Raw genomic sequence first — 115,343 nt, forward strand, 5'->3', positions numbered from 1 at the left:
CGCTTAAAAGGTGATTTCCCTCCAAAGTTTGACATTCGCGGTGAGATCATTCTTCCGCTTGACGGATTTAAAAAAATGAATGAAGAACGCTTGGCTAATGGCGAAGATTTATACATGAACCCGCGAAATACGGCTTCTGGAAGCTTGAAACTACAAGATAGTAGCGAAGTCGCCAAACGTCCGTTAGAATGCTTGTTATATAGCTTAAAAGGCGAAAAATTACCAATTTCAACACAGTTTGAAAGCTTAGAGAAGGCGAGAAGTTGGGGATTTAAAGTGCCAACAGTCGCAAAAGTTGCCAAAAATGTAGATGAGATTTTAGCCTTTGTGAATTATTGGGAAGCCAACAGACACGAATTAGAGTATGAAATTGATGGCGTTGTGATTAAAGTCAACAATTTACAACACCAGGATGAATTAGGATATACCGCAAAAGCACCGCGTTGGGCAATGGCGTATAAGTTTAAAGCCGAACAAGTTTCTACGGTTTTAAATGAAATTACTTATCAAGTTGGACGCACTGGCGCGATTACGCCTGTTGCGAATTTAGAACCTGTTTTATTAGCTGGAACTACCGTAAAACGTGCTTCTTTACACAATGCAGATCAAATAGCTAAGTTGGATATTAGAGAACGCGATACCGTTTTTGTAGAAAAAGGCGGTGAAATTATTCCGAAGATTGTCGGTGTAAATTTAGAATTACGTCCTGCAGATTCTACGCCAACCCAATATAGAACTACGTGTCCCGAATGTGGAACACCTTTGGAGCGCAAGGAAGGCGAAGCACAGCATTATTGTCCGAATGTTTCTGGATGTAATCCACAAATAGTGGGAAGAATTCAGCATTTTATTTCGCGTAAAGCGATGGATATAGAAGGTTTAGGTGGCGAAACCGTGGCTTTGTTAGTCAATGAAGGTTTGATTGCGAATTATGCCGATTTATACGAATTGACAAAGGAACAAGTAATTCCGTTGGAACGTATGGCAGAAAAGAGTGCAGAAAATTTGGTAAATGGAATTGAAGCTTCCAAAAAGATTCCGTTTGAGCGTGTTTTGTATGCATTGGGAATTCGATATGTAGGAGAAACTGTAGCTAAAAAGTTAGCAAAACATTACAAATCTATTGATGCGCTCATGAACGCTTCGTCGAATGATTTAGTGAACGTCGACGAAATAGGCGTGAAGATCGCCGAAAGTGTAGCGTTGTTTTTCGCAGAAGATGCTAACTTGGAGACTATTAATCGTCTAAAGCAATACGGAGTACAATTAGAATTTTCGGCGGAACAATTGGAAGGTTTGACTGAAACTTTGTTAGGAAAATCATTTGTGGTTTCTGGAGTATTTGAAAAAGTATCGCGAAACGAACTTAAAAAACTGATAGAAAATAATGGAGGAAAAGTATCTTCTTCCATATCATCTAAAACATCATATGTAATAGCTGGTGACAAAATGGGACCTAGCAAACGTGAAAAAGCAGAAAAATTAAATATCACAATACTAACCGAAGATGCTTTTTTGAGTATGATATAAATTGAATGAATTTAACCAAACTAACACATATCACTTTTTTTATCGTTGCATTTATAACATTGCTTGTCGCAATGTATATGGAAAAGTTTTATTTGATTTATGCACAGCCATTTACGGTGTTGGCTATTTTAATTATTTATTTTACAGAAAAAAAAGATCCGACAAGCGTATTATATATCCTTTCGCAAATCATTGGATTGGCTGGTGGTATACTGTTAATACTCGGTATGCGCGATCATTTAAAAGCAGTTTCTGTATTATTTTCACTGTTTTATATTATTTATCTTCGTTTGATGTATGTGCGAAATGTAATGAAAAAGACAGAAGTTAGAACGTATTTTTATGTCTTCTTAATTTCATTGCCAGTATTGTATTTGTATCATAGAGTTATTCAAACAATTTCATCAGAACTTACGGAAGTCGCTATTTATTTTGGAGTTTTAATGTTTTTCATGTTGAGCTATATTTTCACAGCTTTGTATTATTATTTAAAAGAGAAGAATCAAGCAAATTTATGGATGTTGATTGCGGCTATTAACTTTGGTTTTATGAACATTATTATTGGTTTGAATGAATTGTATGTGTACGAAACCACGTTTACGGTTATTGTTGTTTTTTGCAGTTTCTTTATACAGTTTTTTGTGTTGAAATTTATGTTGCATGATAAAAATGATGAACATGACTTACTGAGGAGTATGCTACAAGAAAAATGAATTATAAAAAACCGACATATATCACTTTTTTTACGTTAGCTTTTATTTCGCTACTAGTAGCTTTGTTGTTTGAAAAAATGTATCAATTGTACATACAACCGCTTACAATAATTGCTATTTTTATGATTTACATCACAGAAAAAAAAGCACCTATAAGTATTACGTACATACTTGCATTAATTTTTTCACTTTCTGGAGCAATTTTATTAATACTTGGTTATAAAGAGTACATTCCAGAAGCTTCAATACTATTTTCATTATTTTATGTAATGTATCTACGATTGATGTATTTAAAAAATAAAAAAAAGAAAACAACTGTTAAGATGTATTTTATTTTAGTCATAATTTCTCTACCAATAGTGTATATTTATGACAGAGTCATTTGCTTGATATATAATGAAATAAGAGGTGATTTTATCTATTTTACGGTATTGGTGTTTTTCATTTTTGCTTACATCATTACTGCTATCTATTATTACTTACGAAATAAAAATCAATCAAATTTATGGATGTTGATTGCAGCTGTGAATTTAGGAATCATGAATATCATCATCATGATAAATCAATTGTACATATATGACGTCATGTTTACTGTGATCACACTTTTCTGTAGCTACTTGATGTATTACTTTTCATTAAAATTTATGCTAGAAGATGATGAAAATAACGTGTCAGATTTAATTGTATAATTCACTATTTTCAAACTTCAGTAAAATATGTGAGTTTAAAATTTTTTCCCGATAATAGGAATGTTTTTACGTTGCAACCAAAGTGTAATGGCACTCAAAATAAAGACTACAATTGCTGTTATGAATAATGTGCCACCATCAGGTTTGCCTTCAAACGGAACTTCAATGCCTAATTGTGTCAAATGCATTAGTATAGCACCACCAATAATTCCCAATGTAAGTGTTGCTCCAAGCCAAGCTGTTCTTGGAATCAAAATTAAAACTCCTGCAATCAATTCAGCAACTCCAATTCCAATACGACCAAATGGTTCTAAACCTACTTGTTCAAAAATATATACACTATCTTGATGCGCAGTTAACTTAAATCGTAAGGTTTGAATCAAAATGACAGCAACAGCAATTCGAATGATAATTGGAACATATTTTTTCATTGTTTTTGGTTTTTTTAGTTTTTAGTTGTCACTATAGTCGATTAAAAAAAATATAGCTTACAAAATAACGAATTGAGTGATTTTGTTTAAAATATTTCGTATCTTCTTTGAAAGCTTATTTTTACTAAATGCCGACACGAAAACTACTTACTTACCTATATTTTATCATCATGTTATTTGATGCTTTCGCAGTATTTTTCCCAGATATTATCAATAGAAGGTATACAACCTATTTTCCATTGCCAATATTGATGTTATTGTATTTACTTTCGGTAAAAAAAATCAATTGGTTTTACGTGATAGGATTAGTATGTACGTTTTTGGGTGTCGTTTTTTTTAGCAAACAATTCTATTTTAAACTTGGGCTCGTGTTTTATGCCGTTGGTGTGCTCTTTTATGTATTAATTTGTTTAAAACAGGCAGCGATTATTTCCGTAAAAAGTGTCATTGTTGCAACGATTCCTTTCCTCATAATTTATTTAGTACCACTTATTTTGTATGCTGATGCTGTGCAAGTTGATATTTTTAATTACATAATCCTGTATGTGTTTTTTGTGGGTTCCTTCTTTTTCATTTCATCTTTAATCTACTTCAACCAACGAAACAATCGGAATCTTTGGTTATTTTCTTCAGGAATACTATTTGTCATATCGACCACAATACATGGATATAATATGTTTTTCGGATATGTTAAGATCGTACAATTTTTTGTGATCATTACCTTTATATTAATGCACTATGCGATGTATCGATATATTATTCATAAGTAAAACCTTATGCGTTTAAGGTCAGTCGAATTACATTTTTTTTGATTTCAACGATACTGAGAATCAACAATCAATAAAAAAACATAGGATTTTCACAGAGAAATATTTTACTTTGTGACGCTGATGAAAAAAACAAATACGCTTCTTAAAACCTTATTAATCTGTATTGCTAGTATAGATATTATTTGGTTTTTCTTTTCAGATTTAACATTTAGGCGCTATACAATGTTATTGCCTATACCGTTATTAGTCCTTTTTTATTTTTTAAAAAAAGATACTAAAAGCGTACTATACTTAGCAGCATTAGCATCATTTATGGTGGCAGATTATTTTTTTCGCATTGAAGGCGGACAATTTATTGAAGGTGTTGTTGCTACAAGTGTCGGAATTGGATTGTACGGTATTATTGTATTGATAAATTCACATTATATTTCTACACGAAGAATTTTAATTAGCACAGTCCCTTTTTTGGGAATATACATGATTCCATTTGTGTTTTTTATAGAAAAAATACCTGATGACATTTTCAGTCAAATCGTTGCGTATACATTTGCCATTGGTTATTTTTCTTTTTTGACGATTCTTACGTATGTAAGTAAACCTAGTTTGGTGACAAAAAAACTATTAATTGCAGGCATTAGTACCATTTGCATGGGAATTCTTTACGGAATTTTTCTATTTGTATATACGAACAGAATAGTTGGAATTGGCGCCAACATCCTTTTTATGGTTTCCAATTATTCCATGTGGCGCTATATGATGATAAAAGATACGCAAGCAAAAGAAGAAATTATTTTACGATAATCGACTTTCCGTTTGCAATCACATTTTTTTCATCGTCAAAATAAAAGTCAATTCTACCTACATACAAACCATACGCACCAACTTGATTCACTAAAACAGAATCACCATTCAGGTTTTTCTCAATCGTTGGTTTTGGTAAGAATGTGTGTGTGTGTCCTCCAATAATCAAATCGATATTTTTGGTTTTCTTCGCTAAAATCAAATCAGAAGGTCTATCAGGATGTTTAGAATATTTGTATCCTAAATGTGACAAACAAATGACCAAATCGCACTTTTCTTCTTCTTTTAAGATTCGACTCATATCTTGCGCAGATTCAATAGGATCGTTGTACACCGTTTCTTTGTACATGCGCTTGTCTACCAAACCATTCAACTTGATTCCAAGGCCAAAAATTCCAATCTTAATTCCGTCTTTTATAAAAATCTTATACGGTTTCACATGCGTGTCCATTACCGTATTTGTAAAGTCATAATTTGCCGAAACAAACTCAAAATCAGCATTTGGCAATTGCGCGTACAATCCGTCAATACCATTGTCGTAATCGTGGTTTCCAATTGTAGCCAAATCGTATTTCATCATGCTCATGAGCTTAAACTCCAATTCGCCACCATAATAATTAAAATATGGTGTTCCTTGGAAAATATCACCTGCATCAAGCAATAATGTATTTGGGTTTTCCTTTCTAATATTTGCAATCAAACTTGCTCTGCGCGCCGCACCACCTTGATTTGGGTTTCGAGCATCATTTGCATCAAAAGGATCAATGTGACTGTGCACATCATTGGTATGTAAAATGGTAATATGTTTCTTTGCGTTATTCGCTGTAAAACTTTGTAAAGACAAACCTCCTAAAGTTACAAAAGCACCTGTTGCTAACGAATGTTGTATAAAATCTCTTCTTTTCATCTGAATATAGGTTTATTGCTTTACAAATCTGCCATCCAATCGTGCAGGAATTGTGTCTACGCTTTTAAAATAATCAATCATTGCATTTCTAATCTTATAATCTAACACTTCCAATGTCACAGGGTTTTTTAAGAAATTCATGCGATCGCCGCCATTTTGCAAATAATCAGAAGTCACTACATGATATGTTTTACCGTCTTCAATTGGTTTTCCGTTCACTAAAGCTTCCAGTAGTTTGTAATCTTTATCTAATTTAATGGTCAAGCCAGCAATTGGATGTGCTCTTTTCGCAGTTACTAAATAATCAACCAAACCATGTACATTTTCGGAAGTCAATTCAGCGACTACAATAGAATTCTCAAAAGGCATTACATTAAAAGCAGTTTGTGTTTTAATTGGACCTTTCGGAATTGGCGCACGAATTCCACCATGATTCAGTAAACAGATATCAATATTTTTTCCTGTACGTTTATTAAAAATAGGCTCACTTTGCGATCTTACAAAATCTGACATTAAATTACCAATCGTCGTTTCTAGTTCGCCGTCGTTTTTATGCATGTCTATTGGCGCATAACTCAACACTTTGCTCATATCTTCTTTGATACGATCACGATAAGGTTTTATATAGTCTTCTATAGCTTGATCTGCGGGTAAGGAATCGCTTATCGTAATACGTTTCCCTTCAATTCGGGAAATACTTTGTTTTTCTTTGGCACAAGCAACAACTAAAAAAACTACGAGCAGTGCAACAATTTTTTTCATCTGTTTATTTTTATTTTCTTGATTAGGTCAGATGGAATTCGCATACGAAGTATTTAAAATTTAGGTATGCTTATTTCATGTAAAATAAATATGTGGCAAATTATGAAAAAACATAGATACAATTGGCGCGAACTACACTAAAAAAATGTAAACACACACACTTTTTTTGTGATTCCTTGCCGAAAATCGACGTTCGTTGTTAAAAATTGACGCTTACTAAATATATTTTTTGTTTTCGGAAGTGACACGTATCTTGCAGTATAACTAGCGTTAAACAGGGTAAAAGTTTGCTTTTTATTTACTAGAAAGAGATATGTACATCAGTATGTGTCTCTTTTTTTTATTTAAAAAGATTATTTTTGTGAAGAATCAAATAGAATACATGTTTTTAAAAGCATTACAATACAAATCCTCTAAGAAACTATTGACGCAAAAGCTCGACAAAGTCGCAACAAAAGAAGTCAATACGAACCCTGTAAAAACTGTCGGAATCATCATAAATGCTGATGAAACTGATAATATTCAAGAGATTTTGGACGGTTTGAAGCTACCAGCTGAGATTAATATATTGTGTTATCACAAAGAATTTAAAAAAACACGAACGCTTGCGTATCCAGTTTTTTATGAAAAAGACTTTGGTTGGAAAGGAAAACCGAAAACTGAAGATTTGAAACATTTTCTTGAAAAACCGTTTGATTTATTAATTAGTTATTACAGTGAAAACATAGTACCATTGCAATTAGTTTCAGGTTTGCACAAAGCAAATTTTAAAGTTGGTATTTCTGGAAGCGATCAACAGATTCATGATTTGATTATTCAAACAGAAAAAAGCGAAATTGCAACATTTACAAAGGAACTGCATACATATTTACACATACTAAACAAACTATAAACATGAAGAAATTCATAGGAACTGGCGTTGCATTGGTCACACCTTTTAACAAAGATGGTTCAGTAGATACACACGCACTAACAAACATCGTAACACATGTGATTGAAGGCGGAATTGAATATTTAGTTGTTTTGGGAACTACGGCAGAAAGTGCGGTATTGACTTCCGATGAAAAGAAACTTGTGGTTGATACTATTGTAAAGGCGAACAATAATCGTTTGCCAATTGTTTTAGGAATTGGCGGAAATAATACGGCAGCAGTTGTAGCTGAATTAAAAACAACCGATTTGCAACATATTGATGCTGTTCTATCTGTTTCTCCATTTTATAATAAACCCACACAAGAAGGAATTTATCAGCATTTCAAAGCGATTTCTGAAGCAAGTCCAAAACCAATAATTTTATACAATGTTCCAGGAAGAACGGCGAGCAATATGTTGCCAGAAACTATCATTCGTTTAGCGAATGATTTTGAAAATATTATTGCCGTAAAAGAAGCTGCGGGCGATATTGTACAAGCGATGCGCTTGCTAAAAGATGCGCCAAAAGATTTCTTGGTAATTTCGGGTGATGATATGATAACGATGCCAATGGTATTTGCGGGTGGCGCAGGTGTCATTTCTGTGATTGGACAAGGCTATCCAACACAATTCTCAGAAATGGTACGTTTAGGATTGGCAGGCAAGATAAAAGAAGCCAACGAAATTTTATATACGTTAATGCCAGCGATTGATTATATTTTTGAAGAAGGAAATCCAGCAGGAATCAAAGCGATTTTTGAAAAACTAAAATTGTCAACTGCAACAGTTCGCTTGCCACTTGTGGAAGCTTCGGACGCACTCAAGCAAAAGTTGAATCATTTTACGGACAGATTGAATTCATAAACTGAATGGCAAAAAAAGTAAAAGATCCAGGGTTTGGCGAATCTACGATTACGAGTGCAAAACGAATTGTAAACAAAGACGGTTCGTTTAACATAAAACATCTGCATGGAAAAACAGGCATTTCTGCGTTGTATGCGTATTTGGTAGATATTAGTTGGACGCGCTTTTTTTTCTTGGTACTCTCCGCATACTTTGTATTGAATATGGTTTTTGCCACTATTTATGTTTCCATCGGAGTTGAATTTATTTCTGTAGAACCACAATCATTTCTAGTTGATTTTGTCAATGCATTTTTCTTTTCATCACAAACTGTCACAACTTTGGGTTATGGAGCCATGGCGCCGACGAGTTTGCTATCGGGAATTGTTTCTAGTTGCCAAGCGTTGATTGGATTATTGAGTTTTTCATTCATCACAGGATTGTTGTACGGACGTTTTTCAAAACCAAAAGCCTCTATTGAATTCAGCGATAACATCATTTACAGAGATTTTAAAGAAGGAAAAGCATTGATGTTTCGTTTGATGAATAGCAAAACGGATGTCATGATCAATCCGAAAGCATCAGTTACGTTAGCAATTACCGAACCACACAAAGAACATGGTTACAAGCGTAATTTTTATCAGTTGCAACTAGAAAGAGATCACATTACCTATTTGCCAACCACATGGACATTGGTGCATGAAATTATTGAAGAATCGCCTTTGTATAAATTTAGCAAAGAAGAATTAAAAAATCTAAATGGCGAATTTTTAATCATGGTAACGTATTATGATGAAGCTTTTAACGAAGAAGTGTACAAACTCCATTCGTATACGTTTGAAGAATTACTCATGGATGTAGCGTTTGAAAAAGCATTCTATTTTGATGAAGATGGTTATACTGTGTTAGATCATCATAAAATTAGTCATACTAGGAAGTTGTAAGACATTTAGATTTCTTAGATCGTTAGATTTTTGGACTGTTCCATAACTAAAATCATTAAAGAATCTAAGTCGTCTAACCGTGATATTTCAACAAAAAAGTTAAAACTCTGCTAAAGAATATTGAATTCAAATATCTAAAGTTATTTTAGCGACTTAAAATGTTTTTATAATACATAATAAATACCTATTTTTGCAAGATGTTTAAAAAGATGAGGAAATTTCTATTATTAGTTTTAATAACTGTGATGCTGGCTTCGTGTAGTGAATACCAAAAAGCACTAAAGACGGAGGATATAAAAATTAAATACGAATTAGCTGAGCGTTTATATAAAGAAGGAAAGTTTAAAAAAGCAAGTAGACTTTTTGAACAAATCGTTCCAAAATATCGTGGAAAGCCACAAGGAGAGCGTGTAACGTATTTATATGCACGATCATTATTTGAAACTGAGCTGTATTTTACGGCAGCGTATCAATTTGAGCGTTTCACTAAATCGTACGCAAAAAGTGATAGTATTCAAGCAGCAACTTTTTACGAAGCGAAAAGTTATTATATGGAATCGCCTCGTTACAGCATTGATCAAACAGAAACAATCAAAGCAATTAACAAGCTTCAATCATTCATCAATAACTATCCAGATTCAGAACTTTTGGACAAAGCAAATGTGATGGTTGATGAATTGACAACGAAAGTTGAGAAAAAAGCATTTGAAATTGCCAAACAATACAATACGATCTCTGATTACAAATCATCGATCAAAGCAACGGAAAACTTCCTTTCAGATTACCCTGGAACATCTTTTAGAGAAGATGCAATGTTTTTAAAATTAGATGCAATGTACAATCTTGCAACAAAAAGTTTTATAACATTAATGGAAGGACGTTTCAATGAAGCAGCATCAGCATACAAAACGTTGGTGAAGTTTTACCCAGAAACTAAATACAAAGAAGAAGCTGATTCAATTATGGCTTCCATAACAGAAGAATTAGGAAAAATTTCAAAATAACCCTTAAATATGGTTGATATTAAAAACTTAGATGCTCCAATTAGCACAACGACAATCGAAAGAAATCAGTTTGACGCACCAACAGAAAATATTTACGAAGCAATTTCTGTAGTTGCCAAAAGAGCAATCCAAATCAACGCTGAAATTAAAAAAGAATTGATCGAGAAATTAGATGAATTTGCTACACACAACGATAGTTTAGAAGAAATTTTCGAAAACAAAGAGCAAATCGAAGTATCTAAATTCTACGAGAAACTTCCAAAACCACACGCTATTGCAGTACAAGAATGGTTGGAAGAAAAAATTTACTACCGTAACACAAAAGAAGAAGCTTAATATATGTCAATTTTAAGGGGCAAAAAAGTATTACTAGGCGTTACCGCTGGAATTGCCGCTTATAAAACAGCTTCTCTAGTACGGTTATTTATAAAAGCAGGCGCTGAAATCCAAGTGGTTATGACGCCTGCTTCTAAAGACTTCATTACACCGTTAACGTTATCTACGCTATCTAAAAATCCTGTACACTCATCTTTTACCAATGAAGATGATGAAAACGATATGTGGACAAACCACGTTGAACTTGGTTTATGGGCAGACTTTATGTTGATTGCGCCAGCAACAGCAAACACAATGTCTAAAATGGCAACTGGAAACAGTGATAACTTATTACTCGCTACGTATCTTTCTGCAAAATGCCCAGTATATTTTGCGCCAGCAATGGATTTGGATATGTACAAACATCCATCTACTAAAAATTCTTTTGAAAAATTAACCAGTTTTGGAAACATCATGATTCCTGCGACAAGCGGCGAATTGGCAAGCGGTTTGGTTGGAGAAGGGCGTATGGCTGAGCCAGAAGACATGGTAACTTTTATTGAAAATGATATCCTTGGAAAGCTTCCGCTGAAAGGGAAAAAAGTGGTAATTACCGCAGGTCCAACCTATGAAGCAATTGATCCTGTACGTTTTATTGGAAATCATTCTTCAGGAAAAATGGGCTACGAATTGGCGCGTACAGCTGCAAACTTAGGTGCTGAGGTGATTCTAATCGTCGGCCCAAACAATCAAAATATAAAACATTCATCGGTGCGCGTTGTCAATGTAATTAGTGCGGAAGATATGTATAATGCGGCCCACGAAGATTTTCCATCAGCAGATATTGCCATCTTATCGGCAGCAGTTGCAGATTATAAACCAAAAGATGTTGCTTCTCAGAAAATAAAAAAGAAGGATTCAACGTTAACCATAGAGCTGATCAAAACAAAAGACATCTTAGCATCTTTAGGAGCCATCAAAACAACACAATTTTTAGTTGGTTTTGCATTGGAAACGAACAATGAACTAGAAAATGCAAAAGGAAAGCTCACAAAGAAAAACCTAGACATGATTGTCTTAAATTCTTTAAATGATAAAGGAGCAGGATTTGGAAAGCCAACGAATAAAGTGACGATTATTGACAAAAAAATGAATACCTTAGCTTTTGGGTTAAAGCCCAAATCTGAAGTAGCCAACGATATATTTAGTGAAATTTTAAAGCGAATCCATGCGTAATCTTGTTTTAAGTATCTTATTTTTAAGTGTAGTATCTTTTGCAACTGCACAAGAACTGAATTGTCAAATCACGATTGATGCACAACAAGTCAATCAGACAAATCAGCAAATCTTTAAAACACTTGAGCGCTCATTGAATGATTTTGTAAACAAAACACAATGGACAAATAAAAAATATGCTCCTTCAGAGCGTATTAATGCTAGTATGGTGATCAATGTATCACAATACAATTCAGACGAGTTTGTCGCAACAATTCAGGTGCAATCTTCACGACCAATTTACAATTCGTCATTTGAATCGCCTACATTTAACTTTAACGATCGACAATTTAGATTTATCTATCAAGAATTTCAACCAATTGTATATAACCCGAATGCATTTACAAGCAACTTAGTCGCTGTTGTAGCGTATTATGTATATGTAATTTTGGGAATTGATGCAGATACATTTTCGCTTCGTGGCGGATCTGATTATTATGCACAAGCACAACAAATTGTAAACCTTTCGCAACCGACGGCATTTGTAGGTTGGAAAGAAGCAGACGGAAACAGAACACGTTGGAGGCTGTTGGACAATATGTTAAACAATACATACAAAGAATATAGAACCGTAATGTACAACTACCACAGAGTAGGAATGGACATGATGGCAGACGATCCGCGAGCAGCAAAAAGTACCATTGCGAAAAGCTTAGAACTTTTCAAAGCATTGAATAACCGACGACCAAATGCATTTTTACTACAAACATTTTTTGATGCAAAAGCAGAAGAAATCGAAAGAATTTATTCTGGTGGGCCAAAAATAAATATCACGCAATTGGTAGAAACCTTAAATAGAGTCGCGCCATTTCACGCTTCTAAGTGGGAAAAAATTAAATTCTGATTTTTACGAAAATCTAGTGCAATAGTCTATTTTTGTAGTTGACTAAAATTCTACTGCGTGCTCACACATTTATCTATAAAAAACTTTGCGTTAATCGATTCTTTACAAGTCGAATTTGACAAAGGATTAACTATTATTACTGGGGAAACTGGTGCTGGAAAATCAATTCTTCTGGGCGGTTTGGCATTAATATTAGGGAAAAGAGCCGATTTGTCTTCATTGAAAGATACAACACGTAAATGTGTGATAGAAGCTGAATTTGCAGTTAAAAAATACAATCTCAAAACTTTTTTTGAAACGAATGATCTTGATTATGATCATCAAACGATTATCAGACGTGAAATATTACCTTCGGGGAAATCGAGAGCGTTTGTAAATGATGTTCCTGTCCGATTGGATGTGTTGAATGCGCTTGGCGATCAATTGATCGATATTCATTCGCAACAGCAAACATTACAACTTACCGACAATCAATTTCAGTTTCAAGTCATTGATACCTTGGCTAATGTTTCGGAAGAAGTAGAAGTGTATCAGGCTTTGCTCAAAACATATCAAATCACACAAAAAGAATTACAAAAAACTCGTAACGAGCAAGCGGCACTTGAAAAAGAGCACGATTATAATATGTTTTTGCTAAAAGAACTAGAAGAAGCAAAACTAGAAAGTTTAGTATTGGCAGATTTAGAAACGCAATACGAACGTTTGAACAATGCGGAAGACATCAAAACAAATTTGGGCGCTTCTGAACAAATGTTATCTGACGAACAAGTTGGAATTTTAAACTTACTTTCCGAACTGCAAGTTACCACAGGAAAACTATCAAGTATAGCTCCAGAATTTGAATCGTTAGCAGAACGCGTCAAGAGTTCGTATATAGAATTGGATGATATTTATAATGAAATAATGAATTTGGAAGGTGAAGTTGAGTTCAATCCAGAGCAACTGGAAGAAATCTCAGCGAAGCTGCAAAAAATATTTGATCTACAAAAAAAACATACGGTACAAAGTATAGAGGAGTTACTAGCCATTCAAGCGGAACTTTCAGAAAAAGCGCAGGTATCAGAAAGTATTGAGGATGTAATTCTTGCCAAAGAAAAAGAACTGTCAATACATAGCAAACAATTAACAGCATTTGCAAAATCCATTCATAAAAAACGCATCGAAGGAATTCCGACACTAACACAACAATTGGAAAATATGTTAGCGACGTTAGGAATGCCAAATGCACGATTTGACATTAAAATACAACGCACCGATCAATTCTATTCCAATGGAATGGACGATTTACAATTCTTATTTGCTGCAAACAAAGGTGGAAATTTTAATGAATTGAAAAAAGCGGCTTCTGGCGGAGAATTATCGCGTGTAATGTTGTGTATCAAAGCAATTCTATCGAAATATATGCAATTGCCAACGATTATGTTTGATGAGATTGATACAGGAGTTTCGGGTGAAGTAGCTAATAAAATGGCAAAAATTATGCAAAACATGGGGAAAACTATGCAAGTATTTTCCATTACGCATTTACCGCAAATTGCAGCTAAAGGGAAGCAGCATTTCAAAGTATACAAACAAGATATCAACGAAATTACAACGACACATTTAAAACAATTGAAAGATGATGAGCGCGTATTGGAAATTGCACAAATGTTGAGTGGTGCAAAAATATCCGATTCGGCTTTAGCGAATGCAAAGGAATTATTGAATTCCTAAAACAGAATATTCGACACAATCACATCGCTCAATTAAATCTTTTACCATATCTTTGAACTACTAAACGACTAAAAATAACAAGCATGTCATATAACTTATTAAAAGGCAAACGAGGAATCATCTTTGGTGCTTTAGACGAAAATTCTATTGCATGGAAAACTGCTGTACGTGTTCATGAAGAAGGCGGAACATTTGTATTAACCAATGCGCCAATAGCACTGCGTATGGGAACCATAAAAAACTTAGCTGAGCAAACAGGTTCAGAAGTTATTCCTGCAGATGCTACAAGCCTTGAAGATCTTCAAAACTTAGTTGACAAATCAATGGAGATTTTAGGTGGAAAAATTGACTTTGTATTGCACTCTATCGGAATGTCTGTAAATGTTCGTAAAGGAAGACATTACACAGATATGAACTACGATTGGACAACCAAAGGTTGGGACATTTCTGCGGTTTCTTTTCACAAAGTAATGCAAACACTTTACAAATCAGACGCAATGAGCGAATGGGGAAGTATTGTGGCGTTAACATACATGGCAGCACAGCGTACATTCCCAGATTACAATGATATGGCAGACAACAAGTCGTACTTAGAATCTATTGCGCGTAGTTTTGGATATTTCTTTGGGAAAGACAAAAAAGTGCGTGTCAACACCATTTCACAATCGCCAACTCCAACCACAGCTGGTCAAGGTGTAAAAGGATTTGACGGATTTATTTCGTACGCCGAAAAAATGTCACCATTAGGAAACGCAACTGCATTAGATTGCGCAAACTATACCGTAACATTATTCTCTGATTTAACAAAGAGAGTTACGATGCAAAACTTATACAATGATGGAGGATTTTCTAACACAGGCGTAAGTCAGGAAGTCATTGAACGATTCACAGAAGAATAAAAATACCATTCATAGTACAAAAAATGCCGCTAATCCCTTAGCGGTTTTTTTTATGGAAAAAAGTAGTATATTTAACTGTGTAAAAAATTGTATATGAATAAATTACTACACTTTTCTCCTTTCGTTTTAATATCATTTTTCAGCTTACATCTACATGCGCAGTCGTATTTTGAAGATCAAGCAACGGCTTTAGGTATTGGAGATCATAGTGGAACAATTTATTTAGGTGGTGGAATTTCTTTTTGCGATTTTAATGATGATGGATGGGACGATATCACGATTGCAACACAAACTGGTGATCCATTAAAAATCTACAAAAACAATGGAGACGGAACGTTTTCACTTGAAACTACCCTGAATCCAGACAATAATACGCAACAAAAACAAGTCGTTTGGGTTGATTATGATAATGATGGCGATAAAGATTTATACATTGCAAGTGATGTAGGCGGAAGTCGTTTATACAGAAATGATGTCACTACTTTGGTTAATGTTTCAACTACTTGCGGATTGCCAACGGCAGTTCAAGATAATTATGGTGCTTCTTGGGGCGATTATAACAATGATGGACATTTAGATGTATTTCTTTGTAATAGAGGAGAAATTACACCACAGCAAAACTATCTCTACAAAAATAATGGTGACGGAACCTTCTCAAATGTTAGTAATACTGCGGGAATCAGTACAGGAAGCCACTTATCATTCTGTTCCGCATTTTTTGATTATAATAATGACGGTTGGCAAGATATTTATATTGCAAATGATAAATTACCGAATCCAAACATACTTTACAAAAACAATGGAGACGGCACATTTACAGATGTAAGTGCTGCGTCTGGAACAAATATTTCAATAGATGCGATGTCTGTTACCATTAGCGATTACAATAGCGATAGTTGGTTTGACATTTATGTAACTAATGGAATTGATGGAAACTACTTCTTGCTAAATAATGGCGATGGAACCTTTACCAACATTGCAGCGAGTTCAGGAACTATGTTTAACAGTATTGCTTGGGGATCTGTATTCTTAGATGCTGAAAATGATGGCGATCTTGACTTATACGTAAGTGGTTCATTTGATGGAAGTAATCCGAGTTTTCTAGCTGCTGCGCTCTACACAAACAATGGAAACGAAACATTCAGTATAGAAAGTAGTGCTAGTTTTGCCAATGACAACAGAGAAAGTTACGCAAACGCAATTGGAGACACTGACAATGATGGTTTTCCCGAAATTGTCGTTAGCAATTCAGGTGGAGACAATATATTTCTATGGAAAAACGAAACGACAAGCGCAAACAACTGGCTCAAAGTAGGATTAGAAGGTGTTGCAAGTAATAAACAAGGTATTGGTGCTACTATTGAACTCAAAAGTGGCGCTAGTATTCAATACAGATATACGGTTTGTGGTGAAGGTTATCTTGGGCAAAACTCAGGAAAAGAATTCTTTGGAATTGGCACGAATACAGTGATCGATTATTTGAAAGTAACCTGGTTAAGTGGCGCGCAAGACATTTTATACAATGTAACCCCAAATCAACTCATCAATATCGTAGAGGGCAGTAGTCCATTAAGTACGGATGAATTTGAAACGGCAAACATCATCAATGTCTATCCAAACCCAACTACGGGAAAACTCTGGATCAATTCAAATACAAATGAAAACTATGAATACACTATTTTTGATACTAAAGGAATACTCGTAAAAAACGGAAAAGTAACTCAGGAAAAATATATAGATATCACTAACTTCGCTTCGGGTTACTACGTACTCAAAATTACAGAAGAAAATAGTACATTCAACAAAAAAATAATAGTAAAATAATCCCCTCAATTCAATAACGTAATGTCAATAAATAAAATAGGATACTTTCTTTTTTCATTTCTACTATTTGGCTTTAGCCTAAATCTTCATGCGCAAGTATATTTTCAGGATCAAGCAACTGCCTTAGGAGTTGGTGACAGTGGAGGAACCATCTATTTGGGTGGAGGAATTTCTTTTTGTGATTTTAATAATGATGGATGGGATGATATCACGATAGCAACACAAAGTGGCGACCCTTTAAAAATCTACAAAAATAATGGAGACGGAACGTTTTCGCTTGAATCGACACTAAATCCAAACAACAATTCAAATCAAAAGCAAGTCGTGTGGGTTGATTTTGACAATGATGGCGATAAAGATTTATACATCACAAGTGATGTGAGTGGAAACAAACTTTATAGAAATGATGGAACTACTTTTACCGACATCACATCAACTTCAGGATTGCCTACTGTAAATCTATTTACGTATGGTGCTTCTTGGGGCGATTATGACAATGACGGTCACTTAGATGTGTTTATATCCAATAGAGACATCAATTTAGCAACACCAAACTACTTATACAAAAACAATGGAAATGGTACGTTTACGGATGTAAGTATAACTTCAGGAATAGGAACAGGAAGTCATTTATCATTCTGTGCAGCATTCTTTGATTACAACAATGATGGTTGGCAAGATATATACATTGCGAACGATAAAGTATCTCAAGAAAACCTATTATACAGTAACAATGGCGATGGTACATTTACTGAAATAGGGCAGAGCTCAGGAACCAATGTTGCCATAGACGCAATGTCAACAACTATCGGTGATTATAACAATGATGGATGGTTTGATATCTACGTAACCAATGGTCCTCCAGGAAATGTGCTATTCACAAACAATGGAAATGGTACTTTTACAAATGATGCTTTTGAATCAGGAACAATATTCAACAGTGTAGGTTGGGGATCCGTATTCTTGGATGCAGAAAATGATGGTGATTTAGATTTATATGTAAGTGGCGCTATGGATGGAAGCATTCCGAGTTTAATTTCTGCGGCATTCTATGAAAATAATAACAATGGTGCATTCACACTATCCAATACTAGTGTTGGTTTTGTTGGAGATACACGTGTAAGTTATGGAAATGCAATAGGCGATACTGACAATGACGGTTTTCCCGAAATCATAGTAAACAATGATGGAGGAGACAATATCTTCCTTTGGAAAAATCAAACAACTTCAACGAATAATTGGTTGAAGGTTGACCTAGAAGGTACTACAAGTAACAAACAAGGTGTTGGATCACGAATAGAAATAAGTGCTGGTGGACAAATTCAATATCGATATACACTATGTGGAGAAGGTTATCTAGGACAAAACTCAGATACAGAATTTTTTGGAATAGGAGCAAATACCAATATTGATTATGTAAAAATAACATGGTTAAGTGGAATGCAAGACATTCTATACAATGTAACATCAAACCAAAAAATTAATATTATTGAAGGCAGTAATCCATTAAGTACCGAAGAGTTTCAAGTAAAAAACGAAATTCGAGTATATCCGAACCCAACAACGGGAAAAATTTGGATTAATTTTGATACAAATGAAGACTACAAATACATTCTTTTTGACAGTAAAGGAATACGTGTAAAAAATGGACAAATCACTGAGCAAAAATATATCAATATAGCCGACTTATCTTCAGGTTATTATTTGCTTAAAATTTTAGGAAAAACAGCAGTATATACTAAAAAAATAATGTTAAAATAATCTTAAATATATACTGTAAGAAAGCCCTTTTTTTGTGTGTTTTGTCGACAATAAGTGTTCGTTTGTCGATATTTCCGTGGTTGATTCAAAAAAAAGGTGGTTCTTTAAATTGATATTCAACTAACTAACAAAAAATCAGACTTTTTATGAAAAAAATTACACTTAAAATTTTTATGGTAATGTTCTTGTTAGGTACCTATATAGGTGTCTCACAAACATTAAACCAAGCCGCAAGTTGGCCTAACGCAAACTGGACTTTATCAGGTACGTTTACAGCAGGAGGGTTACTATCTGACCCAACAGTAGCTGGCACTACTTTTACCTTTGACGACGATGCTGCTGGTAACGGTTCGGCTGATGATATTCAAGCAACATCACCAGTAATCGATTTAACTGCTGCTAATGGAGCAGGAGAAACATGGATTACTATTAGTGGTGACTTTGTATACAGAGAACTTGGAGGAGATGTATTAAACATCGAAATCTATGATGCGGATGCAATGACTTGGTCAGCTGCTCAAACGTTTGCTGGAAACTCTACAAATACAGATTTCCAAACATGTGCTGCAACAGCAGCGTATACAACTGCAGTAATCAATATTGCAGGATATACAGCAACACAATTGTCAGGATTCCAATATCGTTTTACATATGATGATCAAGGCGGATGGCAATGGGGTTGGTGTTTAACTTCACCAACAATTGTTTCTGCGGCACCACCATCATGTCCAGATCCATCGGCATTAACTGCAACTAATATTGACGGTTTTTCTGCTGATTTAGGATGGACAGAAGCAGGAAGTGCTACATTATGGAATGTTGAATTAGTAGATATTACTGGTGGAGGAACTGTAACAGGAACTGCAACAGCTACTGGCGTTGCAAATCCATATATGGCTACAGGATTAACACCTTCTAATAATTACGAATATTATGTACAAGCTGATTGTGGAGGAAGTACTTCTGCATGGGTTGGACCTTTTGCATTTTCAACTACGGTTGCATGTCCAGCTCCAAGTGCATTAACAGCTACGAATATTTTAACGACTACTGCAGACCTTGGATGGACTGCTGGAGCAGGAGAAACATTATGGGACGTTGAAATCGTAGACATTACTGCTGCTGGAGTTGCCACAGGAACACCAACTGCTTCTGGCGTTGCCAATCCTTATGGTGCTTCAGGTTTAACACCAAATAATAATTATGAATTTTATGTAAGAGCAGATTGTGCTGCAAATGGAACTTCTACATGGGTTGGACCATTCGCATTTACGACTGCATGTACAGCGTTTACAGCACCATATTCGGAAGACTTCGAAAATGCAGGTGTAGTACCAAGTTGTTGGACACTTGGAGGAGATGAAAACTGGTTATTTAATACTGCTGGACCTAACCATGTTGGTAACGGTGGAACAATTACAGGAAGCACGCCTTCAGGGAATTTCTACGCAGTAGTAGATGATTCTACACCAGATGCAGCAAATGCTGAATTAACATCTCCTTTTGTTGATGTTTCTGGTTTAACAACACCAGCACTTATTTTCTATGAAATTAGTAACAATGAAGGAAATCCTAACGCAACGTTAACAGTTAGTGTATGGGATGGAGCTATGTGGAATGTAGTTGGAACATACAATACAAACACTGTAGCCGGATGGGAACAAAAAGTAGTAGACTTAAGTGGATTAACATTTACAGGAGACGCACAAGTACGTTTCTCAGTTGCAGATTCAGGAAGTTTCTATGATGACATCGCTATTGATGATGTTTCTTTAGAAGAATTACCAAGTTGTCCAGATCCTTCTACATTAACTGCTACTGCTATCACTGATACAACAGCTGATTTAGGATGGACTGAAACAGGTTCAGCTACATTATGGAATGTTGAATTAGTTGATGTAACTGCTGGAGGAACTGTAACAGGAACTGCTACAGCTACAGGCGTTGCAAACCCATATATGGCAACAGGATTAACAGAAAATAATAACTATGAATTCTATGTACAGTCTGACTGTGGACCAGGAGGAACTTCTAATTGGGTTGGACCATTTGCATTCACAACATTAGAAACATGTCCTACACCATCAGCGTTAACAGCAACCAATATTATGGAAACAAGTGCTGATTTAGGTTGGACAGAAAACGGAGTAGCTACTTTATGGAACATCGAATTAGTAGATATTACTGCAGGTGGAACACAAACAATGACTCCAACTGCTTCTGGCGTTGCAAATCCTTATGCTGCTACTGGTTTAGTTGGAGATAACTCATACCAGTTTTATGTACAAGCAGATTGTGGTGTTGATGGAACATCAGCTTGGGCTGGACCATTTTCATTCGCTACACCGTATGTAGCTGTACCACCAGATTGTACGAATGGAATATTCTTAGATTCAGGTGGAGCTAGTGGAGATTACTCAGCGGGTGAAAATATTACCTATACAATTTGTCCAGATAACCCAGCTACTCAAACAATAGAAGTTGAATTTACAGCATTTAGTACAGAAAATAATGGAGCAGCTGCATGTTATGATGGATTAACAATACATGATGGACCAGATGCATTATCAGCAACAATTGATCCTCCAGGAGGTGGAACAGTTTGGTGTTGGGATTTAAATGATACTCCAGCTGTTGGTACAGGTGACTTACTAGGAATGATGATTGAATCTACGGATCCTTCAGGATGTTTAACATTTGTATTTACATCTGACGGTTCTGTACAAAGATCAGGATGGGAAGCAATGGTAAATTGTAATCCACTATCTACGATTTCTTTTGAAAATGGACGTGCTTTCACATTCTATCCAAACCCAGTTGATAACAAATTGACATTGGTAGCAGGAAAAAGAATCGAAAACGTAACGTTTTATAACATTTTAGGAGCACAAGTATTAACAACTTCTCCTAATGCATTATCAAAAGATGTTGATACATCAGCATTAACTGCAGGAACGTACTTTGTACAAGTAACTGTTGAAGGTGTAACGGATACGATCAAGATTATTAAGCAATAATCAATCTTTTAAATATCAAAAATAAAAGCCACCAATTTGGTGGCTTTTTTTATGCGATTAATTTACATTTGTGGCATGCATATAAAGTTCTCCATAATTGTTCCTGTCTATAACAGACCTGATGAAGTAGAAGAATTACTCCAAAGTATCACTGCGCAAACTTGCAAAGAAGATTTTGAAGTAGTGATTGTGGAAGATGGTTCTACAATTCCTGCAAAAGCAGTGATTGATGAATATGCAGACAAACTGAATATTAGTTATTATTTTAAACCAAATTCAGGGCCTGGCGATTCTCGAAACTACGGAATGAAACGCGCGCAAGGAAACTATTTCCTCATATTTGATTCCGACTGTATTTTACCACCACAATACCTGACGGAAGTATCAAAAGCATTGCAAAAACAATATGTTGACTGTTTTGGTGGACCAGATGCAGCACACAGTTCGTTCACAACCATACAAAAAGCAATTAGTTATGCAATGACTGCTTTTTTAACTACCGGAGGAATTAGAGGTGGAAAAAATGCAGTAAATAAATTTCAACCAAGAAGTTTCAACATGGGAATTTCTAAAGAAGTCTTTGAAAAAACACAAGGTTTTGGACAAATTCATCCCGGAGAAGACCCAGATTTAACAATTCGTATCTGGAAAGCGGGTTATGAAACCATTCTGATTCCAGAAGCTTTTGTATACCACAAACGAAGAATTTCTTGGGAAAAATTTCACATTCAAGTCAATAAATTTGGAATGGTGCGTCCTATCTTAAATCTTTGGCATCCAGAAACGGCAAAACTTACGTATTGGTTTCCAACGATATTCTGTATTGGATTGCTTCTTTCTGTAGTATTCAGTATATTTTTAGGATTTCATTGGTTTTTAATCGCTTATGGCGTATATTTTGTAGCCATACTATTAGATGCATTACGAACAACGAAAAGTATTAAAATTGCTTTGTTAGCTATGCTTGCCGTTTGTATTCAATTTTATGGATATGGAGTTGGGTTTTTAAAATCGACCATTGCACTGAAAATATTTAAACAAGAGCCAGTAAAAAGATTTCCAAAACTATTTTTTAAAAAATAACAATGATAAAAGGAATTCGAAGTCTATTGACAGAAACACTTAAAGGGAAAAAAATCAATGTATTTTTTATCTTCTTTATCGTTTCTTTTATTGTGTGGACTTTGGTCAGACTTTCTGACACGTATACAGATACCATCAAAATGAAGGTTGCGTATACGAATCTTTCCAATGATAAAATCATATTAGGAAGTCAAAAAAATACGATTGAAGCACAAGTAAAAACGACAGGTTTTCGGATGTTGCGTCAAAAATTGTTCAAAAAAGAAATTGAAGTTGATTTAAAAAATATCAATAAAGTAAGAGCTAGCGAAACATATTATGTGCTTTCAGATGCAGCCATCAACAAACATATTTATCAAGACATTGAAATATTAAAAGTTTTTCCGGATACGTTATTTTTAAAATTAGGAAAAAATAAAACAAAGGAAGTTCCAGTAATTCATCAATTGGAATTAGCGTTTGAAAATGGTTACAATCTTTATGACTCTTTACAAATTGAACCAAAAACCATTGAAATTTCTGGGCCAGAAGATGTTGTAGATCAGTTAAAAGTTGTGTATACGGAAATTAGAAAACTAGAAGATATTAATAAAAATATTGATCTGCCGCTTAAAATTTTAAAAAATGATTCGCTTACGCGACTAAAATATTCGCAACCTACTGTAAAAGCAATCGCGAAAGTAGATAAGTTTACAGAAGGAAAGTTAAGCATTCAATTGCGTGTTCAGAATCTTCCGCAAGGCTATACGATCAAGCTATTTCCAAAAGAAGTCACAATTACGTACACGGCGAATGTGTCTGATTTTAATAACATTACAGCAAACGATTTTGCAATTTATTGTGATTACAAGGACATTGAAAACACCAATGCTTCTTTTTTCATTCCAAAATTGGGTAAATTTCCTAAAACAGTAAAATCGCATCGCATTGAAAACAGAAAAATAAACTTTTTAATCAAAAAATGATTGTAGGTCTCACAGGTGGAATAGGTAGCGGCAAAACCACCATTGCTAAAATGTTTCATGAACTTGGTGTTTCTATTTACATTGCGGATATAGAAGCTAAAAAACTCATGCATACTTCCGAAGCTATCAAAAAAGAATTAATAGCTGCTTTTGGTAAAGAAACCTATGTAAATGGTGAGTTGAACAGAAGTTATTTGTCAAATATTGTTTTCAATCAACCCAAAGAATTACAAAAAATAAATGCTATTGTACATCCGCGCGTTGGACAACATTTCAAAGATTGGTACGAAGCACGTAGTGATGAAAAGTATGTTATAAAAGAAGCCGCAATCCTTTTTGAAAATGATTCTTATAAACAATGCGATAAAATTATTACGGTAGTTGCACCTATAGAAGAACGTTTTCGTCGTATCTTGTTGAGAGATACAACAACACGAGAAGCTGTTCAAGACAGAATGAACAATCAGTGGAGTGACGAGAAAAAAATGGCACTTTCAGATTATATTATCCATAATGTAGATTTGGCTCAAGCAAGAGCACAGGTATTTAAAATACATCAAGAAATCTCGCTGTTATGCTAGAAAATCTGACGAAATTAACATATTTGTTAAGGTTTGGTTAAAAAGTTATTATAACCGAGATTATACGTTAATTTTGATCAAATGAGTAAACGATTATTTGTTGTTCTAGTCATTTTGATGAGTTTATCGCTCATCGGGATCATATTTGTTCAAGGATATTGGATTGCTTCTGCTGTGAAAGAAAAGCAAGAATCCTTCTCGTTGAATGCAAATCAAATTTTAACACATGTATCCGAAAGTGTCACTGATCGTGAAGACAGAAGATATTATTTAAAGTTTCAAAATTTAATTGACAGTGTTGGTGAGCCAAAAGATACACAGCTTACCAATGTTTTTCAAATTAGAAGTAGAGACGAGAAAAATAATGAAACAAGCATTTTCACTAGAGGTATCATAGAAGAAAATTACAATATTTTCCCTACGTTCATTGATAGTACTAAAGAAGACGATAGCACCTCCATAAAAAATTACAAGCGTTTTGAAACGCGTACCATTTATAGAGAAGATCTATTAGACAATGCAAGTGTGAAACTCTCACCTGTGCAAAAATTTAAGAAAATCAGCAATGTCTCTAAAGTAATGGCAGCATACAAGGATATCATTAATGAATTGACACGACAAACTCCACTTCATGAGCGGATAACAAGTGAAGTGCTTGATTTTTTATTGCAAAGATACTTAGATGAACAAGACTCAGATTTAGACTTTGAGTTTGGTGTATATGATGATGGATTAGCAACAAAAATAAAGTCTGATAATTTCAAAATTACGAATGAAGGAATGTATAGTGTTCCACTTTTTGAAGAGAGTGATCGTCAAAGTGGATATACATTATATGTAAGTTTTCCCAAAAAAAACAAATATGTATTATCGTCCATCATGGGAATGGCAATTATGTCCATCGTTTTTACGTTAATTATTATCATAGCATATTCGAGTGCATTGTATCAATTAATTAAACAAAAACAGATTTCAGAAATAAAAACTGATTTCATCAACAATATGACACACGAATTCAAAACACCAATTGCTACAATAAACTTAGCGTTGGATGCAGTAAGGAATCCGAAAGTTATTGATGACAAAGAAAAAGTAAAGCGTTATCTTAGAATGATTCGTGAAGAAAATAAACGAATGCATGCACAAGTAGAAAACGTATTGCAAATTTCTAAACTGGAAAAAAATCAGTTGGAAATAAGTAAGGAAGAGATGGATGTTCACGACTTAATCGAGGATGCAATGTCGCACATTGAGTTAATCGTTGAAGATAAAAAAGGATATATAAAAACACACCTTAATGCCACGGACTCAATGGTCATGGCAAATGATACACACTTTACCAACGTATTGGTAAACATTTTAGACAATGGTGTAAAATATACTGAAGGTGAACCAAAAATTGACATTTACACTGAAACAGTGAAAAATTATATACAGATTACAATAAAAGATCAAGGACAAGGAATGTCTAAATCTGTACAGAAGAGAATATTTGAAAAATTTTATAGAGAACACACAGGTGACATACATAATGTAAAAGGGCACGGACTAGGCTTAGCTTACGTAAAACGGATCGTAGACGACCATCAAGGTCAAGTATCTGTTGAAAGTGAAAAAGGCAAAGGAAGTACATTCATTATCAAATTACCATTAATATCGTAATATCGTAACTAACATGGAGATTCAAAACAAAAAAATTTTATTAGTAGAAGATGATCCGAATTTTGGAACTGTATTAAAAGACTATTTATCAATGAACGATTATGATGTTGTTCATGCAAAGAACGGAATGGAAGGATTTGAAAAATTCAAAAAAGACAATTACGACCTTTGCATACTAGACGTCATGATGCCGTACAAGGATGGTTTTACACTTGCGAAAGAAATTCGTGAAAAAAATACAGAAGTTCCTATCATTTTCTTAACCGCGAAAGCATTAAAAGAAGATGTAATGAAAGGCTACAAAGTAGGCGCAGACGACTACTTAAACAAACCTTTCGATTCGGAAGTATTATTGATGAAAATCAAAGCAATAATGCAGCGTAAAACATCAGATTCTGTCGCAGACAGCAAACAATTCGAATTTGTAATTGGGAGGTTTAAACTAAACTCTAAACTTCGTTTCTTAACATTTGACGACGAAGAACCAAACAAATTATCTCCAAAGGAGAACGAATTATTACGTTTGTTAGCTTTGCACGAAAATGATTTAATGCCAAGAGAATTAGCATTAACCAAAATTTGGAGAGATGATAACTATTTCACTTCTAGATCAATGGATGTATACATAGCAAAACTACGTAAATATCTGAAACCAGACGAAGACGTAGAAATCTTAAACATTCACGGAGAAGGATTTAGATTGGTCATTAAAAACAAAGCAGAATAAATAACTGCGCGTTTCCCCAATAAACACTTGAAAAAACATAGTCGACACTAATTGTCGACTTTTTCATTTATTCTCTAGTAAGTCTATGGATAATATTTTCATGTTTTGGATACAAAGCGGTAAGTTCTGAACGCTTAGCTAATTCGAAATCATCAAAGTCAAATCCTGGCGCAACGGTACAACCGACAAAAGCATACGAATCTTCTTTTGCTACGCTTGACGCGAACCAACAACCCGCCGGAACTACTAATTGTGGCTGTTCTCCTTGGCTAAAATCCATCCCAACCTTGTGTTCTGTGTAATTTCCTTGGCTATCAATTACATGAACGCTTAATGTGCTTCCGCCATAAAAATGCCAAATTTCATCTTGCTTAATTCTATGAAAAGCAGAAAAATTTTCGGAAGTCAATACAAAATAAATACTCGTACAATAACTCCGATCGCCTGAAAAATCATCGGGTAATGTTTCCTTTGAAAGTAGTTTTTCACTTCTGTATACTTCTTTATAAAATCCGCCTTCTGGATGTGGCAACAACTCTAAGCTTTTTACTAATTTATTTATTTCTTGATTCATGATGGTTTCTTGGGTTTCTAGGTATTGGGTTTTGGGTCGCTTCGCTTTTGGGTTTGTTTGTTTGTTTGTTTGTTTGTTTGTTTGCCAGCTTTCGCTGGATGTTTTAATTGGAAATCTAAGTTAGTCCAAGAAGTCTAAAAATCCAACATGTCTAACAATCTAAGTCAGTCTAACCAAGTCTACTCTCAATCTCCTTCACAATCGTTTCTATATGTTCTTGATAATCAAACCAAATGGTACTTTCATCTTTTCGAAACCAAGTTCCTTGTCGTTTGGCAAAACGGCGTGTATTTTTTTTAATCTCGCTAATGGCGAAATCTAAGGTATAATTTCCATCTAAATATTCAAAAAGCTCGCGATAGCCAACTGTTTGTAATGCATTCAATGCTTTGTGCGGATACAATGCTTTGGCTTCTTCCAACAAACCTTCTTCCATCATAATATCCACGCGTTGATTGATGCGATTGTACATAATTGGACGATCGGCTGTTAAGCCAACTTTAATAGCCGTAAAATTTCGATCGGCAGTTTTATCTTTCAAAAAGCTCGAATAAGGTTTCCCGCTTCCAATACATATTTCCAAAGCGCGAATCAAACGATGCGGATTTCCAAGTGCTACACGTTCATAATAGGTAGGATCGAGCTGCAACAATTGTTGCTGTAAAGATTCGATGCCGTCTGTTTCTAATTGTTGATTTAAATCTTCTCTGATTTTCGGATCAACTTTCGGAAATTCATCCAAACCTTTCAAAACGGCATCTACATACAATCCGCTTCCACCAACCATAATTACAATGTCATGCTGTTGAAACAATTCATGAAGTTTTTCAATCGCGTCTTTTTCAAACTGACCGACATTATACGAATCAAAAATGCTAATATGTTGTATAAAATGGTGCTCAGCTGCGCTCAATTCTTCTTTTGAAGGAACCGCAGTACCAATAGTCATTTCTTTAAAAAACTGTCGCGAATCGCACGAAATAATAGCGGTATTAAAATGATTGGCAAGTTGTATGCTCAATGCAGTTTTACCGATAGCCGTAGCGCCAACAATAGAAATTAGGTATTTAGACATGAAAAAGGTTCGTTAATCAGTTTCTTCAGGATGTAAGCTTTCGCCACAATGAAAACAATAGTCAGCATTGTCTTTATGACCATCCGTAGCACAATGTGGACACGATTGTGTATTCAAATCAATATCATTCTTGTCCATAGTTGCAAATTCGGCAGAAACAATTCCCGTAGGAACGGCAATAATTCCATAACCCATAATCATAATCAAAGAAGCAATAGCTTGTCCCAAAGGAGTACCTGGCGCAATATCTCCGTAACCAACTGTTGTTAGTGTTACAATTGCCCAATAAATGCTTCGTGGAATGCTCGTAAAGCCACTTTCTTCACCGCTTTCTACCAAGTACATGATAGAACCTAAAATGGTACATAAAATCAAGATAAACATAATAAATACACCGATTTTAATTCTACTCGCTTTTAAAGCACGCATAAGATTATTTGATTCACCTATATAACGCGCAAGTTTTAAAATACGGAAAACGCGCATTAATCGCAACGCCCGTAATGCAATTAATGATTGCGATCCAACAATGAAAAAGGATAAGTACATTGGAATGGTTGATAAAAAATCAATAATTCCATAAAAGCTAAAAATGTACTGTGTTGGTTTGCGAATGGAAATGATTCTGGCAATATATTCAAGTGAAAATAATACCGTAATTACCCATTCGGCTATATTTAATAATTCACCATGCTTATCTGAAAATTCAGTGACACTTTCGAGCATTACCAGTATAATACTAGTAATAATCAACACGAGTAAAACTAAATCAAATAGTTTTCCCGCAGGTGTATCTGCTTCATAGATAACTTCGTGAAGTTTAGATTTCCAATCTTTCGCCATGTTGCTAATTTACTATTATTTTAGGAATTCTTCTTCTTTATTGTTAAGAGTGTATTTTTTTGAATTTTCACCAAATTCGTAAAGAAGTTTTTTAGCAATTCATATTCTTCAGTGGTATAATGAAATTGATTAATTAAAAGTTCAAATGTTATATTGAGTTTTCCATTTTGCTGAACAGTTGTAAGCTTACAAATAGCTTTGTTTTCTCCAATGGTAAATGTTTGATTTTTTGGTAAATTCCCAAATTCATAATTCGGCGGAAGCGATAGTAAAAAACGAGTTGTATATATTCTTGGATGTGCAAAATCTACAGGATAGGTACGTTTTTTAAGCGTAAAAGGATTCTTTGGAAATGCTTTAAACACAAATGGATCTAGGTATAACGTGTTATTTGCCGGTTCTTTATCAATTTCAAATTCAAAAAACTCCTTTAGCGGAAGCTCTGCATTTTCTTTGTCAGTTATTTTATAATCCAAAATTTCCAAACCTTCATATTCAGTTTCAATCGTATTTAAGTATTCTTCGTTTTTTTCTTTATCGAATGTGTTTCGTTTACTAAGTGCAAAATGTCCCGTGAGTGCATTTGCAAATTTTCCTTTGATTGTTCCATCTTCTTCTAAAGTTAAACTAATTGATGTTGTCAGTCGATTCACAAGGTTTGGAGTAATTGTTTCCCAATAGCTTTTTTTATTAAAATTGAGCGCTCTTCCTTTATAGTTTAATGCTAACATGGGTAAAATTCCAAATGGTGCAGCTTTTTCTGACGCATCTAAAAAGTATACTTTTCCTTTAATAATTACTTTTACAATCAAATAATTAAAATCAGACATTACAGGATAATCCTGTGTCGGAATGCTGTGATCTCTTGTTGCTATTAATAATACTTCTGCACGAATTCCTGCGGCATGCATCGCATTCATTAATGATAAATTAATCTCGGAGATACTTCCTTCTTTTCTTTGAAATGCTTTTCTAATATCATTTTCATCCAGTCCACCTATTTTAGTATTCCATACAAAATGATCTCTGATAAATTGATAAACTTTTTTCGCCTTTTCAAGTTTTTGCTTTGTCTTCAAAATTTCTTTTGGTAAAAAATCTTTAAGCATTGATTTTTTTAAGATCCGTCTAATGTATTGCTTATTCGAATTTATTGACCTGTCAAATTCTTCCCATGTTTTTAATTGTCCATAACCACTAAATCCAAAACTTCTATAATGTGCCAATTTGAATTCAATTCTAGAAATATAATTTTCATAGGACAGTGAAAATTGTTCTTTTCTAAACGCAGGAACATCTTTTACTGCATATCGAACTATTTCGCAATCTACAGCTTTGTCTGAATCAGGAACTTCAAAACAATTTTCAATAACGTATGCGCCATTTACCGTTAATTTTAAATTACCTTTAAATGAGCGTAGAAAGCGATAATTTGCGGGTATTTTGGCATTAAATTCACTATAAACTTTTGGAATATTTGATTGAAAAAACCAAGGTCTAAATGAAAACGTAAAAGGCGAAATAAGTGTGTATTGATATTCAATGACACTCCCAACTTTTACATTGGGCAACAACAATTTTAGTTCGTTATAATCATCTTTAACATTTATCCTAATAATTTGGTCTTCCTGTAAAGTACTAGAACCATCAAGATTGTGTGTAATGGCTTTAATATTTACGATTTCTTCTTCGGAGAATTTTGATTTAATAAAAGGAATGATAATATTTCCTTCTTCTAAACCAGCTATACTAAGGATTTTTATTTTTGCGTAATAATGAAGTTTTGTATATGTATCTTCATTTTCTTCTATGTATTCAAATGTTTTTTTTGCATTTTCATATAAAACGACTGCAGGAGCCGTAGAATCTTTTCGATAGACTTGCATGTTGAGTTCTTCTTCGGAAACCTTGTTAAATCGTTCTTCAAAAGGATTTTGTCCAAAACAAGAAGCTGAAAAAAGACAAAAGAGTAATAGTTGAAAATACTTCATTAAATAACATTAAAATTCTTAATAAACATACGATTATTTCTTCTTAATTGCTAATCGTGTATTTTTTTGTAGAATAGATAATTTACTAAAAAAGGCTTTCAATTCTTGGTATTCTTCCGCAGTGAAATGAAAATTGTTGATAATCAGTTTGAAAGACATGTTTAATTGCCCGTTTTGTTGCACAACATTGAGTCCACAAATCGCTTTATCGCCAGCAATTGAAAACCGTTGATCTTCAGGAACGCTTGTAAATTCGTAGTTATCAGGAAGCGACATTAAAAAACGCGTTGTGTAAATTCGCGAATACGCAAAATCTACAGGATATTGTCGTTCTTCTAGTTTGAAAGGATTCTTAGAAAATATTTTCATGAAAAACGGATCTAAAAAAGTTTCTGAATTTGAAAATCCATCTTCATCAAATTCAAAAGAAAATATTTCTTTGATCGGTTTTTCAACATTGGAGCGTTCTTCTGCTTTGTATTCTTCAATTTCTATAAACGACAATTGCGTTTCCAATTCGTCCAAATAACTTTCCGTACTTTGTTCAGCTAATTCATTTCGTTTTTCATACGCTAAATAGCCTGTATTGACTTGTGAAATTTTCCCCTTAGCGCTTCCATCATCACTCACAGCAATGCTTACAACCGTATTTTGGCGATTTTCTGCGAACGGACTAATCGTGTACCAATAACTAGGTTTTTTAAAATCCATCGCGCGTCCGTTGTAATTGAGTGCGCGAATTGGAAGCAATCCAAATGATAATGATTTATCAGTTGCATCTAGTAAAAATGTTTCTCCGCCAATCGTTACTTTCGCAATTAAATAATTAAAATCAGACATCACAGGGTGCTTTTGCGTCGGTAAACCTTTGGCACGCGAGGACAACATAATGGTTTCTGTTTTAATATCGGCAGCCAATAAACTATTGATCAATGATAAATTGATTTCTGCGACATTTCCTGATTTTTCTTGGAACGCTCTTCGAACACTTGCATCACCAAAAAGACCGTATTTTCCATTCCAATTGTAATGTTCTTTAATGAACGCATATATTTTTTTAGCTTTTTTTAATTTGGAAGATTCCTTTAAAATAGCATCAGACAATTGATTTTTAAAGTAATTATTCTTTCGCACTTGCATGCCAATATCTTTATCTCTTCGCATGTCTTTATCAACGGCTTTCCATGATTTTGTATACGTATCTGTTCCGCCATCAAAACGCTTGAATTCAGACAATTCAAAAGAAATTTTTGACAAATAGTTGTTTCGCGAAAGCATATACGATTCTTCTTTAAAAGCAGGAATATCTTTCATAGCGTACTTTAATACTTCGCAATCGGCTTTATCAACAAAACCTTGAATTTTAAAGCATCTTTTTTCCACAGAAGCTTCATTAACAGCAAGTTTTTGAAAACCTTTTAAAGTTCTGTTATAGCGGTAATTGGCAGGAATTTTTGCATTAAATTCACTGTACATTTTTGGAATATTAGATTGAAAATCCCAACCTTCAAAGTTGTAAATAAAAGGCGATTCTAAGGTATATTGGTATTCAATAACGCTTCCTACTTTTGCATTTGGAAACGTAAATCGTTTTTCAGAATAGTAACCATTTACATCCACCAAGAAAATTTGATCTTTTGCCAAATGGTCTATTTTACTTGGATTGTGCGTAATCGCTTTGACGTTTTTTATGTATTCACTTGATTTATCATTTTTGTAGATTGGAATTTTAATATTCGCTTCTTCAAGTCCTTGCTTGTCTAGTATTTTAATTCTGGCATAAAAATGTTTTATCAAACGAATGCGATCGTTAATGACATCAAAATAATTTTCGCCGTATTCTTCTAAGACAACCGCATGCGCTGTGGTATCTTTTTCGTAAACGGTCATGTTTAACTCCTCTTGTGAGATTTTATTAAACTTATCGCTCATAGAATTTTGTCCATAACTCAATGAAGTGCACAGAAAGGTAAGTAATAGGTAAATCGGTTTCATCTGTTTATTTTTTACTTTGGTGAGATAAATTACGCCAATAATTAGATCATTTCATAATATAAATGATGAATTGTGATGGCAAATCTTACACGTTATTGCAGTGGAATAATTTTAAATCTATTTTTTCGGCGAAGATGACTCTGAATAATATGTTGCACATCGCGGTTATCTTGCATCGGAGTAATGATGGATTTTAGCACTTCAATATTTGTAACTTGATAGTTAAGCGTGTAAAAACCAAAACCTTTATACTGACCATTTTCAATTAAAATTGCGCTCCGTTCATCATGATGGCGACCTTTGTCAACAATCAACATATTTTTATTGGAATAACTATATTTTTCAATAGCTTCTTGAACACGTTTATTATACGAAGCAACATCTTCAAGCTTGATACATGCGCCATCACATTCCTTGATCGTATATTGAAAACAATGCGATTTTGACGTATACAATTCGTTGACCTTTTGACACAATTTGAAATCTTCCGTAAGCTTAAACATCACGTGTTTTGCTTGCGCCATATTGGTAAATGTGGTAATGTGCTTTTTGCGTCCATCAGCTTTTTCAATGCGCAATCCTATATAACCATTTTCATCGGTATAAGAAGCCATTGCAAACTGAAAGATTGTTTTGCGCTGTGCGCGATTGTAGAGTGGTTTTTTAAGCTTAATTTCTTCACTCTCTTTTAAAAGTGCGACTAATTCACTTCCCGTACGTTCAAAGGTAACGGCAACCACTTGTTTTTGAATCTTTTTAGATTTGTTGTTGGTGCCAGTAAAATGTTGATTGACTCGTTTTTTGATGTTTTTACTTTTCCCAATATAAATAATATCGCCGTCGGCATTGTGCATGTAATATACACCTGTATCAGAAGGCACACTTTCAATAATATCGAGTAGGCGAGTCGCTACTTTTTTTCTAATATCTGTTTTTACGGCTTGCTGAATGATTGTTTTCTCAGAATCTTTATCGAGCAAAAGCTGAAAGAGTTTTACGGTTGCTAGCGCATCACCAGAAGCTCTGTGTCTGTCGCTCATTGGAATTCCGAGTGCGCGCACAAGTTTTCCTAGTTTATAAGACTCCATTTCTGGAATGAGCTTTTTGGACAATTCAACCGTGCATAAAGATTTGCGTTTATATTCGAATCCTAAGCGCTTATATTCCATTTGAAGAATGCGAGAATCAAAACTTGCGTTGTGTGCAACCAAAATGCAATCTTCTGTAATCTCTACAATGCGTTTGGCAACTTCGTAAAATTTTGGCGCATCGCGAAGCATTTTGCTATTAATTCCTGTCAAATTTACCACAAATGGTTGAATTGGTTTTTCAGGATTTACCAAGCTAATAAACTGATCAACAACTTTATGACCGTCAAATTTATAGATTGCAATTTCCGTGATGCCTTCTTCATTGTATTTTCCACCAGTGGTTTCTATGTCTACTATTGCGTACAATCTATATGCGTTGTTTTTAGATTAGGGTATAAATATAAAAATAACCTAAGGATTAACTTAGATTGCTGACGTATAATTTCGGCTCCCAAAAATACTACTTCCAATTCTTACCATGTTGCTACCAGTTGCAATTGCCAATTCGTAATCGCCACTCATGCCCATAGAAATGATTTCTAATGATGTGTGTTTGGGTTGTAAACTATCGAAAGTGTTTTTTAAATGCTTGAATTCTTTTTTAACTTGAGTTTCATCATCTGTAAAAGTAGCCATGCCCATGAGTCCAACAATTGCAATATTTTCAAGTTCTTTACATTCGTCAGAAGCGAGTAGTGTAGCAGCGTCTTCGGCAGACATTCCAAATTTAGAATCTTCTTCCGCAATTTTTATTTGAAGTAAGCATTTAATAATTCGATCGTGCTTTTTCGCTTGTTTATTGATTTCTCTTAAAAGTTTAAAATTATCCACACCATGAATTAAATCTACAAACTCAGCCATGTATTTGACTTTATTTCGCTGTACATGACCAATCATGTGCCAAGAAATGTCTTTGGGAAGCACTTCCCATTTTTCTGTCATTTCCTGAATTTTGTTTTCACCAAATATGCGTTGTCCAGCATCGTACGCTTCTTGCAAGTCAGCAACAGGTTTCGTTTTGGAAACCGCAACTAAAGTTACGTGTGTAGGTAATTCGGTATGTAATGTTTTTATTTTTTCTGAAATTGACATTCTTAAAATTATATTTTTTTGCTATTATAATAGGTAAAGTAATTTCACTCACAACTCACAACTCACAACTCACAACTCACAACTCACATCGAGCGAAGTCGAGATGAACTCAAAACTCATAAATCACAACACCACTGCGCAATTTTGGTTCTATGTACGTACTTTTTGGCGGCATGGTTAAGCCTTCGTCTGCAATGCGTTTCATTTCTTCTACATTGGCAGGAACTAAGCCAAAACCAACGGCAAATTCTTTTGCGTCTATGCGGTTTTTCATTTCAATAACATTGTGTTTGTCATATCCGTAATCAATTCGGCTATCGTTGCGTAAATCGGTAATGCCTAAAATGGGTTTTAATATGGTAACATATAAAATATGTGTGTCTAATTCGCTTAACGAATCTGTAAACTCATAACTTGTCTTTCGTAAGTATAACGAATAGAATTCGCCATCTAAATACATGCTAAAGTGATGTTTTTTAGAGGGTTTGTATAATTCGTGACCTCTGTTTTCAATCCGAAATAATTCATCTAATTTCAATAAAAACTGCTCTTTAGACAATCCGTTCAAGTCTTTTATCAAGCGATTGAACTCTGAGATTCGCAATTGCGATTCAGGAATGAGATAACTCATAAATGCATTGTATGCTTCGTTTCCAGTATTTTTTAAATCTTCTCCTAATAAAAATGAAGAAGCCGATCGATGATGCCCGTCCGCAATATAAATAGCGTCCATTTTTGAAAATTCATCTTGAATCATTTGAATATCTTTTGCATCTTCCACCAACCATAAATAATGTGTATCTCTATACGTTGTAGTAAATTCAAACTCAGCACGTGTTTGTGTGTACGATTCTAAAATATTTTCAATTACATTAGAATCAGGATAGGTCAGCAATACAGGTTCGGCATTGAAACCTACAGTTTTTAAATATTCTTTAAATATTTGTTCTCTGTATTCAATGGTATCTTCATGACGTTTGATGACATTGTTTTTATAATCTTCCGTACTTGCAGCGGCTACAATTCCTGTAAATACTTTTTGTTCCCGATTGACAACTCTGTAAATGTAAAAACACGGTTTTTTATCTTGCACAAAAATATCATCTTCTTTAAATTCTAAATAGCGATTACGAACCAAGCGATAGCGCTCTTTCCCTGAGATTTCTTTGTGATATTTATACCCAGGATTTACAATGTGTAAAAATGAAAACGGATTAAAATCTAAGCGCGCTTCACGTTCGTCTTGCGTATAGCTTTGATACGATCGTGCAGCGACTAAACTTACTTTGTCGCGTGTTGGTCGAACTGCTTTAAAAGGATTTATTTTTGCCACGTTAGTTTCTGTTAGCTTTTATAAATGTTGTCGGATTCAAATACCCTAAAGTTTCTTTACTGTATCCGCCACCAATATCCATGAGAATACTATCGCGAATTTCTAAGTGTAAATGTGCATAATAAGCACCATCAGCATTGCCAATAGTTCCTATTTGAGTGCCTTTTGTGACAAAGCTACCTTTTTTTACAGAGATTTTATCACAATGTGCATACAACGATTCATAATAGTTGTTTTTATACTGATGAATGATGCGAATTACATTTCCCCAACCACTGCCAATGTCTTCGGTAAAATTGACATAACCATTGCCAATTGCATAAATTGGATCGCCTAAGTCTGTATTTCCGCCACCTTTTCCATTCCAATCGTCGCCTAAGTGATTGTTTACGGTAAATTTTTGTGCGTTGTAATAACCGTTTCCATTCGGTTTCCCGACAGGAAAATCGAATCCTGAAGCTTTAAAAGTTGGTTTTTTCTCGAATATAGAATCAAAAAAGACGAATGCATGTTTAGGTGCGTTCGTCTTTTGTATCTTTATTTTAGCTGTACTCGCGTTATTTTTAGTTGTTTCTTGACAACCAAATACACATAAGCATAGTATGAAAATGAGTTGCTTCAAGCTTTTATATGCGCTTTAAAAGTATGTTGATCTTCTTCAGTATAAAATATATCTTTTGGAATGTAGATATAACTATTCATCGTAAGATAGACTAACCAATATTTTTCATTGTCAACAGCATTTCTAATATCTACAAATAACCATGCTGATGTGCCATCATTTTTTGTGAGTTGAAATTTATTTTGATCAAATTGCAATTGTGTTTCTGCAAAAAATGGTTTTAAATTTTTAAAAAAGCACCAAAGTAATATACATAAACCAACAAAAACTAAAGTGCAAATACTGCATAATCCTATAAAACGCGTCCTTTCCCAACCTAGTAATAGTGTTAAATACAACAGAAATGGAATGAGCTGTATACTATTTCTTTTCAATTGAGAAAATAAAATAGCTCGGTACATTTTCTTGGTCAAATGATACGCTTTAGTAGCAACCATTAGCTAAACATTTTTGCTACTTTCTCCGCTTTTCTACTTTCTGAATAGTCATAGAAACCTTCTCCAGATTTTATACCTAATTTTCCAGCCATCACCATATTTACTAATAGTGGACACGGCGCGTATTTAGGATTTTTGAATCCTTCATACATAACGTTTAAGATAGATAAACAAACATCTAACCCAATAAAATCAGCCAATTGTAATGGCCCCATCGGATGCGCCATCCCTAATTTCATAACTGTATCAATTTCCGAAACACCAGCAACGCCATTGTATAACGTCTCGATTGATTCGTTGATCATTGGCATTAAAATTCTATTGGCTACAAATCCAGGATAATCGTTTACTTCTGTTGGAACTTTGTTCAATTGCTTTGAAAGTTCCATAATGGTATTCGTTACTTCGTCAGAAGTATTGTACCCACGAATGATTTCCACCAATTTCATAATCGGCACAGGGTTCATAAAGTGCATTCCAATCACCATTTCTGGACGCGAAGTTACTGCTGCAATTTGTGTGATAGAGATTGAAGATGTATTCGTCGCTAAGATGGTGTCTTTTGGACATAATGCGTCTAAGTCTCTAAATATTTTAAGTTTTAAATCGATGTTTTCAGTAGCTGCTTCTACGACTAAATCTACATTTCCAACACCTTCTTTGGTAGAAGTAAAGGTTGTAATATTGTTTAGGGTTTGTTGTTTGTCTTCTTCCGAAATACGTTCTTTGGCAACCATACGATCTAAATTTTTCGTAATCGTTGCAATTCCTTTATCTAAAGAAGCTTGTGAAATATCTATTAGTTGAACTTTAAAGCCAAATTGTGCAAATGTATGCGCAATTCCATTGCCCATTGTTCCTGCTCCGATAACAGCTATATTTTTCATAATATTTGTATAATTTACTTAGTCTGTAATTTTATTTTTTTTGTATATGTATATCAATAAGATTTAGATCTTAAAAGCTTTTAATAATAGCGAAAACGTTATCGTATATGGAAAAAGCATTCGTATGACTTATTGATTAGTACTAAGAATCTTTATTTATTAAATTTTTTGATGATCTGAATGGCGATGCGTAACGCTTCCGTTCCTTGTTCTAGCGAAACAATTGGAGTTGTATCGTTGTTGATGGCATCTGCAAACGTTTCTAATTCTTCCAGAATGGCGTTGTTTTCGGCAATTTCAGGATTTTCAAAATAGATTTGCTTTTTTACACCTTCTGCGTTTTGAAGAATCATTGCATACTCATCTTCTTCTTTAGGCGCATCTTTCATTTTTACGACTTCAACTTTCTTTTCCAAGAAATCAACAGCAATGTATGCATCACGTTGAAAGAAACGTGATTTACGCATGTTTTTCATGGAAATTCGACTTGACGTCAGATTGGCAACACAACCATTTTCAAACTCCAAACGTGCATTGGCAATATCAGGTGAATTGCTAATGACAGAAACTCCACTTGCATTAATTTTAACCACTTTAGATTTAACCACACTTAAAATGGCATCAATATCATGAATCATTAAATCTAACACCACAGGAACATCTGTTCCACGCGGATTAAATTCTGCCAAACGATGTGTTTCAATAAACATGGGCGAATTGATCTGATCTTTTACCGCTTTAAACGCAGGATTGAAACGTTCTACATGTCCAACTTGCCCTTTTACCTTATGCTGGTTAGCTAACGCAATTAATTCTTCAGCTTCGGCAACCGTATTGGTAATTGGTTTTTCGATAAAAACGTGTTTCCCTTTGATGATTGCTTTTTTAGCACATTCGTGATGTGAAAGCGTAGGAGTCACAATATCTACAACATCTACAACATCTATCAATGCATCGATCGTATCAAAATAGGTGTATCCAAATTCCTTTACTATTTTCTTAGCATATTCAGGATTTGCATCATAAAAACCGATAAGTTCGTATTGAGAAGATTCTTGTAATAATCGAAGATGAATTTTTCCTAAGTGTCCAGCACCTAAAACTCCAGCTTTTAACATATAAATGTGTTTTCCACAAAAATAATTTATTTTTCTAAAACCGATGGAGTTCTCACTAACAATTATGTATTATTTATATTTTTAAGTCTTAATCTTTTGGAATCTTTCATTTAGAAGTTGAAATCCATTCGCACACAATGACTTGTGTTTTTTGAAACATATTTAGGGAATTAGACAAAAAATAAAACTATTTTTGTGCGTGTATGAAAGATACGTTGAAACATAAAGGAATGCGAAATCAGTTAGCGCAAATTGTTGCTAGCAAGGGAATTACAGATGAAAATGTATTGAATGGAATTCGTAAAATTCCACGTCATTTGTTTATGGATTCTAGTTTTGAAGCACATGCGTATCAAGACAAAGCGTTTCCTATTGGCGCGGACCAAACCATTTCACAACCTTTTACGGTAGCATTTCAATCACAATTATTAGAAGTTTCTAAAGATGCTAAAATTTTAGAAATAGGAACAGGAAGTGGCTATCAAACCGCAATGTTGCTCGAATTGGGCGCAAAAGTGTACAGTATAGAGCGTCAAAAGGAATTATTTAAGCGTACGAGTCTATTCTTGCCAAAATTGGGCTACCGACCAAAGAAATTAATTTTTGGCGATGGTTACAAAGGATTACCAGCCGAAGCACCTTTTGATGGGATTGTTGTCACAGCTGGCGCGCCGTATGTACCAAAACCATTATTATCACAACTTAAAATAGGAGGAAAGTTGGTTATTCCGGTCGGTGATAAAGCGCAAATCATGACGCTATTCGTCCGAACTTCAGAAAAAGAGTTTACAAAAAAAGAATTTGGGGAATTTCGCTTTGTACCTATGTTAGAAAATAAAAACTAACGAAAATCTTTCTTAACACGCGCTAAATCACGTTTGTTGTCGCGATCTTTAATCGTTTCACGCTTGTCATGAATTTTTTTACCTTTTGCTAACGCAATGGTGAGTTTCGCCAATCCTCTGTCATTCAAAAATAAACGTAAAGGAACAATCGTCAATCCAGCGTTTTTAACTTCTTTATGCAGACTGCGCAATTCTTTTTTATTCAATAATAACTTACGCGTACTTCGTGGTTTATGGTTGTAGTGCGTTCCGAAAGCGTATTCTTCAATATACATATTCACTACAAAAAGTTCGCCGCGCTCATTAAACTCGCAGAAACTTTCAGCAATGGAAGCTTTGCTTTGGCGAATAGATTTAATCTCAGTTCCAGTCAAGACAATTCCTGCCGTGTACTTATCTAAGACTTCATATTCGAAGCGCGCTTTTTTGTTTTGTATGTTGATATTATTTTTCATTGGTTGCCAAAGGTACTAACATTTATCAGAATGGCAAACTAGTGTAGGGCTAAGGTTAATTTTATGTTGAAAATATAGTATAAAAGCTATAAATGTTGCATCATGAAGTCGGTTCTGATGAATTTGATAATTAATATGAAAATGAAGCTTTTATGATTATTTATGCACTCGTAATTTACTAATTGATCGTGATTTATAAATCACGATTTACTTTCTTATTTATCTCTTTTCTTTATAGTTAGTTTTGAATTCTTATTAATTTTTAAAACTGTATTAGTATGAAAAAAAGAAATTTAAATAGCTTAAAGCTTAACAAAAAAACGATTTCAAGTCTAAAGGAATCAGGAAAAATTACAGGAGGAACTGGTACTTGTCCAGCTGTTACTTATTTTATATGTCCCATAGTTGTCTCCCTGCTTGTTTGCCCTGATGATTCTGCAGATGGTTGCACTGGTACTCCCGATGAAACAATGACTTGTGCAGATTGGTCATGTGGATGTCCGATGAAGTAAGTTAACACGCTTACAAAGTATAGGTTGTTTAAAGAGTCTTGAAAAACGTTATCTCCGTATAGTGGACAAGTTCGTTGGTTATTGGTATGATTATAGACAAGATATAGCAATAGATTTAAGCGAACTTCGGTTCGCTTTTCTTTTGATTTCACTTCAAAAAAATTAGTCTGTTGCAGTTAATGTCAATTTATATTTTAAGTCAAATTCATCTTGGTCAAATAGAAAAAATTATGTTTTAAAATACTATGACTTTTGTCATTTTTATGCGAGAAATGCAGCAATACATTTGTGCTATAATTTTAAATATAGACTTATGAAAAAAGCAATATTAGGTGTTTTTTTAATGTTAGGAATGTTTCAACTAGCAGCACAAGAAGATGTAAAGCAACAAGATACTAATAAGAAATGGCAAGTTCGTGCGCGTTTTATTTCAGTAATTCCAAGTGAGAGTGCTTCTATTGAAGCTATTGGCGGTGATGTTTCTATTTCTACGTCGTATGTTCCAGAGTTGGATTTTACATATTTTTTCACAAAAAATTGGGCAGCAGAATTAATTTTAGCCACAACAAATCATGATGTCGAAGCGATCAATACAGCGGCAGGAAACATAGATTTAGGCGATGTTTGGTTATTGCCACCAACGTTAACGGTTCAATATCACTTTCCAATAGGAGACTTTAAACCATACATTGGAACAGGATTAAATTATACAATTTTTTATGGCGCAGACGAAGGTCCAGTAGCTGATGATGTAAGTTATGATAATAGTATTGGTTTTGCCTTTCAAGCTGGACTTGACTATGCACTAAACGATACTTGGTTTTTGAATTTAGACTTGAAGAAAATATTACTTCAGACTGATGCAACAGTCAATGCAAATACTGCATTAGGCGCGACTGTTGGAGCAGATGTAGACATCAATCCGTTAGTGATTGGTTTTGGTGTCGGAATGAAGTTTTAATAGTTGTTCAAATATGAAATGAAAAACGCTACTGAGAAGTGGCGTTTTTCTATGGAAATACCAATTGTTTTATAAATTAATCGTTATTTATAAATCACGACTTGCTTAATTTTTTCCTTCTTTTTTTTGGAACTATTTTCGATCAATTATTAATTCTAAAAATTCTGAGAAATGAAAAAAAGAGACTTAAACAGTTTAAAACTTAATAAAAAAGTTATATCTAATTTAAGCGATAAAAATAAAATTACTGGAGGAAGTGCTATTGAATGTGCTCTAACTATGTGGGTGTGCCCAATAGTTTCATATACGATTTCCTTAGCTGTTTGTCCTGATGATTCTGCAAATGGTTGCACGACTACTCCAGATGAAACTATGACTTGTGCTGACTGGTCTTGTGGTTGTCCAGAGAAATAGTTTTGAAGACTAAGTTAAAGCAAAAAACGCCACTGAGAAGTGGCGTTTTTCTATTTTTTTAAAAGAAGATTTATCTAATTAAGCGTCAATAATTGTACTGTTTTTGAATCTCCAGTAATGGTTACGATATATAAATTTCCGTTATTACTATCGTCAATATGTTCAAATTTTTCTTCATTCAACAATCTATTTACAAAATCGGGTGTCGTATTGCTATGCCCAACAATTAAGGTTGTTTTTCCTCCGGTATTCGCTAAAAATTGTTTAAAATCGATTTTAAATGGATGATATAATGTGAGTTCTAACTCGTTCGCTTCTGCTGTTGGAACTGCGGTTTCTTTAGTTCTGTTGTAATCCGTAGAGTAGACAGCATCAAATTTTACATTTTTAAGGACGTCTGACCAATATACGGCTCTATTGTTTCCTTCTTTGGTTAATTTTGGATCTTTATTTTTCTTGTCGCTACGATCTTTTTCCGCATGACGGATTAAGTAATAGACAGAAGTTTCAACTTCAACTTCGGTTTCAGTTTCAACTTCAATTTCTTTTGATTCTTGCGCAAAGCAATTCATCAATAAGAATAAACTCAACAGTACTAAAATGTTTTTTTTCATCGGATATTTTTAATTTTTGTGTTTAAATGATTGCCAATGCAATTTCGATCATTTCTTTAAAAGTTTCTGCACGTTCATCAGAAGTTGTGGTTTCATGAGTCACTAAACTATCAGAAATAGTCAATAAAGATAGTGCTTTTACATTAAATCGTGCAGCGAGTGTATACAAAGATGCCGTTTCCATCTCTACGCAAAGCACGCCGTATTTCGCCCATTTTTTATAATATTCAGGATCTTCTTGATAAAATACATCACTCGTTAAGATGTTTCCTGCCTTTACAGGAATATTTTTTTCTTTCGCGGCATTGATCGCTGCTAAGAACAATTCGGCATTAGCCGTAGGAGCAAAAGTTTCGCCCGTAAATGGCAATTCATTCATACTACTATTGGAAGATGAAGACATTGCAATGACGATATCGCGAATGTTTACATCTTTTTGATACGAACCAGCGCTACCAACACGAATCAGTTTTTGTACATCGTATTCATTGATCAATTCGTGAATATAAATACTAATAGAAGGCGCGCCCATTCCGGTTCCTTGTACAGATACAGGTTTTCCTTTGTAGGTACCTGTGTAGCCAAACATTCCTCTAACATCGTTGTATAAAACAGGATTGTCAAAGAAGGTTTCTGCAATCCATTTGGCACGCATAGGATCGCCAGGAAGTAAAACCGTTGGTGCTATTTCGCCTTTTTTAGCTTCAATATGTATGCTCATAACTTAATAGGTATTTTTTGATGATGTTTTATTGATAATTGCAATTCCGTTGGAAGTTCCTAAGCGAGAAACGCCCGTGTCAATATACATTTTAGCCGTTTCGTAATCTCTGATTCCGCCAGAAGCTTTTAGTTTTGCCTGTCCGTTTACGGCTTTTTTCATGAGTAGAATGTCTTCTACTGTTGCGCCGCCAGTTCCAAATCCGGTAGAAGTTTTTACAAAATCTGCGCCAGCTGCAACAGCAAGTTCGGAAGCTTTTATTTTTTCTTCACCCGAAAGATAACAGGTTTCAATAATTACTTTGAGAACAGCATCGCCAGCGGCTTTTTTTAGTTGTTGAATTTCTTCTTTGACTAAATTTTCTTTTCCCGATTTCAACCAGCCAATATTAATCACCATGTCAAATTCGTCTGCGCCATCTTGTTTCGCTTGAAGCAACTCAGCAACTTTTGCTTCTGTACTCATTGCGCCCAATGGAAAACCAATGACGCTACAAACCTGTACGGAAGCACTATTTTTTAAACACTCTTTCGCTAGTTTTACATGACAACTATTCACGCAAACGGAGAAAAAATCGTGTTCTAACGCTTCTTTACAGAGTTGTTGAATATCTGCAATTGTAGCGTTTGGTTTTAGTAACGTGTGATCTATATATCGGTTGATGTTCATATTTATTTTTATATTGTTAAGTACATGACAAAAGAGCCAAAACATGTTTAGTATCCTAAATAACTTTCTAGCTCTTTTCTTTGCTTGCCCAAAGAAAATGAACCAAAAGAAAAGGCACTTTTATGAGGAATTTTTAGTTCTTTTCTAAAGAAGAACTAAAACCGTACTACAAACACTAAATTTTTTCCAAGGCTTCAAAAATTTTCAACGTGTTTGTATTACTATTCTGCATAAAAGATAAACCACGAGTTGTCATTTAATCTTTTACTAAATTGTAAAGCGTAAATATATCTAAAAAATCATTTCAAAAACCTGATATTTATCACGAAACTGTTGCCAATCGTAAACTTTTAATACGTTCATCAAAATTTGTTTCTGTAATTGGAAGTACCGCATTCTCGAATAAATTTATATATTTATCGTTGTGTTCGTGTGCTTTTCCTTTTAGAATATTGAAGTGAATAAACGAACTCCATAAAACAGCTTTTAGTTCTGTTTTTGCTTCGTTCCACATGCGGATTTCCACTAATAAGTGCCTTTTGCTAAATTGTAATAGTTGTGAATCAATCGTCACGGTTTCCATCACAAATGCTGGTCTGATGTACGATATTTGATGTGAACCAACCACCCAAGTTGTACCAGTTGTCTTAGCTGTTTCAAAAATATCTAAGTCGTAATGAGTAATTAATTGATCTTCTCGCGCGTTGATGAGGTAATCTAAGTATTTGCTATTATTCAAGTGGTTCAGCGGATCGCAATCTTGAAATCGTATTTTACTCTTGCTTTCTAAAATTTTTGGTAAGTTTTCCATTAATAATTTATTTTTAATATCAATTATTGTTTAAAATGAGCTATAAATAATTTGAATTATATCAAGTCCAAATAAAATAGAAAATCAAAGCATAGCCATAGCTACGGTTTTATTTTATATTGAAATGTGGGCATTATAGAAACGAATTATATAGTTTGTTTTAAATGATTATTGATATAGTATACCAATCGGTATATTTTTGATTAAAAAAATAGTTTTATGCTCTTAATTCTTCGTTGATCATTTTATCTACTTGATCCATAGTGTCTTTGATATAAAATTCATCATCCATCGTATATGCCATAAAAATTGCACCTTGAATCATGGTGTCAATACGTTTGGCAGCATACATGGCGTTTACTTTTGTTGAAATTTCTCCAATGGCAATTCCATCTTCAATAATTGATGCCAATTGATCTTGAATTCGTTGAATGATCACGCGCACTTTTTCGAGTAATAGTGAGTTTTGATTGTTCGCGTCGACGCCAATATTCAAAATTGGACAACCGCCCATTTTGTTGGCATACATATAATAGTTTCGATAAAAATCTGAAATCAACAAGAGTTTTTCAATAGGCGAATCGCTTTGCTCCATGTGCTTGACAATTTCCTGCATCAAACTTTTCACCATGAATTTAAACGCAGCAATAGCCAATTGCTCTTTGTTTTCAAAGTTGCCGTAAATCGCACCTTTTGTCAAGCCTGTCGCTTTGGTGAGATCAGAAATGCTCGTTGCTGCGTAGCCATTCTTGTTAAAAATAGGCGCAACCGTCTCAATGATATATGTGGCTGTTTTTTCGGCTTTTGTGGTCATGGGAACAAATATACTAAAAATAATATACCGATCGGTATAAAATATGTTTTATAGTTATAACGTAGTGGAAGTATTGTTTCTGTGTATATATAAGTAATTGATTATAAGTAAATTTAGGATGTTAACTTAAAATAAAACATATAATGAAAAAAAGAAATCTAACTGTAAAATTGAATTTGAGAAAGAAAATAATTGCTTCTCTAGATTTAAGAAAGCTTCATGGAGGAATTGGAAATGCAAGTGATGACCCAACAACTGTTGATAATTCATTGGGAAAGCAGAGTACCTGTCCAATAGAAACATGTACATGTGTAGATCCTGTACGACTATAAAATGTTTTATTGTTAAAACGTAGTCAAAGTATTGTTTCTATGTATTTGTAAATAATTGATTATTAGTAAATTTACTTTTTGATTATAGCATGGTGTTTTTTTAATCCGAATGAAACATCACTAGAATTGTTATAATCAAATCATACATCTTGAGTTAGTTAAACGAAGATAGAAGTGTGTGTTTGCATGTACTTCTATCTTTTTTGTTTGCGTTTTTGCTATTTTTTATAGTTTGATTTTTTACTTTAGGAAAAAATTAAATTATATGACTTCTCAAAAGATAAACGTAAATACGGATTACGATCTTATTTGCGTTGGCGGCGGTATCATGAGCGCTTCTTTAGCTTTATTAGTAAAATTGGTACAGCCAACATTGAAAGTCTTAATTTTAGAACGCTTAGATAAAGTTGCATTGGAAAGTTCCGCAGCTTGGAATAATGCAGGAACAGGACATTCTGCTTTGTGCGAACTCAATTATACACCCGAAAATGGAGACGGCTCGATTGATATTAGCAAAGCGTTGAAAATTTGTAAACAGTTTGAAATTTCAAAACAATTTTGGTCATACTTAGTCGAAAAGAATTTAATTAAAGATCCTGGCGCGTTTATTCAGAAAATGCCGCATTATAGTTGGGTTACTGGGGAAGAAAACGCCGCTTTTTTGCAAAAACGATACGAAACATTGACAGCTCATTTTATGTTTGATTCGATGGAATTTACCAATGATGTTTCAAAAATGAAGGAATGGTTTCCGCTTATCGCGAAGGATAGAGGAGAAGATGAAACCTTAGCCGCTACAAAAATAGAACGCGGAACTGGCGTGAATTATGGAAATTTAACCCGAAAACTGTTTGAAATTTTAGAAAATGAATACGATACCAAAGTACAATGCAATCAGGATGTATTAGATATTGATCCGGATGATGAAGTAGAATGGTCCGTAAAAGTTGAAAATACAAAAACTGATGAAGTTCAGCACTTAGATGCAAAACATGTATTTATTGGCGCTGGCGGTGGAAGTTTGTTGTTGTTACAGAAAGTTGAGATTGACGAAAAAGATGGTTACGGCGGTTTTCCTGTGAGTGGCGAATGGCTCGTTTGTAAAAATGAAGAAATTATTCAACAGCATTTAGGAAAAGTATATAGCAAAGCTGGAGTTGGCGATCCGCCAATGTCTACGCCACATTTAGATACACGTTATATTGATGGAAAGCGCGAATTGTTGTTTGGCCCTTTTGCAGGATTCAGTCCGAAGTTTTTAAAAGAAGGTTCGCGGTTGGATTTATTCAAATCGATTAAGTTTGATAATATTCCTTCGATGTTTGGTGCATTTTGGCACAATTTACCTTTGACAAAGTATTTGGTAGAACAAGTGCTCATGTCTCATGACGATCGTATGGACGATTTGCGAAAGTTTGTAAAAGATGCAAAAAATGAAGATTGGGAATTGATGGTTGCTGGACAACGTGTGCAAATCATCAAAAAGGATGAATTTGAAGGCGGAAAGCTTCAATTTGGAACTGAAGTTATTCATAGCAAAGATGGAAGCATTACCGCATTGTTAGGCGCTTCGCCTGGTGCTTCTACGGCAGTGCAAATTATGTTAGAAGTGTTAGAAATTGCTTTTCCAGAAGAAGTACATTCCGATCACGGAAAAAAACTATTAAAAGAATTAGTTCCTTTTTGGAAACAGGAATTGACAAAAGAAGTGTTTCAAGCGCAATTGGAAGTTTCTAATAAGGCTTTGGGATTGGTTTAGTTCTCAGTTCTCGGTTTTCAGGACGAAGTCGAAATGCACGAAGTATCAAATCTAAAAATCAAAAAGCGTATAAGCGCATCTAAAAATCTAACCCTCTATCTTTTCGCCTTTATTCTCTTTTCCCCACTTTTGCATGCTGTGAATAATTGGCATAAGTGATTCGCCTGTTTCTGTCAAAAAATATTCAACTCTAGGGGGAATTTCCGCATAAATTTTTCTCACGATAATTTCATCTCTTTCAAGTTCCCGAAGTTGCGTCGTTAACATTTGTTTGCTAATCCCTTGAATTCTTCTGTGCAGCTTCCCAAAACGATTTAGTTTATTAGAAATTAGATATAAAACGATGGGTTTCCACTTTCCTCCAATTTTAGTCATACAATATACAACGGGGCAATTATTATACATTATTTGATCTTCGTCCATTATTTTTTCAATTTTTATTTAATTATAAAGTTAGCGTTTTCAGTATAAGTCTTATTTAAAGACTATGTTAGTTTTAAGTAACTACTTGCTAAAATAATACTTATAATCTACTTTTGGACTAAAGTATTAAAAAATTTATAATGAAAGCAGTTAACCTAAAAGAGAAGTATGACTTGTTTCACGATTATTGGAATCCTCGAATTGTAGCAGAATTAAATGGACAACACGTTAAAGTAGTCAAGGTAAAAGGAGAGCTAATTTGGCATCGTCATGAACATGAAGATGAGTTGTTTTATGTTATTAAAGGCAAACTAAAAATCTGCTTTGAGAACTCAGAAAAAACAATTAATGAAGGTGAATTATTTGTTGTTCCTAAAGGAATAACACATAAACCGATAGCTCAGGAAGAATGTTGGTTAGTACTATTTGAACCATCTGGCACAAAACATACAGGAGATCAAAAGTGCGAACAAACAGTATCAAAATTTGAATGGATATAATCACGATATAGTATGAAAAAAATTATTCAACATTGGGCTTCAAGAATTGTAATAGGTATTGTAGCTTGTGTCTTTGGCACATTCGTTATAAAAGAGTTTGTAACGCAACCTATTCTTGAGTTAATAATAGATTCTAAAGAAATCAGCGATGGAATTCAACAATTAGTATCTGGCTTTTTAATTATTATAATTTACTATGTTTTGTATGTAAATTTAGAGAAAAGAAAACTGTATGAACTCGCACTAAACAAGTTTGGGAAAGACACTTCAATTGGCTTACTGACTGGTTTCGGACTTATTTCATTATGCGTACTTATTTTGTATGGATTGGGTTATTACGAAGCGTATGGTTTTAATGCATTTTCTGTTATTTTACTTCCATTAACATTATTAATAGCTGCGGCTTTATTAGAAGAATTTGTATTTCGTGGCGTTATTTATAGAATTTTAGAAGAACGTTTTGGAACAAACATCGCGTTGCTTCAAGCGTTGATTTTTGGCGTAGTTCATTATGGTAATGAAAATGCTACGATTACGTCGGTTTGGTTTGTGTTCATGCTTGGTGTTGTTTTGAGTCTTATGTATACGTATACGCAGCGACTTTGGCTGCCATTTTTCTTTCATCTTAGCTGGAATTTTGCCCAAATAGTATATGGAACACCACTTTCTGGAGATACTGATTTTAATGCGTTGCTAGCTAGTAAATTTAATGGACCTAGCTTGTTTATTGGTTCTGAATTTGGCTTAGAAGATTCTTTTTTCTCTATACTGTTCATGACAGTACTTGCCATATATCTTTATTGGGTATGCAAGAAAAAAGGGAAGTTGAAATCTCTTACATCAGATTAATTTTAAAAAACTGAATATTCGAAGTATTCTCGATACAATTTTCTATTTCGCTTTGCTTCATATAAAATCACTCGAATTGACGTTTAGTATTTCCAATCGTCATTTCGAGTGAATTTGTGAAACAAATTTGTATCGAGAAATAGTTGAAATAAAAAAGCACTTTTAGTTTGTTTGTGGTGATAAGTTAGGCGTAGGTCATATGTTATTTTTCAGATAGAATTTCTTCACTCAATCCTAAAATATATTTTATTGTTTTCTTTTGAGAATCATTTGTATGCTTTTCAGTATTATTAAGTTGAAAATAGTATTTCTCATCAGATATCACATTTTCTTTATCACGTTCCCTATTATTATAAATAGCAAAATATGCGTTTTCTTTTTTATAGTAGATGGTAATTTCTAATCTCCCTGAAGTTACATTAGTAGTATCTTTATAATTGATTGTTTGATAGTATTCAGCTTTAACGACTTCGTTCGTTTTTTGATTCGTATATATATTTGTTACAAATCCTCCTGAACCAGTTTCTAGAAGTGAACGATCAAAAAATTGTAATGATCCTTCGATAATACGTGTAGTGATATATTTTGTACTGAATTCCATTTTATCAGAAATCTTAATCAAACTATCAGTTGTTGCATTTAATTTGGCAATTTCTGATGGTATTGAATTGTCATTCTTTTCTATAGAATCTTTTGCTTTACTTGTTTTCTTTGATGTATTGAAAACACTGCAACCTGCAAAAACGATAAATACGATGTAGATGATTTTTTTCAAATTGAGAAGAATTTACGGATAGTAATTAAGATAAAAAATCTAATGACTTATTTTTAGTTTGTATATAGGCACAAGTTACAAACTTCCGCTAGCGTATGGATACACTTAGCTCTCTTTATTTATAAATTACGATCAGCATTATTTTTTGTTTATTCTTTTTCCAACTATTTTGGGTTAAATATTAATTTTAAAACCATTTACTATGAAAAAAAAGAATCTTAAATTATTAAGTTTTAACAAAGAATCAATCTCAACGCTACAATTTACAGATCAAATTAAAGGAGGTTCTGGTGGTTGTCAGCCTAGTGACATAATTCCACTTTGTCCAAGACCTGATGATACTTCAGCAAACGGATGTGAAACTGTACCAACTTATGAAACAATGACTTGTGCTAATTGGTCCTGTGCTTGTAATAAATAAAAAGTTCAACATAATATTTCACTAAAGACAATTCACACAACTTTAACTTTTCCCAGTAAAATAAAGCCTTTCAAGCTGCGTTTATATAGTGAATCTTGTAGTTCAGGAACTATGAAAATAGTTCCATACTTTGTTAGTAATGAAAAGAGCAGCTTTTAAAGTTGCTCTTTTTTTTGATCTTTACTAATACCATTTTCACTTTAAAATTACTTACAAAAACTTGGGCTTTTTCCTTTATTCTTCAAAATAAAATTTAATCGTAGCTAAGGCTATGCTTAAATTTTCTTTTTTCCCTAAAGAAAAAATAACTGCCTTTTTATTGAGTAATTTTAAAGCAAAACTGATATAAAACGATTTATATACTTCTTTGGTTTTACGTATTTTATGTACAATAACTGGTCTTTTCAATAGTTTTATGTTGATTATCAGTTGATTGGTGAATTTATTGCTATCTTCAAATAGAAATAATATTCAAAATCATGAAGAAACGTGTCCTGTCATTTTTTACATGCTTACTTTTAATCAACTATATATCGGCGCAACCTTCTGAATCTCAAAAGCCATCTTTAGACGCTAGATTCTATATTTCTACGGCAGATTTGAATGTATTACTCACAAATTTGCAAACAGCACCTTTTGTAAATGAAGGCTGTTCAGAAGGCGATTGCGAAAAAATGAACACCTATTACAATGCTTTATACAATCTACGAGAAGATGTACGGCAGTATTATTTAGCCTTAGACGCAAGTAAAAATATATCTAAAAATCAATGGTTTTTATACTTAGATCAGACGTATAAAAACGAAAACTTAAAATGGGCACTAATTACAAATTTACGTTTTAAGGATGCTTGGGCTGGTGCTTCTTCATTCTTATTAGATGTAGCTTCTGGTGCGCAAATTTTCAAAGCAGGAAATCATATTTCTAAAAAAGGAATCGAGAAATTTTTACAAATACTAAATGATTTAGACGGTTTGTTGTCGCAAATAAATGCCTTGTACAAGCAAGTAAATACGGATAGTCAGGCAAATATTCTTTCTTCTGCAACTTCAGATGATTGGGCTAATTTGTATTCAGGATTAAAATCAGGATTGGATTTATTAGTGCAAGCTGTTGAGGTATATAACAAAGTAGACGCGAGTTTAACAGGTTCAAAGCTTAAAAAAGCCCGAATTTCCAGAGGTTTTGCAATCACAGCGGCTGTTGGTCAATTGCTCAATATCTATTCTAATTATGAGCGAAAAGGAATGAGAGACGCTATAAAAGAATTGGATAAAGTACTAAAACCAAACCAAGATGTGCAAACAGGTCATTACGATAAATACATTTTAAAAAGAAAACGGTTAGATATTTTAGACAATATCAGAAAAGAAATCAATCTTCGGTATGACGGTGTATTTGATTTGAACCTACGTTGTAAAGGAATCACGAAAAGAAAGCCCAGAAAAGCGATAGAAATTGGCGAACGCAAGTTTGGTAACGCATTAATGTATTACAAAGCGATACTATTGAAAACGACTCCTAATTTGAAAAGTGCTTGGAAAGGTATTGAAGAATGTAATGAAATAGCTAGAAACATTCAGTTTATTGTGAATGATGGGCTTGGGAAAAAGCGTTCGACGTATATAGAAATCATTCGAGAATCTGATCAGAAAAACTTATATACAGGTTCCACAAGTAGCAAAGCATCGATACTAAAATTATATCCAGATTCTTATACAATAGAAATTTATGATGGACATACATTCGATGGAATTCAAAGTCAAGGAACAACACTTAAAAACCTTGCTATCAAAGCAACGAAAGATAGTATTGTCACTTTAAGTCCTTACGGAAGAATAGAATTAAAAGTGGTTGATAAAGAAGGAAAGCTGCAAGAATTCAGGTATAGTTTCAAGAATAAAGAAAATAAAGAAATCGCGTATGCGATGACTTCAAGTGCTAAAACGGTACGACGAGATTTACTGGCAGAAACATTCGATCTTGAATTGAGTTATAAATATAATTCGGAAAAAGAAATCAAGAAAAACATTAAAATTCAAGCAAATCAACTCAATAAATTACATTTTGTATACGATGATGGAACTTTTACACAAGAAGAAAATCCATTGGTAGAAACGGTCAACGAAAGTGAAACTAGCACTTCAGATTTTAAACCGACAGCGCCTAAAGTCGCACCAGATGGTTGGGTTTCAGGAACAGTTTACAACACAACAAATGGTTCGTGCGATTGGAAAAATAAAACGCTAATCTTTATAAATCAAGGCGGATTTTTGATGAATTTAGCAACTGGTGAAATAAGCAAAGAAATCACAGTTCTGGCTGGAAAGGAAGCGAAAATTGCAGTTCCTGCGCGTGCTGAATCTTCTTTTTTAAGAGTATTTATGCTAGATGCAGATGGAAAACAGCGCATTTCTTTTTGGCTATTAAAAAAGCCGAAACATAATTGGTGGTATGCAGTTGGTTGCAATGATGGTTTTGGTTCGCAAAACACCTGTAATGATGGAAATGGAAACGCTGGTTGTGAATATTTGCCACATTGATAGTTACAATTTGCGCAAAAAAAAGAGGCTGTCTGAAAAGTTTTAAAAAGCTTCATTCTGAACTTGATTCAGAATCTCATTACACTGATTTTCAATGATTATGAGAAACCGAATCAAGTTCGGTTTGACGAAACTTTGACTTTCTAGACAGCTTTAGGTTATTTCAATTATGCATTTACTAATAAATCGGTTTGATTTCGAAAGACGAGTTTGTCATTAAACTCATCCAGCAAAATAATACTATCTACCGTGACTTTTCCGCTGAGAATTTCTTTGGAAAGTTCATTCAGTACTTTTCGCTGAATCACGCGTTTTACTGGTCGCGCACCAAACTGCGGATCGAATCCTTGTTGCGCTAAGTATGCAATTGCTTCTTCGGTTGCATCCAAGGTAATTTGCTGTTTTGCCAACATTTTTGTCACGCCTTTTAACTGTAAGCGAACAATTTCTTTAATATTTTCTTGTGATAATGGTGTAAACATAACAATATCATCAATTCGATTTAAAAATTCTGGTCGAACGGTTTGTTTTAATAAACCTAAAACTTCCACTTTTGCCACTTCCATCGCTGTATCAATGTCTTTTACCGCTTTGAATTTTTCTTCAATAATATGACTTCCCATATTTGAAGTCATGATAATGATTGCATTCTTAAAATCGGCAACTCTACCTTTATTATCTGTCAAACGTCCTTCATCTAACACTTGTAACAGCACATTAAACGTATCAGGATGCGCTTTCTCAATTTCATCAAGCAATACCACAGAATATGGTTTTCTACGCACAGCTTCCGTTAATTGTCCGCCTTCATCATAGCCAACGTATCCTGGAGGCGCACCCACCAATCTACTTACCGAATGTGATTCTTGGTATTCGCTCATGTCAATTCGGGTCATTGCGCTTTCATCATCGAACAAATAGGCCGCAAGTGCTTTTGCCAATTCTGTCTTACCAACTCCGGTAGTTCCTAAGAAAAGGAAGGAACCAATTGGACGATTTGCGTCTTGCAATCCGGCGCGACTTCTACGAACCGCATCCGAAACGGCAATAATTGCTTCTTCTTGTCCAACGACACGTTTGTGCAATTCTGCTTCGAGTTGTAATAACTTTTCACGTTCACTTTGCAGCATTTTTGTCACAGGAATTCCTGTCCATTTCGCCACAACTTCCGCAATATCCTCATTCGTTACTTCTTCTTTAATCAGCGCAGTTTCTTTATATAAAGACAATTCTTGCTGTAAATTATCTAACTGTTCTTGCGCTTCTTTTATTTTTCCGTAGCGCAATTCGGCAACTTTTCCATAGTTTCCTTCACGTTCTGCTCGTTCCGCTTCCGCGCGATAGTTCTCAATGGCTTCTTTTGTCGCTTGCACTTTATCAACAACATCTTTTTCTGTCTGCCACTTTGCGAAAATTTCGTTACGTTCTTCTTTAAGATTTGCCAATTCTGCGTTTAAAGACTTTAGTTTTGTTTCATCTTTTTCACGCTTAATAGCTTCAATTTCAATTTCCAACTGCATGATGCGTCTGTCCAAAACATCTAAGTTTTCTGGTTTTGAATTAATTTCCATGCGTAATTTAGAAGCTGCTTCGTCAATTAAATCAATTGCTTTATCTGGCAAGAAACGATTTGTAATGTAGCGTTGCGATAATTCTACTGCTGCAATAATTGCTTCATCTTTGATTCGAACTTTGTGATGTGTTTCGTATTTTTCTTTGATTCCTCTCAGAATAGAAATCGCACTTTCTGTATCAGGTTCGTTCACCATAATTTTCTGGAAACGACGTTCTAAGGCTTTGTCTTTTTCAAAGTATTTTTGATATTCATCTAAAGTCGTTGCACCAATTGCTCTGAGTTCGCCACGTGCCAATGCAGGTTTTAGAATGTTTGCTGCGTCCATCGCGCCTTGTCCGCCACCAGCACCAACTAAAGTGTGAATTTCGTCAATGAATAATACAATATCGCCATCTGCCGAAGTGACTTCTTTGATAACCGCTTTTAAACGTTCTTCAAATTCTCCTTTAAATTTTGCACCTGCGATTAATGCGCCCATATCGAGCGAAAATATTTGTTTGTCTTTTAAGTTTTCGGGAACATCACCTTGAATGATTCGGTGTGCTAAACCTTCCGCAATAGCGGTTTTACCAACACCAGGTTCACCGACTAAGATTGGATTGTTTTTCGTTCTACGTGAAAGAATTTGCAATACTCTACGGATTTCTTCATCTCTACCAATAACAGGATCGAGTTTTCCATCATTTGCTAATTGATTTAAGTTGTTGGCGTATTTATTTAGCGAATTGTATGTTTCTTCTGCATTCGCAGATGTAACGCGTTCGCCTTTGCGCAATTCTTGAATCGCACTTTGTAAGCCTTTTTCAGTAACACCTTGATCTTTTAAGATTTGCGATATTTTACTTTTCGATTTGAAGATTGCCAAGACTAAATGTGACGTTGAAACGAATTCATCGCCCATATCTTTTGCAATAATACTTGCGTCTGTCAAGGTTTTTCCAGCCGCAGGCGAAAGCATGATATTTCCGCCACTTACTTTAGAAAAACTTGTCAGTGTACTTTCTAGAATTTGTTCTAATAAAGAAACATTTACATCTAGTTTTTTAAGTAGAAAGGGCAAAACATTGTCATCAACTTCCATGATTCCTTTAAAAAGGTGTTCATTTTCAATTTGTTGATGTCCGTATGTTTGCGTAAGTTGCTGCGCTTGTTGCACAGCTTCTTGTGATTTTATAGTATAATTATTAAAATTCATAGCTGTATGTTATGTGTTTTTCTATAATTTTACAATTCTTATTCCAATTGTGAATAAGAGACAAAATGTCGGTTAAAGCGTGTGTTTACAAGACATTTTGGCATTTGAGCATTTAAAAAGTTTGAAAGTTTTTTAAAAGCTTTTCGACTCACTGATTAAATTTACAACTTACCTATGGGAATATTCAATAAAATGTTCGGAAGTTCTGATGCTTCTGAAACTCCAGAGCCTTCAAAATTGCAATGGACGCCACTTACAAACGTTGATCAGTTAGACACTATTGTGGAAGAATCAAAAACACAACCTGTTGCTATTTTTAAGCATAGTACGCGTTGCGGAATTAGTAGAATGGTGATTAAGCAGTTTGAAAGTTCGTATGATTTGGAAGAAAATCAAATGAAAGTTTATTATTTAGATTTATTGAATTACCGCCCAATTTCGGAAGAAATCGCAGCAAAATTCCAAGTATGGCATGAAAGTCCACAATTAGTTGTGCTAAAAAATGGTGTTACAGTTGCGCATGCTTCACACAGTCAAATTAATGCTCTTTCTTTAGAACAGTACATTTAACGTATTATTTTTCCATGTAAGCATAAGAATTAAGAATTTTTTAAGACAGATTTTACTTTCTTGTTTGTATCTTGAAACTATCATCATTCAATCAATCAAAAAACGTTCTTAAAATTAACTGCTCATGGAAACTACCATTAATCTATGGATAATGCTATTTTTTGCATTTGCCATACAATCCTTCGTACTCGGAATTTTATTTTTTTTAAAACGAAAAGGTGATCGAATTGCCAATTGCATCTTTGGCGTTTTCTTATTATTATTTGCGTACAATCAAATTTTTAATTGTGCGTATTGGTCTAATTATCAAGGTTCTTTCGTAGAACATTTATCATTTACCAACTTTATTCCTTGGGTTTCGTACGGTCCGTTACTGTATATCTACATTAAACGTGTACTGAATCGAACTCCTTTTACTTGGCGCGATTTACAACATGCAATTCCAATTGTTTGGATTTTTGCCGTATTTGGACGCTTTTACTTCTTACCATATAGTATTAAATTAGAACTTGTTGAAACTGGTAATTATGCTGATTATGTCAATTGGTGGCCGATTCCAAGATATTATATGGTGTTTACCGTTACATTATTGATGTTTTTGTATGTGATTAAAATTTACGGTTTGTACAAAAAAGATAAAGACAATGTACCATATCCACAACGTTTATGGGTAAAGTCGTTATGGATCTGTTTTACAGGATACACACTTATATTTTTCGCGTATTTCCTGTTGATTTATTTTCGATTATTGACTATTTCTAATGATTATTTAATTGGTTATGGAATTACATTTTTTATCGGAATTGTCACATATTTTAGTTTTATGCAGCCAAATATATTTTCGGGCACGATTTCGTTTCCGTTTGTAAAATATCAAAATAATGGCTTGTCATCTTCACTAGCAACGGAAATGAAAGATAAGTTGGTTTCTTTGATGGAAGCCGATAAATTATTTTTAGATAATTCGCTTACGCTAGATGTGTTATCGGATGAATTGAACTTATCGCGGCATCATACTTCGCAGTTAATCAATGAGTCTTTTAAGGTAAATTTCTTCGAATTTGTCAATAACTATCGGATTGACGAAGCTATCAAGCTGTTGAAGGATGAAAAAAGCAAATTAAACATCAATCAGATTATATATGCGGCAGGATTTAATAATCGAACTTCTTTTTACAACGCATTTAAGAAAAAGACAGGGATTTCGCCTAAATCATACAGAAACAAAAACAAAAAAGCTTTGTAATATTCTTCATTTGATTTTGTAAACCTTTATCGGTTAGGATTTTTTTATACATTTTTCTCAGTTCCTTTAGGATAGAAATAAACGGCCATTTGTTTTGAAAAGTGGAAGCCGAAAAACTGATAGAGTAGGCAAAGTATTAAATATTATATCATGAAAAAACAAGAAATTAAATTAGGGTTAAAAAAGTTTATTGTTTCTAACTTAAACGTTGACAGTGTAAAAGGAGGAACAGGAACTTTTCAACCAGAATCAGAAGACAGATTGAATTGTGAAACGGAAGGTTGTACGCAAGGTTGTATAACATTAGCATATACCAATTGTAATCAATGTCCATATACTACATGTTAAGCAATGTGACGAAAGTGTAAGCCGAAAAACGGATAGAGTAGGCAAGATTCAAAATTTAAAAGTAAATTATTATGAAGAAAAAAAATATAACAAAGTCCTTAAAATTGAGTAAATCCAGCATAGCAAGTCTTGCGGATAAAGAGATCAAAGCTATAAAAGGTGGAGCATCAGCAGTTCCACATTTATGTCCAACTTTTATTCCTATTTTATGTTTAGTTACCTATCGTTCGTGTACGTTTACGGAAACCTTCCGTACATGTCCGGTGTAATGAAATGGTTATAATCATAAAAATGATTACATACTAATTTTAATTAATTCTAATACTTTTTTCAGCAACTTCAGACTTCGGTTTGAAGTTGTTTTTTTTAAGAATATTTAGTATTGTTATCTGAATTTATTCCTGGTGATAATGGATTTTAATTTTGCTTTCAAATCTTCTCCAGTATCATATACCATTTGTTCATTGCTAGGAAAAGGAACTGCTCTAACATTTGTAATGTTTATATATCGTTGATCTAGCGCTCTACGATCGCCATCAAAATTTGCGTAAATATGCTCAAAAGCAAATTCACTACTTATTGGAAACGCTTCAATAAGTTGCTTTGACTTATAATTTATATACTTTACTTGCCCAGCAACTCTAGTCGTTTTAAACTGTGTAAATTCATACAGCTCGCAACGAACGTTTTTATATTTATCTACCTTGATTTTAGTTCCCAAGCTATCTCTTAAAATTGTTCCGCTGTCGTCTGTTGCATATTCCCATCCATCTTTTATCTGTTTTTCTTTAATGATTTGTTTTTCTCTTATTTGTTCAGGAGAAATATTGATTTCTCTCAAATCGAGAATTAAGCCAAAGTCATATTGTATTTGAGGGATTTCATTTCCATGATATACAGTCCATAAATCATTTAATCCATAGGTGTTAAAGTTGAGTAAATCATCTTCTAAGCGTTGCGGAATTACTTTATCGGTACTATTGCTTAAAGTAACTAATACAAAATCAGTTCCTTTTACATGCGCTTCTTCCATTAAGCGACGCGTGTCTTTATAATTTGGTGATATTTTATCTATATACCTGAAATCATCATATACTTTTCTATATTCATTTTTTTGTTTTGTAGTACTTAACAATGATTTTGCATTTGCATATAAATGTTCAGACAACTGATTTTTTGTATTAATAATTTCAGATGAATAATCTTGAATCCTGAATTTCGCATTGATACCTTTTTCTAAAATAGGCAATGGAAGTAATGGCTTGATCGTTTCTTGTCGATCGCTTATAGCAAGATACGTATTATAAATATCCTCTAACTTTTCAGGATTTCCATCCGCTTTTAAAAACTTAATTGTAGACAAATCTCTATCCAAAGCCTTCGCATACGCTTCTTGTAATAAAATAACATATTGCTGTTTTCTTTTACTTGTTTTATTCTTTTTAAGTTGATTAACAGCATCCTGAATCACGGAATCATAATTCCCTGTATTCAATGCTTCTTGTGTCTTTTTAACACCACCACAAGCGATTAAGAATAAAAATGCGGTCATTAAAAGTAGTATTTTTTTCATACGTAATTCTTTAGGTTTGTTAGGTGTAAGCAATTTAGAGACCAAACTTTGTAAATATTATATTTTTTTAATAATTACACTAAAATCTATGCATTTATAATGGCATTAATTCATGAATCATTAAATTTTTTAGAAATAGTGTGTAAAGATATTGTAGAATCTTAACTTCGCGCCATGTGTGACCCAATTATTTATGTACTCTTAGGACTTGCTGTTGGCTATATTGGCGGATTTGCAGGAATTGGAGGCGGCCCATTTTTAGTTTCTTTTCTAGTACTGTATTGTGGAATGTCGCAATTGGTAGCGCAAGGAAATGTGCTCACCATGATGTTAGGGCCCATGAGCCTTCTAGGTGTTTTATCAATGTATGAATATGTAAAAAAGCAATGGCTCAATATTGCTATTGGCGTCATTGCATATTGTATATGTTCGTATTTTGGGGCCGTTTTTGCCTTTTACATTGGAGAAACTGATTTAAAATATTACTTCGCTGTTCTATTGGTAATCATTGCGTTGATGCAATTTCGATCGTATTTAAGGAAGAATGCAAAAGCATCAGATAAAGAATTTATTTCTCCTTATTGGATTTTGATATTGGCAGCTTTCACAGGAATTTTAGGCGGTATGTTCGGAATTGGAGCTGGTGTGTTAATGGTACCAATATTAATAGGTATTTTTAAACTAAAAAAAGAATATGCGCGCTCGTTAAGTTTGGCAATTTTAATTCCGCCTGTGAGTTATGGAGCGTTTATAAAATACAACTTTGAAAATCCTGTTGACTGGCAATTGGTTGGAATTCTTTTTGGAACCTACTTTATCTCAAACTTCTTCGGAGCCAAAATGGGAAGCAAAATTTCAGGAAAAGCATTCACCTTAGTGTATGGCGTTATCTTACTCTCCATTGCTGTTATTTATTTAGTTTGATATTGTTTTCAAAACTACTTCTCATCAAGAAATAATCTTTTCTACAAAAAAATATAAATCATATCATATCATTTTAGCGAAGCCTATATAACGAATTAGCTGAGTTTGAATCTTACTATTTGATTTTCAGTATTTTAGATTAACAAAATATTAACTAATGTACTGTTTATTAATTAGTTAACTATGATCGGGATGAACGTTAGTTGTGTTTTTTTTTATTTCATTTGAACAATTTATACAAGGTGTAAGCATGCACACTCTTGTATAAATTGTTTAATATTTAATCATACTATTATGAAAAAACAAAAATCATTACAATCGTTAAGCTTAAAGAAAGCGCAAATAGCAACCTTAAATACGAAAGCTGTGAAAGGAGGTGGAACGTATCCGCACTCATCTAGAGGTTCATTGAATCCCTTAAATTGTACAAATAGTGCATTTTGTTATTAATAGTAATAAAATGAGGTTCAATTATTTCAAAAAGCATTCTTGATATTTTTTGAAATTTGAACATTACGTACTATATATATCCCACTCTTTTAAACTTAAAAATGCTGCTAAAATTTAGTGGCATTTTTTTATAATATATGTTTCAGCACATATATTTTCTAGGTTTCTATAATTTTTTCTCCGTTTTACAACTTGTAAGTGGGCAATATTTGATTAAAAAATATAATTATTCTTACGATTTCATCTTCATAATAACCATCTTTTTTTTACGGTTTTCCATTCTTTTGTGCGCTTTTATTATCGTATAATTGGTAAACCAATTTGGTTTACCAGATTGGTTTACCAAGTAAATTATTAATCACAAACCAAAAACCATGAAACAATTTTTATCAAATCTAACCTACAAACCAATGAAACTTTTGATGCTAGTCTGCTTAGTACTATGCTATTCGTGTTCTACAGAACTGGATTCAGAAATAGATGAAGAAGCTATTGAAAATGGAAAGCAACCAATTTTACAAAAAAATGCTGAAATTACACCTGCAAGCGTCTCCGCAAATGGCGATGATGGCAATGTTCCACAAAATACACTAGACGGAAACTTAGGAACACGTTGGTCGTCAAATGGCTATAACGGAAAATATATCACATATGATTTAGGTTCTGTAAAATCGGTCTCGTCTGTAAAATTGGCTTTCTATAAAGGCAATCAACGGAAAGCGTATTTTAAAATTAGAGTAGGTACATCAACTTCCAATTTACAAACCATTGTAGATAAAAAATCTTCTGGAAGTAGCGGAAATACAAACGGATTGGAAACCTATAGTTTCAATACTGTGAATGTACGTTACGTGCGAATTTCTTGCTTTGGAAACTCTTCAAGTTCGTGGAATAGTATTACAGAAACAGAAATTTATGGAACTGGCGGAACTATTGGTGGTGGCGATTCACCCGGAGATAATTTAGGACTTACTTCAAACAATTGGAAACTAAACGGATTTACTGGAAGTCCAGGGTCAGGAGCAACGTACAGAGACGATGTGTTGGCTTCTACGGGAGAAACTTTTGGAACGTACAACGATCCAAATTACTTTTATACGGATGGAGAATGGACATTTTTTAAATGCTATAGAGGGTTAGGAGGTTCTTCAAACTCTGGAAACCCAAGAGTAGAACTCAGAGAAATGAGCAATGGAAATCTTGCTAGTTGGAATGGTGGCTCTGGGAACAATACCATGACATTTACGGTTAGAGTGGATAGATTGCCACAAGATGCTGATAATGATGGAGGCGTTTTATGTTTTGCGCAAATTCATGGACCAAGCAATACCGTTGATGATGTGATTAGAGTACAATTTTTAGGAGATGAAAATCAGAGCTCTGGCGGCGTGCGAATGAAAATTAGCGGTTACATCACTGAAGATGTGCAAGGAAGCAGCTTAATCATTGATAATGGTTACCAGTTAAACACGAGCTACACGTTTAAAATTTCTTATAACAATGGAGTTGTAAAACTTTTTGATGGATCAAATGAAATCTTTTCGCAGGCAATTGGTACAAACACTTCTGGAAATTATTTTAAAGTTGGAAACTATTTACAGTCTGTACAAGGCGCAAGTTATACAGGTTCAAACGGAGTTGTAAGAATCAAAAATTTAAGTATTACACATTAAGCTTTTCAAGAATTTGAAAAGCGAAATTCTGAATTTAGTTCAGAATCTAACTATTTCCCGAATTAGCAAAAACGAAAAACTCCCAAAGGTCATTTTGGGAGTTTTTTAATTTATCGATTCATATAAATATCGATATAGAATTTAATACTTAATTACTTTTTAACTAACTTACTAAAGTTACCTGTTTTGTGATAAAAATTATTCATTTACTAACTGATTGTGACCACACTTCATATAGACATATGGATTCTGCTATTTTTTGCTTTCTCTTTTCAAGCATTCACTTTAGGAATTTTATTTTTTCTAAAACAAAAAGGCGATAAAGTTGCCAATAAACTTTTTGGAATATTCTTGTTTTTATTTTCCTATAATTTGCTTTATAATTGTGCTTATTGGGCTACGAATAAAGGATTATATCATCCACATTTATTGTATACAAACCTTATTCCTTGGGTTTTATACGGACCATTATTGTACTTGTACATTCGTCGCGTATTGTATCAAAAGAAAATGTTACTAAGAGACAGTTTGCATGCAATTCCATTATTGTTGATTTTTATAAAATATGGAGACTTTTTTATTTTATCGGCCACAGAAAAGCTTCAAAAAGCAATAAAAATAATGGCTTCCGAAGATATTACACCTTGCAAAATATACAAGGATTATATAATTATTATCGTCATGTTACTCATGTGTTTCTATGTGGGATTGATATACAAACAATACCATACCTACAAAAAAGAAACTTCCTCTGCACAGATAAGACTTTGGATAATGTACTTGTTAGGAAGTTACACAGCATATCTACTTATATTTTCGTTGTATTATTTGTTAGAATCTTTTCAATTAATGTCCCTTGCGGGAGATTATATCATCGGTTATTGTATTGTCGTTATTATTGGAATTGTTTCATACTTTAGCTTTATGCAACCTGATATTTTTTCTGGTAAGAAAATCATTCCATATATAAAATATCAAAAAAATGGTATGTTAACATCCTTTGCGCTTGAAATGAAACAGCAATTGGAAGATTTAATGGAAATAGAAAAAGTATACTTAGATCATACATTGACGCTTGATAAACTCGCAGATTTGTTGAATCTTTCTAAACATCATACTTCACAAATTATTAATGAATACTTTCAATCGAATTTCTTTGAATTTGTTAGTAATTATCGAATCAAAGAAGCGATTACTTTAATGTTAGATACTTCCAATACAATGAACATTAACGAAATTATTGATGCAACGGGATTCAATAACCGTTCTTCATTTTACACAGCTTTTAAAAAGAAAACTGGTATGTCGCCTACATCGTATCAAAAAAAATCGTTCGAGCAGTTTTAATTTTTTCCTGAAACGTTAGTCAATAATGATCGGGGTTGTACAAAAATTGTCAATCCTTGTCGGCTCACATGTGTTTTCTTACGCTTTTAATTTTCTTTGATAAAGAATTTGTTTGTGGCCAAAAACATTCTACAAAGCGGAATCCGAAAAGCTGATAGAGTAGGAAAATTATTTTAATCTTTAATTATTATGAAAAAAAAGAGTATATCAAATAGCTTAGTATTTAAAAAATCAGTTGTGGCTGAATTGAGCAATAAGAAAATGCAAGTCGTTCTAGGAGGATCAACAGCTACGACTTCAGCCATGCGTGAATGGTGTGCAACAATTAACCCATTAAATTGTACAATGAGTGCACAGTGTGCATACTAATAAGTTGCAATAAAAAAAGGCTATTGTAAGTAACAATAGCCTTTTGAATTTCTTATTTCTTCTTCGGTTGAAAAACAGGCAATAATTTTGAAGAAACTTCTCCGAAACCAATCCGTACATTATCATTCTTACAATGTCCACGCATGATTACCGTATCACCATCGTTGATAAACGTACGTTCAGAACCATCATTTAATTTCACAGGATTTTTTCCTGCCCAAGACAATTCTAACATCGAGCCGTACGAATCAGGTGTTTTACCTGATAACGTTCCACTTCCCATCATGTCACCCGAATTTACAGGACAACCATTTACGGTGTGGTGTGTTAATTGTTGCGCCATGTTCCAGTACATATATTTAAAGTTAGAACGTGCAACAACAGTTTCTGTGCTGTTTTCTGGTTGAATAGCGACTTCTAAGTTGACGTCGTAACTTTTCTTTCCAGTATATTGTAAATATTCTAATTGTGGTTTTAATGGCTTAGGACTTTCTACTCGGAAAGGTTCCAACGCATCCATCGTTACAATCCAAGGAGAGATTGAGGAAGCAAAACTTTTTCCTAAAAATGGTCCTAATGGTACATATTCCCACTTTTGAATATCGCGTGCGCTCCAATCATTAAATAAAACGACACCAAAAATATAATCTTCTGCTTCTTCAATAGGAATTGGTTCTCCTAAATGATTTGCATCTGTGGTAATAAACGCCATTTCTAATTCAAAATCGACCCGTTTTGAAGGTCCAAATACTGGATTTTCAGCGCCAGCAGGCAATGTTTGTCCTTGTGGACGGTGAATTGGAATTCCTGATGGAATGATCGAAGAACTTCTTCCGTGATATCCTACAGGTACATGAAGCCAGTTTGGCATCAATGCGTTTTCTACGCCTCTAAACATCGTACCAACATTGGTTGCATGTTCTATGCTTGAGTAAAAGTCTGTATAATCACCAATCTGAACTGGCAATTGCATTTCTATTTCGTCTAAAGTAAAAATGATCGTTTTTCTATGTTCAGCCTGATCACGTAAGCTTGCATTATTTTCATCAAAAATATCTCCAATACGGTTACGAACCAATCGCCATGTTTTCTTTCCATCTGAAATGAAATCATTTAAGCTATCTTGAAGAAAAATATCATCTGTTAAAGGAATTCCATCAAAATAACCTAATTGATGCAATGCGCCTAAATCAATGGCAAAGTCACCAATTCGTGTTCCAATGGTAATTACATCATCTCTAGTAAGGAAAACACCAAAGGGAATATTTTGTATAGGGAAATCACTATTTGCAGCTACAGTAAGCCACGTTTTTCTGTTGGGATTATTGGTAGTATCTGGCATAGTTGTGTTGAATATTTATGATTTAATAAAAAATGTTATTTCTATTCAAATATATGAGTTTTCTATATGAGTTTTGAAATCTATATCATATTTTTGGATATTATTAACATAGACTCAAAATAATGCAACGCGACGAACAAATTTTTGAATTAATTCAAGCCGAAAAAGAACGACAAAAAGAAGGATTAGAGTTGATTGCTTCTGAGAATTTTACAAGCGAACAAGTTATGGAAGCTGTAGGTTCTGTATTAACCAATAAATATGCTGAAGGATATCCCGGAAAACGCTATTATGGCGGCTGTGAAGTGGTAGACGAAGTAGAAACTATTGCAATTGATAGAGCAAAAGCTTTGTTTGGTGCAGTATGGGCTAATGTACAACCCCACAGTGGAAGTCAGGCAAATACCGCTGTTTTTGCAGCATGTTTAAAACCAGGCGATAAAATCTTAGGATTCGATTTGTCACATGGTGGACATTTAACACACGGATCTCCTGTAAACTTTTCAGGAAAATTATACGATCCTGTTTTTTATGGTGTAGAAGAAGAAACGGGTGTGTTGAATTATGATAAAATTCAAGAAATCGCAACCAAAGAACAACCAAAAATGATCATTGCAGGTGCTTCTGCATATTCAAGAGATATCGATTTTGAACGCTTTCGCGAGATTGCAGATAGTGTAAATGCACTATTATTGGCAGATATTTCACATCCAGCAGGATTGATTGCAAAAGGTGTTTTAAACGATCCAATTCCACATTGTCATATTGTGACCACAACAACACACAAAACTTTACGTGGACCGCGTGGAGGATTGATTATGATGGGAAAAAACTTTGACAATCCATTTGGATTAAAGTTAAAGAACGGAAAATTAAAAAAGATGTCTTCATTATTAGACAGCGCCGTTTTTCCAGGAAATCAAGGTGGACCATTAGAACATGTAATTGCCGGAAAAGCAATTGCTTTTGGTGAAGCGTTGACGGATGAGTTTATGCATTACATCTTACAAGTACAGAAAAACGCCAAAGCAATGGCAGCCGCATTTATGGCAAAAGGATACAATATTATTTCTGGAGGAACGGACAATCACATGATGTTGATTGATCTTAGAAATAAAAATATCACTGGAAAAGATGCTGAAAATGCACTTGGAAAAGCGGATATTACGGTAAATAAAAACATGGTACCTTTTGACGATAAAAGCCCGTTTGTAACTTCTGGAATTCGTGTTGGAACTGCAGCAGTAACTACAAGAGGTTTACTAGAAGGCGACATGGAGCTTATCGTAGAATATATTGATGAAGCGTTGATGAATTATGAAAATGATGAAAAATTAGATAACATTGCGTTTAAAGTAAATGTAATGATGTCTGATAGACCTTTATTTAAAGTTTAATGTCTAAAAGATAAAAGACCGCTACGCTATTAGATTATAGAATAAAGACTAAATAGTATTTAACTGAAAAGCAAAGCTTTTAATTTCCTATTTTTATTCTTGACAAAATAATGTGAAAGGTTTTATCGGACACTAAAAAAAGTTTACTACAAAAAAACAGCAATCGTATTATCTCTAAGATAACGCGATTGCTATTTTTTATTCCGCTTGTTTTCTCTTAACAAGTATATTTAATTCTTATCCAAGAATGTGAATTCCTAAGAATCGTAGTACAGTCATTATTAGCAATGCAACTCCAACAATTACTTTGAAAGGCATTAATTTTTTAGAAACTTTTACCAACGAATCACCAATAGTTGGAATTTGACTTAATACATGCGTTAATAATAATAATCCAGCAGCGATTGCTAATGCATTGTATAATATATGATGAAAGCCTAATAAAAAGTAAATTCCTAATCCTAAGGAAGCACCACCGATGGTTGTGGTAAATGGCATTAATTTTTTAGCAATGTTGTTAAAAAAATCACTTTCGCCATCAAGTCGATCTAAAGCTGTGATACCAAGTAAAATACCAGCTAGGATATTCGCAATTTTATAAATAAGTACAATCATATTCAGTTTTTTTGTGTTAAACTATTCTTTGTTTTATTGTGTACTTACAATATACGCATAAAAATTGCATGATCAAACAGTGTATTTCTTTTATGATTCTTTTCGGTATACTGTTGTCTTTTATAGACGTTTTACCGTTTAATTTTTTTCATGAATTCACTCAGTTCTGTTTCTTTCTGAGTTCCAATTAGAAACTTTTTTCCGTTCAGTAATTCAATAGCGAGTCCTTTTGTTCCTTTTGTGTTGTAGACTGTTCCGTATTTTGTCCAAAGTCGAATTCCCCAACCGCCAACAAAACCATAATCTAATACTTCGGCACTTTTTATAGCTGTCCAATGAATGCGTTTTTTGACAAAAGGGAAGAAGTGCATTCGGATTTCATAGTTGTCAATTTCAGTTTTCAATCGTATTACGTAAAACATCGCAAGTACTACAAAAATAAGTACTGCAAGAATAATCAATCCAACATTAGACATTGGTTTGTCTCCAAATTGTTCGCCAAGAAATAATTGTTTGTAGATTCCGTAAATAGGCAATATTCCAATTCCGATGAGAAGTACCCAAAGCCACCATTGTGTGAATTATTGTTCTTCTTTGAATTGGATATTCATGAGGTATGTTTTTAGGATCAACTAATTTGTAATAAATAATGGGAGTTCTGAATACGTTTTTTGAGCTAGAATTACGTCAAATCGAGTGAAATTCTGGAAGAATTTTGTACCGAGATTAAGTGATTCTATTATGTCGAACTCACATTAAATAGCTAGTTCTGTTGTTGTGAAACATTTTTTATTGCCAAGCAAGTTTTTGCTGATTCAGAATAACTTTAGTCAATTTCAATTTTTTATCGCCATTTTTTAATTCCACTAAACGATATTCAGATTCAGTATGAAACTTAGATTGAAAAGCACGGCTTCCATCAAAAGTTAATTCGTACAGATCATTTTCTTTGGCTTTCCATGTCCCTTTTTTAATTGACAGCACTCCATTTCCACAACCATAGGATTTTGTTAAATCTTTAAAAATGATTTCTCCATTTTCTTTAAATTCAAAAGTATATTGTACATACTTGTCTTTTGGTTTTTTGAGCTTAAGTGTAAATCCACTTTTTAAATAGGTATAAAAATTATCGACATAATAGTTGCCAACTATTTTATTAAGATCGGATTTTTTTGGTGCATCAAAGAGTGAAGTATCAAAATTGAGATTGTCAGATCTCAATTCCGCAATTTTAGTGTAACTAGCGTCAATTTGCTTTTGTTCTTGGTTACAAGCATAACACAAAACAAAAGTTAAAATCAATACTATTTTAGTATATTTTTTCATGATTAATCATCAAACGTAATATGATTGTACGCACCAACATCTGAAGGATTTGTTCGTGGAACACCTAAAATATCTGACTGAATTATGAATGGCATTGCAGGTGTATTTCCAATTCCATTTGCGCCAGAATCTGCACCAATTATGAATTCATTTTTCGCTGTGTCTTTAAAGTCAAACACATCTGAATTTAATATTTTTGTTGTTTCATCAAAAATTAAATCGTTCGAGAAATTATATAAATCATTATTATTAAATCTATTATTGAAATCATTAAACTTGATCAAGCAGTTTGTAAAGTTGTAATTTAATTCGGCTCCATTATTTTTATCTAGAAATAATTCAATACCGTTTGTTCCATCAATAATACAGTTTGAAAAATTAGCTTGTACCAAGTCTGCAGTGAAAACTGTTCCATTTCCAATATCTAAAAAGTTATCCAATAAAACGGTTGGAAATACTCTAAAACTATTCGTCCAATAGTTGGCAAATGTACAATGTCTAAACGTGTATCGTCCGCCTAAGTTAAGATATAATGACGCTTGTCCAGCACTTCCAATAACGGTATTGTTGGCTTCTATATGTCCTGTACGCGCTAGTAACCCGACAGATGAACTGTTGTATATTTTTGAATTGTTTAGTGTTAAAGTTGGATTTGCGGTGCCATCACTATTTTCTGTTAAGATTCCCACAGAAGCATTTTTAATGGTTGCGTAATTGATGTTGTTATTTGTACTTCCATCTGTCAACCAAATTGTTCCCCATTGTCCTGGAACATCCGCAAAACCAGGTTCTAAACGATCGCCTTCAAAGATAACTTCACCTTCAAGTACTTCCGTTGTACTCAATACGCCATTGACTTGCAATGAACCTAAGTTACCGACAATTAAGCCAGAATCTGCATGAAAATGCACTCTTGCGCCAGCTTCTATATTTAAAACTTTATTTTGACCAACAGCTGCGTATCCGTATACAACATACGGTTTTTCGTTTGTCCAATTGAGTTCTGTATCTTCCAAAAAGAAACCTTCTACACGTGATTCATTGCCTTCGTCATCTACGCCAAGGAGTAATGTTTCAATAGTACCATCATTAAATTGTTGTGGAAATAAGAAAACGGCATCTTGTACTAACGTGACCAATTCTACTTTTTGTTCGTTGCCTCCGGTGTCAAATTCAATTGCGTCTGTATATAAAAATTGATCACCACCTGTAAAATCGTTGATGTCAATCGTGCTTTCTACAAAAACAAACATACTATCGTTTGCTAATAATTCAATGTCTTGAAATATTTTTCCAGCAATTCCATCTACATTTAAACGATATTTAGAACTTTCGCCTTCGCCCAATTGAATCGTAGGAATGCGAATATCGTCATCAGTTCGGTTATACACTTTTAAGTTGTACGTGCTTGAACCAATGTTGGTAAAAATAGTATCAAGATATACGGTATCTTTTGAAAATTGGAGTTGTCCGGAGCTAGGAACCGTAACAAAATCTTTACGACATGAACTCCAAAGTATTGCAATTGCAAAAATTAAAAAAGCATATAAAAATTTCTTCATTGTGATAGTTTAAATAGACACATATCGTTTTCAGATACATGTAGGTGTAAAAATATAACTTTTTGAAGTTCTTATTATTGTTTTAGCGGTTTAATTTTTCATGATTTAGTGACTCAATTCACGATAAAGAACGTACTAAAAGCTAAAAATGCGCACAATTTTTTGAATTATCTAAACGTTAATGATAGCTTAATTAACAGTTGTGAATCAATTAAAAGTGCTAATATGCATGTAAGAATAAAATTTTTTTAAAGATTTTTATTTTTCTTGGGTAACATCCTTGAAGAATTGAAACTTTATAATATATCATGTGCATCATGGTATAAATTTTGATGTAAACACAACAATGAATTATCAAGTCTTAGGTACATAATAAAGTGGAATAATGCCATGAAAAACAGCCTAACATTTAAGTAAACCACTGAAGTGATCTTTTGTATATTAAAAGTAAACTTCGCCTAGCAATGGAAATCATTGCAGGACTTGATTATATTGAAACTCCTTTTATTCGTAGAAGGAGTTTCTTAGTATTTAATTATTCTCAAGGTTCTGTTTCTGGGCTTTTTTAGCTTTGCGTTTCGCTCTTTCGGCACGCTTTCTTTCGCGCTTTTCTCTCCATTTTTTCTTTTGAAACTCGAAATAATTCTTTGTGCGTTCCTCTTTTTCTTTGATTTCCTCTTTGGACATTGGTTTTTTGTAATAATCTTCGGAATAACAGCTTACAGCTACACCAACAGCACCGCCAAGTACAATGACCTCACTTAAGCTTCCATCACTGAGAAGTATGATATTATAAGTATATTTATTAACATGAACTTTAATTTCTTTACTTTCAAAACCTTCATAACTGATAACTAGGATCTGTCCGAGATTTGCTTTGATACTAAAGTTACCATCAAAATCGGTCGTTTTCCCTATATCTGTGCCTTTTATGACTATCGATGCGCCCTGAAGTGGTAAGCCACTATCATCTGTAACGGTTCCATTCACAGTTGAAATTTGATTTACTGTTTTCCCTTGTCTTTGTAATGAACTAATATTTAAAGATGTAAAAGTTGAAGTATTGGTTTGTTCCGTTTTTGGAATATTTTGATTTCCTTTTTTAACTTCTTGCGAAAATAAAGCCATTGGAAATAGGAGTGAAGCCGCATACGAAAGCCAGTGATTTCGTTTTTTTCGGTCCACAATTAATTTACGATCCAATTGAGAAGCATGAAATCGTCCGCAAAGATTTGTATTTGCAACCGCATATTTTACAATTTCTTCATCGCTTTTGGCTGAAAAATCAATCACTTCTTTTGTGCAAACACCACAGAATTTTCCTTTTTCTGTTGGAGTCATGTTGTTCCAATCTTCATGACACGGTTCTGGAATGCTTACTTTTATTTCAGGATATTTCATGCGCATGTTTTACTTTTTAGAATCGTCTTTCTTTTCAGCTTTGCGTCTCGCTCTTTCGGCACGTTTTCTTTCTCGTTTTTCTCTCCACTTTTTCTTTTGAAGTGTAAAATATTTTTTAGTACGCTCATCACGTTCTTTGATTTCTTCTTCGGTCATTGGTTTTGGATAAGAAGTTGTATCATACTTACTTACATATCCGTATTCATCTGCTCCTTCAGGTTCCGAAAAACAAACCATTCCAACCATCATTCCTATTGTATCATCATACTCAAGCAATGCATTGTATTCACGTCTATTTTCGTTTATTTTGATTTCTTTACTTGCAAACCCAACATAACTAATCACTAAAATGTCTCCTGCTTTTACATCGAGTTGGTATTTTCCATCAAAATCAGTTGTTTTTCCTATGCCAGTGCCTTTTATCAATACAGTTGCGCCAGGTAATGGAAGTCCTGCATCGTCTGTCACAATTACGGTTACGGTAAATCTTTCATTTTGAAGTGTAGTGTTTGTTGTTCCTTTTCTTTGAAGTGAACTTATATGTAATGATTTAAAGTTTGAAATATCAATTGTCTCAATTTTGGAAACTTTTCCAGTTTTTTGTGGTTTTTCTTGAGAGAATAAAGCCATCGGTAATAGAAAAGAAGCTGCATACGACAACCAATGATTTCTTTTTTTTCGATCAGCAATCAGTTTTCTATCTAATTGAGAAACATGAAAACGTCCGCAAATATTTCTATGATTTGAAAAGTATGTTATAATTTCTTCATCGCTATCAGCTGCAAAATCAACAACTTCTTTTGTACAAACACCACAAAACTTACCTTTTTCTGTTGGAGTCATGTTGTTCCAATTTTCATGACACGGTTTTGGGATGCTTACTTTTAGTTCAGGATCTTTCATAAGAATGGTTTTTACTTTTTAGAATTGTCTTTTTTTGCTTTCCTTTCAGCTCTTCTTTTTTCACGTTCTGCACGTCTTCTTTCGCGTTTTTCTTTTCTAGCTTTCTTTTTATCTACTTTAACATCATTTGCATTTACTGGAACTGCCAAACCTGCAACACCAGATAAGTTTCTATATACACTATATCCAGTTATAGCGACTAATTCTAATGAATCACCAGGTTTTAGTTCAATTTTATAGGGAGTCTCCGTTGTAACTGCTTTTATTTCAAAAGTTTCGTAACCTGTATAACTTATCATTAATACATCGTTGCGTTTTACTTTCGTATTGAAGTTTCCATCAAAATCGGAGAATGCTTTTGTTTCCGTTCCTTTTATTTGAATAGTTGCGCCAGGTAATGGTAATCCAGTATCATCTGTAACGGTTCCAGTTACAACAATAGAATCATTTTGAATCACGGTTGCAATTTTTCCTCGTTGGTGCAAAGAACCAATATTCAAAGATTTAAAATCTTTATTATCGGTTTGTTCTGTTTTGGGAGTTTTTGAAGCTACTTTTTTTGCTTCTTGCGAAAATAAAGTCATCGGCAACAATAACGAAGCTGCATACGACAACCAATAATTTCGTTTTTTTCGATCTACAATTAATTTGCGATCCAATTGTGAAGTATGAAAACGTCCGCAAACATTCATGTTTTTTTGAAAGTGCTTTACAATAGTCTCATCACTCTCAGCTGTGAAATCGATCACTTCTTTCGTGCAAACACCACAAAATTTACCTTTTTCTGTTGTTGTCATTTGGTTCCAATCTTCATGACACGGTTCGGGAATGCTTACTTTTATTTCTTGATATTTCATGGTTTTAGCTTTAAGTAGTATCAAATAAAAGGCAAAATTCATCTTGAAGAAACTAGCAATGAGTAAACAGGTGTTTTTAATGAGTAAACATACTAAAGCACAAAAAACTCCTTTACTTCAATACAGAAATAAAGGAGTTTGATAAAATTCACAAATAAGTCTAAACGATTTCGCTTACGATAAAGTTAAAGCCACTTGCAACAGGCGTTTCTGTTCCGCTTACATTTTGAAATACTTGCATGGTAAATCCTCCTGAATACGAATACAACATGTACGTTAATCCAAGTGCTTGTAATGTAGGAGATACAACCACAGATGGGTTTGTTACATTATTATTATAAGAAATCGTAAATTTCTTTTGATTGGAATCGTACTGACATGAAAAATTGTTGTTGCTCGTAATTTGACCACTCGAAGTGACCGTTCCGCAATAAGTTGACATAATTTTAAGGTTTTAAATGATTAATAATATGTTAGTTTTCATATCAAATATTTCACTTGGTGCCAAGTTTATAATTTGATACACTCCAAAATTAGAACCTCTTACATTCATATAAAAGATAGCTTCTACGTGATTTAAAACACGTGTTTTAAGATGCTAAATGCGTAGAAATACATATATATAACTGTCTTTATTACAGTAATTTAGTATTGAAACAAAAAACAATTAATTATGGCTTTAGAACCAATTGAAAATTTCGACGAAATAGAAATAGAAGACGCGTCTGATCAAACTGCAGCTTGGCAAGAAAAAAATAGTTTGAAAGCTTTTATATTCCATCAAAATGATATCGACTGTCTATTGGATAATGAAGTAGCAATAGCGGTCAGGTTTTACATGGGAATTAGAACATGTGATAGTGATACGGAAAGAACAACGCTTGTTCCCGATATGATGGTTGTTGGTGCTGATAGTGACGGAAATGATCTTATTGAAGAAGAAGGCGTTAGCGGCATATATAACTTTGCATTGCCGTGCCCAAGAGCGTGCGATCCAGGAAGTGTTTTATTTCACAAAGAATATGCAAGCACCATTACTTGTGGAGAAACTGAAAAAACAGTTGTGCATTCTACGGATGATACATGTAACATTCTAGCATATTCCATTAGTTTAGATACAGCTTTTGTGCGTACCAAACTTTGGCAAGACCAAAATGCATTACGATCTATTCTTATAGGAAAAGAAGACTTATCGGCAATTTTTAAAGAATATGATGCAACGCTCATACGAATTTATTTTGCGCTAGGTGAAGATGATTTGCATAGAATCATACTTATAGGTGCTGAAGAAGCAACAAATGATCAAGGAGAAAAGTATTATGCAGATATTCCTCGTGAATATCTATACACAAATGATTTAGCACCATGCACCACGACACACACAAATACATGTGCCAAGGATAGCCCTTTATGTCACGGATGTAACTAATTATTTTATATGGCATCAACCGCAAATATTATTAGTGAAATAGCACAATTTTCCATTGTACTACCCATAACGGCATGTGTGTTTCGATACAAACGCTTTGATAAATTATTTTGGACATTAGGTATTTTACTTGCCTTTGCAGGAATCATCTCATATAGCGCATATCAATTGTATATAAAAGGAGAAAATAATATGCATTTGCTGCATGTGTATACGGTTGTTGAATATACGTTGTGGAGCCTATTTTACTATCAATTATTTCAAAAAGTATGGGTAAAACGATTGCTTATAAGCTTGAATATACTTTTTATACTATTCTCTATTTATAATGTGCTCAATTGGCAACCTTTAGATACATACAATTCGTATGGGCGATCGTTGGAAGGCATACTATTACTATGTTTTGCGATTGGTTGGTTTTATAAAGTATTTATCAATAGTGCTATAAAACGTTTAGAAACACATCCGATATTTTGGATCAATGCAGGTGTGTTGGTTTATTTTTCGGGTGCTTTTTTATTATTCTCTTCCAAAAATTTTATGCAAAAAATTTCCAGAGAAGAATTTATCGCAATTTGGACATTACATGGAATCTTCCTAATAATTCATTATCTTTTTATCTCAATAGGTATATGGTTGAAAAAGCGATAGAAACAACATCCGATAGCGGATTAACAGTTATTTATACAGGTATGTTAGGAATGTTTTTCCTAGCATTTGCCATTGTTGGTTTTGTCATCATCTACAAAAGAAGATTGCTAAAACAACAAATGAAATTACAAGAACAGCAAATTCTACATCAGCAACAATTACTAAACACTTCTGTAGAAATTCAAGATGAAGAACGAAAACGCTTTGCCGCTGACTTACATGATGAAATTGGTGGCGGAATCTCTACGATTTTATTGAGCGTTTCAAAACTTAAAAAAGAAGCGCTTAAAGACACGAATACAGTTGCACAATCAGAAAAAATTCATCATCAACTCAATGATTTACTAAAAAAAGTTCGTGAAATCTCATACAATATCATGCCGCCAACGTTGGAAGACTTTGGACTGAATGAAACAGTAAGCGATCTATGTTTTACCATTTCGGAAACGGATATTATTATGGTTGATTATGAGTGGAATGGCGAAGAAAAACGATTGAATTTTTCGCAAGAATTAATAGTATATCGCATTATAAAAGAAATTTTGGTAAATGTTGTGAAACATGCAGAAGCAACGAAAGTTGTGATTACAATTGATAATACTGCGGAATCTTTCAAGCTTTTAATACAGGATAACGGCAAAGGATTTGACACTGAAACCACAAAAAAAGGCGCAGGATTGCGAAACATAAAAGATCGGGCATTAATAATTGGTGCCGAATTGATCATTTCATCAAAAATAAATTCAGGAACAACCGCACGTTTACATTTAAACAAATAAAAACATGATACACATAGCGTTAGTAGACGATCATTTGCTATTCAGAGAAGGCATCAAAGCGATTTTTCAAGAAGAAAAAAATATGGAAATCAGCTTGGAAGCTTCTGATGGAAACGAATTTCTAAATTCATTACGAAGTGCTGTGGTCAAGCCAAATGTGGTATTACTAGACATTCGGATGCCAAATTTGGATGGTTACGCTACTGCGGAACTATTACTAACGGAATATCCCGATATGAAAATTATTGTGCTGACGATGCATGAAGAAGAACGCCATATCATCCGAATGATAGAATTGGGCGTAAATGGTTATCTCATGAAAAATGCAAGCCCTGATGAGGTGCTGGAAAGTATTGATTGTGTTATGGAACACGATTATTATTTCAACAATAAAATTACCAATATCATGCGTAAAGTGATGATGTACAAAGGAAAACGAACTGCCGATAACAGCATGTACGAGCTGACGGAACGCGAAATAGAAGTCTTAGAATTAATCTGTAAAGAATTCACTGCCAAAGAAATAGGAGAGAAGTTGTTCATCAGTTTTCGTACGGTAGAAGGTCATCGCAAAAAATTGCTTTCCAAACTAAACGTTCGTAACACAGCCGGATTGGTGGTCTTAGCTTTAAAAAATGAAATTGTTCAGATCTAAAATTTTAAATGCTGAATGTTAAATTTTGAATTAAAAAGTAATTTCACCTAACACCTAAACAGCAAATTAAAATAAGCAAAATCTTTTCAGTATCTTGAGCAACTATTAAAAAGGTATTTTTTAAATTTTTGCTATGAAAAAAATCCAATTCCTATTGCTATTCCTAATAGCAACGGTTGTGTATTCGCAATCACCAACGTCAAATAATTCTAGTCAACTCTACAAAGATGCGCCAACGTGGGCAAAACTCATGTATAGCGAAAATCCAAACGTAAATACAATTGATGATTTATACGCTACATATTTTAAAACACATTCGTTTGAAAAATCATATCATACACAATATTACAAAAGATGGCGACGCGCAATCAATCCGTTTCTAAATGGTGAAGGATATTACGATCACACAAAAAAATTACAACTCAAAGCTGCAATTTCACGATTGCAAACGGTACAAAATAATCATCAAGAAATGGGGAATTGGTCTCCAATTGGACCTTTTGAAAGTTACAAAGAAGGCGGAACAGTCTTAAGTGGCGCGCAAACTAATGTATACAGCATCAGTAAATGTTTAGCTGTTCCTGATGTATTGTATTGCGGAACCGAATCGGGCGAAGTCTACAAAACCAGTAATGGAGGTGATACTTGGACAAACGCATCTAAAACGTTAGTGACCACATTAGCACCACAAGCAGTTATAGCAAATGCAGGAATCAGCGCAATTGCTGTACATCCTGTAAATCCAGATATCGTTTACGCAGGTTCAGGAAGTGAAGTATTCAAAACTACCGATGGCGGAATTTCTTGGACAACCGTTTTTGACAGTAACATACCACTTTTCGGATACATTGAAAACCCTGCAGAAATCAATATCAATCTAAGCAATCCAGAAATTATTTTACTCGCAGGAAAAGCAGGAATGCATAGAACTACAAATGGCGGAACTTCATGGACGCAAGTACTAGCCAACGAATGTTTTGACATCAAAGCACAACCTGGAAATCCAAATACATTGTATACGGTAAGACGCAATACGGCAACAAATACGCATCAATTTCTAAAATCTACCAATGCTGGTATCACTTGGATTGTACAAACGAACGGTTGGTATACTTCAACAGATGCAAACAGGTCTGTTGTTGGCGCAAGAATCGCGGTAAGTGATGCAAATGCTTCAAAAGTATATGCTTTTCTAATTGGTGATTCTAAAGCTGGTGACAATGGATTTATTGGCGTGTATAGAAGTGATGATGCGGGAGTTTCATGGACAAATCCTATGGGATATGATGGCGCGCCATACACTGCTACACATCCAAACTTATTAAATTCAGATACTTCTGTAACTGGGTTCAATCAAGGGTTTTACAACTGTGCCATTATGGGTTCAAATTCTAGTGCGGATGAAATTTTGGTGGGCGGAATTGGAATGTGGAAATCTACCGACGGCGGACAAACATTTACCTGTATTTACAACTATGGTTGCGGAAGTTACGAGCCAATGCACGTAGATATGCAAGACTTTAGAGCGTACGGAAACGAATATTGGGCAACAACAGATGGCGGAATCTTTAAATCGAATGATTTATTTGATTCGCAGCCCGAATTTAAAATGAATGGTGTGCACGGAACCGATTTCTGGGGATTTGGCTCTGGCTGGAATCAAGATTTATTAGTCGGCGGAACTTTTCACAATGGCGTTGATGTCTACGCAGAAGGATTTCCTGCTGGGGTTTTCTTAGATTTAGGCGGCGGAGAACCTGCTTCTGGATATGTAAATCCAGGATCATCACGAATTTATTCAACAAACATTGGAAGTAAAATAATTCCAAATACACTTAGTGGAGCAGTTTTGAATGCTTCTATGGGATTAGCGCCTACGGAAGAACCTTGGTTTGCACAATCGTCCGAAATGGAATTTCATCCAAGTTGTTACAATCATGTATACTTAGGGAATTCAAATCAATTATATAAGAGTGTTGATGGCGGCGCAAATTATGAAGCTATATATACAGCAGCAGCGAACAGTACTGTTTTAGGTATTGAAATTTCTCGTAGAAATACAAATACGATGTTTATTGTGGTTCGACCAAATTCGGGAAATGCTTTTCTAGTAAAAACTACGGATAGTTGGGCAACGAATACAACCATCACACTTCCAAATGTAAACACAACACTTGCATTGATAAGTTTGGATCCAGAAAATGATCAAACAATATGGTTAGCGTTTCCACGTGGAGACAATGGAAACAAAATATTCAAAAGTATCAATGGTGGTGTTTCTTGGACAAATGAAACTTCTAGCGAATTAGACGGACAAAACATTCAGGTAATGACCACTATTGGTGGAACAAATGGTGGTGTGTATCTTGGTACAAGCATGACTGTTTATTATAAAAATAATACAATGCCAGCGTGGGCGATAGACAATAGCAATTTGCCACTTACGGTTGGCGCTAATGATTTGCGACCATTTTACAGAGATGGAAAAATACGTTTGGCGAGTTATGGAAAAGGAATCTGGGAAAGTAACTTATATGAAGCACCAACACGTCCTGTAGCTAATATTATGGTTGACAAACTAACGGCTACTTGTGCAGGTGATATTTTCTTTTTTGATGATTATTCAATGTTAAATCATACCTCCGCAACGTGGGCTTGGACATTTGAAAATGCTAATATCGCGACTTCTTCCATGAGAAATCCACAAGTAAGTTTTAATTCAGCAGGAACTCATTTAGTGACTTTAACAGTTACGAATGCAGCAGGAGTTTCTGATAGTGATTCAATTACAATAGCTATTGAAACACTCACAAATACTGAGTTGGATGAAGATTTTGAAGTAGCTTTTGTACCCGATGGTTGGTCGCGAGAATCAAGTGGAAATCTTTCTTGGACGTATCAAAATACCGTTGGAGGTTTTGGTCTAAGTACCAACTCCATGTTTGTAAACAACTTTACCATTTCGCAAGTTGGAGATTATTGTGACATTATTGCGCCATTAAACATGACAAACACCAATGCTGGTGATGCTGTATTAACTTTTGATGTAGCGTATGCATTATACTCAGCAGCCTATGCAGATGGATTAGAAGTGCAGATTTCTGCTGATTGCGGCGCAACATGGACTTCTGTGTACAATAAAGTGGGAAGTGTGCTAGCAACGGCTCCAAATACGACGGCGCAGTTTGTACCAACTGCAGCGCAATGGCGACAAGAAACGGTTGATCTTTCTGCATATATCGGAAATGAAAATGTGCAAGTGAAATTTAGAAACATCAATGCGTACGGACAAGCATTATATATTGATAATATCAATCTGGGAAGTACACTTAGTATTGAAGAAGTTACGTCTGACGTGCTAACTTTCTATCCAAATCCAGTTGAAAGTAGTGGAAATGTATTTGTGAGAAGCAGAAACAATACGGATATAAAACTCTCTTTGTACAATCTTCAAGGGAAACACATTGGAACAATTTTTACGCAAACCAACAAAGCCATTTCAATAAAACAATGGAATTTAAGCACAGGCGCGTATCTATACAATATCAAATCAGATAATAAAATAAAGAAAGGAAAGCTGATTATTTATAAGTAAGCCTCAGTTTTCAGTTGACAGTTGACAGTTTCGTTTGTTTGTTGAATTTTGTTTAAAGTCAAATAAATAAGATTTATAGTATAAAAAATTAATTTAACTCAAAACTCAAAACTCAAAACTCAAAACTCAAAACTCACAACTTTCACACTGAGCAAAGTCGAAGTGCACAACTCACACACAGAACAAAGTACTATTTCACCATAATCTCAACTTCAAAAAGCTTGTCCCAATACTTTCCTGTGACAAAATAGGTGTTGGTTTTTGCATTGTAAGCGATTCCGTTAAAGACATCAATATTAGGATGATTTGTCACTTTTTCTTTCAAGCCTCTAAAATCAATAATACCTTCTAGCGCGCCATTTATTGGGTTGATAATCATCATGCTTGGTTTTTGGTAACTATTGGCAAAAATCTTTCCGTCAATGTATTCCAATTCATTGGCTTTAATATAGGTGCGTTTATTGTCACACACTTGAATTGCGTATTGTTCTTTTAAGGTTGCTGGATCTAAAATCCAAATTTTCTCAGTTCCGTCACTTTTAAATAACTTTTCGCCGTCAGTACACAATCCCCAACCTTCTTTACTATTTTGATAGGTAAATGTGTCCAAACGCTCTAAATTATCAGGATTGAAGATAAACCCAGTATTTGATCGCCAAGTAAGCATATATAATTTGTCATTCAACACCGTAATTCCTTCTCCAAAATATCGGTTATCCAAATCAATTTTTTGATATACTTTTCCAGTCTTATAATCTACTTTACGTAAAGACGATTCGCCACGCTGTCCGGTACTTTCAAATAAAGTATCTCTATAAAATTCCAAACCTTGTGTATAGGCTTTTACATCATGTGGAAATGTATTTACAATTTTATAGGTATACACTTTAGGAGCTGTATTTGATAAAATAGTCAATTGATCACGTACGCTTTTCGTTTTTCCATCATCGTATGAAACGACTGCTTTCAAAAAATGCTTTCCTAAAAGTGTATTTTCAGGAATTATAGTTTCCAATTCCAACGGATTTGTACTTGTATTTGTCAATTCTTGATCGTTTATAGAATAGGTAATACTCGCGATTGTTAGGTTTTCTTTGTTGGAAACCTTCGCTTTTAATGCAGTATTTAGTGGGAATTTCCCCGTTTCTCCTTCAATTTTTAAAGAAAAAGGAGGAGGAGTTGGTTTTTTTTCGCCACCACAGGCAAAAATAATCAAGCTTAAAAATGTGATTATGAATATATTATATAATTTCATTGGAATACTTTATTTCTGGCAAGTTAATTCATTAAAATCAGTTTAAAAAATCATTGCTAAAATGTAAAAACATATTATCTTTGCATCGGCAAGTCCTACACAACCAGCTCCTGTTGAATCCTCCAGGGCGGGAACGCAGCAAAGGTAAATGGTTGAGCGGTGTGATGTAGGTAGCTTGCCATTTTTTATTCTCCAAAGTCAAGGCTTAATTTCTCCTTTTTTTTAAGCATATTTGTAAAAAATAATCAAAACATATCGTAATGTCTAAAGTTGTATTAATTACTGGTGGTTCATCGGGAATTGGAAAATCTATTGGAATTTTGCTAGCTGAAAAAGGCTATACTGTTTACGGAACCAGCAGAAACCCTGATAAATTCAAAGATTTTACAGCGTTTAAATTGATTGCATTGGATGTACGGGATACAGAAACGATTCAAAAAGCAGTAGCTACTATTATAGCAGCAGAAGGACGTTTGGATGTTTTGATTAATAATGCAGGTGTCGGAATCACGGGTCCGATTGAAGAAACTCCTGATGAAGAAATCCACAAAGCATTTCAAACCAATTTATACGGTCCAATTTCAGTGATGAAAGCGGTGTTGCCACAAATGCGTGCGCAAAAAAGCGGATTGATTATCAATGTGACTTCTATTGCAGGTTATATGGGATTGCCGTATCGCGGAATTTACTCCGCAAGTAAAGGCGCGTTGGAATTGGTTACCGAAGCCATGCGCATGGAAACTAAAATGTTTGGAGTTGAAATTGCAAATGTGGCTCCAGGTGATTTTGCGACCAATATTGCAGCAGGACGTTATCATACGCCTGTTTTTGAAAACTCTCCATACAAAGAAGTCTACGGAAATATGTTGGAAGAAGTAGATGCACATGTGGATAGCGGATCTGATCCGCAACTAATGGCGAATGCGGTGTTGAAAATTATTCAAACGAAGAAGCCAAAAATTCACTACAAAGTGGGCGCGTTTATGCAGAAATTTTCTATTGTGTTGAAACGCATCCTACCAGATAAAGTATATGAAAAAATGCTCATGAATCATTATAAGTTGTAAAACATTTAATTTTAAATCATTCAAGAAATGAAAACACATATCATGAAAAAATTCGCCATTACAATCGTATTTTTTATGTTTTGTAGTATTTCTGTAAATGCTCAAACCATTGAGCCTGCAAAAGGATATGATACACAAATAGGGAATATAGTGTCTATGTTAAACGATTTAAAACGTCGCGTGACGAATAGTGTTAGGAACTTAACGAGAGAAGAAACAGATTTTTTACTAGATGAAAACGCTAATAGAATTGGCGCTATGATTTATCATTTGGCTGCTACAGAAAAGTATTATCAACTCTATACTTTTGAAAATAGAGGTTTTAATAAAGATGAAAGAGAATGGGAAGCAGCATTAAACTTAGGAGAAAACGGTAGAAAACAATTTCAAAATAAACCCATACAATACTATCTTGATATTTGGAATGATGTTCGTAAAGAAACCTTGCGATTACTCAAAACGAAAACTGACAACTGGTTTGTGTCAAAAGTACGAAACTCTAATATGAACAATCATTGGGCTTGGTATCACGTGATGGAGCATCAAGCAAATCACATGGGACAAATTCGATTGATTATTAAAAGAATAGACAACTAATACATTCCTGATTTTTCTCGTGTCATAAAAAACAATTCTTTTTCAATATCTGCAGCCGTACTTTTTACACTTCTACGCATTACGAAATAAGGAATTGCAAACATAAGAATAGCATGTATGACCATAAACAGGAAGAATGGACTTAACAATTCCAAACCATTACTAATAGTAGTAATAAAAAATATATAGAAAGCAATTGTCAGTACATAAAAAGGTATAATCATTTTGCTAAAACCATTAATAGTGAGATCAACTACTACATGGTCTGCTTGTTGTCTAAACGTACCTTTTATACGTGCAAATAGCTGATTTCGTTGAAAAAGAACTTTCCGCCTTCTAATTTCAAAATCGTTATTAGAAATGTTTCCTTTAAACCTATTTTTGCTAGTCGTAAACGCTTCAAACATTCCTGAAAACATTCCAATTTCTCCTTCGTCAACGTTTTGTCTAAAGGCTTTTATAAATTCTGATTTATCTACGGGTAATTTAATTTGTTTGCGTTGAACAAGTTGTATTCTTTCTAAAAAATCTTCCATGTTTTGCTATTGTTTACTCGATATACGTGCTTATTTTTTGGAATAAGTTACAATCATAGTGAGAAATATTATGTACTGAAACTGTTTTTTTGACTATTAATTAAAGATATTCTCTATTTTTGAACGAAACAAGAAAAAACACAAACCAATATGCGAATCGGAATTTTACTTTTTTTAATTATTGGATTGCACACAAGCAATGCGCAAACTGATTTTGAAGAAAAAATCGTTGGTACGTGGAAGTTTGTTGCTGAAATTAGAAACAATGCAGATGGTGAAGAACAACGAATTCTTGGGAAATCAACTAAAAATGATCCGCTGATTAGCGATAATGTGCAGTTTACATTTAAAAGTGATAAAACGATGATTATTACCGTAGAGGAATTTACGTTGGAAGCTATTTATGAAATTAACGATATAGAACTAACCATTGGTGAAAGTCGTTATTTGCTGTTAGATGTACAAAAAGACAAACTGTTTTTTAAAGATAGAGACACACTATTGAATTCACGATATGAATATAAAAGAATTTTAAAAAATGAGTAACGAACAACCGAACAATCCGTTACACGGTGTAAAATTGGCTGAAATTTTAGAAAAATTAGTCGAGCATTATGGTTTTGAAGAATTATCAGAACGAATCAATATCAACTGTTTCAAAAGTAACCCAACCGTAAAATCGAGTTTAAAGTTTCTCAGAAGAATGCCTTGGGCACGTGAAAAAGTTGAAAACTTATATCTTAAATTGATTCAAAAACAAAAGAAAGCGTAAGTATTGAAAACACCTATACATAAAATTTTAATCGCAATTAGTTTATTAATTACTGCGACAAGTTGTGACGTTACATCAGCAGAAGATTATTATGATGACGCTACAGAATTAAGCGCAAATTTCAAATGGGAAGAAGCTATCTTATTATTGGACAAAGCCATTGAAAAAAAACCAACATTTAGACTCGCGCTAATTCAAAGAGGTTTTGGCAAAGCTCTTTGGTTGGAAGATTACGAAGGAGGAATTGAAGATTTTAAAAAAGTACTTACTATTGATCCCGATAATACGCTAGCACTTTATTACATTGGTCTTACTTACGACGATCAACAACAATATGTAAAAGGAATAGAATACTTGTCAAAAGCGTTGCTAACTGAAGGTGTACAAAAAACGATTTCCATAGAAGAAAATTTAAAATTAGATGGTGATTATGATAAGGAATCGTTATTTACCGTAGATGTAAGTAATATCTATTATGAACGCGGTTTGGCGTACGTCCGGACTGAAAAATATGATAAAGCAATTGTAGACTTGCGTAAAGTTGTAACAGCAGGCGCATACCTAAGAGACAGTTATTTTTTGTTGGGCGAAGCGTATTTAGGTAAAAAAGATACCATTAATGCGTGTCAAAACTTTTCTGAATCTGCAAAACTTGGCGATGAAGAAGCTAGCAAAATGTTGACAAAATATTGCAATAAAACAAATGAATAACAATGTAACCGAGCCAAAAAGTTGGTGGAAACAACACTGGAAATCGTCGCTTGGATTGGCAATTTTGATGTTAATTCTGTTGTCGTATGTATTCTCGTCGCGTATGGGAGACATTGTTTCCGATTACACCAAAGCGTATGCTGATCCGGCGTTGTATGAAATTCCATTACAAAAAGTTCGTGCCAACAAACGTGTGCAAGAAACGCTCGGAACCATTGAACCGATTGATAATATGACCATTCTAAATGGAGAAGTCATTTATACGGAAGGTAACAAAGCTGTAAAATCTACTATAAAAATTACAGGCAAACATGGAAAAGCCATGTTAGATATTTCTGCACTATTTGAAAACGAAGCTTGGACTTACAAAACGATTACAGTCAGAATCAAAAATCCACCAACGAAGAAGGAAACGATTCAAATTCTAGAAACAGCAGTAATTGATGAATAAAGCACAATCTAAATGTGTCACATTGAGCTATGTTGAAATGCCTTGCATTGAGCTTGTCGAAATGTTAATAACTCACGAACTATTCTCCAATACGAATTTAAAATCACATCTGATAATATTGTAATTTTGCACCTAATTGCGTTAAGGATTGATGCGGCATCCTTTTATCGTCAGTTCGAGTGAATTTGTTCATTTAGCGAAGCCAAAATGAACAAATTTGTATCGAGAACAAGATAAAAGATACAGCGGAAAGCCTGTTAAAACGCCCAAAAAAGAAAACACAACTTTTACATACTAAAATAGACAACAAATGAAATTTTTTATTGACACAGCTAACTTAGATCAAATTCGCGAAGCGCAAGCATTAGGAATTTTGGATGGTGTAACGACAAATCCATCGCTAATGGCGAAAGAAGGAATTACTGGAAAAGAGAATATTATCAATCATTACAAAGCAATTTGCGAGATTGTAGACGGCGATGTTTCTGCTGAGGTAATTGCAACTGACTTTGACGGAATGGTGAAAGAAGGCGAAGAGTTAGCAGCATTACATTCACAAATTGTTGTGAAGCTTCCAATGATTGCAGATGGCGTAAAAGCATGTAAATATTTTTCAGATAAAGGTGTGAAAACAAATGTAACGTTAGTCTTTTCGGCTGGTCAGGCATTATTGGCAGCAAAAGCTGGCGCAACGTATGTATCACCATTTATTGGACGTTTGGATGACATTTCTACAGATGGTTTGAACTTAGTTGCGGAAATCAGAATGATTTATGATAACTACGGATACGAAACGCAAATCCTTGCAGCTTCTGTACGTCACACGATGCACGTGATTGATTGTGCTAAAATTGGTGCAGATGTTATGACAGGTCCATTATCGTCTATTACAGGCTTATTAAAGCATCCATTAACGGATATCGGATTGGCTAAGTTTTTAGCAGATTACAAAAAAGGAAACTAATTTCTTTTTCCATAACACATAAAAAAGCGTCTTCGAAATTCGGAGACGCTTTTTGTATATATAATTCTTTTGGTGCTATTACTTTTTCAATTGATCTCTCAAATCCGTATTATAAATACTGGCAAACGCATTCTTAATATGTCCGTTTTTATCTGTAATAATTAGTTTGTTGATATTAATAAGCGCAAAATCTTTCAATAAGGTTTCTTTATTTCCAACACGATATTGCTTGCTTTCAGGAAAATCGAGCTCCTTTACCGCTGTTTTCCAACGTTTATGGTCAGTATCTAAGCTGATTCCAACAATATTCAAATCTGGAAATTCTTCTGATAACACTTTAATTTTCTCTGTAATCAATCGCTTGTGGCGCAATTGTTTGGAAGTCCAAAAATATAAAATAGTTTTTCTTCGGTTTGAATTGAGTCTGTTTATAGAAAGTCTATTATGCGTATCATCATACACATAAATTTGATTCGAAAAGCTATTTCCAGCTTGTAAACTTTTGACACCTATGTGTAAGTTGTATATTTCTTCTTTAGATTCTTTATCAGTTGTAGTTTTTTCATACAGCTTGAAGAATTCGTTATTATTAACAATATTCGCGGTATTATCACTGTAATAAGAATATGCAGTATACCGAAGCAATTCGTTGCGCAAATACGGATAGGTTACCAAACTATCAATCAGCATTAACTTGTTTTTATTATAAGTTAAGGAAGTATTCAGTTCACGATTTCCTTTCCACGATTTATTCAAACACTCACTATATGAGGAATTATTGATGAATTGCATAATGTAACGTGTGTACGGAACATAATAACTCATCGTAGAATCGTTTAAATTGACATGTTTTTTATATTCATAAAAAGAAGGTTTAATCGTCAACGTAGAATCTTTTCGCTTTCTTTTATTGAACATGTTCTGATAGGTTTCACAATACGTATAATTTTTATAGCGTATAACCTTGTCTGTAAAATTTTTAAACGCTTCAGAAACATTAGGATTATTAATCAAAAATTTATCCTGTTTCGTCAACTTTATCTGTTTTAATGAATCTATTTTTTGTAAAAAAGCATCACTATCCAATCGAGAATATTGGTAAACAGGTCGTTCATGACTTTCGTTCATTAAAAACAATTCAATATAAAAGTTGTTTTTTTCAGCACCTTTTCCTGTAAAAAACAAGGATTCATCAAATGCATAGGTATTCAGGCGGAGCAATAAACTATCGCCTTTTTCGATATTAATATATTGGTGTTCACGGTTGTGGTAGAATTTGTACAATCCGTTTTTGTGGTTCTTTAGCTTTACTAAAAAACGATTGTTTTCATCGAGTTTTAAAGAGTCTACAAGCGTTCCTTTATGATAAAGTAACACAAACTCGTCTGTTGGGTTTATAATTTCGCCGCCAAAATACGCAATGTCTTTTGCGCTTTTATTAGTGGAATCATTACAACCAAAACAAATTAATAGAAGTAATAATGGGGTAATATATTTCATAGTAATTTGATCAACTCTTTCATGATTTAACAAAACTAACCATCACAAATACAATAGGGTGTTAACAGGCTGTTAAAAATCTATGTTAAAACGTTAAGACAAACCAAGGTAATGTTCAATCTAATTGTTACTTTTGCGCAATATATAAAAAGTTTAAAAAATAATAAAGAATGTTATCTGTATCTAACTTATCCGTACAATTTGGAAAACGTGTATTATTTGACGAAGTAAATACGTCGTTTAACCAAGGAAATTGTTATGGTGTCATCGGAGCTAATGGCGCTGGTAAATCTACATTTCTAAAAATTATATCAGGAAAGATGGACCCAACTTCGGGACATGTACATCTTGAGCCTGGCAAGCGAATGTCTGTATTAGAGCAAGATCACTATGCGTATGACGAATATACAGTGCTTGAAACTGTAATCATGGGAAACAAACCGTTGTTTACCATCAAAAAGGAAATGGATGATATCTATGCGAAAGAAGACTTTTCAGATAAAGATGGAGAACGCGTAGGAGAATTGCAAATAGAATTTGAAGAAATGAACGGTTGGAATGCCGATTCGGATGCAGCAGCATTACTTTCAAACCTTGGAATCACTGAAGCAAATCATTACTCATTAATGGGCGATTTGGATGGAAAACAAAAAGTACGTGTATTATTAGCACAAGCACTTTTTGGAAATCCTGATGTATTAATCATGGATGAGCCAACAAACGACTTGGATTTTGAAACAATCGCTTGGCTAGAAAACTTCTTAGCAAACTATGACAACTGCGTAATTGTGGTTTCGCATGATAGACACTTCTTGGATTCGGTTTGCACACACATTTCAGATATTGATTTCTCTAAAATAAACCACTACAGTGGAAACTACACATTCTGGTATGAAAGTAGTCAACTTGCAGCTAGACAACGTGCACAACAAAATAAAAAATCGGAAGACAAAGCGAAGGAATTAGAAGAATTCATTCGACGATTTAGCGCCAACGTAGCAAAATCAAAGCAAGCAACGTCTCGTAAAAAAATGTTGGAACGTTTAAAAATAGAAGACATCAAGCCGTCAAGTCGTCGTTATCCTGCAATTATTTTTGACAGAGAACGCGAAGCTGGAGATCAAATTCTACAAGTAGAAGGATTAGAAGCAAGGGCTGAAGGCGAAACCTTATTTAAAAATGTAGACATCAACTTAGCGAAAGGCGATAAAGTAGCAATCATTTCAAAAAATTCACGTGCTACGACAGCTTTCTATGAAATTATCAATGGAAATGCTGAAGCTAAAGCCGGAACTTATAAATGGGGAGTTACCACTTCACAAGCATACTTACCAGTTGATAACTCTCAATTCTTTGACAATGACATGTCATTAGTAGATTGGTTACGTCAATGGTCTAAAACAGAAGAAGAACGCGAAGAAGTATTTGTTCGTGGATTCTTAGGGAAAATGATTTTCAGCGGAGAAGAAGCTTTAAAAACGTGTAGAGTACTTTCTGGAGGAGAAAAAGTACGTTGTATGTTATCGCGTATGATGATGATTAGAGCAAACGTATTGATGTTAGATGAACCGACGAACCATTTAGACTTGGAAAGTATTACGGCGTTTAACAACTCGTTAAAAAACTTCAAAGGAACGGTATTGTTCACAACGCATGATCATGAGTTTGCACAAACAGTTGCGAACAGAATCATTGAGTTAACACCAACGGGAGTTATTGATAGATACTCAACGTTTGATGATTATATGAATGATAAAAAAATCAAAGAACAACGTGAAAAAATGTACGGAGTAAGCGTATAATCTCGAAAATAGATAAAACATAAAAGTCTCTTGAATTAATTTTTAAGGGACTTTTTTCTATTATGGAAGTCTGCAAAAACCATTATAAAACGCATACGGAAGATTGCAAGGTCTGCGATGACTTCGAAATCGTCGTGCGCCACCTACAATGGTTTGTTGTTGTTGTTTATTGATCGGAATACACCCTTCTAAATTTGAAATTTTGTGTAACATGATTTTTAAAGTTTTTTGGTTAAACCTAAATTTAAAAAATCTAATTATCAGTTAGTTACGGTTTTTCCATATCATTTTTGATTGTTGGACCTACTTGGACAGTTTAGATGATTAGACTTGCTTAGATCGTTTAGATCGTTGGACTTACTTAGACAATTTAGATTTGTTAGAATAGACTCAACTCAGTCTAAAAATGATAGAAGTATTTTTTTGTCAGTTTGAACGCAGTCGAAAACAAGAAAAAATGAAAATAAAAAAGTTTCAAAACCAAAAAAACGCTTTCTACAAGCGTAAAAAGCGTTTTCTTATATTTTCAAACTGCTACATTGTTACATTAAAACATTGCTACATTAAAAAATTATCTCAATTCAGCACCGAGTTGTTTTTCAAAACTCTGCTGTAATTTATTCATAATTTTATCAATCTGTTTGTCAGTCAAAGTTTTGTGCTCATCTTGAAGTGTAAAACTCACGGCATAACTTTTTTTGCCTTTCGGCAGATTGTCTCCTTGGTACACATCAAACAAGTTCACTTCTTTCAACAAACTGCGTTCGCTTTGCTTGGCAATAGTATCAATTTCAGCAAACGTAGTAGCCTCATCAATCAACAATGCAAAATCTCTACGAACTTTCGGGAATTTTGGAATTTCTTTAAACTTGATTTTTCTGTTTTTAGCAACTTCAATCACGTTATCCCAATTGAAATCGGCATACATTACTTCCTGTTTAATATCGAATGCTTTCAAAACATTTCGTTTCACAATTCCGAACTCTACCAGTTTTGTTTTTCCTAAACTTAATAGCAATCCTTCCGAAAACAAATCATTCTTAATCGGCGATACTTTCAATGAATTCAGTCCTAAACGAGCCAAAACAGCCGTTACAATTCCTTTTGCGTAGAAAAAATCGCTAGATCTAGCTTTGCCTTCTCGCCAAGTTTCAGCAGTCGTATTTCCGGTGATTAACAATGACAAATGTTTATGTTCTTCACGTGTATCATCATAACCGTGATACGTTTTTCCAAATTCAAAAAACTTTAAATCACTTTGTCTTCTGTTGATATTATATGAAATAGCTTCCAATCCTGAAAATAATAACGATTGACGCATGACAGATAAATCGTTACTCAACGGATTCAACATCGTAATATTATGTTCAGCTTTCAATTGCTCAGAAAGTTCTACATAAGTAGCGGTTGTCAATGAATTTGACATGATTTCATAAAAACCTTGTGAAACCAATTGCGTACCCACAACATCTTGCAATTTATAATCTTCGTAGCGTGATGTATTTGAAATCGACGTATGCCATTTCTCATCAAACTTGATATTGTTATAACCGTATACACGTAAAATTTCTTCAATAACATCAGCTTCACGTTGTACATCAACTCTGAATGCAGGAATTGTTAATCCTAATCCACCATCAGTAACCGAATTAATTTTAATCTCTAAAGAAGATAAAATATTCTTAATGGTTTCTCTTGGCAATTCTTCTCCAATCAGTTTTGTAATGTTTTCGAAAGAAACACGTACTTGAAAATCTTCAATTTTTGTTGGATAACTGTCGGTCACATCACTTGTAATTTCTCCACCAGCCAATTCTTGAATCAACAAGGCAGCTCTTTTTAGTGCATATTCCGTAGTATTTGGATCAATTCCACGCTCAAAACGGAAAGAAGCATCTGTATTCAACGCGTGACGTTTGGCAGTTTTACGTACCGAAACTGGATTGAAATAAGCACTTTCTAAGAAAATATTCGTTGTTTGTTCGGTCACGCCAGATTTTAAACCTCCAAAAACACCTGCAATACACAAAGGTTTTTCAGCATCGCAAATCATCAAATCATCTTCATGTAATTCGCGTTCGATTTCGTCTAACGTTGTAAACTTTGTACCTGTTTTTAAGGTTTTAACAATGATTTTATTTCCAGAAATATAATTCGCGTCAAATGCGTGTAACGGTTGTCCTAATTCGTGCAACACATAATTTGTTACATCGACTACATTATTTTTTGGAGTCAAACCAATCGCTTTCAAACGATGTTGTAGCCATTCAGGTGAAGGTTTTACTTGTATTCCAGAAATGGTAACACCACAATAACGCGGCGCTAAAGTTTTATCTTCAACTTCTACATCAACTTTTAGCGTACGATTATCGACTCTAAAACTACTTGTAGAAGGTGTAATTAATTCTATTTTAATATCTTGTTGTGACAATCCAGCTTTTAAATCTCTGGCAACTCCGTAATGACTCATGGCGTCTGCTCTGTTTGGCGTTAAACCAATTTCGAACACTGCATCATTTTCAATATCAAAAACTTCGCTTGCAACTGTTCCAGGAACAAGTGCTTCGTCTAAAACTAGAATTCCGTCATGACTTTCGCCTAAACCAAGTTCATCTTCGGCACAAATCATTCCGAGTGATTCTTCTCCACGGATTTTCCCTTTCTTGATTTTAAATCCTTTTCCTTCTGCATCGTATAGCGTAGTTCCAACAGTTGCCACAGGCACTTTTTGTCCGGCAGCCACATTTGTTGCACCACATACAATTTGTACAGGTTCACCCGAACCTAAATCTACAGTAGTAACTTTTAAGCGATCTGCATTTGGATGTTGTACACATGTTAATACATGTCCTACAACAATGCCTTCCAAGCCACCTTGAACAGATTCGTATTTTTCTATACCTTCAACCTCTAAACCTAAATCGGTTAGTAGTTCTCCAGTTTTTTTAGCATCCCAGTCGAGTTGAATAAATTGCTTTACCCAATTATATGATATTTTCATTCTTATTAGTATTCAATAATCGACAAAGATAAGATAATGCGGTAAGTTGACAAACAACAAAGCATCAAAGATGTATTAAATATTCTTGTGTTAAGAATCAAGAATCTAGACCGCTTCGCTGATAGATTTTAGACAAAAACTTGGTAGAGGAATATTTGAAACGATATTGTGAATAATTTAAGATTTCTCTTTTCTTAAAATTTTCTCCATTTTTCTTCCTCTTGCGAGTTCTTCAATCAATTTATCCAAATAGCGTGCTTTTCGTGTGAGTTCATTATGAATTTCTTCAATTCTGTAGCCACAAATGACACCTTTGATCAAATGTGCGTTTGGATGTAAAGTTGCTTCATTAAAAAAGGTTTCAAAAGTAACTTTACGATCGATTAGTTCTTGTATTTTTTCATCGTCAAATCCGGTGAGCCAATTAATTACTTCATGTAATTCCGCTATGGTTCTTCCTTTCTTTTCAACTTTGGTTACGTAATGCGGATACACTGAAAAAAACTTCATTTCTGCAACGCGTTTATTATGTGCTTCGGTAACTTTCATTTGGAATGATTTGCTTATTAAAACTAACCAAATTCTATCTCAAAACAAAATCATCACACATTTTATTGTAATTTGTGAACGATTGTGCGAACTAACGTTTAATAAGGACATCACAAAATAAATTACATGCAAAAAATATATATACTATTCTTGGGAATACTGCTCATTTCCTGCGGAGGGAAAGAAAAAAATACTGAATCAAGTTCAACACAAGGAAAAGAAAGTTATAGTTTAAAAGATGGTTCTTGGCGTGTTGCACTAACTCTGCAAGACAACAAAGAATTGCCATTTATCTTTTCCACAACGGCGAACGGTATTGAAATTCACAATGCGGAAGAACGTATTTCCGTAGATGATATTACCATTAAAGACGATTCCATCACGATTAAGATGGACGTGTATGAAGGTGTTTTGAAAGGAAAATTTACAGATGCAACTACATTTTCAGGACAATTCATTAAAGTTTCTTTAGATAGATATGTTCCGTTTACCGCGACTTTTGGCGAAACAAAACGGTTTTCAAACATAAAAGGCGATGCAAAAGCGACAATTACAGGAAATTGGGAAACTGTCTTTAGTCCAGATGCAGAAGCTGATCGATACATTGCGAAAGGAATCTTCAAGCAAAACGGAAATACAGTTACAGGAACATTCCGAACAACTACGGGCGATTACCGTTTTTTAGAAGGAACATTGAACGGCGATCAATTACAATTATCTGCGTTTGATGGCGCACACGCGTTTCTATTTACGGCAACAGTTACGGATAGTACCATGACAGGAGAATTTCAATCGGGAAATCACTGGAAAGAACCATTCACGGCAAAACGTAATGAAACCTTCGAATTGCCAGATGCAAAAAGTTTAACGTATATCAAAGAAGGCTATGATGCTTTTAATTTTTCCTTTCCAGATGCAAACAATATGATGATTTCGCTTACGGATAAAGAATTAGAAGGAAAAGTACGAATCGTTCAAATTATGGGAACTTGGTGTCCAAACTGTTTGGACGAATCCAAATACTATTCAAGCTATGCAAAAAGCAATCCGGATGTAAAATTTATTGGCCTTGCATTTGAATACACAAAAACAAAAGAAAAAGCATTCGCAAACATCGAACGCTTACAAAAACGACTCAATATTCCGTATCCAATCGTATTGGCACAATTTGGAACTTCTGACAAGAAAAAAGCACAAGAAAAATTGCCTATGTTGAATCATGTATTATCCTATCCGACGACAATTTTTATAGATAAAAAAGGAAAAGTCCGACGCATTCATACAGGATTTAATGGACCTGCAACGGGCGACAAATATATTGCGTTCAAAAAAGATTTTGAAAACTTCGTTTTGGAGCTTCAAAATGAATAAAAAGTAAGGTTTACATGTTTGATTTGTAAGGGATAAACGTATAAATGATTTTAAAATAAAAAACAAACAATTTATTAATATAAAATATGAGTATTCTTTTTTTTCTACCTATTTTTAAGGTGTAGAAAAATGAAACTATGCAAAGAAATACTTTTAAAGTAGACAATGATATTCAGCGTAAAAGCTGCTAAATAATATAAAGCGTCTTGATTCCGAAAGGAATGAAGGCGCTTTTTTAGTACAGCTCTAAAAAGTTGACTTCGTTTTACTGTATAAAGTGCTTTGTGTGTAGTTTTAAACTAATTAACCTTAACCTAAATAATTCACATGAAAAAACTTTTACTCTGGCTATTTTTAGCCGTAAGTATTACTGCGTATGCGCAAATTCCTTCGTATTACAATGATGTAAACTTATCACAATCGGGAACAGATTTAAAAGATGAATTGGCAACCAAAATCATTTCAACGCACACCACTTTCTTATCATACACACCTGGTGTATGGAATGCTTTAGAACAATCAGATTTAGATCCTACTGACAACTCAAAAGTATTATTGATTTATGGATCGGATGACACTGATGGTGTTTTTAAAACTGATAGATCACGCGATAAATTCCAACATGGAGGAAGTGTAGGCGACTGGAATAGAGAACACGTATACCCAAAATCATTAGCAAATCCAGATCTTGGAACTTCTGGTCCTGGATCCGATGCACATAGTTTACGACCATGTGATTCTCAAATGAATTCAAGTCGAAATAATAGAAAATTTGGCGCAGGAAGTGGAAATTCAGTTATAAATCCTCAAGGAGATTTTTACCCAGGTGATGAATGGAAAGGAGATGTAGCACGTATGATGATGTATATGTACTTACGTTATGGAAGTCGTTGTTTGCCAAGTAACGTTGGTGTTGGAAATCCAATGGCTTCAGATGTAAATATGATTGATTTATTTTTGCAATGGAATGTTGAAGATCCTGTGAATGCTTTTGAAGAACAGCGAAATGTTGTATTAGTAGGAATTCAAGGAAACAGAAATCCATTTGTAGACAATCCAGCATTCGCAACTCAAATTTGGGGCGGGCCACAGGCTGAAGATAAATTTAATTTAGGTAATGATATGGAAGCTCCAACAATTCCACAAAGTCTGGTAGCATCAAACACAACAACTTCTGCCACGACTTTAAATTGGGCAGCTTCTTCAGATAATACTGCTGTAACATCTTATGAAGTATTTCAAAATGGCGTATTAATTGGGAACACTCCAAATACAACATACAATGCATCAGGACTTACAGGAAACACAAGTTATACATTTACAGTAGCTGCTAAAGATGCAGCAGGAAATACGTCGAGTGCTAGTTTGGGAGTAACCATCACAACAACAATTGGCGGAGCAACAACTGAATTATTCTTCTCTGAATATGTAGAAGGATCGTCTTATAACAAAGCTTTGGAGGTTGCTAATTTTACAGGAAACTCTATCAGCTTAGCTAATTATACAATTAAAAAGCAAACCAATGGAGCCGGAAGTTGGTCTACAGGGTATGCTTTGACTGGAACTTTAGGAAATGGAAGCGTATATGTATTAGCACATAGTTCGGCAGATACAGGAGTTACTTCGCAAGCAACGGCGACAACTACAAATTCAGCTATTTCGTTTAATGGAAATGACGCCGTAGGATTATTTAAAAATGATGTATTGGTTGATGTGATTGGAACTTTTGGTTCTAGTGCAAATTTTGCCCAAGATGTAACCTTACGTAGAAAAGCGGATATTACCAATCCAAATACAACGTATACAACTTCAGAGTGGGATATATATGCAACGAATACATTCTCTGATTTAGGAACTCATACACTAAATGGCGGAACTACACCAGATACGGAAGCATCATCAATTCCAACAAATATTGTAGCTTCAAATACTACAGAAACTGGAACAACATTAAACTGGAATGCAGCTTCAGACAATATTGGCGTAACTGCTTATGAAGTATATAGAAACGGAACATTACAAGGAAGTACAGCAAATACAACATACAATGTTACGGGACTTTCAGTAGCTACAACTTATACATTTACAGTAAGAGCAAAAGATGCTGCTGGAAATACATCTGCTTCAAGTACTGGAACAAATGTAACTACAGTTGATTTAACGGCACCATCAATTCCAGCGAATGTAGTAGCATCAAATGAAACACAAACGACTATTGATTTAAACTGGACAGCCGCTACAGATAATGTCGCAGTTGCAAGTTATGAAGTATATAATTCAACAACATTGATTACAACAATTGCTTCAACTTCATATCAAGTTACAGGACTTTCTCCTGAAACTTTATATACATTTTCAGTGAAAGCTAAAGATGCCGCAGGAAATGTGTCAGCAAATAGTACAGCAGTAAACGCAACTACATTGGCGCCTGTTGTTGGAAATCCTGATGTATTATTCTTCTCTGAATACGTTGAAGGAACCTCATTTAATAAATCATTAGAAATAGCAAATACTTCAGGAAACACAGTTGATTTAGCTGCATATACAATTAAAAAGCAAACAAATGGAGCAGGAAGTTGGTCTTCAGGATATGCTTTAACAGGAAACTTAACGGATGGAAGTGTATATGTAATTGGTCATAGTTCTGCCGATAATGGAATTACTTCCAAAGCAGATGTATTAACTACAAATTCAATCATCTCTTTTAACGGAAATGATGCTGTGGGATTATTTAAAAATGATGTGTTAATTGACATTATAGGTACATTTAATTCTACCACTACTTTTGGAAGTGATGTAACCTTACGTAGAAATGTTACCAATCCAAATACTACCTATACAATTACCGAATGGGATACATACGATGTAAACAACTTCTCGGATTTAGGAACATTAAATGGAGCCGTTGTAGCAGGAACTACAGTTTTACATGAAGGTTTCTTCGAATCTGGCTTAGACGGTTGGGTTGATGGCGGCGGCGATTGCTACCGATATTCAGGAAGCAGATCGTACGAAGGAAATTATTCCATGCGTATTCGTGACAACTCTGGAACAGCATCTTCTATGACATTAAATAATGTAGATGTTTCTCCGTATGATACAGTAGAAGTAGAGTTCCATTTCTATTCATACAGTATGGAAAGCGGAGAAGATTTCTGGTTGCGTTACAATGATGGTTCTGGATGGAATACTGTAAAAGCATATGCGAGAGGTACCGATTTTGAGAATAATGGTTTCTATACATCTATTGTAACCTTAGACAAAACTTCATATAACTTTGTAAGTGACGCAAGCTTTAGATTCCAAGCAGATGCTTCTGCAAATGGCGATCATATTTACATAGATCAAGTAAGTATCAAAGGAATTACAAGTGGTGGATCAGCTAGACAAGCAATTGTTTCTACGAAAGATACTGCTAAAACAGAATTCTTATATGGATTGAATGAAAACGAAATTTTAGCAGAAGACTTTACGATTTACCCAAATCCTGTTAAAAATCAATTAGAAGTGAGAATCTACGCGGATGTAACTGCTGAATATCAAATTCATTCGTTACTAGGTCAAGTTGTAAAAGTTGGAACCTTAGCAAACAAAACAATTGATGTTGGAAACCTAAAAGCAGGAATCTACATTTTACAAATCAACGACGGTGATGAAATCTTGACGAAGAAATTCATCAAACAATAATTCATCAACATACATTCACAATACGAAAGCCTTGCAATTTGCAGGGCTTTTTTTGTGTTAGAATGATTTCTTAAATTTCAAAAATTGTTTTGTATCTTACAATGAAGTATTACAAATTGATAAAAATAATTACACATTTACTAATAAAATATCATGTTACTTTTTGCTTTCATAATTTTGATAATGGGTATTCTTTCAGGTTATATCAATGAAAAAAATCCAAACAGAACAAAACTTACGAATCTGAGTTTCGAGAAAGACTAGCTGAAGAATTGAAAAGGGATAAACCTTTACACGTTGAATATTACAAAGACAAAATTGCAGAATGCAATGAAAATTACTATAAATATAATGCAAGAGGTGGATTAATACTTTCTATTTCAATAATACTATTTATCATCATTTTAGTTCGAAGTTGTAGCTTTTAATTAAAATAAAGTTATTCAATTATCAAGATTGTAGATTAAAATAATACAAATGTTTAAAACAATAAAAAATCAATTAATACTGCTATTAATCAGTTGTTTTTCAATCATGAACATGAACGCACAAGATTTGAAAAAGCATCAATGGGAAAACAGAATCATTATTATAAAAGCAACTGATATCGCTTCAAAAAAACAGCAACAACAACTCAAAGAATTCAGAGATGCATCCGAAGAAATGATAGACAGACGATTTGTAGTGTATGTGATCACAAGAGACGATTTTAGGTTGATCAATTATAAAAATTCTGCACTAAATACTTCTGGAAAAATATCTGAAAAGCTGAAAAATAGTTTAAATCCAAAAGAAGATTTTGAAGTATTTCTAATTGGATTAGATAGCGGCATCAAACTTCAACAAACAGAAGTGTTGACAAAAATTGATCTTTTCAAAATTGTAGACTCAATGCCAATGCGAAGAAATGAATTGCGAAAGAATTGAGTCAAAAACTGAAAAACGTACTAACCTTAGTTCGACGTAACTATTTTACACAACACGTTCTTTTCCGCAGTGTAGCAGGCATTTTTCGTTAAAAATTTTTGAAGCCTTGGAGAAATCGAAGATTCATGAACTCCTATTTAATAAAATAGAAAAGTGTGAACTAAAATTTAGAAAAATGTATGCGGTTTTAGCTTTTTCAGCTAAAAACACCTCTGGAAAAGTGCACTTTCTTTTGTTGACGCCTGTGCTGAACTTGATTCAGTATTCTTTGTGCAAGCAAAGAAAACGAAAATGAAAAACTGAAAATTAAATACTTAACTCTATAATTTTCAAGAAGTAATGAAATTTTTATTCTATAGAAATTATATTGAATTCTCGTTAATAATATTCTCCTATTTCATTTCACCTTACAAATGTTAATTAACATAGTTAACTTCAACATTAACAAAGCTATAACAAGTTCAAGCTCTTTAAAACTTACCTTGTTGGAATAAACCTTACTAACTAATACCTAATTTTATGAAATTAAAAATTACACACTTCACTAGCGTGGCTGTTTTAATGTTCTTTTTGATAAGTTCGTCAGCTTTTGCGCAAATCAATACACCACGAGGAAGCCAAAAATCGACGGTTTCTCAAACGGTTGGAATCTCAGAAGTTAGCGTTACCTATTCAAGACCAAGTGTTCGCGGACGAGAAATATGGGGAAAACTTGTTCCTTATGGAATGAACAATCTCGGATTTGGAACGGCTAAAGAATCGCCTTGGCGTGCAGGAGCCGATGAAAATACAATCATTACTTTTTCAGATGATGCAACAGTAGAAGGAAAAGCAATCAAAGCTGGAACGTACGGATTGCATGCTGAAGTCAAACAAGACGGAAGCGTAACAATCATACTTTCTAACAATAGCACCTCTTGGGGAAGTTATTTTTATGAGCCATCGGAAGACGCATTACGCGTAGACGTAATTTCTAGAGAAATTCCAAATAAAGAATTATTGACCTTCGATTTTATTGAGGTCAAGCCAAATAGTACAACCTTAGCATTGCAATGGGAAAAGAAAGAAATTCCTATCACCATTGGTTTTGATGTAACGAATATTGTATTAACAGACATTCGTAAAAAAATGCAAGACCAACCAGGGTTTAGTCGTCAAACTTGGGAACAAGCCGCAGGGTTTGCACTCAACAATGGTGGCGATTTGGAAGAAGCTTTAACTTGGATTAATAATGCAATTGCTGGACAATTTTACAGCAAGCAAACTTTTAATAATACACAAATTAAAGCAGCTATTTTGATGAAACAAGGTAAAAGAAACGCTGCTATTGCTGCAATGGACGAAGTAATGCCAATTGCTACCGTACTTGAAATTCATCAATATGGACGTCAATTAATTGCACAAGGTATGACAGACAAAGCAATGGAAATATTCAAATTTAATGCGGATAAACACAAAGGAACTTGGCCAGTGCATTACGGATTAGGAAGAGGATATTCTGCAAAAGGAGATTTTAAAAATGCAATAAAACACTTAGAAAAAGCGTTAAAAAATGCGCCTAATCCTCAAAGCAAAGCAAATGTGCAAGCAAACTTGGATAAACTAAAAAAAGGAGAGGATATCAACTAAAATATAAAAGAGAAATTGCTGCATGAATGAGAATTTCAACGTCATTCATCATATAAGAAAAGTGTCTATTGCGAAATAGATGCTTTTTTTATTTCGTTATAATTTTTGTCATTGTGAAAATTTAGAAGAAATTCGTGACAATCTACTTCTTTAACAAACAAATTACTTCGGCAAAGCAAAGCAATACTAATATTTCAAGAACGTCAGTTACCATACAGGCATAGAAAATTGTAAAAACCCTTTAGACGATTTTGATTCTTATAACTTTAAAAAATAACTAATTCTAGAAAATAAAATAGGTTTGGTTGTATTAGAAATAATAAGAATTCCTGTTATACATACGTTAACTACAATTTATGAAGAAACTTTTCGCATCACTAGCAATTTTTTCGGTTCTAGCCTTTGTTAGTTGCAAAAAGAAGAAAATATTAGAAAAGAGTTTTGATATAGTAAAGACAGATGCTATGTTTGGAGGAATGATAATATCTGCAATTCCATTTCAAATAGAAGGAAAAAATGGAAAAAGATATCTTCGTGAAAAAGGTGGTGTCGGTGGAATTAATATATTAAATCCTCAATTAGAAAAATTATATAAAGTTGATAATAAAGTAACTGATAGTATAAGTGCCATTCTTATTATTGATTTCCCAATAGAAAAAAGGATTGGCTACGAAATATATAATAAAAATGGGTTTACCAAAAGAGACATTGCGCTTGAATTAAGCAAAGCTTATTCTGAAATTTATTCTGAAAAAGAAAAATATGGAATTTGTTGTGATGAACTCACTGATTTGGAATTAATAGGTATTGTGAGTTATAAAGTTGGTAAAGAAATTTATTTAGAATCGAATGTAGAATCTAAAAAATAACAGTGGGCAACAACGTTTACAACCAATTGCTAGCTTTGTACTTACTCGGAAAACCTCACGGATTTTCCTCTGGTTTGTTCAATTTTATTAACTTAGTTCTAGCCAACGCAACGAAACCATATGCGAATACGTTGGCACCAAACAATTCAAAATCAAATGAAAATGAAAGTTACAGCCGAAAAAAACGAAAAGGTTGCCAATATGATATTTGCATCCATTTATCCACTTTACCTGAATAGATTAGAGAAAAATGGAAGAACAAAAGAAGAACTCAATCAAGTAATTAAATGGTTTACTGGTTTTGATCAAGATGCTTTACAAGCACTTATTGATGAAAAAGTAACCTTTGGAACATTTTTTCAAAAAGCAAAAATACATCGCAACGCACACATGATTAAAGGAGTCGTTTGTGGGTATCGAATTGAAGAAATAGCCGATGAATTTGAATTGTATAAACAATGTAGACGTATGGAAAAGCTGATTGATGAATTGGCAAGAGGTCGTAAAATGGAGAAAATTTTGCGTGAGGAAAAAAAGTAGAAACTAGTGCTAACAAAACCTAAATTGTATTCACACTTTGACTCCACTAATTGTAAAGCGCAGTTTAACCAAAACGTTAACCATACTAAAAATAGGTATTAACAAGTCATTTCTTATCAAGAACAAAGCGAGTCTAACATACCAAGAGCGTCAGCGATCCAAAAGCAAAGCGTTTCCAAGAGTGTAAGCGATACCAAAAATCAAGAGCGCAGCGAGTCCAAACTAAACATGCTGATCTACCAAAATCACATTTCCATCAGGATCAGTAATTACAAAACTTGCAGGACCTTTTGTGGTTTCATCGGCTTCTGTGGAAAATTCAATGTTTTTACTTTTCAGTTCTTTCTGAATATCTCTTACATCAGTAAACGACTCTAAATTTTGTGCATCTTGATCCCAACCTGGATTAAACGTTAGCAGATTACCTTCAAACATGCCTTGAAATAATCCAATAATCGTATCACCATTTTTCATGATTAAAAAATTATGATTAATCTCTCCATGAAAAACTGAAAAACCTAAATTCTCATAAAAAGCTTTTGAAACGTGAATATCTTTTACCGAAAGACTCACCGAAAATGCACCTAATTTCATAATATATTTTTATAAATAATTTGACTAAAGTTACATAATTTTAGTGAAGTATCTCGACTGCGCTCGATATGACATTTGGAAACATTTATAATAAGAGCGACATTTCGACTCAGCTCAATGCCCTACAAAATAATTCATAATTGCGTCAGCGATCCAAAAGCGAAGCGAGTCTAAGAGCGAAGCGGTCCAAGAGGGTCCCGCTTACGCGGGAACAAGTCTAACTAATATAATTCCAAATATTCTTATGTTTCACCAATTGCGCAAACGTATACCGAACGGCTTTGTGTTCCTCCAATGTTAAACTTGGATCGGATTTTAAAATTTGCATTGCATAATACCGCGCTGTTTTTAGAATATCATTATCCTTTACGATATCTGCAATTTTAAGGTTCAAAACACCACTTTGTTGCGTTCCCATAATATTTCCAGGTCCGCGAAGTTTTAAATCGACTTCTGCAATTTCAAAACCATCACTCGTGCGAACCATCGTTTCTAACCGTGTTTTTCCGTCGGCACTTAGTTTGTGACTCGTCATTAAAATACAAAAGCTCTGTTCTGCACCACGACCTACACGACCGCGCAATTGATGCAGTTGTGACAAACCAAATCGTTCGGCACTTTCCACAATCATCACGGAAGCATTCGGAACATTCACACCAACTTCAATCACCGTAGTTGCCACCATAATTTGGGTTTCACCTTTGATAAAACGATTCATTTCAAAATCTTTATCTGCGGGTTTCATCTTTCCATGGACAATCGAAATTTGATATTCTGGCATTGGAAACTCTCTGGAAATACTTTCGTAACCGTCCATTAAATCCTTGTAATCCAACTGTTCAGATTCTTGAATTAACGGATATACAATATAAATTTGTCTTCCTTTTTTGATTTCATCTCGAATAAACTTGAACACTTTCAACCGATTGCTATCATAGCGATGCACCGTTTTAATCGTTTTTCTGCCTGGTGGCAATTCATCAATCACAGAAACATCCAAATCGCCATACAAACTCATGGCAAGCGTTCTCGGAATCGGCGTGGCGGTCATGACCAAAATATGTGGTGGATATGTGTTTTTATGCCAAAGTTTTGCACGTTGCGCGACACCAAAACGATGTTGCTCATCTATTATTGCCAATCCGAGATTTTTGAATTTTACTTTATCTTCTAAAACAGCGTGCGTTCCAATGAGAATATGCAATGAACCGTCTTCTAACATTTCGTGAATCACGCGGCGATCTTTGGTTTTTACCGAACCTGTTAAGAGTTTTACGTTTAATCCTAATGGTTTCACCAATTCCATAATGCCATTGTAATGCTGAATCGCTAAGATTTCCGTTGGCGCCATGATACAAGCTTGAAAATCGTTGTCAATGGCGAGTAGCATTGCCATGAGCGCGACAATCGTTTTTCCAGAACCAACATCACCTTGCAACAATCGATTCATTTGTGCATTGCTGCCTAAATCGTTTCTGATTTCCTTAATCACACGTTTTTGTGCATTTGTTAAGTCGAACGGCAAATGATTCGCATAGAAATCGTTAAATTTTTCGCCAACTTGATCAAACGGAAATCCTTTAATTTTACTTTTATGGATGAGGTTTTTGGTGATGAGTTGTATTTGAATGTAAAAAAGTTCTTCAAACTTCAAGCGATATTGCGCTTTTGCCAATAATCCTTGACTTTTTGGAAAGTGAATATTGAATAAAGCTTCACTTTTTGAAATTAGTTTGAGTTCTTCCAAGATAGCAGGTGGCAAGGTTTCATAAAATTGTGTGCGCGATTCTATAAATAATTGCTGCATCAATTTGTTGATGACTCTGTTGGTAATGCCTTTGTTGCTGAGTTTTTCCGTCGATGGATATACAGGTTGCATGGCAGTTCGCAAGCTTTGCTCGTGTTCTGTAAGCAATTCCATTTCTGGATGTGGTAAGGAAAATGTACCGTTGTACCAATTCGTTTTGCCAAAAATCACATACGGCGTATTCAGCTTTAAGCTGTCTTTAATCCATTTGTGACCACGAAACCATATCAATTCCATTTGACCTGTATCGTCTACAAAAGTGGCAACTAAACGTTTTCCGCGTTGTTGTTGCACCATTTTGATGTGCGTAATTTTCCCTACGACTTGCACTTCAGACGAATTGCGTTGTAACTCCGCAATTTTGTAATAGCGCGTTTTATCAATATATCGATTCGGGAACAGATTGATGAAATCTTGATAAGTGTGTATTCCAAGCTCTTTACGAAGCAAATCGGCACGGTTTGGACCAACGCCTTTCAGGTAATCTATGGGAGTTTGTAATACATTTTGATTCATCAATTCAAAAGTAAGTTTTTTTGATTGAAAAATTAAATGATTGAAGAATTGAAAGATTAAAAAATTAAATAATTCAAAACGTCACTCCGAGTGAATTTGTGAAACAAATTTGTATCGAGAACTACTTTGAAACGAATGATTAGTTAATATGTTCTCGATACTATTTTCTGTCGAAAATAACTCGAGCTGACCTTTGGGCTTTGAATTGAATATTTTTATCATCTAAGCAAGTCCAACGTTTAAATCGTCTATATCGATTAGTCTTGACAGAAATACGCTTTTGCATCCTTAACGCTTATGGTTTCCATTTTTGTTAACTCTGCTGTTAGTTTATCTGAATTACATTCAACTTCTTCATTTTTAGCATTTTTCAGTAATTCAGTCATCGGAAGTTGTCCTTCATAGTAGTGCGCTTTTTTTTCTAAACAACGAATCATTTGACCATTTTTAAAATACGTACGGTATTCTTCAATAATATGACTGGTACCAGGCGTGTAATCATTTTTGTGAAAAATAAAAATCAACTGTCCATCCCAATAATAATGATGTTTGGTAGCACAACCGTGATCTCCACAAACACGGTATTGTAAATAGCTAAGTTCTCCTTTTTCATTGTATTTACGTTCTAATTTTACCGACGATCTTTCGTCACATTGTGCTTCAAAAGGAATGGTTTTATAATTGGTAGCGTTTGTAATAATTGCATATTTATCACGTATAAACTGAATGTCTGATTCTATGGAAGTACTTTTATTAGCATCTGTGTCTTCTTGAACGGTTTCTTCTGTATCAGTTGTAGCACTTGTTGTGTCTGTGACTTTCTCTTCTAGTATCGTGGTATTTTTAGTCTCAGGAGTTGTTGTGCTATCGTTTGATTTTGGAGTGCTTTCACAAGCAGTTAATACACCAATTATTGTGATTGTTATTAAAAAAAGAATTCTTTTCATTTGATGCTGTTTTAGGTTGAAGTCAAATTTCTGCAATAGTTACTGTTTCGCGTTTAGGGATTTTGGTAGGAGAATCTGCGTAAACAAAAACAAAACGATCTTAACAAGCGCCTAAAATAACAATTATTTCTGTATGGTAATAAGTGCGATTGTTTTTATTGAAAGATTGCTTCGCTATCGCTCGATGACGTATCAAACAATACTAATACTCCTTATGGTTCATTGTATTCTCCATAAACCAATTTCCATCTTTCAAACGCCATTGCGTTAAGTAGTTTCCTGAAAATGTACCATTATTATTTCCTTCCCAAATTCCTTTTTCAATTGCAATGGAATCAGAAATAATAATAAAAGTTGGTTTGTCTACGTTCAAGCGGAATCCACTATTATATACACCGTGATAATAATCGACAATTTCGTTTCTGCCGCGTAATTCTCTGTGGTTAGATGGCATAAAACTGGCGTTTTCTAAGAATAAGATTCCGATAGAATCTATTTGTCCAGAATTGTAGTATTTGATAAAAAGGCCACTTGCTTCTGATACATCTGATCTTTTTACTTTCGTATCGTCAAAAGTTGTTTTTTGGGTTGCCATGACAACAAACATAGCAATGATGGATAAAATTGGAATCAGTAAAATCAATAATTTTTTCATAGGATTTGTTTTAAAATTTAACAGTTCCAAGAAATGATTTTGAGGTTTTTTTGCGATTGTATCTTCCGAAGAATTTAATGCAACAGCATTTTCAAATTCAATTTCCAATGCTTCAAAAATCAACTTTATAGTAGAAATTCTTGGCGTAACTTCTCCAGCTTCAATTCGCTGAAGTGTACGCACGTTTATATTGCATTTCTCGACCAATTCTTCTTGTGTGAATCCTTTTGCTCTTCGTTGATCTGCAATTTTTTTACCTAATGCTGGTTGTTGAATCATTTCTTTAAAACTTTTGAGCAATATTACTTGCTAACTTTAAAACTGTCCACGAATTTTCATGGGATTTTGCCCGACATCAACACGACTTTTGCCCGACTTTTTTTTTAATTAATTGATAATAAGTGATTTAATAATATTTCGTTGTTGTTAAAAAACGCTGATTTAATTCGCGATTAGCGTATGTATACATAGAATTTTCATTCAGAATTTGTTTTACTTCCTATAAAAGTAACATAAAGATGATAGCTATGCAAAGTGATTTGTGGTACAATTCTATTTCCTACGTATTTATAACCTACTCACAGACGTGCAGCTGTATTTCTGACATATTTTAGCACTTGTAGTTGTACAATAAGTTTGGGAAAGGTGCATGTTTATCTAAAATATATAACGAACCATAGCGATTTTACTTATATTCATCACAAAATCAACTAATTTAATAAACCCTAAAACAATCTCTATGAGTAAATCAGCTATTGTCGTAGTAAGACACGCCTGTGATGGTGGAACTAAGCCATCACCTCAAACTCTTCCTTTTAATGCAAACATTAAGTTTAATAATCAAGGCACTTATACTAAAATTAATGCTGATAATAGTATTACGATTCCTATAAATTGGCTTGGCGGACTTGGCTTAAAACAAGCAGCAAATTTAGGAGTAGCACTACCAAAATTACTTAAAGACTATTGCCCTGTTAGTAGAATTATTACAGAAGATGTTGGAAATGGGCATGACGGAACATCAAATCCGTTGCATACCATAAGTTTTTATGCAAATAATATCAATAAAGATCAAAATATAAGCTTCGATATTTTCAATGGTGGCGCAGTTCCAAGCCCTGAAACGTTTAATGTAGATACGTTATTGAAAGATGGAAAAGGTAAATTTTCTACGGTTATTTGTTGGGAAGCTATGGGAATGTGGCGTCAAGGGTCTGGTACTCCTTATTATAAAAAATCAATTTTGGGACTACTTGGTCATTGCGGACCGAATGGCGAAAAAGTTAATAATTATAATCAGATAAAAGAGAACTCACCATACAAAGGTCAAATCATTTACATTTTTGAATGTAATGATGATAGTTCTTTAAATCTAAAAATATATAATCTTGATGGTACTAATTTTACAGATATTACTGGTGCATCGCATTGGCCAGGTAATATGTGTCCAAAATCAGAACAACACGATTAATACATAAAATGATATAACTAACAGGCTCACTTTTATAATTTTAAATGGTGAGTCTGTTTATTTTAATTAGATGGTTTCATTATAATTTCAGAAAGAATTAGTTTTGCTTTTTTAGCAATTTCTGACGAACTTTCAATAGTATGATCGCCGAGTAAATCTAAAAACTCTTCTGGTATTTCATCCTTAGGATACGCCAAACTTCCAAAAATGTTTCGTTCATTAAGATAGCCATCTTTCCAATTAATAGCGCCTGAATAATCCCATTCCAAGCCAAAAAAGGCAAATGGTTGCTTGTTGTAAAATTCAAGTGCTTTCATTTGTGTGCCAATGGTAATGCCTTCTTTCGTTTTCCAATCAGTGTTTTTACCAGATAATCGTATGTATTGAAGTTTGTTGTAGTGCAGCGAGTCATCTTCCCATACAAATTCAACTTGATTTTTTGAATCAGGAAATAACAAAGTGTTTTTATATTCGCCCATTCCTTCAGGATAATAACCAACGGATCTTTTTACATGTTTGCCATAAACCTTTTTAAGTGCTGCTTCCGAATCAAACGACAATAAACTATCTAGCGGATAATCTATTTTTGAAACATCTTTTGTAACAACTTTCGTTTCTTTTGAAGCTTCTTTCTTTGGTTCATTTGAACAGCTATTCAATAGAAATAATATGAGTAAAATGTGAATTGTTTTCTTCATAAGTGTTTGATATACTCGATAAGAATTATTGCAAAGATACCATAAATACATTGTTTCCTATGATGATTCTAATATCTAAATATGCCTAACAATCCAAGAAGCCGAAAACTCAATTAAACCAAACGGCATAGCGCTTTCGACGCAATTCTAAGGCTAATATTTTTTCCATCTTCAAAGCTTGTAATCGCGTAGGGAATGGATCAATATGATTGTACAAACTTGGACGTAAATACAATCCATATTTTTGTACAATGTTAGAAGATAATTTGTGACCTTTCTGGTTTCGATAGCCCGTTTTGTGTTGCAGAAAACGTTCTTTCGGTGTTTTACTCGTCATGCCAACATACAAACATTCTAGTACGCCATTAAATTGCGGATTCGCCAAACGAAACTTTGTATTTTCTGTAAACACACGCTTGGAGAGTTCTATGACGTATACGCGGTATTCTGTTCTGGGCATTTTTTTTTAGTATTGAGTATTGAGATTTTAGTATTGAGGTTTAAATCTAGTTAAAATAAATTGAATCGTCCAGCATCTCGATAGCTATGCTAGGTGTTTTCAATCAAAATGTATTTTAAATTCAATAATGCTCGATGTGACACAGTCTAATTTATTTATCTAGCAATCCAAGAGATTCCCGCCTACGAGGGAACGAGTCCAAGAGCAAAGCGATACCAAAAGCGAAGTGTGACTAATATTCTAGAGCGAAGCGAGTCCAACCTACAATTTCATCGACAAAATAGCCAAACACATCTTAATACCTTGCGAAATATTGCCAATACGAATATTCTCGTTCGGATTGTGCTGATTATTGTCCATATTCACCATCGGAACAATGATTGCAGGAATGTTCAACACTTGTATGGCTGGCGTAATCGGAACGGTTCCGCCCATCGTGCGAATTAAGATGGGTTTCTCATCAAATTCATTTTCTAGCGTTTCTCGCAGCGTAGTTCCAATCAATGAATTAATATCAGTTCTGAATGCATTAATGCCCGGATTCATCGTCAATTTTGCAATCTTAGGATGTTTCAAGCGTTCTGCGTCAGTCGGATCGCGGTCTAAAACCAAATATCCTTGCGCTTCAATGTGTTTTTTAATCTTTTCTAATTGTGTTGCACCATCAGTTTCTCTCACCAAACGTACATCGATATAAGCAGTTATAATTTCTGGAATGATGGTTTTTAAGCCAGGACCTTTCCAAGAAGTTTCAATGTGACGCACATTTAACGAAGGATATTGTAAGGATTCCTGATAGTTCTTTCCAACATTATCTGCTTTTGCAATTCCCAAACCAGTTCTAATAACTTCATTATCATCGGGCACTTGCGCGAGTAGTTTTTGTGTTTCAGCGTCCAATTCAATTCCATCATAAAAATTGTCAATAACAACTTTTCCAGTATCATCTTTCATGCTTGCCAACAGATGTGACATGCGAAATACAGGATTTGGCGCATAGTTTCCGTAATGTCCGCTGTGTTGTGGTAATTTTGCACCATAAATGCTAATATTACACGTAGCAACTCCTCTGCAACCAAACGTCAACGTTGGTTTATTGGTTGGATGTGCCGGACCGTCCATAATAATTAGATAATCGGCTGCATAGCGTTTTTTATAGGTTTCTAATGTGCTTAAAAAACCTTCCGATCGGGTTTCTTCTTGTAAATCGAGAATAATTTTAATGTTATACGATAGCTTTTGTTGTTGCTTTTGTAACAATTCCAAGGCGGAAAGCATCATGATAATTGGTGCTTTGTCATCTGCGGCAGCGCGACCAAATACACGCCAATCTGGATTGATATGCGTTTTGATTCGTGACCAATTGATAATTTGCCAATTGCCTTCTGCATCTTGTTCTTTCAACACTGGACGAAACGGATCTTTTTGATTCCACTTGGCAGGATTCACGGCTTGACCATCTAAATGCAGGTAAAATAAGATTGTTTTCGCTTTCGGATCAACTTCTTTTTCTGCTAGAAATACAGGCAAGGTTGAAGTTTTAAGAATCGAAACGTTGAAATTGAGTTTTTCAAATTCTGTAGTTACCCAGTCCACATTCTTCATCATGTTTTCTTCGTCCGAAGCTACATTTGGAATGCTCACCAATTCACGATGTTTTTTGAGAATATCAGGAAGTTTATCTTGAATCTTTGTGTCCCAATTTATTTGTGCATGTGTGGCAATGCTAAACAAGCAAAGTATGACGGTAATTGTATATAGTTGGATTTTTTTCATGATTTGACACGCATTTTAATATATTTACACATAACTATAAATTGTAATATTTCACAATCTCCCATTCGTACATCGCTTTGAATTCGGAAAGCGGTTTGGCTTTTTTATCAAATTTAATGACCGTTACTTTTTCTTTTTTTAATTCTTCTTCTTCATTAGAAATATTACCTTCTGTAATCGTAATTTCGTTTTTACTAAAGTCGAACACAGAATTACGAGTATCACCAGAAGCTGCATGAACACTATTACTTTCCGCGCTTACGATATTAAATAAATCTTTCTGATATTCAAATATGTAAGCTGTTTGAGAACGCGTATATTCTTGATGAATAGTAAGTTGATTGTTTTCTATTCTTATATCTGGTTCAATTTGTGATGCCATGCCGCCTTCATCCGATCGTGGAATGAATTCATTGTTTTGAATGTGTACCGTATATACATCGTTTTTACAAAGTAAGACTAAAATGATTCGCGCTTTACTTAACGATGTTGGACAATCAGCACAACGGATTTCTACAAAATCTTCTTTGGATTCTATCACAATAACTACATCATCTATCGTGTCATTAGTTAGATCGCCCGTAGCTTTGGTAAGAAGTTTCCAATTTGGATTGCTTTCAATGGCATCTAATTGTTGTCCCACAAAATCAGGATAGGGCGTGGGTTTGTCTTGTGCAAACGAAACAACTGTACTCAATACAAAGATGAATAGGAGAAGGTGTTTTTTCATAATTAATGTATAATGAGATTTGATTAAAATATTTTTTTTGCCAAAAGCCAAAAGCCAAAAGCCAAAACGCTACAACACATACTTCTGAAAAATATCTTCCAGTTCTGTTGTAGGATCATGACATAAACCTGAATGTGTTGGCGAACATAAAATCATGGTGCTTTTGGAAGCTGCCAACCATCGGAAACGGTCCGAAACTTCGAGTGCTCCAATTTCGCCACCATGCGGAGCGCCTTTACAAATAGATTCCCAAGCTTTTAAATATTCTGTTAATTCATCAAGTGTAATTTCACATGAAAATGCAGCTAGTTTTTTTGGATCAATGTGATATTTTATATCTAAAAATTTTTTACGTTTCGAAAATAGGAGCACACCAATATTGAAGAACTCTTCACGTTCTACCTTGGGCATCAATCGAATGATGGCGTATTCAAATGTAACTTTATCTTGCATCTTCCGCTTCTTTTACGAGTGAATCAATCATTGCTAGTTTTGCAAGCAGATATTTAATGTATGCAGCTCTCATTTCGTCAGGTGTCAACGCATCAGATTCGTGTTGTAACCAATCTTCAGGAATAGTGTTCACAATTTCTTCAATCTTATCTTTTGTGAGTATCGATAAAAAATCTTTTGCAACGTCTGCTAATTGTGTAGCTTTCGCTAATAACACATGATTTTTGACGAGAGGAAACGTTTTTGTCAAATGATTCTCCCACGTTGTCCAATTGTGATGAAAATAAAAACTTGCGCCGTTATCAATTACCCACAATTCTTTATTCCAGTGGAGTAAATTGGTGTTTTTTACCGTACGATCAATGTTGCTGATGATACTATCTAACAACACAACTTTAGAAGCCGTTAGCGCATCTACGGAAGTAACTAATGGATCAAACGTAATGGCACTTGATAAAAAATGCAATCCCAAATTTAAACCCACACTAAACTTCAATAAATCTTGAATTTCTTCGTCAGGTTCGGTTTTGCTGAATGAATCGTCTAAATTCATAAAGACCAATTCCGGAATTTTTAATCCTATAGCGCGTGCTAATTCGCCACCAATCAGTTCGGCAATTAACGCTTTCTTTCCTTGTCCTGCGCCTCTAAATTTTAATACATAGAGAAAGTCATCGTCTGCTTTTACAATGGCTGGAAGTGAACCGCCTTCACGCAACGGTTTTATGTATTGAACCACATTTACGGTTCGGATATCAATGGTTTTCATTCCTGCTA

113 protein-coding genes and 1 other RNA gene (1 of these 114 only partly in view) are annotated in these 115,343 nt (G+C 34.1%); 63 read left to right on the forward strand and 51 right to left on the reverse strand.

Annotation, left to right across the window (positions count from 1 at the left end):
* From ligA to H2O64_RS15900, 3 genes are all read left to right on the forward strand, one after another.
* On the forward strand, positions 1-1,530 hold the 3' portion of the coding sequence (ligA, locus tag H2O64_RS15890) for an NAD-dependent DNA ligase LigA (protein WP_187563200.1). 468 nt of this gene lie to the left of the window's left edge; only the last 1,530 of its 1,998 coding nucleotides appear in the window; the start codon falls outside the window, past its left edge; the stop codon is at positions 1,528-1,530.
* 5 nt (positions 1,531-1,535) lie between these two features.
* Positions 1,536-2,243, forward strand: coding sequence for a hypothetical protein (locus tag H2O64_RS15895; RefSeq protein ID WP_187563201.1), 708 nt, complete (start codon positions 1,536-1,538; stop codon positions 2,241-2,243).
* Positions 2,244-2,365: 122 nt separating this feature from the next.
* Positions 2,366-2,932, forward strand: coding sequence for a hypothetical protein (locus H2O64_RS15900; protein WP_235982897.1), 567 nt, complete (start codon positions 2,366-2,368; stop codon positions 2,930-2,932).
* A gap of 35 nt (positions 2,933-2,967) precedes the next feature.
* Here the strand turns inward: H2O64_RS15900 and H2O64_RS15905 are convergent, their stop codons facing one another.
* Complete coding sequence (locus H2O64_RS15905; RefSeq protein WP_187563203.1) at positions 2,968-3,363, reverse strand: DoxX family membrane protein; 396 nt, start codon at positions 3,361-3,363, stop codon at positions 2,968-2,970.
* A 128-nt stretch (positions 3,364-3,491) separates the two neighbouring features.
* On the opposite strand from H2O64_RS15905, the gene H2O64_RS15910 reads away from it, so the two are divergent.
* Both H2O64_RS15910 and H2O64_RS15915 read left to right on the forward strand, forming a co-directional pair.
* Positions 3,492-4,133 carry a lysoplasmalogenase family protein gene (locus tag H2O64_RS15910; RefSeq protein ID WP_187563204.1) on the forward strand — a complete coding sequence of 214 codons (642 nt, stop codon included), beginning with the start codon at positions 3,492-3,494 and terminating at the stop codon, positions 4,131-4,133.
* Between the two features lie 120 nt (positions 4,134-4,253).
* On the forward strand, positions 4,254-4,934 hold the full coding sequence (locus tag H2O64_RS15915; RefSeq protein WP_187563205.1) for a hypothetical protein: 681 nt from the start codon (positions 4,254-4,256) through the stop codon (positions 4,932-4,934).
* Here H2O64_RS15915 and H2O64_RS15920 read toward each other — a convergent pair.
* Positions 4,921-5,841, reverse strand: coding sequence for a bifunctional metallophosphatase/5'-nucleotidase (locus tag H2O64_RS15920; protein ID WP_187563206.1), 921 nt, complete (start codon positions 5,839-5,841; stop codon positions 4,921-4,923). The genes H2O64_RS15915 and H2O64_RS15920 overlap by 14 nt on opposite strands.
* A gap of 12 nt (positions 5,842-5,853) precedes the next feature.
* The gene (locus H2O64_RS15925; protein ID WP_187563207.1) at positions 5,854-6,603 is read right to left on the reverse strand and encodes a 5'-nucleotidase C-terminal domain-containing protein; all 750 of its coding nucleotides are present in this window, start codon (positions 6,601-6,603) and stop codon (positions 5,854-5,856) included.
* 361 nt (positions 6,604-6,964) lie between these two features.
* On the opposite strand from H2O64_RS15925, the gene H2O64_RS15930 reads away from it, so the two are divergent.
* From H2O64_RS15930 to H2O64_RS16010, 17 genes are all read left to right on the forward strand, one after another.
* Complete coding sequence (locus H2O64_RS15930) at positions 6,965-7,495, forward strand: DUF6913 domain-containing protein (protein WP_187563208.1); 531 nt, start codon at positions 6,965-6,967, stop codon at positions 7,493-7,495.
* Positions 7,496-7,497: 2 nt separating this feature from the next.
* Positions 7,498-8,379, forward strand: coding sequence for a 4-hydroxy-tetrahydrodipicolinate synthase (gene dapA, locus H2O64_RS15935; RefSeq protein WP_187563209.1), 882 nt, complete (start codon positions 7,498-7,500; stop codon positions 8,377-8,379).
* Between the two features lie 5 nt (positions 8,380-8,384).
* Positions 8,385-9,302 carry an ion channel gene (locus H2O64_RS15940; RefSeq protein ID WP_187563210.1) on the forward strand — a complete coding sequence of 306 codons (918 nt, stop codon included), beginning with the start codon at positions 8,385-8,387 and terminating at the stop codon, positions 9,300-9,302.
* Between the two features lie 209 nt (positions 9,303-9,511).
* Positions 9,512-10,306 (forward strand): outer membrane protein assembly factor BamD, encoded by a 795-nt coding sequence (locus H2O64_RS15945; protein ID WP_187563211.1) that lies wholly within the window; start codon positions 9,512-9,514, stop codon positions 10,304-10,306.
* A 9-nt stretch (positions 10,307-10,315) separates the two neighbouring features.
* Positions 10,316-10,642 carry a DNA-directed RNA polymerase subunit omega gene (locus H2O64_RS15950; RefSeq protein WP_187563212.1) on the forward strand — a complete coding sequence of 109 codons (327 nt, stop codon included), beginning with the start codon at positions 10,316-10,318 and terminating at the stop codon, positions 10,640-10,642.
* A 3-nt stretch (positions 10,643-10,645) separates the two neighbouring features.
* Entirely contained in the window at positions 10,646-11,857 is a 1,212-nt protein-coding gene (coaBC, locus tag H2O64_RS15955) for a bifunctional phosphopantothenoylcysteine decarboxylase/phosphopantothenate--cysteine ligase CoaBC (protein WP_187563213.1), read from the forward strand.
* The gene (gene porD / locus H2O64_RS15960) at positions 11,850-12,740 is read left to right on the forward strand and encodes a type IX secretion system protein PorD (RefSeq protein WP_187563214.1); all 891 of its coding nucleotides are present in this window, start codon (positions 11,850-11,852) and stop codon (positions 12,738-12,740) included. Before coaBC ends, porD begins: the two co-directional genes overlap by 8 nt.
* Positions 12,741-12,797: 57 nt before the next feature.
* Positions 12,798-14,453, forward strand: a complete 1,656-nt coding sequence (gene recN / locus H2O64_RS15965) for a DNA repair protein RecN (protein WP_187563215.1) — start codon at positions 12,798-12,800, stop codon at positions 14,451-14,453.
* Between the two features lie 83 nt (positions 14,454-14,536).
* Complete coding sequence (locus tag H2O64_RS15970) at positions 14,537-15,352, forward strand: enoyl-ACP reductase FabI (RefSeq protein ID WP_187563216.1); 816 nt, start codon at positions 14,537-14,539, stop codon at positions 15,350-15,352.
* A 93-nt stretch (positions 15,353-15,445) separates the two neighbouring features.
* Entirely contained in the window at positions 15,446-17,176 is a 1,731-nt protein-coding gene (locus tag H2O64_RS15975) for an FG-GAP-like repeat-containing protein (RefSeq protein ID WP_187563217.1), read from the forward strand.
* Between the two features lie 21 nt (positions 17,177-17,197).
* The gene (locus tag H2O64_RS15980) at positions 17,198-18,937 is read left to right on the forward strand and encodes an FG-GAP-like repeat-containing protein (protein ID WP_187563218.1); all 1,740 of its coding nucleotides are present in this window, start codon (positions 17,198-17,200) and stop codon (positions 18,935-18,937) included.
* Between the two features lie 146 nt (positions 18,938-19,083).
* Positions 19,084-21,954 carry a fibronectin type III domain-containing protein gene (locus H2O64_RS15985; RefSeq protein ID WP_187563219.1) on the forward strand — a complete coding sequence of 957 codons (2,871 nt, stop codon included), beginning with the start codon at positions 19,084-19,086 and terminating at the stop codon, positions 21,952-21,954.
* 75 nt (positions 21,955-22,029) lie between these two features.
* Positions 22,030-23,037, forward strand: coding sequence for a glycosyltransferase (locus H2O64_RS15990; protein WP_187563220.1), 1,008 nt, complete (start codon positions 22,030-22,032; stop codon positions 23,035-23,037).
* Positions 23,038-23,039: 2 nt separating this feature from the next.
* On the forward strand, positions 23,040-24,002 hold the full coding sequence (locus H2O64_RS15995; protein WP_187563221.1) for a CdaR family protein: 963 nt from the start codon (positions 23,040-23,042) through the stop codon (positions 24,000-24,002).
* Entirely contained in the window at positions 23,999-24,583 is a 585-nt protein-coding gene (gene coaE / locus H2O64_RS16000) for a dephospho-CoA kinase (RefSeq protein ID WP_187563222.1), read from the forward strand. The genes H2O64_RS15995 and coaE overlap by 4 nt, the downstream gene beginning before the upstream one ends.
* Positions 24,584-24,664: 81 nt before the next feature.
* Entirely contained in the window at positions 24,665-26,245 is a 1,581-nt protein-coding gene (locus H2O64_RS16005; RefSeq protein WP_187563223.1) for a sensor histidine kinase, read from the forward strand.
* A 13-nt stretch (positions 26,246-26,258) separates the two neighbouring features.
* Positions 26,259-26,972 (forward strand): response regulator transcription factor, encoded by a 714-nt coding sequence (locus H2O64_RS16010; RefSeq protein ID WP_187563224.1) that lies wholly within the window; start codon positions 26,259-26,261, stop codon positions 26,970-26,972.
* 67 nt (positions 26,973-27,039) lie between these two features.
* On the opposite strand, the gene H2O64_RS16015 is transcribed toward H2O64_RS16010, so the two are convergent.
* The 12 genes from H2O64_RS16015 to H2O64_RS16070 all read right to left on the reverse strand — a co-directional run bounded on the left by H2O64_RS16015 (position 27,040) and on the right by H2O64_RS16070 (position 40,030).
* A complete protein-coding gene (locus H2O64_RS16015) occupies positions 27,040-27,546 on the reverse strand; it encodes a cupin domain-containing protein (protein WP_187563225.1) in 507 nt (168 codons plus the stop codon).
* Between the two features lie 169 nt (positions 27,547-27,715).
* Positions 27,716-28,621 (reverse strand): tRNA (adenosine(37)-N6)-dimethylallyltransferase MiaA, encoded by a 906-nt coding sequence (gene miaA / locus H2O64_RS16020; protein ID WP_187563226.1) that lies wholly within the window; start codon positions 28,619-28,621, stop codon positions 27,716-27,718.
* Between the two features lie 12 nt (positions 28,622-28,633).
* Complete coding sequence (locus tag H2O64_RS16025) at positions 28,634-29,464, reverse strand: ion transporter (protein WP_187563227.1); 831 nt, start codon at positions 29,462-29,464, stop codon at positions 28,634-28,636.
* A 20-nt stretch (positions 29,465-29,484) separates the two neighbouring features.
* Complete coding sequence (locus tag H2O64_RS16030) at positions 29,485-31,455, reverse strand: DUF3857 domain-containing protein (RefSeq protein WP_187563228.1); 1,971 nt, start codon at positions 31,453-31,455, stop codon at positions 29,485-29,487.
* Positions 31,456-31,488: 33 nt separating this feature from the next.
* Positions 31,489-33,450, reverse strand: a complete 1,962-nt coding sequence (locus tag H2O64_RS16035) for a DUF3857 domain-containing protein (RefSeq protein ID WP_187563229.1) — start codon at positions 33,448-33,450, stop codon at positions 31,489-31,491.
* A 92-nt stretch (positions 33,451-33,542) separates the two neighbouring features.
* A complete protein-coding gene (locus H2O64_RS16040; RefSeq protein WP_187563230.1) occupies positions 33,543-34,907 on the reverse strand; it encodes an exonuclease domain-containing protein in 1,365 nt (454 codons plus the stop codon).
* Between the two features lie 57 nt (positions 34,908-34,964).
* The gene (locus H2O64_RS16045; RefSeq protein ID WP_187563231.1) at positions 34,965-35,633 is read right to left on the reverse strand and encodes a YggS family pyridoxal phosphate-dependent enzyme; all 669 of its coding nucleotides are present in this window, start codon (positions 35,631-35,633) and stop codon (positions 34,965-34,967) included.
* A 109-nt stretch (positions 35,634-35,742) separates the two neighbouring features.
* Entirely contained in the window at positions 35,743-36,966 is a 1,224-nt protein-coding gene (locus H2O64_RS16050; protein ID WP_187563232.1) for a DUF1015 domain-containing protein, read from the reverse strand.
* Position 36,967: 1 nt separating this feature from the next.
* Positions 36,968-37,588 carry a M23 family metallopeptidase gene (locus H2O64_RS16055; RefSeq protein WP_187563233.1) on the reverse strand — a complete coding sequence of 207 codons (621 nt, stop codon included), beginning with the start codon at positions 37,586-37,588 and terminating at the stop codon, positions 36,968-36,970.
* Positions 37,585-38,025, reverse strand: coding sequence for a YcxB family protein (locus H2O64_RS16060; protein WP_187563234.1), 441 nt, complete (start codon positions 38,023-38,025; stop codon positions 37,585-37,587). Before H2O64_RS16060 ends, H2O64_RS16055 begins: the two co-directional genes overlap by 4 nt.
* Positions 38,025-38,912 carry a 3-hydroxyacyl-CoA dehydrogenase family protein gene (locus H2O64_RS16065; RefSeq protein ID WP_187563235.1) on the reverse strand — a complete coding sequence of 296 codons (888 nt, stop codon included), beginning with the start codon at positions 38,910-38,912 and terminating at the stop codon, positions 38,025-38,027. Before H2O64_RS16065 ends, H2O64_RS16060 begins: the two co-directional genes overlap by 1 nt.
* A gap of 152 nt (positions 38,913-39,064) precedes the next feature.
* Positions 39,065-40,030: a Gfo/Idh/MocA family protein gene (locus tag H2O64_RS16070; protein WP_187563236.1), complete on the reverse strand. Its 966-nt coding sequence runs from the start codon at positions 40,028-40,030 to the stop codon at positions 39,065-39,067.
* A gap of 203 nt (positions 40,031-40,233) precedes the next feature.
* On the opposite strand from H2O64_RS16070, the gene H2O64_RS16075 reads away from it, so the two are divergent.
* Complete coding sequence (locus tag H2O64_RS16075; protein WP_187563237.1) at positions 40,234-40,875, forward strand: protein-L-isoaspartate(D-aspartate) O-methyltransferase; 642 nt, start codon at positions 40,234-40,236, stop codon at positions 40,873-40,875.
* Here H2O64_RS16075 and smpB read toward each other — a convergent pair.
* A complete protein-coding gene (smpB, locus tag H2O64_RS16080) occupies positions 40,872-41,330 on the reverse strand; it encodes an SsrA-binding protein SmpB (protein WP_187563238.1) in 459 nt (152 codons plus the stop codon). The genes H2O64_RS16075 and smpB overlap by 4 nt on opposite strands.
* A gap of 278 nt (positions 41,331-41,608) precedes the next feature.
* On the opposite strand from smpB, the gene H2O64_RS16085 reads away from it, so the two are divergent.
* The 3 genes from H2O64_RS16085 (at position 41,609) to H2O64_RS16095 (ending at position 43,217) form a co-directional block, all read left to right on the forward strand.
* Positions 41,609-41,842: a hypothetical protein gene (locus H2O64_RS16085; RefSeq protein ID WP_187563239.1), complete on the forward strand. Its 234-nt coding sequence runs from the start codon at positions 41,609-41,611 to the stop codon at positions 41,840-41,842.
* Positions 41,843-42,155: 313 nt separating this feature from the next.
* Positions 42,156-42,803: an OmpW/AlkL family protein gene (locus H2O64_RS16090; protein ID WP_187563240.1), complete on the forward strand. Its 648-nt coding sequence runs from the start codon at positions 42,156-42,158 to the stop codon at positions 42,801-42,803.
* Positions 42,804-42,974: 171 nt separating this feature from the next.
* A complete protein-coding gene (locus H2O64_RS16095; RefSeq protein WP_187563241.1) occupies positions 42,975-43,217 on the forward strand; it encodes a hypothetical protein in 243 nt (80 codons plus the stop codon).
* Positions 43,218-43,291: 74 nt separating this feature from the next.
* Here the strand turns inward: H2O64_RS16095 and H2O64_RS16100 are convergent, their stop codons facing one another.
* The 5 genes from H2O64_RS16100 to H2O64_RS16120 form a co-directional block, all read right to left on the reverse strand.
* The gene (locus H2O64_RS16100) at positions 43,292-43,831 is read right to left on the reverse strand and encodes a SixA phosphatase family protein (protein ID WP_187563242.1); all 540 of its coding nucleotides are present in this window, start codon (positions 43,829-43,831) and stop codon (positions 43,292-43,294) included.
* Positions 43,832-43,853: 22 nt separating this feature from the next.
* Positions 43,854-44,552, reverse strand: coding sequence for a purine-nucleoside phosphorylase (gene deoD, locus H2O64_RS16105; RefSeq protein ID WP_187563243.1), 699 nt, complete (start codon positions 44,550-44,552; stop codon positions 43,854-43,856).
* A 3-nt stretch (positions 44,553-44,555) separates the two neighbouring features.
* Positions 44,556-45,221 carry a deoxyribose-phosphate aldolase gene (gene deoC / locus H2O64_RS16110; protein WP_187563244.1) on the reverse strand — a complete coding sequence of 222 codons (666 nt, stop codon included), beginning with the start codon at positions 45,219-45,221 and terminating at the stop codon, positions 44,556-44,558.
* 322 nt (positions 45,222-45,543) lie between these two features.
* The gene (locus H2O64_RS16115; RefSeq protein WP_187563245.1) at positions 45,544-46,032 is read right to left on the reverse strand and encodes an acyl-CoA thioesterase; all 489 of its coding nucleotides are present in this window, start codon (positions 46,030-46,032) and stop codon (positions 45,544-45,546) included.
* A gap of 217 nt (positions 46,033-46,249) precedes the next feature.
* Positions 46,250-46,846, reverse strand: coding sequence for a TetR/AcrR family transcriptional regulator (locus tag H2O64_RS16120; RefSeq protein WP_187563246.1), 597 nt, complete (start codon positions 46,844-46,846; stop codon positions 46,250-46,252).
* Positions 46,847-46,989: 143 nt separating this feature from the next.
* On the opposite strand from H2O64_RS16120, the gene H2O64_RS16125 reads away from it, so the two are divergent.
* Positions 46,990-47,178, forward strand: a complete 189-nt coding sequence (locus H2O64_RS16125; RefSeq protein WP_187563247.1) for a hypothetical protein — start codon at positions 46,990-46,992, stop codon at positions 47,176-47,178.
* A 265-nt stretch (positions 47,179-47,443) separates the two neighbouring features.
* Positions 47,444-48,937 carry a malate dehydrogenase (quinone) gene (gene mqo, locus H2O64_RS16130; protein WP_187563248.1) on the forward strand — a complete coding sequence of 498 codons (1,494 nt, stop codon included), beginning with the start codon at positions 47,444-47,446 and terminating at the stop codon, positions 48,935-48,937.
* A gap of 87 nt (positions 48,938-49,024) precedes the next feature.
* Here mqo and H2O64_RS16135 read toward each other — a convergent pair whose 3' ends face one another.
* Positions 49,025-49,360 (reverse strand): winged helix-turn-helix transcriptional regulator, encoded by a 336-nt coding sequence (locus tag H2O64_RS16135; protein ID WP_187563249.1) that lies wholly within the window; start codon positions 49,358-49,360, stop codon positions 49,025-49,027.
* A 140-nt stretch (positions 49,361-49,500) separates the two neighbouring features.
* Here H2O64_RS16135 and H2O64_RS16140 point away from each other — a divergent pair, with 140 nt between their 5' ends.
* Both H2O64_RS16140 and H2O64_RS16145 read left to right on the forward strand, forming a co-directional pair.
* Entirely contained in the window at positions 49,501-49,860 is a 360-nt protein-coding gene (locus H2O64_RS16140) for a cupin domain-containing protein (RefSeq protein WP_187563250.1), read from the forward strand.
* Between the two features lie 12 nt (positions 49,861-49,872).
* On the forward strand, positions 49,873-50,709 hold the full coding sequence (locus H2O64_RS16145) for a CPBP family intramembrane glutamic endopeptidase (RefSeq protein WP_187563251.1): 837 nt from the start codon (positions 49,873-49,875) through the stop codon (positions 50,707-50,709).
* 202 nt (positions 50,710-50,911) lie between these two features.
* Here H2O64_RS16145 and H2O64_RS16150 read toward each other — a convergent pair whose 3' ends face one another.
* Positions 50,912-51,484: a hypothetical protein gene (locus tag H2O64_RS16150; protein ID WP_187563252.1), complete on the reverse strand. Its 573-nt coding sequence runs from the start codon at positions 51,482-51,484 to the stop codon at positions 50,912-50,914.
* A 202-nt stretch (positions 51,485-51,686) separates the two neighbouring features.
* On the opposite strand from H2O64_RS16150, the gene H2O64_RS16155 reads away from it, so the two are divergent.
* Positions 51,687-51,905, forward strand: coding sequence for a hypothetical protein (locus H2O64_RS16155; protein ID WP_187563253.1), 219 nt, complete (start codon positions 51,687-51,689; stop codon positions 51,903-51,905).
* A 234-nt stretch (positions 51,906-52,139) separates the two neighbouring features.
* On the opposite strand, the gene H2O64_RS16160 is transcribed toward H2O64_RS16155, so the two are convergent.
* Positions 52,140-52,313, reverse strand: a complete 174-nt coding sequence (locus tag H2O64_RS16160; RefSeq protein ID WP_187563254.1) for a hypothetical protein — start codon at positions 52,311-52,313, stop codon at positions 52,140-52,142.
* A gap of 71 nt (positions 52,314-52,384) precedes the next feature.
* Between H2O64_RS16160 and H2O64_RS16165 the strand changes: the two genes are divergently transcribed.
* Positions 52,385-54,448: a hypothetical protein gene (locus tag H2O64_RS16165; protein WP_187563255.1), complete on the forward strand. Its 2,064-nt coding sequence runs from the start codon at positions 52,385-52,387 to the stop codon at positions 54,446-54,448.
* A gap of 167 nt (positions 54,449-54,615) precedes the next feature.
* Here the strand turns inward: H2O64_RS16165 and clpB are convergent, their stop codons facing one another.
* Positions 54,616-57,219, reverse strand: coding sequence for an ATP-dependent chaperone ClpB (gene clpB / locus H2O64_RS16170; RefSeq protein ID WP_187563256.1), 2,604 nt, complete (start codon positions 57,217-57,219; stop codon positions 54,616-54,618).
* Positions 57,220-57,393: 174 nt separating this feature from the next.
* On the opposite strand from clpB, the gene ytxJ reads away from it, so the two are divergent.
* The 4 genes from ytxJ (at position 57,394) to H2O64_RS16190 (ending at position 59,652) form a co-directional block, all read left to right on the forward strand.
* Positions 57,394-57,789 carry a bacillithiol system redox-active protein YtxJ gene (ytxJ, locus tag H2O64_RS16175; protein WP_187563257.1) on the forward strand — a complete coding sequence of 132 codons (396 nt, stop codon included), beginning with the start codon at positions 57,394-57,396 and terminating at the stop codon, positions 57,787-57,789.
* A 124-nt stretch (positions 57,790-57,913) separates the two neighbouring features.
* The gene (locus H2O64_RS16180; protein ID WP_187563258.1) at positions 57,914-59,035 is read left to right on the forward strand and encodes a helix-turn-helix domain-containing protein; all 1,122 of its coding nucleotides are present in this window, start codon (positions 57,914-57,916) and stop codon (positions 59,033-59,035) included.
* Positions 59,036-59,185: 150 nt separating this feature from the next.
* Positions 59,186-59,383 carry a hypothetical protein gene (locus H2O64_RS16185; RefSeq protein WP_187563259.1) on the forward strand — a complete coding sequence of 66 codons (198 nt, stop codon included), beginning with the start codon at positions 59,186-59,188 and terminating at the stop codon, positions 59,381-59,383.
* A gap of 71 nt (positions 59,384-59,454) precedes the next feature.
* The gene (locus H2O64_RS16190; protein WP_262890649.1) at positions 59,455-59,652 is read left to right on the forward strand and encodes a class I lanthipeptide; all 198 of its coding nucleotides are present in this window, start codon (positions 59,455-59,457) and stop codon (positions 59,650-59,652) included.
* A 116-nt stretch (positions 59,653-59,768) separates the two neighbouring features.
* Here the strand turns inward: H2O64_RS16190 and H2O64_RS16195 are convergent, their stop codons facing one another.
* Entirely contained in the window at positions 59,769-60,956 is a 1,188-nt protein-coding gene (locus H2O64_RS16195) for a hypothetical protein (protein WP_187563261.1), read from the reverse strand.
* A 174-nt stretch (positions 60,957-61,130) separates the two neighbouring features.
* On the opposite strand from H2O64_RS16195, the gene H2O64_RS16200 reads away from it, so the two are divergent.
* The 5 genes from H2O64_RS16200 to H2O64_RS16220 all read left to right on the forward strand — a co-directional run bounded on the left by H2O64_RS16200 (position 61,131) and on the right by H2O64_RS16220 (position 65,719).
* A complete protein-coding gene (locus H2O64_RS16200; protein ID WP_187563262.1) occupies positions 61,131-61,880 on the forward strand; it encodes a sulfite exporter TauE/SafE family protein in 750 nt (249 codons plus the stop codon).
* Between the two features lie 294 nt (positions 61,881-62,174).
* On the forward strand, positions 62,175-62,330 hold the full coding sequence (locus H2O64_RS16205) for a hypothetical protein (RefSeq protein ID WP_187563263.1): 156 nt from the start codon (positions 62,175-62,177) through the stop codon (positions 62,328-62,330).
* A 374-nt stretch (positions 62,331-62,704) separates the two neighbouring features.
* Entirely contained in the window at positions 62,705-64,003 is a 1,299-nt protein-coding gene (locus H2O64_RS16210) for a polysaccharide lyase family 7 protein (RefSeq protein ID WP_187563264.1), read from the forward strand.
* A 219-nt stretch (positions 64,004-64,222) separates the two neighbouring features.
* On the forward strand, positions 64,223-65,350 hold the full coding sequence (locus H2O64_RS24310; RefSeq protein ID WP_187563265.1) for a helix-turn-helix domain-containing protein: 1,128 nt from the start codon (positions 64,223-64,225) through the stop codon (positions 65,348-65,350).
* Positions 65,351-65,539: 189 nt separating this feature from the next.
* Positions 65,540-65,719, forward strand: a complete 180-nt coding sequence (locus H2O64_RS16220) for a class I lanthipeptide (RefSeq protein ID WP_187563266.1) — start codon at positions 65,540-65,542, stop codon at positions 65,717-65,719.
* 52 nt (positions 65,720-65,771) lie between these two features.
* Here the strand turns inward: H2O64_RS16220 and fahA are convergent, their stop codons facing one another.
* Positions 65,772-67,061, reverse strand: coding sequence for a fumarylacetoacetase (gene fahA, locus H2O64_RS16225; protein WP_187563267.1), 1,290 nt, complete (start codon positions 67,059-67,061; stop codon positions 65,772-65,774).
* A gap of 122 nt (positions 67,062-67,183) precedes the next feature.
* Between fahA and glyA the strand changes: the two genes are divergently transcribed.
* Entirely contained in the window at positions 67,184-68,458 is a 1,275-nt protein-coding gene (gene glyA, locus H2O64_RS16230; RefSeq protein WP_187563268.1) for a serine hydroxymethyltransferase, read from the forward strand.
* A gap of 237 nt (positions 68,459-68,695) precedes the next feature.
* Here glyA and H2O64_RS16235 read toward each other — a convergent pair whose 3' ends face one another.
* From H2O64_RS16235 to H2O64_RS16270, 8 genes are all read right to left on the reverse strand, one after another.
* Entirely contained in the window at positions 68,696-69,073 is a 378-nt protein-coding gene (locus H2O64_RS16235) for a hypothetical protein (protein ID WP_215907182.1), read from the reverse strand.
* Positions 69,074-69,204: 131 nt separating this feature from the next.
* The gene (locus H2O64_RS16240; RefSeq protein ID WP_235982900.1) at positions 69,205-69,609 is read right to left on the reverse strand and encodes a hypothetical protein; all 405 of its coding nucleotides are present in this window, start codon (positions 69,607-69,609) and stop codon (positions 69,205-69,207) included.
* 253 nt (positions 69,610-69,862) lie between these two features.
* Positions 69,863-70,399, reverse strand: a complete 537-nt coding sequence (locus H2O64_RS16245) for a hypothetical protein (protein ID WP_187563269.1) — start codon at positions 70,397-70,399, stop codon at positions 69,863-69,865.
* 2 nt (positions 70,400-70,401) lie between these two features.
* A complete protein-coding gene (locus H2O64_RS16250; RefSeq protein WP_187563270.1) occupies positions 70,402-71,961 on the reverse strand; it encodes a hypothetical protein in 1,560 nt (519 codons plus the stop codon).
* A 531-nt stretch (positions 71,962-72,492) separates the two neighbouring features.
* Entirely contained in the window at positions 72,493-73,362 is an 870-nt protein-coding gene (locus H2O64_RS16255) for a carboxypeptidase-like regulatory domain-containing protein (RefSeq protein WP_187563271.1), read from the reverse strand.
* A 9-nt stretch (positions 73,363-73,371) separates the two neighbouring features.
* Positions 73,372-74,265, reverse strand: coding sequence for a carboxypeptidase-like regulatory domain-containing protein (locus tag H2O64_RS16260; protein ID WP_187563272.1), 894 nt, complete (start codon positions 74,263-74,265; stop codon positions 73,372-73,374).
* A gap of 11 nt (positions 74,266-74,276) precedes the next feature.
* Positions 74,277-75,122, reverse strand: a complete 846-nt coding sequence (locus tag H2O64_RS16265) for a carboxypeptidase-like regulatory domain-containing protein (RefSeq protein WP_187563273.1) — start codon at positions 75,120-75,122, stop codon at positions 74,277-74,279.
* Positions 75,123-75,282: 160 nt separating this feature from the next.
* Positions 75,283-75,564: a hypothetical protein gene (locus tag H2O64_RS16270; RefSeq protein ID WP_187563274.1), complete on the reverse strand. Its 282-nt coding sequence runs from the start codon at positions 75,562-75,564 to the stop codon at positions 75,283-75,285.
* Between the two features lie 231 nt (positions 75,565-75,795).
* Here H2O64_RS16270 and H2O64_RS16275 point away from each other — a divergent pair, with 231 nt between their 5' ends.
* The 5 genes from H2O64_RS16275 to H2O64_RS16295 all read left to right on the forward strand — a co-directional run bounded on the left by H2O64_RS16275 (position 75,796) and on the right by H2O64_RS16295 (position 82,231).
* Positions 75,796-76,551: a hypothetical protein gene (locus tag H2O64_RS16275; protein ID WP_187563275.1), complete on the forward strand. Its 756-nt coding sequence runs from the start codon at positions 75,796-75,798 to the stop codon at positions 76,549-76,551.
* 9 nt (positions 76,552-76,560) lie between these two features.
* Entirely contained in the window at positions 76,561-77,202 is a 642-nt protein-coding gene (locus H2O64_RS16280) for a hypothetical protein (protein WP_187563276.1), read from the forward strand.
* Positions 77,184-77,981, forward strand: coding sequence for a sensor histidine kinase (locus H2O64_RS16285; RefSeq protein ID WP_187563277.1), 798 nt, complete (start codon positions 77,184-77,186; stop codon positions 77,979-77,981). Before H2O64_RS16280 ends, H2O64_RS16285 begins: the two co-directional genes overlap by 19 nt.
* Positions 77,982-77,985: 4 nt before the next feature.
* Complete coding sequence (locus tag H2O64_RS16290; protein WP_187563278.1) at positions 77,986-78,636, forward strand: response regulator transcription factor; 651 nt, start codon at positions 77,986-77,988, stop codon at positions 78,634-78,636.
* 133 nt (positions 78,637-78,769) lie between these two features.
* Complete coding sequence (locus tag H2O64_RS16295) at positions 78,770-82,231, forward strand: T9SS type A sorting domain-containing protein (protein ID WP_187563279.1); 3,462 nt, start codon at positions 78,770-78,772, stop codon at positions 82,229-82,231.
* A gap of 190 nt (positions 82,232-82,421) precedes the next feature.
* On the opposite strand, the gene H2O64_RS16300 is transcribed toward H2O64_RS16295, so the two are convergent.
* On the reverse strand, positions 82,422-83,486 hold the full coding sequence (locus H2O64_RS16300; RefSeq protein ID WP_187563280.1) for a glutaminyl-peptide cyclotransferase: 1,065 nt from the start codon (positions 83,484-83,486) through the stop codon (positions 82,422-82,424).
* An 86-nt stretch (positions 83,487-83,572) separates the two neighbouring features.
* On the opposite strand from H2O64_RS16300, the gene ffs reads away from it, so the two are divergent.
* The 3 genes from ffs to H2O64_RS16315 all read left to right on the forward strand — a co-directional run bounded on the left by ffs (position 83,573) and on the right by H2O64_RS16315 (position 85,150).
* An RNA gene (gene ffs, locus H2O64_RS16305) (signal recognition particle sRNA small type) lies at positions 83,573-83,670 on the forward strand.
* Between the two features lie 76 nt (positions 83,671-83,746).
* On the forward strand, positions 83,747-84,553 hold the full coding sequence (locus H2O64_RS16310) for an SDR family oxidoreductase (RefSeq protein ID WP_187563281.1): 807 nt from the start codon (positions 83,747-83,749) through the stop codon (positions 84,551-84,553).
* Positions 84,554-84,580: 27 nt separating this feature from the next.
* A complete protein-coding gene (locus H2O64_RS16315; protein WP_215907183.1) occupies positions 84,581-85,150 on the forward strand; it encodes a DinB family protein in 570 nt (189 codons plus the stop codon).
* Here the strand turns inward: H2O64_RS16315 and H2O64_RS16320 are convergent.
* Positions 85,147-85,686 carry a hypothetical protein gene (locus H2O64_RS16320; protein WP_187563282.1) on the reverse strand — a complete coding sequence of 180 codons (540 nt, stop codon included), beginning with the start codon at positions 85,684-85,686 and terminating at the stop codon, positions 85,147-85,149. The genes H2O64_RS16315 and H2O64_RS16320 overlap by 4 nt on opposite strands.
* Positions 85,687-85,836: 150 nt before the next feature.
* Here H2O64_RS16320 and H2O64_RS16325 point away from each other — a divergent pair, with 150 nt between their 5' ends.
* The 5 genes from H2O64_RS16325 to fsa all read left to right on the forward strand — a co-directional run bounded on the left by H2O64_RS16325 (position 85,837) and on the right by fsa (position 88,584).
* On the forward strand, positions 85,837-86,232 hold the full coding sequence (locus tag H2O64_RS16325) for a hypothetical protein (protein ID WP_187563283.1): 396 nt from the start codon (positions 85,837-85,839) through the stop codon (positions 86,230-86,232).
* Positions 86,225-86,458 (forward strand): VF530 family protein, encoded by a 234-nt coding sequence (locus H2O64_RS16330; protein ID WP_187563284.1) that lies wholly within the window; start codon positions 86,225-86,227, stop codon positions 86,456-86,458. Before H2O64_RS16325 ends, H2O64_RS16330 begins: the two co-directional genes overlap by 8 nt.
* Positions 86,459-86,461: 3 nt before the next feature.
* Entirely contained in the window at positions 86,462-87,169 is a 708-nt protein-coding gene (locus tag H2O64_RS16335; protein ID WP_187563285.1) for a tetratricopeptide repeat protein, read from the forward strand.
* Positions 87,162-87,620 (forward strand): cytochrome c oxidase assembly factor Coa1 family protein, encoded by a 459-nt coding sequence (locus tag H2O64_RS16340; RefSeq protein ID WP_187563286.1) that lies wholly within the window; start codon positions 87,162-87,164, stop codon positions 87,618-87,620. The genes H2O64_RS16335 and H2O64_RS16340 overlap by 8 nt, the downstream gene beginning before the upstream one ends.
* A 310-nt stretch (positions 87,621-87,930) precedes the next feature.
* Complete coding sequence (gene fsa / locus H2O64_RS16345; RefSeq protein WP_187563287.1) at positions 87,931-88,584, forward strand: fructose-6-phosphate aldolase; 654 nt, start codon at positions 87,931-87,933, stop codon at positions 88,582-88,584.
* Between the two features lie 78 nt (positions 88,585-88,662).
* Here the strand turns inward: fsa and H2O64_RS16350 are convergent, their stop codons facing one another.
* Positions 88,663-90,084: a thioredoxin-like domain-containing protein gene (locus H2O64_RS16350; protein WP_187563288.1), complete on the reverse strand. Its 1,422-nt coding sequence runs from the start codon at positions 90,082-90,084 to the stop codon at positions 88,663-88,665.
* A 170-nt stretch (positions 90,085-90,254) separates the two neighbouring features.
* Between H2O64_RS16350 and H2O64_RS16355 the strand changes: the two genes are divergently transcribed.
* Positions 90,255-91,886 carry an ABC-F family ATP-binding cassette domain-containing protein gene (locus tag H2O64_RS16355; protein ID WP_187563289.1) on the forward strand — a complete coding sequence of 544 codons (1,632 nt, stop codon included), beginning with the start codon at positions 90,255-90,257 and terminating at the stop codon, positions 91,884-91,886.
* A gap of 60 nt (positions 91,887-91,946) precedes the next feature.
* On the opposite strand, the gene H2O64_RS16360 is transcribed toward H2O64_RS16355, so the two are convergent.
* From H2O64_RS16360 to H2O64_RS16370, 3 genes are all read right to left on the reverse strand, one after another.
* Positions 91,947-92,099: a hypothetical protein gene (locus tag H2O64_RS16360; RefSeq protein ID WP_187563290.1), complete on the reverse strand. Its 153-nt coding sequence runs from the start codon at positions 92,097-92,099 to the stop codon at positions 91,947-91,949.
* A 358-nt stretch (positions 92,100-92,457) separates the two neighbouring features.
* Positions 92,458-94,887, reverse strand: coding sequence for a phenylalanine--tRNA ligase subunit beta (gene pheT / locus H2O64_RS16365; RefSeq protein WP_187563291.1), 2,430 nt, complete (start codon positions 94,885-94,887; stop codon positions 92,458-92,460).
* A gap of 177 nt (positions 94,888-95,064) precedes the next feature.
* Positions 95,065-95,436 carry a DUF2200 domain-containing protein gene (locus H2O64_RS16370; RefSeq protein WP_187563292.1) on the reverse strand — a complete coding sequence of 124 codons (372 nt, stop codon included), beginning with the start codon at positions 95,434-95,436 and terminating at the stop codon, positions 95,065-95,067.
* A 126-nt stretch (positions 95,437-95,562) separates the two neighbouring features.
* Between H2O64_RS16370 and H2O64_RS16375 the strand changes: the two genes are divergently transcribed.
* From H2O64_RS16375 to H2O64_RS16410, 6 genes are all read left to right on the forward strand, one after another.
* Positions 95,563-96,807 (forward strand): TlpA family protein disulfide reductase, encoded by a 1,245-nt coding sequence (locus H2O64_RS16375; protein WP_187563293.1) that lies wholly within the window; start codon positions 95,563-95,565, stop codon positions 96,805-96,807.
* A 327-nt stretch (positions 96,808-97,134) separates the two neighbouring features.
* Complete coding sequence (locus tag H2O64_RS23970) at positions 97,135-100,494, forward strand: endonuclease (protein ID WP_215907184.1); 3,360 nt, start codon at positions 97,135-97,137, stop codon at positions 100,492-100,494.
* Positions 100,495-101,034: 540 nt separating this feature from the next.
* Positions 101,035-101,421 carry a DUF4174 domain-containing protein gene (locus tag H2O64_RS16395; RefSeq protein WP_235982901.1) on the forward strand — a complete coding sequence of 129 codons (387 nt, stop codon included), beginning with the start codon at positions 101,035-101,037 and terminating at the stop codon, positions 101,419-101,421.
* Between the two features lie 519 nt (positions 101,422-101,940).
* Positions 101,941-103,050, forward strand: a complete 1,110-nt coding sequence (locus tag H2O64_RS16400; RefSeq protein WP_187563295.1) for a DUF2911 domain-containing protein — start codon at positions 101,941-101,943, stop codon at positions 103,048-103,050.
* A gap of 356 nt (positions 103,051-103,406) precedes the next feature.
* Complete coding sequence (locus H2O64_RS16405) at positions 103,407-103,919, forward strand: hypothetical protein (RefSeq protein WP_187563296.1); 513 nt, start codon at positions 103,407-103,409, stop codon at positions 103,917-103,919.
* A 162-nt stretch (positions 103,920-104,081) separates the two neighbouring features.
* Positions 104,082-104,459, forward strand: coding sequence for a DUF2200 domain-containing protein (locus tag H2O64_RS16410; protein WP_187563297.1), 378 nt, complete (start codon positions 104,082-104,084; stop codon positions 104,457-104,459).
* A gap of 222 nt (positions 104,460-104,681) precedes the next feature.
* Here the strand turns inward: H2O64_RS16410 and H2O64_RS16415 are convergent, their stop codons facing one another.
* The 4 genes from H2O64_RS16415 to H2O64_RS16430 form a co-directional block, all read right to left on the reverse strand.
* Positions 104,682-105,053: a VOC family protein gene (locus tag H2O64_RS16415; RefSeq protein ID WP_187563298.1), complete on the reverse strand. Its 372-nt coding sequence runs from the start codon at positions 105,051-105,053 to the stop codon at positions 104,682-104,684.
* 217 nt (positions 105,054-105,270) lie between these two features.
* Positions 105,271-107,376: an ATP-dependent DNA helicase RecG gene (recG, locus tag H2O64_RS16420; protein WP_187563299.1), complete on the reverse strand. Its 2,106-nt coding sequence runs from the start codon at positions 107,374-107,376 to the stop codon at positions 105,271-105,273.
* Positions 107,377-107,633: 257 nt separating this feature from the next.
* Entirely contained in the window at positions 107,634-108,323 is a 690-nt protein-coding gene (locus H2O64_RS16425; protein ID WP_187563300.1) for a hypothetical protein, read from the reverse strand.
* Positions 108,324-108,525: 202 nt separating this feature from the next.
* A complete protein-coding gene (locus tag H2O64_RS16430; protein WP_187563301.1) occupies positions 108,526-109,257 on the reverse strand; it encodes a helix-turn-helix domain-containing protein in 732 nt (243 codons plus the stop codon).
* A 460-nt stretch (positions 109,258-109,717) separates the two neighbouring features.
* Between H2O64_RS16430 and H2O64_RS16435 the strand changes: the two genes are divergently transcribed.
* Positions 109,718-110,449, forward strand: coding sequence for a hypothetical protein (locus tag H2O64_RS16435; RefSeq protein WP_187563302.1), 732 nt, complete (start codon positions 109,718-109,720; stop codon positions 110,447-110,449).
* A 62-nt stretch (positions 110,450-110,511) separates the two neighbouring features.
* Here the strand turns inward: H2O64_RS16435 and H2O64_RS16440 are convergent, their stop codons facing one another.
* From H2O64_RS16440 to H2O64_RS16465, 6 genes are all read right to left on the reverse strand, one after another.
* Positions 110,512-111,147, reverse strand: a complete 636-nt coding sequence (locus H2O64_RS16440) for a hypothetical protein (RefSeq protein ID WP_187563303.1) — start codon at positions 111,145-111,147, stop codon at positions 110,512-110,514.
* 109 nt (positions 111,148-111,256) lie between these two features.
* Entirely contained in the window at positions 111,257-111,607 is a 351-nt protein-coding gene (locus H2O64_RS16445; protein ID WP_187563304.1) for a ribose-5-phosphate isomerase, read from the reverse strand.
* A gap of 261 nt (positions 111,608-111,868) precedes the next feature.
* The gene (locus H2O64_RS16450; protein ID WP_187563305.1) at positions 111,869-113,383 is read right to left on the reverse strand and encodes a M20/M25/M40 family metallo-hydrolase; all 1,515 of its coding nucleotides are present in this window, start codon (positions 113,381-113,383) and stop codon (positions 111,869-111,871) included.
* Between the two features lie 34 nt (positions 113,384-113,417).
* On the reverse strand, positions 113,418-114,113 hold the full coding sequence (locus H2O64_RS16455; protein ID WP_187563306.1) for a hypothetical protein: 696 nt from the start codon (positions 114,111-114,113) through the stop codon (positions 113,418-113,420).
* Positions 114,114-114,182: 69 nt separating this feature from the next.
* Entirely contained in the window at positions 114,183-114,566 is a 384-nt protein-coding gene (locus H2O64_RS16460; protein ID WP_187563307.1) for a DUF3037 domain-containing protein, read from the reverse strand.
* Entirely contained in the window at positions 114,556-115,335 is a 780-nt protein-coding gene (locus H2O64_RS16465) for a HipA family kinase (protein WP_187563308.1), read from the reverse strand. The genes H2O64_RS16460 and H2O64_RS16465 overlap by 11 nt, the downstream gene beginning before the upstream one ends.
* Positions 115,336-115,343 lie beyond the last annotated feature (8 nt).

It is taken from the genome of Kordia aestuariivivens (assembly GCF_014397005.1).
Classification (GTDB): Bacteria; Bacteroidota; Bacteroidia; order Flavobacteriales; family Flavobacteriaceae; genus Kordia; species Kordia aestuariivivens.

Coding starts and splice junctions, on each gene's coding strand:
- H2O64_RS15895 (WP_187563201.1), top strand. CDS start 1,536: ATGAATTTAACCAAACTAACACATATCACTTTTTTTATCGTTGCATTT.
- H2O64_RS15900 (WP_235982897.1), top strand. CDS start 2,366: ATGATTTACATCACAGAAAAAAAAGCACCTATAAGTATTACGTACATA.
- H2O64_RS15905 (WP_187563203.1), bottom strand. CDS start 3,363: ATGAAAAAATATGTTCCAATTATCATTCGAATTGCTGTTGCTGTCATT.
- H2O64_RS15910 (WP_187563204.1), top strand. CDS start 3,492: ATGCCGACACGAAAACTACTTACTTACCTATATTTTATCATCATGTTA.
- H2O64_RS15915 (WP_187563205.1), top strand. CDS start 4,254: ATGAAAAAAACAAATACGCTTCTTAAAACCTTATTAATCTGTATTGCT.
- H2O64_RS15920 (WP_187563206.1), bottom strand. CDS start 5,841: ATGAAAAGAAGAGATTTTATACAACATTCGTTAGCAACAGGTGCTTTT.
- H2O64_RS15925 (WP_187563207.1), bottom strand. CDS start 6,603: ATGAAAAAAATTGTTGCACTGCTCGTAGTTTTTTTAGTTGTTGCTTGT.
- dapA (WP_187563209.1), top strand. CDS start 7,498: ATGAAGAAATTCATAGGAACTGGCGTTGCATTGGTCACACCTTTTAAC.
- H2O64_RS15940 (WP_187563210.1), top strand. CDS start 8,385: ATGGCAAAAAAAGTAAAAGATCCAGGGTTTGGCGAATCTACGATTACG.
- H2O64_RS15945 (WP_187563211.1), top strand. CDS start 9,512: ATGAGGAAATTTCTATTATTAGTTTTAATAACTGTGATGCTGGCTTCG.
- H2O64_RS15950 (WP_187563212.1), top strand. CDS start 10,316: ATGGTTGATATTAAAAACTTAGATGCTCCAATTAGCACAACGACAATC.
- coaBC (WP_187563213.1), top strand. CDS start 10,646: ATGTCAATTTTAAGGGGCAAAAAAGTATTACTAGGCGTTACCGCTGGA.
- porD (WP_187563214.1), top strand. CDS start 11,850: ATGCGTAATCTTGTTTTAAGTATCTTATTTTTAAGTGTAGTATCTTTT.
- H2O64_RS15970 (WP_187563216.1), top strand. CDS start 14,537: ATGTCATATAACTTATTAAAAGGCAAACGAGGAATCATCTTTGGTGCT.
- H2O64_RS15975 (WP_187563217.1), top strand. CDS start 15,446: ATGAATAAATTACTACACTTTTCTCCTTTCGTTTTAATATCATTTTTC.
- H2O64_RS15980 (WP_187563218.1), top strand. CDS start 17,198: ATGTCAATAAATAAAATAGGATACTTTCTTTTTTCATTTCTACTATTT.
- H2O64_RS15985 (WP_187563219.1), top strand. CDS start 19,084: ATGAAAAAAATTACACTTAAAATTTTTATGGTAATGTTCTTGTTAGGT.
- H2O64_RS15990 (WP_187563220.1), top strand. CDS start 22,030: ATGCATATAAAGTTCTCCATAATTGTTCCTGTCTATAACAGACCTGAT.
- H2O64_RS15995 (WP_187563221.1), top strand. CDS start 23,040: ATGATAAAAGGAATTCGAAGTCTATTGACAGAAACACTTAAAGGGAAA.
- coaE (WP_187563222.1), top strand. CDS start 23,999: ATGATTGTAGGTCTCACAGGTGGAATAGGTAGCGGCAAAACCACCATT.
- H2O64_RS16005 (WP_187563223.1), top strand. CDS start 24,665: ATGAGTAAACGATTATTTGTTGTTCTAGTCATTTTGATGAGTTTATCG.
- H2O64_RS16010 (WP_187563224.1), top strand. CDS start 26,259: ATGGAGATTCAAAACAAAAAAATTTTATTAGTAGAAGATGATCCGAAT.
- H2O64_RS16015 (WP_187563225.1), bottom strand. CDS start 27,546: ATGAATCAAGAAATAAATAAATTAGTAAAAAGCTTAGAGTTGTTGCCA.
- miaA (WP_187563226.1), bottom strand. CDS start 28,621: ATGTCTAAATACCTAATTTCTATTGTTGGCGCTACGGCTATCGGTAAA.
- H2O64_RS16025 (WP_187563227.1), bottom strand. CDS start 29,464: ATGGCGAAAGATTGGAAATCTAAACTTCACGAAGTTATCTATGAAGCA.
- H2O64_RS16030 (WP_187563228.1), bottom strand. CDS start 31,455: ATGAAGTATTTTCAACTATTACTCTTTTGTCTTTTTTCAGCTTCTTGT.
- H2O64_RS16035 (WP_187563229.1), bottom strand. CDS start 33,450: ATGAAACCGATTTACCTATTACTTACCTTTCTGTGCACTTCATTGAGT.
- H2O64_RS16045 (WP_187563231.1), bottom strand. CDS start 35,633: ATGTCAATTTCAGAAAAAATAAAAACATTACATACCGAATTACCTACA.
- H2O64_RS16060 (WP_187563234.1), bottom strand. CDS start 38,025: ATGGTTGCTACTAAAGCGTATCATTTGACCAAGAAAATGTACCGAGCT.
- H2O64_RS16065 (WP_187563235.1), bottom strand. CDS start 38,912: ATGAAAAATATAGCTGTTATCGGAGCAGGAACAATGGGCAATGGAATT.
- H2O64_RS16070 (WP_187563236.1), bottom strand. CDS start 40,030: ATGTTAAAAGCTGGAGTTTTAGGTGCTGGACACTTAGGAAAAATTCAT.
- H2O64_RS16075 (WP_187563237.1), top strand. CDS start 40,234: ATGAAAGATACGTTGAAACATAAAGGAATGCGAAATCAGTTAGCGCAA.
- smpB (WP_187563238.1), bottom strand. CDS start 41,330: ATGAAAAATAATATCAACATACAAAACAAAAAAGCGCGCTTCGAATAT.
- H2O64_RS16085 (WP_187563239.1), top strand. CDS start 41,609: ATGAAAAAAAGAAATTTAAATAGCTTAAAGCTTAACAAAAAAACGATT.
- H2O64_RS16090 (WP_187563240.1), top strand. CDS start 42,156: ATGAAAAAAGCAATATTAGGTGTTTTTTTAATGTTAGGAATGTTTCAA.
- H2O64_RS16095 (WP_187563241.1), top strand. CDS start 42,975: ATGAAAAAAAGAGACTTAAACAGTTTAAAACTTAATAAAAAAGTTATA.
- H2O64_RS16100 (WP_187563242.1), bottom strand. CDS start 43,831: ATGAAAAAAAACATTTTAGTACTGTTGAGTTTATTCTTATTGATGAAT.
- deoD (WP_187563243.1), bottom strand. CDS start 44,552: ATGAGCATACATATTGAAGCTAAAAAAGGCGAAATAGCACCAACGGTT.
- deoC (WP_187563244.1), bottom strand. CDS start 45,221: ATGAACATCAACCGATATATAGATCACACGTTACTAAAACCAAACGCT.
- H2O64_RS16115 (WP_187563245.1), bottom strand. CDS start 46,032: ATGGAAAACTTACCAAAAATTTTAGAAAGCAAGAGTAAAATACGATTT.
- H2O64_RS16120 (WP_187563246.1), bottom strand. CDS start 46,846: ATGACCACAAAAGCCGAAAAAACAGCCACATATATCATTGAGACGGTT.
- H2O64_RS16125 (WP_187563247.1), top strand. CDS start 46,990: ATGAAAAAAAGAAATCTAACTGTAAAATTGAATTTGAGAAAGAAAATA.
- mqo (WP_187563248.1), top strand. CDS start 47,444: ATGACTTCTCAAAAGATAAACGTAAATACGGATTACGATCTTATTTGC.
- H2O64_RS16135 (WP_187563249.1), bottom strand. CDS start 49,360: ATGGACGAAGATCAAATAATGTATAATAATTGCCCCGTTGTATATTGT.
- H2O64_RS16140 (WP_187563250.1), top strand. CDS start 49,501: ATGAAAGCAGTTAACCTAAAAGAGAAGTATGACTTGTTTCACGATTAT.
- H2O64_RS16145 (WP_187563251.1), top strand. CDS start 49,873: ATGAAAAAAATTATTCAACATTGGGCTTCAAGAATTGTAATAGGTATT.
- H2O64_RS16155 (WP_187563253.1), top strand. CDS start 51,687: ATGAAAAAAAAGAATCTTAAATTATTAAGTTTTAACAAAGAATCAATC.
- H2O64_RS16165 (WP_187563255.1), top strand. CDS start 52,385: ATGAAGAAACGTGTCCTGTCATTTTTTACATGCTTACTTTTAATCAAC.
- clpB (WP_187563256.1), bottom strand. CDS start 57,219: ATGAATTTTAATAATTATACTATAAAATCACAAGAAGCTGTGCAACAA.
- ytxJ (WP_187563257.1), top strand. CDS start 57,394: ATGGGAATATTCAATAAAATGTTCGGAAGTTCTGATGCTTCTGAAACT.
- H2O64_RS16180 (WP_187563258.1), top strand. CDS start 57,914: ATGGAAACTACCATTAATCTATGGATAATGCTATTTTTTGCATTTGCC.
- H2O64_RS16185 (WP_187563259.1), top strand. CDS start 59,186: ATGAAAAAACAAGAAATTAAATTAGGGTTAAAAAAGTTTATTGTTTCT.
- H2O64_RS16190 (WP_262890649.1), top strand. CDS start 59,455: ATGAAGAAAAAAAATATAACAAAGTCCTTAAAATTGAGTAAATCCAGC.
- H2O64_RS16195 (WP_187563261.1), bottom strand. CDS start 60,956: ATGAAAAAAATACTACTTTTAATGACCGCATTTTTATTCTTAATCGCT.
- H2O64_RS16200 (WP_187563262.1), top strand. CDS start 61,131: ATGTGTGACCCAATTATTTATGTACTCTTAGGACTTGCTGTTGGCTAT.
- H2O64_RS16205 (WP_187563263.1), top strand. CDS start 62,175: ATGAAAAAACAAAAATCATTACAATCGTTAAGCTTAAAGAAAGCGCAA.
- H2O64_RS16210 (WP_187563264.1), top strand. CDS start 62,705: ATGAAACAATTTTTATCAAATCTAACCTACAAACCAATGAAACTTTTG.
- H2O64_RS16220 (WP_187563266.1), top strand. CDS start 65,540: ATGAAAAAAAAGAGTATATCAAATAGCTTAGTATTTAAAAAATCAGTT.
- fahA (WP_187563267.1), bottom strand. CDS start 67,061: ATGCCAGATACTACCAATAATCCCAACAGAAAAACGTGGCTTACTGTA.
- glyA (WP_187563268.1), top strand. CDS start 67,184: ATGCAACGCGACGAACAAATTTTTGAATTAATTCAAGCCGAAAAAGAA.
- H2O64_RS16235 (WP_215907182.1), bottom strand. CDS start 69,073: ATGATTGTACTTATTTATAAAATTGCGAATATCCTAGCTGGTATTTTA.
- H2O64_RS16245 (WP_187563269.1), bottom strand. CDS start 70,399: ATGAAAAAATATACTAAAATAGTATTGATTTTAACTTTTGTTTTGTGT.
- H2O64_RS16250 (WP_187563270.1), bottom strand. CDS start 71,961: ATGAAGAAATTTTTATATGCTTTTTTAATTTTTGCAATTGCAATACTT.
- H2O64_RS16255 (WP_187563271.1), bottom strand. CDS start 73,362: ATGAAATATCCTGAAATAAAAGTAAGCATTCCAGAACCGTGTCATGAA.
- H2O64_RS16260 (WP_187563272.1), bottom strand. CDS start 74,265: ATGAAAGATCCTGAACTAAAAGTAAGCATCCCAAAACCGTGTCATGAA.
- H2O64_RS16265 (WP_187563273.1), bottom strand. CDS start 75,122: ATGAAATATCAAGAAATAAAAGTAAGCATTCCCGAACCGTGTCATGAA.
- H2O64_RS16270 (WP_187563274.1), bottom strand. CDS start 75,564: ATGTCAACTTATTGCGGAACGGTCACTTCGAGTGGTCAAATTACGAGC.
- H2O64_RS16275 (WP_187563275.1), top strand. CDS start 75,796: ATGGCTTTAGAACCAATTGAAAATTTCGACGAAATAGAAATAGAAGAC.
- H2O64_RS16280 (WP_187563276.1), top strand. CDS start 76,561: ATGGCATCAACCGCAAATATTATTAGTGAAATAGCACAATTTTCCATT.
- H2O64_RS16285 (WP_187563277.1), top strand. CDS start 77,184: ATGGTTGAAAAAGCGATAGAAACAACATCCGATAGCGGATTAACAGTT.
- H2O64_RS16290 (WP_187563278.1), top strand. CDS start 77,986: ATGATACACATAGCGTTAGTAGACGATCATTTGCTATTCAGAGAAGGC.
- H2O64_RS16295 (WP_187563279.1), top strand. CDS start 78,770: ATGAAAAAAATCCAATTCCTATTGCTATTCCTAATAGCAACGGTTGTG.
- H2O64_RS16300 (WP_187563280.1), bottom strand. CDS start 83,486: ATGAAATTATATAATATATTCATAATCACATTTTTAAGCTTGATTATT.
- H2O64_RS16310 (WP_187563281.1), top strand. CDS start 83,747: ATGTCTAAAGTTGTATTAATTACTGGTGGTTCATCGGGAATTGGAAAA.
- H2O64_RS16315 (WP_215907183.1), top strand. CDS start 84,581: ATGAAAACACATATCATGAAAAAATTCGCCATTACAATCGTATTTTTT.
- H2O64_RS16320 (WP_187563282.1), bottom strand. CDS start 85,686: ATGGAAGATTTTTTAGAAAGAATACAACTTGTTCAACGCAAACAAATT.
- H2O64_RS16325 (WP_187563283.1), top strand. CDS start 85,837: ATGCGAATCGGAATTTTACTTTTTTTAATTATTGGATTGCACACAAGC.
- H2O64_RS16330 (WP_187563284.1), top strand. CDS start 86,225: ATGAGTAACGAACAACCGAACAATCCGTTACACGGTGTAAAATTGGCT.
- H2O64_RS16340 (WP_187563286.1), top strand. CDS start 87,162: ATGAATAACAATGTAACCGAGCCAAAAAGTTGGTGGAAACAACACTGG.
- fsa (WP_187563287.1), top strand. CDS start 87,931: ATGAAATTTTTTATTGACACAGCTAACTTAGATCAAATTCGCGAAGCG.
- H2O64_RS16350 (WP_187563288.1), bottom strand. CDS start 90,084: ATGAAATATATTACCCCATTATTACTTCTATTAATTTGTTTTGGTTGT.
- H2O64_RS16355 (WP_187563289.1), top strand. CDS start 90,255: ATGTTATCTGTATCTAACTTATCCGTACAATTTGGAAAACGTGTATTA.
- H2O64_RS16360 (WP_187563290.1), bottom strand. CDS start 92,099: ATGTTACACAAAATTTCAAATTTAGAAGGGTGTATTCCGATCAATAAA.
- pheT (WP_187563291.1), bottom strand. CDS start 94,887: ATGAAAATATCATATAATTGGGTAAAGCAATTTATTCAACTCGACTGG.
- H2O64_RS16370 (WP_187563292.1), bottom strand. CDS start 95,436: ATGAAAGTTACCGAAGCACATAATAAACGCGTTGCAGAAATGAAGTTT.
- H2O64_RS16375 (WP_187563293.1), top strand. CDS start 95,563: ATGCAAAAAATATATATACTATTCTTGGGAATACTGCTCATTTCCTGC.
- H2O64_RS23970 (WP_215907184.1), top strand. CDS start 97,135: ATGAAAAAACTTTTACTCTGGCTATTTTTAGCCGTAAGTATTACTGCG.
- H2O64_RS16395 (WP_235982901.1), top strand. CDS start 101,035: ATGAACGCACAAGATTTGAAAAAGCATCAATGGGAAAACAGAATCATT.
- H2O64_RS16400 (WP_187563295.1), top strand. CDS start 101,941: ATGAAATTAAAAATTACACACTTCACTAGCGTGGCTGTTTTAATGTTC.
- H2O64_RS16405 (WP_187563296.1), top strand. CDS start 103,407: ATGAAGAAACTTTTCGCATCACTAGCAATTTTTTCGGTTCTAGCCTTT.
- H2O64_RS16410 (WP_187563297.1), top strand. CDS start 104,082: ATGAAAGTTACAGCCGAAAAAAACGAAAAGGTTGCCAATATGATATTT.
- H2O64_RS16415 (WP_187563298.1), bottom strand. CDS start 105,053: ATGAAATTAGGTGCATTTTCGGTGAGTCTTTCGGTAAAAGATATTCAC.
- recG (WP_187563299.1), bottom strand. CDS start 107,376: ATGAATCAAAATGTATTACAAACTCCCATAGATTACCTGAAAGGCGTT.
- H2O64_RS16425 (WP_187563300.1), bottom strand. CDS start 108,323: ATGAAAAGAATTCTTTTTTTAATAACAATCACAATAATTGGTGTATTA.
- H2O64_RS16430 (WP_187563301.1), bottom strand. CDS start 109,257: ATGATTCAACAACCAGCATTAGGTAAAAAAATTGCAGATCAACGAAGA.
- H2O64_RS16435 (WP_187563302.1), top strand. CDS start 109,718: ATGAGTAAATCAGCTATTGTCGTAGTAAGACACGCCTGTGATGGTGGA.
- H2O64_RS16440 (WP_187563303.1), bottom strand. CDS start 111,147: ATGAAGAAAACAATTCACATTTTACTCATATTATTTCTATTGAATAGC.
- H2O64_RS16445 (WP_187563304.1), bottom strand. CDS start 111,607: ATGCCCAGAACAGAATACCGCGTATACGTCATAGAACTCTCCAAGCGT.
- H2O64_RS16450 (WP_187563305.1), bottom strand. CDS start 113,383: ATGAAAAAAATCCAACTATATACAATTACCGTCATACTTTGCTTGTTT.
- H2O64_RS16455 (WP_187563306.1), bottom strand. CDS start 114,113: ATGAAAAAACACCTTCTCCTATTCATCTTTGTATTGAGTACAGTTGTT.
- H2O64_RS16460 (WP_187563307.1), bottom strand. CDS start 114,566: ATGCAAGATAAAGTTACATTTGAATACGCCATCATTCGATTGATGCCC.
- H2O64_RS16465 (WP_187563308.1), bottom strand. CDS start 115,335: ATGAAAACCATTGATATCCGAACCGTAAATGTGGTTCAATACATAAAA.